Origin of the sequence: Terrilactibacillus laevilacticus (assembly GCF_006517395.1) — a bacterium.
GTDB lineage: Bacteria > Bacillota > Bacilli > Bacillales > Sporolactobacillaceae > Terrilactibacillus > Terrilactibacillus laevilacticus.
Window position 1 is genome coordinate 1 of sequence record NZ_VDCY01000001.1, and the last position, 115,343, is coordinate 115,343.

Annotated in this window: 92 protein-coding genes, 1 tRNA gene, 2 pseudogenes and 2 riboswitches; of the genes and pseudogenes, 71 read left to right on the forward strand and 24 right to left on the reverse strand. The window is 36.6% G+C overall.

Annotation, left to right across the window (positions count from 1 at the left end):
* Window positions 1-240: 240 nt before the first annotated feature.
* Entirely contained in the window at window positions 241-537 is a 297-nt protein-coding gene (locus FG390_RS00005) for an ATP-binding domain-containing protein (protein WP_507236252.1), read from the forward strand.
* A 129-nt stretch (window positions 538-666) separates the two neighbouring features.
* Here the strand turns inward: FG390_RS00005 and FG390_RS00010 are convergent, their stop codons facing one another.
* Window positions 667-2,094, reverse strand: a complete 1,428-nt coding sequence (locus FG390_RS00010; RefSeq protein WP_181406304.1) for a DHA2 family efflux MFS transporter permease subunit — start codon at window positions 2,092-2,094, stop codon at window positions 667-669.
* Window positions 2,095-2,468: 374 nt separating this feature from the next.
* On the reverse strand, window positions 2,469-4,766 hold the full coding sequence (metE, locus tag FG390_RS00015; RefSeq protein ID WP_141188979.1) for a 5-methyltetrahydropteroyltriglutamate--homocysteine S-methyltransferase: 2,298 nt from the start codon (window positions 4,764-4,766) through the stop codon (window positions 2,469-2,471).
* Between the two features lie 104 nt (window positions 4,767-4,870).
* Window positions 4,871-4,981, reverse strand: a riboswitch (SAM riboswitch).
* Window positions 4,982-5,114: 133 nt separating this feature from the next.
* Between metE and FG390_RS00020 the strand changes: the two genes are divergently transcribed.
* From FG390_RS00020 to FG390_RS00055, 8 genes are all read left to right on the forward strand, one after another.
* On the forward strand, window positions 5,115-5,603 hold the full coding sequence (locus FG390_RS00020) for a GNAT family N-acetyltransferase (protein WP_373681509.1): 489 nt from the start codon (window positions 5,115-5,117) through the stop codon (window positions 5,601-5,603).
* A 107-nt stretch (window positions 5,604-5,710) separates the two neighbouring features.
* Window positions 5,711-7,132, forward strand: a complete 1,422-nt coding sequence (locus tag FG390_RS00025) for a SpoVR family protein (RefSeq protein ID WP_141188980.1) — start codon at window positions 5,711-5,713, stop codon at window positions 7,130-7,132.
* 210 nt (window positions 7,133-7,342) lie between these two features.
* Window positions 7,343-8,335 (forward strand): UDP-glucose 4-epimerase GalE, encoded by a 993-nt coding sequence (gene galE, locus FG390_RS00030; protein WP_141188981.1) that lies wholly within the window; start codon window positions 7,343-7,345, stop codon window positions 8,333-8,335.
* A gap of 719 nt (window positions 8,336-9,054) precedes the next feature.
* A complete protein-coding gene (locus FG390_RS00035; RefSeq protein ID WP_141188982.1) occupies window positions 9,055-9,255 on the forward strand; it encodes a cold-shock protein in 201 nt (66 codons plus the stop codon).
* Between the two features lie 614 nt (window positions 9,256-9,869).
* Window positions 9,870-11,408, forward strand: a complete 1,539-nt coding sequence (locus tag FG390_RS00040) for an NADH dehydrogenase subunit 5 (RefSeq protein ID WP_141188983.1) — start codon at window positions 9,870-9,872, stop codon at window positions 11,406-11,408.
* Window positions 11,405-14,014 carry a DUF2309 domain-containing protein gene (locus FG390_RS00045; RefSeq protein WP_141188984.1) on the forward strand — a complete coding sequence of 870 codons (2,610 nt, stop codon included), beginning with the start codon at window positions 11,405-11,407 and terminating at the stop codon, window positions 14,012-14,014. The genes FG390_RS00040 and FG390_RS00045 overlap by 4 nt, the downstream gene beginning before the upstream one ends.
* Before the next feature lie 359 nt (window positions 14,015-14,373).
* Window positions 14,374-14,742 carry a Na-translocating system protein MpsC family protein gene (locus FG390_RS00050; RefSeq protein WP_141188985.1) on the forward strand — a complete coding sequence of 123 codons (369 nt, stop codon included), beginning with the start codon at window positions 14,374-14,376 and terminating at the stop codon, window positions 14,740-14,742.
* 219 nt (window positions 14,743-14,961) lie between these two features.
* Window positions 14,962-15,159 carry an alpha/beta-type small acid-soluble spore protein gene (locus tag FG390_RS00055; protein ID WP_141188986.1) on the forward strand — a complete coding sequence of 66 codons (198 nt, stop codon included), beginning with the start codon at window positions 14,962-14,964 and terminating at the stop codon, window positions 15,157-15,159.
* 46 nt (window positions 15,160-15,205) lie between these two features.
* Here FG390_RS00055 and msmX read toward each other — a convergent pair whose 3' ends face one another.
* Together msmX and FG390_RS00065 are read right to left on the reverse strand one after the other, a co-directional pair.
* Window positions 15,206-16,303, reverse strand: a complete 1,098-nt coding sequence (msmX, locus tag FG390_RS00060; RefSeq protein ID WP_141188987.1) for an ABC transporter ATP-binding protein — start codon at window positions 16,301-16,303, stop codon at window positions 15,206-15,208.
* 96 nt (window positions 16,304-16,399) lie between these two features.
* Entirely contained in the window at window positions 16,400-17,323 is a 924-nt protein-coding gene (locus tag FG390_RS00065; RefSeq protein WP_246092671.1) for a helix-turn-helix domain-containing protein, read from the reverse strand.
* Between the two features lie 361 nt (window positions 17,324-17,684).
* On the opposite strand from FG390_RS00065, the gene FG390_RS00070 reads away from it, so the two are divergent.
* From FG390_RS00070 to FG390_RS00115, 10 genes are all read left to right on the forward strand, one after another.
* On the forward strand, window positions 17,685-18,044 hold the full coding sequence (locus tag FG390_RS00070) for a YlbF/YmcA family competence regulator (RefSeq protein ID WP_141188989.1): 360 nt from the start codon (window positions 17,685-17,687) through the stop codon (window positions 18,042-18,044).
* Window positions 18,045-18,226: 182 nt separating this feature from the next.
* Window positions 18,227-19,063, forward strand: coding sequence for a Cof-type HAD-IIB family hydrolase (locus tag FG390_RS00075; protein ID WP_141188990.1), 837 nt, complete (start codon window positions 18,227-18,229; stop codon window positions 19,061-19,063).
* A 531-nt stretch (window positions 19,064-19,594) separates the two neighbouring features.
* Window positions 19,595-20,242, forward strand: coding sequence for an HD domain-containing protein (locus FG390_RS00080; protein WP_141188991.1), 648 nt, complete (start codon window positions 19,595-19,597; stop codon window positions 20,240-20,242).
* A gap of 176 nt (window positions 20,243-20,418) precedes the next feature.
* Entirely contained in the window at window positions 20,419-21,633 is a 1,215-nt protein-coding gene (locus tag FG390_RS00085; RefSeq protein WP_141188992.1) for a metallophosphoesterase family protein, read from the forward strand.
* 24 nt (window positions 21,634-21,657) lie between these two features.
* The gene (locus FG390_RS00090; RefSeq protein ID WP_141188993.1) at window positions 21,658-24,636 is read left to right on the forward strand and encodes an ATP-binding protein; all 2,979 of its coding nucleotides are present in this window, start codon (window positions 21,658-21,660) and stop codon (window positions 24,634-24,636) included.
* A 169-nt stretch (window positions 24,637-24,805) separates the two neighbouring features.
* Window positions 24,806-25,483: a response regulator transcription factor gene (locus tag FG390_RS00095; protein WP_141188994.1), complete on the forward strand. Its 678-nt coding sequence runs from the start codon at window positions 24,806-24,808 to the stop codon at window positions 25,481-25,483.
* Window positions 25,484-26,821 (forward strand): sensor histidine kinase, encoded by a 1,338-nt coding sequence (locus FG390_RS00100; RefSeq protein ID WP_141188995.1) that lies wholly within the window; start codon window positions 25,484-25,486, stop codon window positions 26,819-26,821.
* A gap of 271 nt (window positions 26,822-27,092) precedes the next feature.
* Entirely contained in the window at window positions 27,093-28,064 is a 972-nt protein-coding gene (gene yhaM / locus FG390_RS00105; RefSeq protein ID WP_141188996.1) for a 3'-5' exoribonuclease YhaM, read from the forward strand.
* A 66-nt stretch (window positions 28,065-28,130) separates the two neighbouring features.
* Window positions 28,131-28,424, forward strand: coding sequence for a sporulation YhaL family protein (locus tag FG390_RS00110; protein ID WP_141188997.1), 294 nt, complete (start codon window positions 28,131-28,133; stop codon window positions 28,422-28,424).
* A 168-nt stretch (window positions 28,425-28,592) separates the two neighbouring features.
* Window positions 28,593-29,141, forward strand: a complete 549-nt coding sequence (locus FG390_RS00115; RefSeq protein ID WP_141188998.1) for an NAD(P)H-dependent oxidoreductase — start codon at window positions 28,593-28,595, stop codon at window positions 29,139-29,141.
* A gap of 279 nt (window positions 29,142-29,420) precedes the next feature.
* Here FG390_RS00115 and FG390_RS00120 read toward each other — a convergent pair whose 3' ends face one another.
* Window positions 29,421-30,278: a peptidylprolyl isomerase gene (locus tag FG390_RS00120; RefSeq protein WP_141188999.1), complete on the reverse strand. Its 858-nt coding sequence runs from the start codon at window positions 30,276-30,278 to the stop codon at window positions 29,421-29,423.
* 562 nt (window positions 30,279-30,840) lie between these two features.
* Here FG390_RS00120 and FG390_RS00130 point away from each other — a divergent pair.
* Both FG390_RS00130 and FG390_RS00135 read left to right on the forward strand, forming a co-directional pair.
* Window positions 30,841-31,416 carry a YpmS family protein gene (locus FG390_RS00130; RefSeq protein WP_181406305.1) on the forward strand — a complete coding sequence of 192 codons (576 nt, stop codon included), beginning with the start codon at window positions 30,841-30,843 and terminating at the stop codon, window positions 31,414-31,416.
* Window positions 31,417-31,474: 58 nt separating this feature from the next.
* Complete coding sequence (locus FG390_RS00135) at window positions 31,475-32,707, forward strand: aminopeptidase (RefSeq protein ID WP_141189002.1); 1,233 nt, start codon at window positions 31,475-31,477, stop codon at window positions 32,705-32,707.
* 510 nt (window positions 32,708-33,217) lie between these two features.
* On the opposite strand, the pseudogene FG390_RS00140 reads toward FG390_RS00135, so the two are convergent.
* Window positions 33,218-33,323, reverse strand: a pseudogene (locus tag FG390_RS00140) (transposase); the annotation flags it as partial.
* A gap of 518 nt (window positions 33,324-33,841) precedes the next feature.
* Window positions 33,842-34,180 (reverse strand): YtxH domain-containing protein, encoded by a 339-nt coding sequence (locus FG390_RS00145; RefSeq protein WP_141189003.1) that lies wholly within the window; start codon window positions 34,178-34,180, stop codon window positions 33,842-33,844.
* Window positions 34,181-34,364: 184 nt separating this feature from the next.
* Here FG390_RS00145 and FG390_RS00150 point away from each other — a divergent pair, with 184 nt between their 5' ends.
* The gene (locus FG390_RS00150) at window positions 34,365-34,556 is read left to right on the forward strand and encodes a hypothetical protein (protein ID WP_141189004.1); all 192 of its coding nucleotides are present in this window, start codon (window positions 34,365-34,367) and stop codon (window positions 34,554-34,556) included.
* A gap of 14 nt (window positions 34,557-34,570) precedes the next feature.
* Here FG390_RS00150 and FG390_RS00155 read toward each other — a convergent pair whose 3' ends face one another.
* Window positions 34,571-35,005, reverse strand: coding sequence for an HIT family protein (locus FG390_RS00155; protein WP_141189005.1), 435 nt, complete (start codon window positions 35,003-35,005; stop codon window positions 34,571-34,573).
* 289 nt (window positions 35,006-35,294) lie between these two features.
* On the opposite strand from FG390_RS00155, the gene FG390_RS00160 reads away from it, so the two are divergent.
* Both FG390_RS00160 and FG390_RS00165 read left to right on the forward strand, forming a co-directional pair.
* The gene (locus FG390_RS00160; protein WP_141189006.1) at window positions 35,295-36,047 is read left to right on the forward strand and encodes an ABC transporter ATP-binding protein; all 753 of its coding nucleotides are present in this window, start codon (window positions 35,295-35,297) and stop codon (window positions 36,045-36,047) included.
* The gene (locus FG390_RS00165) at window positions 36,035-37,246 is read left to right on the forward strand and encodes an ABC transporter permease (protein WP_141189007.1); all 1,212 of its coding nucleotides are present in this window, start codon (window positions 36,035-36,037) and stop codon (window positions 37,244-37,246) included. Before FG390_RS00160 ends, FG390_RS00165 begins: the two co-directional genes overlap by 13 nt.
* Window positions 37,247-37,541: 295 nt before the next feature.
* Here the strand turns inward: FG390_RS00165 and FG390_RS00170 are convergent, their stop codons facing one another.
* Both FG390_RS00170 and FG390_RS00175 read right to left on the reverse strand, forming a co-directional pair.
* Window positions 37,542-37,976, reverse strand: coding sequence for a ferritin-like domain-containing protein (locus FG390_RS00170; protein ID WP_141189008.1), 435 nt, complete (start codon window positions 37,974-37,976; stop codon window positions 37,542-37,544).
* 134 nt (window positions 37,977-38,110) lie between these two features.
* Window positions 38,111-39,508 carry a hypothetical protein gene (locus FG390_RS00175; protein ID WP_141189009.1) on the reverse strand — a complete coding sequence of 466 codons (1,398 nt, stop codon included), beginning with the start codon at window positions 39,506-39,508 and terminating at the stop codon, window positions 38,111-38,113.
* Window positions 39,509-40,016: 508 nt separating this feature from the next.
* Between FG390_RS00175 and FG390_RS00180 the strand changes: the two genes are divergently transcribed.
* Window positions 40,017-40,700 (forward strand): TerC family protein, encoded by a 684-nt coding sequence (locus FG390_RS00180; RefSeq protein ID WP_141189010.1) that lies wholly within the window; start codon window positions 40,017-40,019, stop codon window positions 40,698-40,700.
* Window positions 40,701-41,070: 370 nt separating this feature from the next.
* The gene (bcaP, locus tag FG390_RS00185; protein WP_141189011.1) at window positions 41,071-42,471 is read left to right on the forward strand and encodes a branched-chain amino acid transporter BcaP; all 1,401 of its coding nucleotides are present in this window, start codon (window positions 41,071-41,073) and stop codon (window positions 42,469-42,471) included.
* Window positions 42,472-42,786: 315 nt separating this feature from the next.
* Here the strand turns inward: bcaP and FG390_RS00190 are convergent.
* Window positions 42,787-42,858, reverse strand: a tRNA-Gln gene (locus FG390_RS00190).
* A 198-nt stretch (window positions 42,859-43,056) separates the two neighbouring features.
* Between FG390_RS00190 and FG390_RS00195 the strand changes: the two genes are divergently transcribed.
* From FG390_RS00195 to FG390_RS00255, 13 genes are all read left to right on the forward strand, one after another.
* On the forward strand, window positions 43,057-45,210 hold the full coding sequence (locus tag FG390_RS00195) for a transglycosylase domain-containing protein (RefSeq protein ID WP_141189012.1): 2,154 nt from the start codon (window positions 43,057-43,059) through the stop codon (window positions 45,208-45,210).
* 224 nt (window positions 45,211-45,434) lie between these two features.
* On the forward strand, window positions 45,435-46,481 hold the full coding sequence (gene hemE / locus FG390_RS00200) for a uroporphyrinogen decarboxylase (RefSeq protein ID WP_373681510.1): 1,047 nt from the start codon (window positions 45,435-45,437) through the stop codon (window positions 46,479-46,481).
* A complete protein-coding gene (gene hemH, locus FG390_RS00205) occupies window positions 46,478-47,416 on the forward strand; it encodes a ferrochelatase (RefSeq protein ID WP_141189014.1) in 939 nt (312 codons plus the stop codon). The genes hemE and hemH overlap by 4 nt, the downstream gene beginning before the upstream one ends.
* A 13-nt stretch (window positions 47,417-47,429) precedes the next feature.
* On the forward strand, window positions 47,430-48,815 hold the full coding sequence (gene hemY, locus FG390_RS00210) for a protoporphyrinogen oxidase (RefSeq protein WP_141189015.1): 1,386 nt from the start codon (window positions 47,430-47,432) through the stop codon (window positions 48,813-48,815).
* 544 nt (window positions 48,816-49,359) lie between these two features.
* Window positions 49,360-51,735: a YhgE/Pip domain-containing protein gene (locus FG390_RS00215; protein ID WP_181406306.1), complete on the forward strand. Its 2,376-nt coding sequence runs from the start codon at window positions 49,360-49,362 to the stop codon at window positions 51,733-51,735.
* A 194-nt stretch (window positions 51,736-51,929) separates the two neighbouring features.
* Window positions 51,930-52,847, forward strand: a complete 918-nt coding sequence (locus tag FG390_RS00220; RefSeq protein ID WP_141189017.1) for an ABC transporter ATP-binding protein — start codon at window positions 51,930-51,932, stop codon at window positions 52,845-52,847.
* Window position 52,848: 1 nt separating this feature from the next.
* Entirely contained in the window at window positions 52,849-53,799 is a 951-nt protein-coding gene (locus FG390_RS00225) for a DUF2705 family protein (RefSeq protein WP_141189018.1), read from the forward strand.
* Window positions 53,800-54,143: 344 nt separating this feature from the next.
* Window positions 54,144-55,130 (forward strand): lipoate--protein ligase, encoded by a 987-nt coding sequence (lplA, locus tag FG390_RS00230; RefSeq protein WP_141189019.1) that lies wholly within the window; start codon window positions 54,144-54,146, stop codon window positions 55,128-55,130.
* Window positions 55,131-55,255: 125 nt separating this feature from the next.
* A complete protein-coding gene (locus FG390_RS00235) occupies window positions 55,256-56,071 on the forward strand; it encodes a DUF4931 family protein (protein ID WP_141189020.1) in 816 nt (271 codons plus the stop codon).
* 57 nt (window positions 56,072-56,128) lie between these two features.
* Window positions 56,129-56,959, forward strand: coding sequence for an HAD family hydrolase (locus FG390_RS00240; protein ID WP_181406307.1), 831 nt, complete (start codon window positions 56,129-56,131; stop codon window positions 56,957-56,959).
* A gap of 401 nt (window positions 56,960-57,360) precedes the next feature.
* Window positions 57,361-58,623 (forward strand): M48 family metallopeptidase, encoded by a 1,263-nt coding sequence (locus tag FG390_RS00245; protein WP_246092658.1) that lies wholly within the window; start codon window positions 57,361-57,363, stop codon window positions 58,621-58,623.
* 498 nt (window positions 58,624-59,121) lie between these two features.
* A complete protein-coding gene (gene rpiA, locus FG390_RS00250; protein ID WP_141189022.1) occupies window positions 59,122-59,802 on the forward strand; it encodes a ribose-5-phosphate isomerase RpiA in 681 nt (226 codons plus the stop codon).
* A gap of 73 nt (window positions 59,803-59,875) precedes the next feature.
* Window positions 59,876-60,967, forward strand: coding sequence for a D-alanine--D-alanine ligase (locus tag FG390_RS00255; protein WP_141189023.1), 1,092 nt, complete (start codon window positions 59,876-59,878; stop codon window positions 60,965-60,967).
* A 349-nt stretch (window positions 60,968-61,316) separates the two neighbouring features.
* On the opposite strand, the gene FG390_RS15945 is transcribed toward FG390_RS00255, so the two are convergent.
* Window positions 61,317-62,195, reverse strand: a complete 879-nt coding sequence (locus tag FG390_RS15945; protein WP_246092659.1) for a 3D domain-containing protein — start codon at window positions 62,193-62,195, stop codon at window positions 61,317-61,319.
* Between the two features lie 228 nt (window positions 62,196-62,423).
* On the opposite strand from FG390_RS15945, the gene FG390_RS00265 reads away from it, so the two are divergent.
* Together FG390_RS00265 and FG390_RS00270 are read left to right on the forward strand one after the other, a co-directional pair.
* A complete protein-coding gene (locus FG390_RS00265) occupies window positions 62,424-62,939 on the forward strand; it encodes an acyl-CoA thioesterase (protein WP_141189024.1) in 516 nt (171 codons plus the stop codon).
* A gap of 150 nt (window positions 62,940-63,089) precedes the next feature.
* Complete coding sequence (locus FG390_RS00270) at window positions 63,090-63,179, forward strand: YjcZ family sporulation protein (protein ID WP_141189025.1); 90 nt, start codon at window positions 63,090-63,092, stop codon at window positions 63,177-63,179.
* 125 nt (window positions 63,180-63,304) lie between these two features.
* Here the strand turns inward: FG390_RS00270 and FG390_RS00275 are convergent, their stop codons facing one another.
* Together FG390_RS00275 and FG390_RS00280 are read right to left on the reverse strand one after the other, a co-directional pair.
* A complete protein-coding gene (locus tag FG390_RS00275; RefSeq protein WP_141189026.1) occupies window positions 63,305-63,910 on the reverse strand; it encodes an ECF transporter S component in 606 nt (201 codons plus the stop codon).
* Between the two features lie 160 nt (window positions 63,911-64,070).
* Window positions 64,071-64,200, reverse strand: a riboswitch (FMN riboswitch).
* A gap of 71 nt (window positions 64,201-64,271) precedes the next feature.
* A complete protein-coding gene (locus FG390_RS00280) occupies window positions 64,272-65,183 on the reverse strand; it encodes a 1,4-dihydroxy-2-naphthoate polyprenyltransferase (protein WP_141189027.1) in 912 nt (303 codons plus the stop codon).
* 874 nt (window positions 65,184-66,057) lie between these two features.
* Here FG390_RS00280 and FG390_RS00285 point away from each other — a divergent pair.
* The 5 genes from FG390_RS00285 to FG390_RS00305 all read left to right on the forward strand — a co-directional run bounded on the left by FG390_RS00285 (window position 66,058) and on the right by FG390_RS00305 (window position 72,555).
* The gene (locus FG390_RS00285) at window positions 66,058-67,464 is read left to right on the forward strand and encodes an isochorismate synthase (RefSeq protein WP_181406308.1); all 1,407 of its coding nucleotides are present in this window, start codon (window positions 66,058-66,060) and stop codon (window positions 67,462-67,464) included.
* Complete coding sequence (gene menD / locus FG390_RS00290; protein ID WP_141189029.1) at window positions 67,457-69,199, forward strand: 2-succinyl-5-enolpyruvyl-6-hydroxy-3-cyclohexene-1-carboxylic-acid synthase; 1,743 nt, start codon at window positions 67,457-67,459, stop codon at window positions 69,197-69,199. Before FG390_RS00285 ends, menD begins: the two co-directional genes overlap by 8 nt.
* A complete protein-coding gene (gene menH / locus FG390_RS00295) occupies window positions 69,196-70,065 on the forward strand; it encodes a 2-succinyl-6-hydroxy-2,4-cyclohexadiene-1-carboxylate synthase (RefSeq protein ID WP_141189030.1) in 870 nt (289 codons plus the stop codon). Before menD ends, menH begins: the two co-directional genes overlap by 4 nt.
* Before the next feature lie 17 nt (window positions 70,066-70,082).
* Window positions 70,083-70,901 (forward strand): 1,4-dihydroxy-2-naphthoyl-CoA synthase, encoded by an 819-nt coding sequence (gene menB / locus FG390_RS00300; RefSeq protein ID WP_141189031.1) that lies wholly within the window; start codon window positions 70,083-70,085, stop codon window positions 70,899-70,901.
* 193 nt (window positions 70,902-71,094) lie between these two features.
* Window positions 71,095-72,555: an o-succinylbenzoate--CoA ligase gene (locus FG390_RS00305; protein WP_141189521.1), complete on the forward strand. Its 1,461-nt coding sequence runs from the start codon at window positions 71,095-71,097 to the stop codon at window positions 72,553-72,555.
* Window positions 72,556-72,815: 260 nt separating this feature from the next.
* Here the strand turns inward: FG390_RS00305 and FG390_RS00310 are convergent, their stop codons facing one another.
* Window positions 72,816-73,064 carry a hypothetical protein gene (locus tag FG390_RS00310; protein ID WP_141189032.1) on the reverse strand — a complete coding sequence of 83 codons (249 nt, stop codon included), beginning with the start codon at window positions 73,062-73,064 and terminating at the stop codon, window positions 72,816-72,818.
* Between the two features lie 176 nt (window positions 73,065-73,240).
* Between FG390_RS00310 and FG390_RS00315 the strand changes: the two genes are divergently transcribed.
* Window positions 73,241-73,786, forward strand: coding sequence for an NUDIX hydrolase (locus tag FG390_RS00315; RefSeq protein WP_141189033.1), 546 nt, complete (start codon window positions 73,241-73,243; stop codon window positions 73,784-73,786).
* A 608-nt stretch (window positions 73,787-74,394) separates the two neighbouring features.
* Here the strand turns inward: FG390_RS00315 and fabL are convergent.
* Window positions 74,395-75,150 (reverse strand): enoyl-[acyl-carrier-protein] reductase FabL, encoded by a 756-nt coding sequence (gene fabL, locus FG390_RS00320; protein WP_141189034.1) that lies wholly within the window; start codon window positions 75,148-75,150, stop codon window positions 74,395-74,397.
* Between the two features lie 236 nt (window positions 75,151-75,386).
* Here fabL and FG390_RS00325 point away from each other — a divergent pair, with 236 nt between their 5' ends.
* Complete coding sequence (locus FG390_RS00325; RefSeq protein WP_141189035.1) at window positions 75,387-75,692, forward strand: DUF948 domain-containing protein; 306 nt, start codon at window positions 75,387-75,389, stop codon at window positions 75,690-75,692.
* A gap of 56 nt (window positions 75,693-75,748) precedes the next feature.
* Here the strand turns inward: FG390_RS00325 and FG390_RS00330 are convergent, their stop codons facing one another.
* Window positions 75,749-76,192, reverse strand: a complete 444-nt coding sequence (locus FG390_RS00330) for an OsmC family protein (RefSeq protein ID WP_141189036.1) — start codon at window positions 76,190-76,192, stop codon at window positions 75,749-75,751.
* Window positions 76,193-76,472: 280 nt separating this feature from the next.
* Here FG390_RS00330 and FG390_RS00335 point away from each other — a divergent pair, with 280 nt between their 5' ends.
* Both FG390_RS00335 and FG390_RS00340 read left to right on the forward strand, forming a co-directional pair.
* A complete protein-coding gene (locus tag FG390_RS00335) occupies window positions 76,473-77,123 on the forward strand; it encodes a phosphatase PAP2 family protein (protein WP_141189037.1) in 651 nt (216 codons plus the stop codon).
* Window positions 77,124-77,434: 311 nt separating this feature from the next.
* A complete protein-coding gene (locus FG390_RS00340; RefSeq protein ID WP_141189038.1) occupies window positions 77,435-77,881 on the forward strand; it encodes a Dps family protein in 447 nt (148 codons plus the stop codon).
* Window positions 77,882-77,955: 74 nt separating this feature from the next.
* On the opposite strand, the gene FG390_RS00345 is transcribed toward FG390_RS00340, so the two are convergent.
* Window positions 77,956-78,954, reverse strand: coding sequence for a glycosyltransferase family 2 protein (locus FG390_RS00345; protein ID WP_141189039.1), 999 nt, complete (start codon window positions 78,952-78,954; stop codon window positions 77,956-77,958).
* Between the two features lie 23 nt (window positions 78,955-78,977).
* Complete coding sequence (locus FG390_RS00350; RefSeq protein WP_141189040.1) at window positions 78,978-80,663, reverse strand: DUF6044 family protein; 1,686 nt, start codon at window positions 80,661-80,663, stop codon at window positions 78,978-78,980.
* A 241-nt stretch (window positions 80,664-80,904) separates the two neighbouring features.
* Between FG390_RS00350 and FG390_RS00355 the strand changes: the two genes are divergently transcribed.
* From FG390_RS00355 to FG390_RS16175, 12 genes and pseudogenes are all read left to right on the forward strand, one after another.
* The gene (locus FG390_RS00355) at window positions 80,905-81,597 is read left to right on the forward strand and encodes a response regulator transcription factor (RefSeq protein ID WP_141189041.1); all 693 of its coding nucleotides are present in this window, start codon (window positions 80,905-80,907) and stop codon (window positions 81,595-81,597) included.
* A 1-nt stretch (window position 81,598) separates the two neighbouring features.
* Complete coding sequence (locus FG390_RS00360; RefSeq protein ID WP_141189042.1) at window positions 81,599-82,966, forward strand: sensor histidine kinase; 1,368 nt, start codon at window positions 81,599-81,601, stop codon at window positions 82,964-82,966.
* 115 nt (window positions 82,967-83,081) lie between these two features.
* Complete coding sequence (locus tag FG390_RS00365; RefSeq protein WP_246092660.1) at window positions 83,082-83,729, forward strand: deoxynucleoside kinase; 648 nt, start codon at window positions 83,082-83,084, stop codon at window positions 83,727-83,729.
* Between the two features lie 102 nt (window positions 83,730-83,831).
* The gene (locus FG390_RS00370) at window positions 83,832-84,266 is read left to right on the forward strand and encodes a peptidylprolyl isomerase (protein WP_141189043.1); all 435 of its coding nucleotides are present in this window, start codon (window positions 83,832-83,834) and stop codon (window positions 84,264-84,266) included.
* Window positions 84,267-84,420: 154 nt separating this feature from the next.
* Window positions 84,421-84,711, forward strand: coding sequence for a thiamine-binding protein (locus FG390_RS00375; protein ID WP_141189044.1), 291 nt, complete (start codon window positions 84,421-84,423; stop codon window positions 84,709-84,711).
* Between the two features lie 35 nt (window positions 84,712-84,746).
* Window positions 84,747-85,583, forward strand: coding sequence for a sulfurtransferase (locus FG390_RS00380; RefSeq protein ID WP_181406309.1), 837 nt, complete (start codon window positions 84,747-84,749; stop codon window positions 85,581-85,583).
* A 210-nt stretch (window positions 85,584-85,793) separates the two neighbouring features.
* Window positions 85,794-87,266: an RHS repeat domain-containing protein gene (locus FG390_RS00385; RefSeq protein WP_141189045.1), complete on the forward strand. Its 1,473-nt coding sequence runs from the start codon at window positions 85,794-85,796 to the stop codon at window positions 87,264-87,266.
* Between the two features lie 43 nt (window positions 87,267-87,309).
* On the forward strand, window positions 87,310-90,792 hold the full coding sequence (gene addB, locus FG390_RS00390) for a helicase-exonuclease AddAB subunit AddB (RefSeq protein WP_141189046.1): 3,483 nt from the start codon (window positions 87,310-87,312) through the stop codon (window positions 90,790-90,792).
* Entirely contained in the window at window positions 90,785-94,534 is a 3,750-nt protein-coding gene (addA, locus tag FG390_RS00395) for a helicase-exonuclease AddAB subunit AddA (RefSeq protein WP_141189047.1), read from the forward strand. The genes addB and addA overlap by 8 nt, the downstream gene beginning before the upstream one ends.
* Window positions 94,531-95,733, forward strand: coding sequence for an exonuclease SbcCD subunit D (locus tag FG390_RS00400; protein ID WP_141189048.1), 1,203 nt, complete (start codon window positions 94,531-94,533; stop codon window positions 95,731-95,733). The genes addA and FG390_RS00400 overlap by 4 nt, the downstream gene beginning before the upstream one ends.
* Entirely contained in the window at window positions 95,730-99,134 is a 3,405-nt protein-coding gene (locus tag FG390_RS00405; RefSeq protein WP_141189049.1) for an AAA family ATPase, read from the forward strand. Before FG390_RS00400 ends, FG390_RS00405 begins: the two co-directional genes overlap by 4 nt.
* A gap of 168 nt (window positions 99,135-99,302) precedes the next feature.
* A pseudogene (locus FG390_RS16175) lies at window positions 99,303-99,384 on the forward strand (transposase); the annotation flags it as partial.
* Window positions 99,385-99,697: 313 nt separating this feature from the next.
* Here FG390_RS16175 and FG390_RS00415 read toward each other — a convergent pair.
* Window positions 99,698-100,528 (reverse strand): AAC(3) family N-acetyltransferase, encoded by an 831-nt coding sequence (locus tag FG390_RS00415; RefSeq protein ID WP_309147158.1) that lies wholly within the window; start codon window positions 100,526-100,528, stop codon window positions 99,698-99,700.
* Between the two features lie 287 nt (window positions 100,529-100,815).
* On the opposite strand from FG390_RS00415, the gene FG390_RS00420 reads away from it, so the two are divergent.
* The 7 genes from FG390_RS00420 (at window position 100,816) to asnB (ending at window position 109,521) form a co-directional block, all read left to right on the forward strand.
* Complete coding sequence (locus tag FG390_RS00420) at window positions 100,816-102,249, forward strand: NAD-dependent succinate-semialdehyde dehydrogenase (RefSeq protein WP_141189052.1); 1,434 nt, start codon at window positions 100,816-100,818, stop codon at window positions 102,247-102,249.
* A gap of 174 nt (window positions 102,250-102,423) precedes the next feature.
* Window positions 102,424-103,761 (forward strand): TrkH family potassium uptake protein, encoded by a 1,338-nt coding sequence (locus FG390_RS00425; protein WP_181406310.1) that lies wholly within the window; start codon window positions 102,424-102,426, stop codon window positions 103,759-103,761.
* A gap of 24 nt (window positions 103,762-103,785) precedes the next feature.
* Complete coding sequence (locus FG390_RS00430) at window positions 103,786-104,067, forward strand: hypothetical protein (RefSeq protein ID WP_141189053.1); 282 nt, start codon at window positions 103,786-103,788, stop codon at window positions 104,065-104,067.
* A 148-nt stretch (window positions 104,068-104,215) separates the two neighbouring features.
* Entirely contained in the window at window positions 104,216-105,496 is a 1,281-nt protein-coding gene (locus tag FG390_RS00435) for an ArsB/NhaD family transporter (protein WP_141189054.1), read from the forward strand.
* Window positions 105,497-105,522: 26 nt separating this feature from the next.
* The gene (locus tag FG390_RS00440; RefSeq protein WP_141189055.1) at window positions 105,523-105,873 is read left to right on the forward strand and encodes a DUF1516 family protein; all 351 of its coding nucleotides are present in this window, start codon (window positions 105,523-105,525) and stop codon (window positions 105,871-105,873) included.
* A gap of 278 nt (window positions 105,874-106,151) precedes the next feature.
* Complete coding sequence (locus FG390_RS00445; RefSeq protein ID WP_141189056.1) at window positions 106,152-107,300, forward strand: cation:proton antiporter; 1,149 nt, start codon at window positions 106,152-106,154, stop codon at window positions 107,298-107,300.
* A gap of 370 nt (window positions 107,301-107,670) precedes the next feature.
* The gene (asnB, locus tag FG390_RS00450; protein ID WP_141189525.1) at window positions 107,671-109,521 is read left to right on the forward strand and encodes an asparagine synthase (glutamine-hydrolyzing); all 1,851 of its coding nucleotides are present in this window, start codon (window positions 107,671-107,673) and stop codon (window positions 109,519-109,521) included.
* Window positions 109,522-109,827: 306 nt separating this feature from the next.
* Here asnB and ligD (FG390_RS00455) read toward each other — a convergent pair whose 3' ends face one another.
* Genes ligD (FG390_RS00455) through ku form a run of 3 tightly spaced genes read right to left on the reverse strand, consistent with a single transcriptional unit; the run spans window position 109,828 to window position 112,504 of the window.
* A complete protein-coding gene (gene ligD / locus FG390_RS00455) occupies window positions 109,828-110,739 on the reverse strand; it encodes a non-homologous end-joining DNA ligase (protein ID WP_141189057.1) in 912 nt (303 codons plus the stop codon).
* Complete coding sequence (gene ligD, locus FG390_RS00460) at window positions 110,706-111,674, reverse strand: non-homologous end-joining DNA ligase (RefSeq protein WP_141189058.1); 969 nt, start codon at window positions 111,672-111,674, stop codon at window positions 110,706-110,708. The genes ligD (FG390_RS00455) and ligD (FG390_RS00460) overlap by 34 nt, the downstream gene beginning before the upstream one ends.
* Window positions 111,674-112,504 carry a non-homologous end joining protein Ku gene (ku, locus tag FG390_RS00465; protein WP_141189059.1) on the reverse strand — a complete coding sequence of 277 codons (831 nt, stop codon included), beginning with the start codon at window positions 112,502-112,504 and terminating at the stop codon, window positions 111,674-111,676. Before ku ends, ligD (FG390_RS00460) begins: the two co-directional genes overlap by 1 nt.
* 220 nt (window positions 112,505-112,724) lie before the next feature.
* On the opposite strand from ku, the gene FG390_RS00470 reads away from it, so the two are divergent.
* Both FG390_RS00470 and FG390_RS00475 read left to right on the forward strand, forming a co-directional pair.
* The gene (locus FG390_RS00470) at window positions 112,725-113,855 is read left to right on the forward strand and encodes an ATP-binding protein (RefSeq protein WP_141189060.1); all 1,131 of its coding nucleotides are present in this window, start codon (window positions 112,725-112,727) and stop codon (window positions 113,853-113,855) included.
* 123 nt (window positions 113,856-113,978) lie between these two features.
* Window positions 113,979-114,797: a YitT family protein gene (locus tag FG390_RS00475; RefSeq protein ID WP_246092674.1), complete on the forward strand. Its 819-nt coding sequence runs from the start codon at window positions 113,979-113,981 to the stop codon at window positions 114,795-114,797.
* A 57-nt stretch (window positions 114,798-114,854) separates the two neighbouring features.
* Here FG390_RS00475 and FG390_RS00480 read toward each other — a convergent pair whose 3' ends face one another.
* Window positions 114,855-115,112, reverse strand: coding sequence for a NifU N-terminal domain-containing protein (locus FG390_RS00480; protein WP_141189062.1), 258 nt, complete (start codon window positions 115,110-115,112; stop codon window positions 114,855-114,857).
* Window positions 115,113-115,343: the final 231 nt, after the last annotated feature.

Consider the following 115,343-nt stretch of genomic DNA (forward strand, 5'->3'; position numbering starts at 1 on the left):
GATTCCGTTACCCAAACAATGGTTGATAACGTAGCGTGTGGTTTTATTTAAAAAATCGTGTAAAATATGATTACGTTTTACTAATAAGTGGGCCTAAATTGAGGATAACTTAATTCGAAATAACCGTCCTTTTCTAAATAATGAGGAATTTTCGGTTTTTGGCCTTTCTTTTTTAATAATCCAAAAAAACTTTTAAAAACGTTTGCGATCATCGGAAAAACGGAGCAAGCATGTCTCCATATAAAACAACTTTTGGATGAAGCATCAAACCTTCAAACAATTTTATTAAAAGACGATGAAGACTTACGAGAAAAGGATGTCGTCATTGTTCCATCCGCTCTCGCAAAAGGCTTAGAATTTGATGGTGTCATTCTTATCAATTTAAATGAATCCTATCGAAATGAAGATATTGAGATAAAATTGCTCTATGTGGCGATGACAAGACCCCTTCATCAATTACATTTATTTAGTGAAGATAAATCCTCATTTTTAATAGAAAATGATGCACCTATTCAGATATTGGAAACTCAAGTTTAGGGGAATGGGTAGATCGTAAATCAATAGAGGAAGACGATAATAAATGAGTAAAAGTGTATATTAATAACCGGGAAAAGCCCGGTATACAAATTTATCCCGCAAGAAAACCCTACTGATGGAAGTTTCCCTTTATTGGAAGGTTTTAGTTCTGGTGCGATTCTGTTTAACAAACATAATAAACAGAACAGTTACTATTGCAAAAGCAATCGCCGTGGAGAAAGCATACTGCACTCCTGCGGCTAATGCTTCAGCAGAGTTGTTTACAGCAACTGTTTTACTTTTATTCGTCATTAATGTAATAAAAAGGGCGGGTCCAATAGCTCCGGATACTTGATTCCATGCGTTTAAAGCCGCGCTACCGTGAGGATAAAGATCGATTGACAATTGATTTAATCCTAGCGTCATCATGGGAATGAGGATCGAAGCCACTCCGAAAGTAAATCCTGCATACAGTAACATTAATTGATAGTTTGAAGTCTTTGTAGAAATATTTGAAAGTAACCATACCATGATAACTAAAATAATTGACCCCGTTCCTGCAATGGGTTTTGCTCCGTACTTATCTGTTAGTATTCCGGTAACATAGGCGGTGACGGCAAACACAATTCCACCAGGCAATAATAACAATCCGGAAGTTAATGGACTGGCATTTAAACCATTTTGCATAAAGATAGGAAGCAAGATCATCGCAGAGAACATACACATCATGACCGTAACAGTTGATAAGATTGCAATAAGAAAGTTTTTATTTAAAAAAGGCTTTAAATTAAGAAGTGGATCCTTCATATTCCTCTGTCGAATAGCAAAGCTCACAAGACCGATAATCCCTAATCCAAGAAGAACTAAAACAATGGCATTATGCCAACCTGATTTACTTGCTTCACTAAATCCAATTACGAGTCCACTAAAACCAATCGTGGCTAAAATGACAGAGATAAGATCAACCTTAATAGGTCTTGTCTCTAAAACGTTACGTATATTATAAGCTGCGAAGACAGTTAACAAAGCAGAAATTGGTAGAATAATGATAAAGACATACCGCCAGGAAAAAAGCTGAACAATGATGCCTGAATAAACGGGTCCAAGTGCGGGAGCAAACGAAACGACGATCCCCATGAGACCCAGCATGGCCCCCCGTTTGGCTAATGGTGTAATCGTAATGATAATGGTGGTGACAAGTGGAAGCATAATACCAGATCCTGCAGCTTGAACAATACGTGCAACGAATAGAATAAGAAAAGTAGGACTTATGCTAGCTAAAAGTGTACCAGCAAAAAATAAACTCAGCGCGGTAATCAATAGCTGCCTTGTTGTAAATCTTTGCATTAAAAAAGCACTAATTGGAATTAAAATACTGATGGTGAGCATATAGCCTGTTGATAACCATTGTGCAGTAGAAGTTTGAATGGCAAAGCTCTTTTCTACATTTGGTAAAGCTACGTTCATGACTGTTTCATTTATAAGTGCAATAAAATTACCTATTATCAGGACTATGATAAGAGGACGTCGATTTGGTACGGTTACATATTTGTCAACGACTTGTGTATTATCGCTCATAAGGAACATCCTCCTTCATCAAATTTCGCATTACTTTAACTTCTATATACCACATTAAACCACGTCATACTCCATATATTTTAACATCGACTTGAGAAGTTTTAAAATGAGGTGTTCAGGTCACGTGCTTTGCATACTCATTAAGACATTACGATGAAGTGGAAACGCTAACTCTATAAGAGACTGCAAAATTTCGGATAGGGACTGATCATTTGAAATGGGGAGTGCGCAGCATTATACAAAAACGTTAATAGTTATTTTAGGAAATACCCCTAACTAAATTTACACCGTATAATAAGAAAATAAATATAAAAGAGGAGGATAAGAGCTCATTTAAGCTCTTATCCTCTTTTAATTGTAATGGAAGTTTCACTTTATTTTAACTGTAAATGTTTTTTTCTAACTTCTTTAGTCGCCTGGACAAGATTTTTAAGAGCAGGAATGGTTTCGTTCGGTTTTCTTGTTTTCAAACCACAATCAGGATTAATCCAGAAAAGTTTAGGATTGATCACTTGAAGAGCACGTTCAATGCTTGTTTTAATTTCCTCAACACTTGGCGTTCTTGGACTATGAATGTCATAGACACCGAGACCAATACCTTTGTCATACTTATGATCTTCAAAAGTAGAAATCATTTCTCCGTGACTTCTTGCAGCCTCGATTGAGATAACATCCGCATCTAATTGATCGATGGTATCAATAATTTCATCGAATTCTGAATAACACATATGCGTATGAATTTGGGTGCTGTTATCGACATAGACGGTTGCTAAACGGAAAACATAGACAGCATCATGTAGATACTTTCTTTTTTTCTCTTCTTTTAATGGTAACCCTTCCCGAATGGCAGGTTCATCCACTTGAATCATCCGAATATTATTTTCCTCAAGGGCGTGAATTTCTTTTTTCAAGGCAAGAGCAATTTGTTTTTTTACGTCAAACTGACTGATATCATTTCGAACGAATGACCAATTATAAATCGTAACAGGGCCAGTGAGCATGCCTTTGACTGGGCGATTAGTCAAACTTTGGGCATAGGCACTTTCTTTTACAGTCATTGGGGATTCTAGATCAACATCGCCAAATATAATAGGCGGCTTGACGCATCTAGAACCATATGATTGAACCCAGGCAAAACGGGTGAAAGCAAAACCACGAAGTTTTTCACCAAAGTATTCGACCATGTCATTCCGTTCGAATTCACCATGAACGAGAACATCGATGTCTAGGTCTTCCTGAATTTTAATCCATTTTTCGATATTTTGATCAATGAATTGCTCATATTGACTTTCTGTCCATTCGCCTTTCCGCCATTTTTGTCTAGCCGAACGAATCTCTTTTGTTTGCGGTAGACTACCAATTGTTGTCGTTGGTAAGAGAGGAAGTTGCCATTTCTTTTCTTGTATAGCTTGTCGCTGAGAAAATGGCAATGGCCGTGTTGGCAAGTCTTCTCCAAGTGATTGAATTTCTTCTTTAACGGAATCAATATTTCGATGCTGCGAATGATTTAATACATTTATAGCCTCTTTGCTTTGTTTAATTTCATCAAGGATGGTGTCATGCCCTTCATTAATCCCTTTTACAAGTGTAACGACTTCTTTAAGTTTTTCATCTGCAAAACTTATCGCATTTTTTAATACAGGTTCTAATTCGTTTTCTTGACGAACAGTGACTGGAACATGCTGCAGGCTACAAGATGGTTGAATCCAAAGACGTCCTTGATCAATAAAATTAAGGAGATCATTGACTTGATGTAACGTTTCATCAAGTTCGGTACGCCAAATATTTCGGCCATCCACAATTCCAGCGGCAAGGGCTTTATCTTCTGGGAATCCGTACTTTTTAATTGATTTAAGATTAGCGCCATCATCATATACAAAATCGAGACCAATACCTTGGACAGGGAGAGATATCACGTCTTGATAATGATCAACAGATTCAAAGTAGGTTTGAAGTAAAATATTCAAATTAGGAACAGCTTGATGAAAAGCTTCGTACGTTTCTTTGAAGTAACTAAGCTCTTCTTGCTCAAGGGTTGTAGAAAGAATGGGTTCATCGACTTGGATCCATGTTGCTCCTGCCGTTTGAAGATCAGTAAAGACTTCAATATAAAGTGGAATAAGGGAGCGTAAGAGATTCGGGAAGTCTTCTTTTTCAAATCCTTTTGAAAGTTTTAGTAAGGTTATGGGTCCCACTATAACGGGCTTACCGTCGATATTAAGCTCTTTCTTAGCTTCGAGATAAAGATTTAGTAAACGATTTTCAGTAATATAAGGTTTAGTATTGGCGTTTATTTCTGGGACGATGTAATGGTAATTTGTATTGAACCATTTCGTCATTTCCGAAGCAACCGCGTCATTTTTACCACGGGCGATACTGAAATATGTATCTAAGCTGACAGCGCCGTTTTTATGGTTAAACCGTTCAGGTATAAGTCCGAAAAGGACAGAAGTATCTAGTATATGATCATACAGACTAAAATCGCCGATGGGAATTAGATCGATTCCACTATTTTTTTGCTTTTCCAAATAACTTAAGCGTAATTTCTTTATCCGTTTCAAAAATTCTTCTTCAGATAGTTTTTCAGACCAAAATTGCTCGAGCGCCTGTTTCCATTCTCTTTTTTCTCCAATCCTTGGGTAACCTAAGTTAGAACTTTTTACTTTTGACATTGTTTCTCCTCCTCGTTTGTGATCCTATGTGAGTGGCTCTGATTCGAAGTATGGTAAAAATAAAAAACCTCTCCAGAGAAATTGGAGAGGTTAATCTATCGAATCTCTCATTTCTCAATACCTCACGAGTATTGCTGGATTTGGCACCTTTTCATATATTAATGAAAGGTTGCCGGGCTTCATTGGGCCAGTCCCTCCGCCACTCTTCATAAGAGTTTATATATTTTAAATTGTATAACAGATACTAACATATCAAAAAATAGGTGTCAACAGATGTTAGCAATTTTTCAATATGTTAAATTAATTTTAACTGAAAATGGATTCTGAAAAAGAAGGAGGAAATAATGATTGGAAATTCAGCCAACAACCATTCATATGCAGGAAAAACTGCATGATTTTTTTACTGAGCACTGGGGAAGCCCAGAAATGGTTCTATCAACTGGAACGTATACGGCGACTGATCTAGATGGCTTTGTGTGCATTGATAATGACAAAAGAATGATTGGACTAATAACGTATACATTACATGATGAAAATCTGGAAGTCATTTCATTAGATAGCCTAAAAGAGAACCGGGGATATGGGACGCATCTCTTGCAAAAAGTAGAGGAAGTGGCAATTCAAAAGGGGATGCAGCAAATTCAAGTTATTACCACAAATGATAACTTGCGTGCTCTTCGGTTTTATCAAAAAAGAGAATATTATATTTCACAAATATTTCCTAGAGCGGTCATGAAGGCTAGAGAGACAAAACCGGATATACCACTTGTTGGTTATGATGATATACCTATACGTGATGAAATGTTGCTCGTGAAACAATTGCGTGGCCAGCTTTAAAGAGTTAGTCACCGAGAAACAAATAACCTGTTCCATTTAATCATGACAACGTGTTGTTCAACATATAGTGATAATAAACCGTTGGCGAGAATGGAAGGAGTGACGACGTGTTAAATTCAGATGAAATACGCGATCTTGATCGGTCCATTGATGAAATTACAGAAATTGCAAAGGGTTTTGGTCTTGATTTCTTTCCAATGAGATATGAGATTTGTCCAGCTGAAATTATATATACTTTTGGGGCATACGGGATGCCAACACGATTTTCACATTGGAGTTTTGGTAAGCAATTTTACAAAATGAAATTGCAATATGATTTAGGATTAAGTAAAATCTATGAGCTTGTTATTAATTCAAATCCGTGCTATGCCTTTTTATTAAATACAAACAGTCTGGTTCAAAATAAACTTATTGTAGCCCATGTTTTAGCACATTGTGATTTTTTCAAAAACAACGTAAGGTTTATTAACACAAGACGAGATATGGTTGAGAGTATGAGTGCAACCGCCGAACGAATCCATAATTATGAAGAGGAATTTGGAAAAGATCAAGTGGAACGATTTATTGATGCCGTCATTGCAATACAAGAGCATGTCGATCCAAGAATTGTGAGAAAACGAGATGCTGTATCTGAAATGACAGAAGAAGTTTATATTAAGAAAAAAACGAAACCCTTATCTGAATATGAAGATTTATTATCTCTTGACGATAAAGAGATCGAAAATAATGAGATTCTCGTTCCGAAATTTCCGAAAAAACCGCAGAAGGATCTTCTTTTATTCATCGAGGAAAATAGTAAAGAATTAACCGATTGGCAGCGAGATATCTTAACGATGCTACGGGAAGAGATGCTATATTTTTGGCCACAGCTTGAAACTAAAATTATGAACGAAGGCTGGGCTTCATATTGGCATGCTAGAATTATGCGTGAATTAGATCTTACCTCTGATGAAGCGATTGAATTTGCAACCTTGAATGCTAACGTTGTACAACCGTCACGCCAGGGGATTAATCCCTATTACTTAGGTGTTAAACTATTTGAAGACATTGAAGAACGTTACAACCATCCAACAGAAGAAATGAAACGGATGGGAATTAAAGAAAATTCCGGTAGAGACAAAATATTTGAAGTAAGGGAACTGGAATCCGATCAATCTTTTATTCGAAATTACTTAACGAAAAACCTTGTTGACCGAGAGGACTTATTTTTATTTGAAAGAAAAGGAAATGAATACAAAATTACAAGTAAAGATTGGAAAAATGTTCGTGATCAACTCGTATCGATGAGAGTGAATGGTGGGTTTCCTTATATTGTTGTAGAAAATGGTGACTACAAAAGGAATGGAGAACTTTATCTTAAACATCGTTACGAAGGAACTGAGCTTGACGTTAAATATTTAGAAGGTGTCCTCAATTATATCTTACAATTATGGGGAAGACCTGTACACATTGAGACCACTATAGAAGATCATCCCGTTTTATTCAGTTGTGATAGTTATCAAAAGGTTAATCGAAAGCGGCTTGATTAAATAATTTAATGTTTACGAACAGTTCAAAAAGAACTGTTCGTTTTTGTGTGCAGTTAAACTGACGGTATGTAAGGAAGGCTAAGTCTCCTATAGTGGATTAGTCATTTTATGTAGAAAATAAAATGACTGCCAAATTAGAAAAGATTTAATATATAATGGATGGTGAGACGTATGTAGAATGATACGATTTATGACTGGAGGATTATTGAAATGAGTATTTTAGTTCTTGGTGGAGCTGGGTATGTAGGTTCACATGCCGTGTATCAATTAATTGACAAAGGTTATGATGTAGTTGTCGTAGATAATTTGCAGACAGGTCACAGAGATGCTATTCATCCTGAGGCTACTTTCTATGAGGGTGATATTCGTAACAAAGATTTTCTCACTTCTGTCTTTCAAAAAGAAGAACTAGAAGGAGTCATTCACTTTGCAGCCAATTCTTTGGTTGGTGAATCAATGGAAAAACCATTAATGTACTTTAATAATAATGTTTACGGTGCTCAAATTTTACTTGAGGTTATGCAAGAGTTTGGGGTAAAGGCGATTGTTTTCTCTTCAACGGCCGCAACTTACGGTGAACCTGAAGTCGTTCCAATAACAGAAAGCATGAAAACCGAACCGACCAACACGTATGGTGAAACAAAGCTAACTATGGAAAAAATGATGAAATGGTGCGATAAAGCATATGGGATAAAATATGTCGCTTTACGCTATTTCAATGTTGCTGGAGCAAGAAAAACTGGGGAGATAGGAGAAGATCATCATCCAGAAACTCATCTTATCCCTATCGTTCTGCAGGTTGCACTTGGACAACGAGAGAAAGTATCGATTTATGGTGATGATTATAATACACCAGATGGTACATGTATTCGCGACTATATTCATATAGAGGATCTCATCTCAGCACACATTTTAGCTCTGAATTATCTTCTAGATGGTGGAGAGAGTAATGTATTCAATCTAGGCAGCAGTGCGGGATTCTCTGTTAAAGAAATTATTGAAGAAGCCCGTAAAGTGACTGGACACCAAATACCAGCAGTCGTAGGGCCAAGACGTGCTGGAGATCCGAGTACGCTAATTGCTTCTTCTGATAAAGCAAAGGAAATATTAAATTGGGATCCATCACATACATCTATCCCTGAAATATTAACAGATGCGTGGAATTGGCATAAAAATCATCCAGAAGGCTATGGAGATAAATAGTATGATAAAAGCATTATTGGGAAACGTGGAGTTATCCCAATGGTGCTTTTTTAATATTTTTTGAATAACTATTATAAACGTGGTAATATATCAGTGGTTGAATGAATATCTATATTAAAATCATTCAACAGCTCCTTAACAAAACATAACATTGATGATATTGAATTGTAATAATTTTATGTTATTATATAAACACGAAAGAATATTGCGACTTTTCTTTGGGTTTTGTCAAATTTACTATTTGGATTGACAATATTTGAAAAAGCGTGTAATATTATTAATTGACCTAATGTGAATAAAAACTTAGTTCTTAAAAAAGTAGACTAGGTTGTAATACTATTTATTAAAGGAATGAAATAGTATGGTAGTAAAAAGTATTTTCTGTGTGGACTAATTCTATTGGCGCGGTCACGGAACCGTATAAGTGGAAGAGAGGTAGGGCTTTCAGCGTTTTAGTGTTAATATTGTGTTTATATTAGGTCCAAAATAATGCTTAGCGTTTTTAATTTATGTATTATAAAGCGTGATCAATGTTCATTGGTACCTTTTATAATATGTGAATTTTTATTATTAGAGGTTGTTCAAAAAGTCACCAAATGATACGCTCCGATTCTCGGCGCCATCTCGATCTTCTTGATTCAAATTTGTCACTTTTTTGAACACGTACTATTATGGATAAAACATGAGCATATTTAAAATTTTTAGGAGGTTCTCTCTCAATGCAAACAGGTACAGTAAAATGGTTTAATGCAGAAAAAGGTTTTGGTTTCATCGAAATCGAAGAAGGTAACGATGTATTCGTTCACTTCAGCGCTATCCAAGGCGACGGTTTCAAAACTTTAGAAGAAGGCCAAAGTGTTGAATTCGAAGTTGTCGAAGGAAACCGCGGACCTCAAGCAGCTAACGTTACTAAATTATAATATATAATTTATACAAAACAGTAGCCTAAAAAATTAAACGGCACCCCAAATGTTAGATATAGCTAGCAGCTGGAGGTGCCGTTTTTATATACTTAATGAACGTGTAAAAGTTTTAAGGATGTAACTATTTAGATTTGTCGATCGATCCTTTTACTTGACGGAATGTTTAATGAATAGTATCATTTTTATAAGAATAACTGGAAAAACGATTTCTATAAGATAATAGGTTGCTTTAGCATATAGTTCATATGAATAAAATGGCCGTATGAAAAAGTAAGCCTATAAAAATAGAGATCATTCAGATGAACCGATATTTTGCATCTTTATTTGGTATGAAAGAAAAATTATATATAAGGGTAGACTATTTAAAAGACCACACCTGGGTTAGTTAATAGTAAACCGACAATTTTCCAATTTAATGGTTTTAATTGACCATTAAAATTTGAAATTGTCGGTTTTTTATTTGTAAAAATACAAATGTTATTCATTAGAGAGAAAACTTACAGACATGAACCAAAATGCTAAGATTTATATTTCGTAACGGCGATTTTCTAAGAAATTGTAGCTAGTTGTTTTGGGGTTCTGTTCATCTTTTAGGGGAGGGGAAAAGCTAGATGATAAATAACCTTGATTTTATTTCACTGCCAACCATATTTTTTATATTGCTGACGTTTTCTGTACTAAGTAGCTTGATTTTATTATATCCTAGAATTCCTGTGAGTTTTGTTCGTTTTCATGTGGGCGTCATCATATTGCCTCCAATAGTTGCTCTATTCGCACTGGTCTTTAACAATGAAAGATCGATGTTTGGTCCTTGGCGTCTTGATTCTTTATCATGGCTCTTGGCGCTGTTTGTCCTTACCATTGGTTTCATTGTACAACGTTATTCTGTTCGTTATTTATTCGGTGATCGAAATTACCGAAAATATTTTGCTCTATTAACACTGACGACAGTATTTGATTCAGTTGCTTGGATGAGTGACGATCTTCGCTTTTTGTTGATATGTTGGGGCGCTACCCTCATGGGACTGACCTTACTTATCGGATTAAAAAAGGAATGGCGAGTGGCTAGAAAAGCAGCAAGTCTTTCTGGTCTATTGTTTGCCTTCAGTTGGCTCAGTTTATTGTTTGCCATTATCTGGCTCTCTCAAGCTACAGGACACTGGCGGTTGTTGCTCATACTCACTGAAGATAGCCTTGCTCAACTTGGCTCATGGGAGAAAACGTGTATAAATCTATTACTAATTGGTGCCGTCGTGATTCCAGCAGCACAATGGCCCCTCCAACGCTGGTTATTAGAATCAGTCGTTGCTCCAACACCAATTTCGGCAGTCATGCATGCAGGTATCGTAAATGCTGGTGGAATTATTTTGACTTGTTTTGCACCCCTTTTTAGCGGCAATATAGCCCAAATTATTCTGCTTGTTCTGTCCAGTATTTCAGTCTTAATCGGTACTGGAATCATGTTGGTTCAAGTTGACTATAAACGGCAATTGGTTGGTTCTACGATAGCACAAATGGGTTTCATGCTGATTCAGTGTGCCTTAGGTGCTTATGTAGCTGCCATTACTCATGCCGTTTTACATGGACTTTTCAAATCTACGCTTTTCTTACGTTCAGGTTCCGTGATCACGACCAAAAAATCAATATCTAAGAGATCAACTCAATCCCCAACATTTTTATGGGTCATTGCTGGAGGTGTTTTAGGAACTTTAATAGGAATTGCATTCTGGCTAACTTCTCATGGAGAGGTTTATCAATTAATAAGTGCAGTCATTTTAGGGTGGTCCGTATCCATTGCTTGGACACAACTCATGGCTTATGGAAAAGGGCCGATCAGTCGATTGATTGGATTTTTACTATTTGCTGGTGCTTCAATCGTCTTTAGTGTTATTCATAACGCTTTTTATAATCTTTTACATGGTGTAGTTAATCAAGGAGTAGAGCCGCCGATATCTGTAGCGATTTGGCTTCTATTTGTCTTGCTTTTAGGTCATATTCTAGGTGCATGGTTAGCTCGCAATCGCTCTTCAGTTGCCTATGCGGTTATTTATTTATGGCTCCTACGATTGAGCGAGCCTCAGAATGATTCGGTCGAAAGTCATCCAAAGTATTTGACGCAATCACTGCACTCGAGGAGGTATATTCAATGAATACAACATTACACCGGGATAAAGCGCATGAATACCTTAGTCATAATTTGGACGATTTGGTGAAATCAGCTAGCAACGTTATTGCACCTTTTGGTCCTATTAATACATTTGCGGCACGTACCCCGTGGGCAGATTTGGAAGAGCAGACATTTGAACAAGTAGCACGCAAGATGAAAAACGTCTGTGATGTGGAGATATACCCAAATGATTCAATGATTCAGTCAGCGCGGAATCGAGGCGAAATTAATCAGGATTTTTTGAAAAGTAGTCTTAGGAACTGGCTTGATTTACAGGATCTTGAACTTACGCGTAATGTTGCGGAGCAGTTCTGCTGGGCAGCTCTAACGCAAGAAGAGCGTCCTTCAAACCTACTCCGCGATCCTAAATTAAAGAGTATAGCAAAAAAATTAAGCCATTTTAAATTCCTGATGACAGAGACTCATTCTGTAAGAACCTATAGTCAACGTTTGGAGCAATTGGGCGGCGCGAGGGTCGCTCATGATCTCAATCGACATATGATTAAGTGGTGTAAATTATTTTTGGATGAATCACAAGCTGTTTGGTCAATGCCAAATCGTAAAGAAGGATTCTATCGGGCTTGGCGGCGTATTGCTCGGCATGACCCAGCGCTTAGCCGCACGACACGTAAGAAAATCAGTAAATTACCACAAGATGCTGACCTTGCATTAAAGGAGGCATTACAGCTACTAGAAGTCCCCTATAGAGAGATCCAAGGCTATTTGGAAGCTCACTTACTTGCCTTGCCAGGTTGGGCTGGAATGCTGCTTTGGCGTTCGCAGCGCCGGGTTGAAGAACATTCTTTACTAACTGACTATTTGGCTATACGAATTTCCCTGGAACTAACGTTAGTCGAACCTTATCTTCACTTGACTGAACAAAGTAGTGAGGATAAAGTAGTTTTAGAACCATTGATCGCTGCTTGGGTTCATTGGGGGGACCTGCCAATCAATGCATGGTCAAAGCTCTCTTCTTTAGAACAAAAAGCACGATTGATATTGGCTTTTCGTTTTGATAAAATTGTTCGCAATCAGCTTTGGTTGGAAGCGTGGGAAAAGACATACGAAGATCAATTGAAGAAGATGATCACATCAAAACAAATGACCGTAACGGAAAACGAAATACCTGCAACCGCAGCACAGTTTGCATTTTGTATTGATGTGCGTTCAGAGCTTTTTCGACGTAAACTTGAAAAAGCAGGTCCATTTGCGACTTTCGGAACGGCTGGATTTTTCGGATTACCAATTGAAACGAGCGAGTTAGGCTGTATGCATAGTCATAGCTCCTTGCCTGTAATGAAAAAGCCGCAGTTCAAAATAAAAGAATATTTACCTGAAGTTGAATTAAAACAATATGAAGAACGAGAACAGACTGACTATTCAATCAGCGGGATGTTTAAGTCGATGAAAAATAATATGCTTGCGAGCCTCGTCCTTCCTGAGGTTAGTGGTCCGTGGCTTAGCTTGCAAACATTGGCTCGTAGTATTGCTCCTCGCACGTCCGGCCAGATTTCTCGTAAAATTCGAAAAGCGTGGTTACGCAAACCTTCTACTGAACTCTCGCTCGATCATGTGCTCACATCGGACACGGAGTTGCCGATTGGATTCACTGAAGAACAGAAGGTTTATTATGCGCGACAGGCATTAATAACGATGGGTCTTACAGATCATTTCAGTCCTTTAGTTGTCATTTGCGGTCATGGAAGTCACAGTACGAACAACCCATATGCTTCTTCGTTAGACTGCGGTGCATGTGGTGGAGCTTCGAGTGGATTCAATGCGAGAGTACTGGCCACCTTGTGTAATCTTCAGACGGTTAGACGAGCGCTCGCAGATGAAGGCATTTCGATTCCAAACGACACCGTTTTCGTCGCTGCTGAGCATATCACAACACTAGACGAAATACACTGGCTTTATGTGCCTAAACTTTCGGATGCTGCGGAGAAATCATTTAGACTTGTTGAGAAGACAATGCCAAAAGTGAGTGAAGAGGCAAATATCGAGCGAATTTCAAAATTGCCAAATATTAACCCATCATACAAAAAACCAAAACGTGAGGCAATGCGATTAGCGGAAGACTGGAGTGAGATACGTCCTGAATGGGGGTTGGCACTTAATGCTTCCTTTATCATCGGGGATCGTGAGCTTACTAAAGAGTGTAATTTAAATGAGAGATCTTTTCTCCATAACTACAATTGGAAAAAGGACTTGAACGGTGATCTACTTGCCGATATTATTGCTGGACCAGCAACGGTTGCCCAATGGATTAACCTGCAATATTACGCATCTACTGTTGCCCCGCATTATTATGGAAGTGGAAGTAAAACGACCCAAACAGTGACTTCTGGTATTGGAGTCATGCAAGGGAACTCCAGTGACTTATTAACTGGACTTCCTTGGCAGTCCGTGATGCAATCAGATCAAGAAGCTTATCATGCACCTCTACGTTTGTTAGTTGTAATCCAAGCACCAAGAAAGTACGTCAAACGGTTGCTTAACCATGACCACGCCTTTTATCAAAAAGTTCACAACGGCTGGATTCGGCTGGCATCAATCGAGCCTGAAGGAAACTGGGTAAGTTGGTCTTAACTTAACTTACCCCAGAAAACCTTCCGAAGGGTAAAAAATAATATATTCACATGAAAGGCATTACTTTTAAGAGGATGTTCAAAAAGTCACCAAATGATAAGCTACGAATCTCGGCGCCGGTCCTCATGTAGTGATACAAGAGGATCGCTGGCTAAAAGCGCTCACGTCCTGTGGCTGGTGTGAAGCTACCACAACGCGAGGAATGCCGGTCCTCAAAACGGTGTGCCGCTCTTAGCCTTCCGACGCCCAGGACGGGCTAGTACTGGCGTTTCTTGCAGGATGCCAGCGTACTTAGCCAGTAACCCTTTTCATTTGTCACCTTTTTGAACACTCACTTTAAAAAAGGAAAAGGACGTATTATGGATAAATCAAAAGGAATCATAGAAGCTGAAATAAGTAAAGCTTTAACTCAATGGGAAAAAAGTTATCTTGGGCGAGGCTCATTATCCGTGAAATCAGACATCTTACGAGATATGATTATTGTTACATTACGAGGCATCCTAACTCCTGCTGAATATACAGTATGCGAAAAGGATAAAGAAGGATTACTATCAGTAAAAAGAAATCGAAATAGTTTGGTCGAGTCAGGTTTAGTAGAGCTAAAGCAAATTATACTAACTGTAACAGATCAAGAAGTTATTAGTTTTCACACTGATATAAGTACACACACTGGTGAACGAGTCATGGTCTTTAAGCTTTCTGACAATTTACAAAACAAATTATCATAAAACAGCCATTTTCACTTTACGAGGACATTGTTAGTCACTCGCCTAGGCCCTCCCTCTATGTAGTCGGTACAATCTCCAGCAGGTGCTCTTTTTAGGTTACTCGTATTCATCCCTAATAAGTCTATACTATTGTGACTTCAATACAAAAATTACCATGATGTTTTGAGGCATAATTATATTGGTTTGATACACAATAGTAGTACAAGGGAGGTGAAAAACATGGCAAACAACAGTAATCAATTACTTGTCCCAGGTGTTGAACAAGCACTTGATCAAATGAAAGCTGAAATCGCAAGTGAATTTGGCGTTAATCTTGGCGCTGACACAACTTCACGAGCTAACGGTTCCGTTGGTGGTGAAATCACAAAACGTCTTGTTGCACAAGCTCAATCACAACTTGGCGGTTTTACTAAATAATTATACAGATATGGATAAAGGAAGCAGAAATCTCTGCTTCCTTTATCTATATTCTCTCTTCTGTTTCAGCATCAAAGAAGTGAACCTTATTCATATCAAGAGCGAGTAATATGCTGTCTCCAATTGATGGATTGTTTCGTGCATCAATTTTAGCAATAATATCATGCCCTTCTAGTTTGGCATAAAGGATACTTTCTGCTCCCATAAGTTCAGCCACATCAATGGTCACTGTAAAGGATGAATTTTTAGATGCATCAATAAAAAGAGGTTCATCATGAATATCTTCTGGACGAATACCTAATATAACATTTTTGCCAACATAATTTTTTTCCCTTAATATTTTCATTTTTCCTTCAGGAATAGGTATGGATAATTGACCAATTTCAAAATGATGATCAGTTAGTTTTACTGGTACAAAATTCATAGCAGGGGACCCTATGAAACCGCCTACAAAAACGTTAACAGGAAAATCATACACGTCCTTTGGTGAACCTACCTGTTGGATGACACCGTCTTTCATAATAACGATACGTGTTGCCATCGTCATAGCTTCAGTTTGGTCATGTGTAACATATATTGTTGTCGTATTTAATCTTTGATGCAATTTAGCAATTTCGGTTCTCATTTGAACCCGTAATTTGGCATCTAAGTTCGAAAGAGGTTCATCCATTAAAAATACTTTTGGATTACGAACGATAGCGCGTCCAAGGGCGACACGTTGTCTTTGCCCACCTGATAATGCTTTTGGTTTACGTTTTAAGTATTCTTCAAGGCCGAGTATCCGAGAAGCTTCTTTTACTCGTTTATCAATCTCTTCTTTTTTGTATTTTCTTAGTTTTAAGCCAAATGCCATATTATCATAGACACTCATGTGTGGATACAAGGCATAGTTTTGAAATACCATGGCAATGTCTCGATCCTTTGGGGAAACGTTATTAACCAGTTTATGACCAATGTATAACTCGCCTTCAGTTATTTCTTCAAGACCAGCGATCATTCGGAGTGTGGTTGATTTCCCGCACCCTGAAGGGCCTACAAAAACAATAAATTCTTTATCATCAATTTCTAAGTTAAAATCTTTAACAGATAAAGTGTCACTGTTCTCATATTTTTTATTAATATGCTTTAATAAAATTTCAGCCATATCTTACGCCTCCTAATGATAATAGTAATTGACTTACTCCATTATAAATGGTAACGCTTTCATTTTGCTATTGTCATTTTGCATAAAAAAAGAAACTTATTTTTGTTCATTTTTTATTTTTGCTCCAGTTAAATAATCAAGACAAAGTGAAATCGTCACTGCATCTTGGAAATTTCTAGGGTCAAGTTGAGTGACATCAAAAAAACGTTGTAGACGATACGAAAGACTATTACGATGGATGAATAACGTTTTTGAAGCGGTTGTCATATTAAAACCATGATGTAAAAATACTTTGACACTATGGATAACTTCTTGATCTAAGGTTGATATTGCCAAACATATATCATCAAATAGGGTCTTTACGATCGTCGATTCACTAAAATGAAGTAATGCCAAAGCGAATGTATGGTAAAAATGAAAAAACTTCTGCTCTGGTTTTTGGTTCATTGCAAGATTAAACAGTTGTGATTGCTGAGCATATTTTTCATACAGAAGGTCTGTCTTAATAAGTGGTGTAACCATAATTTTAATATCGGCAAAAAGATCGCTTGCAATATTATCAACAATTTCACTAGGAGTTTCAAGCTCTTGAGAGTTAAGTAGGATGACACCATCAGTTTCTGTTTTCCAAACGATACTGACTATTTGATGTCCTAAGAAAGCTTTTATTGCCGCTTTAAAATCATCCTTACCTTCTAATAAATGATCAAAATGATAATGGATAAGCGACACAGAGGGATAAATTGATAATTTCTCGGCTATATATGTATTTTTTTTATTATGAAAAATATAGTTTGACCACGATAGTTGTTCGAAAGTGATTTGAGAGCTTGAAGCCATATTATAGGGGGAAAAAGTTAACTGAAGGAGTTGATATTCATTCTCTGAAACCCTCTCTTTTTTTATTCCAAATCTTTTATGACTTTTTTTGTCTTGAAACCAAATGTAGGCTTCGGGATTATGAACATGTATATCGATTTCAATAACATCTTGGCCATATATTTTCTTTATGATTTCCATCAATTTAAACCGCCCCCTTGAATTAAAAAATCATATTAGTACGCATTAACGGCTAGAAAAGATCCCCACCTCAAGGTCATGAATGTAACGAGCATTCCTAGGCGGGGGATAACTGACCGTAAAAGCCCGATTGGTTCAGGGTTACAATCAGTGATGGATGAAGAAAAGCCCCCCACTGATTGAAGTTTTACTATATTAAAAATTCTCAAGTATCACTTTATTTAATTATAGTGTGAATTAGGATACCTGACAAATAGAATAAGACCGATTAAGCTAAAAGGTTTATCCATTTAAGGATGAACATATGGGGCGTTTGTGTTAGGGTTATATAGATGTTATCTAAATACAAGGAGGAATAGGTATGGCAAATACGTATGATATAGCCTATGATTTGGAAAAACAAATCAGAGAAAGCGATGAATATGAACAATTAAAGCAAGCCTATCAAGCTGTAAATGAACAGGCTGAAGCCAAAAAATTATTTGATGATTTTCGTCAGTTACAATTAGAATTACAACAGAAACAAATGACAGGTGAGGCTATTTCTGAAGAGGAAGCCAAAAGTGCTGAACAATCATTCCAAAACATTCAACAACACAAAGAAATAACAGCCCTAATGTCAGCTGAACAACGTATGAGTTTAATGATTAATGATCTGAATCAGATTATTACGAAACCACTTCAAGAACTTTATGGGACACTTGAAGAGGAGAATAAATAAACAATCTTTTTTTCGATAGGTATCATATTTTTGGTGCCTATTTTTTTTATACATTAATTTTATGTTTAGCTTCAAATCATACATAGTCGTCCATAATAAAAGCCCATGGTTTAGTTCTATTATGAAAGATAAGCCCATATATTGTGAGTAGAAGACGGACTTTTAAAAAGGGGGATTAAATCTTGGTATATCGCTTACTAGTTTTAGACATCGACGGTACCCTTTTACGGAGTAATCATAAGCTGGATAGACAAACGAAAGAAGCTATATCATTTGCAAAAAGAAAAGGGGTTGCAATAACGCTTGTATCAGATCGTCATTTTCACTCAGCAGCAAAAGTCGCCAAAGCCTTAAGGCTAAATCATCCCATTATTGCTCATAATGGAGCATTTGTCTCATCATCCATTGACCATCCACTTTACACAAGTAAAATTGAGCATGGTGTACTTATGCAGTTAGTGGAATTCTTAGAAACGTATCCATATCATATTCAAATCTCTCATGAACGTTTATCGATCAGTAATCGGCCTAAACAAAAGAATTTGATCGCAAAAATGACTATTGGTATGAGTGAGCCATTATTCTACCCCGTTACCTATGTTGATTCGTTAAGCCAATACCTGCTCGAAAATTTTGAAAGTGCCACAGATGTTAAAGTGACTTTAGATTCGAAAAACAGTGAAGAGGTCATAGAATCATTAAATGACTTTTTTCCTTCAATTGATGTCAAAAAAGTATCTCATAATCAGCTCTTATTAACCAATCATCAAACTTCTCGATTTGATGCCCTTGTACATTTAACTTCGTACCTTGGGATCTCATTGGCTGAAACGGTCGCTGTAGGAGATGGACTAGAGGATCTAGAATTAATCGAAAAATGTGGACTTGGCGTGGCGATGAATAACGCCCCAAATGTAGTAAAACAAAGTGCTGATTGGGTAACGAGATCAAATGATATGAATGGCGTTGCTTATATGGTTAAAGAAGTCTTCCGTAAACAATTACGTGTTAGTTTATAGTATGAAAAACAAGGGTCCATAGAAATAGCTGGCCCTTGTTTTTTTGCGGTTTAAAATGAATCATTAAAATTAATCTGAGGAAATAACACACGGTACATGATGAAAATGTCTAATGCTGAATCTGGACCACCAAATAGGCTTGATAGTGCTACAAGTTAGTTATGAATGGTGTGCTGTCCCTTTTAGTTTCCCTCAAATATCATTGGTTGAATAAGTCTCCACATTGTGATCACTAATACTTCCCCATTAAGACGTATTTTTATATAGGAGAAGGTCCATAAATTTTAGTTGATGTGAAAACTTAGGTTATTCGAATAGTAAAATTTGATCTACCTGGTGTAATGATGACGTTAGCCCTAAGAGTCCCTATAATGGGTATAAGTACTTTTATTATTTTCATTTAGACTCCCATCTTGTCCATATCTCGATCTATTAACATATTTCTACTTTATAATAGCGGATGTAGTCCTGATAAAAGTCTTATCCCATAAAAAAATTTAATTGATTAATATCAATAGAAAGGAACATTCATTGAATACAAAAGACATTATTAAAGAAGCTGAATTATATGTTCAAAATGAATTAAAAAAGGATAACACGGGTCATGATTGGTGGCATATTGATCGAGTAAGAAATATGGCCAAGCGAATCGCTGAGGAAGAGCAAGCCAATCTTTTTATTTGTGAATTGGCTTCTCTTCTCCATGATATAGCCGATGAAAAATTGAATACCAGTGAGGCAGTGGGGATACAGAAAGTCGATCATTGGCTAATCAATCATCATATCGACGAAGAAACGAAAGAACACATCCTGATGATCATCACGCAGATGTCCTTCAAAGGTGGAAACAGACCACCTATGACGAGCCTTGAAGGAAAAGTCGTTCAAGATGCAGATCGATTGGATGCCATGGGAGCTATAGGGATTGCAAGAGCTTTAACCTTTGGAGGTGCTAAAAGTAGAGTTGTATACGATCCATCTATACAGCCTCGTAATGAATTAAACGAAATCAATTATCGATCAAATGATCAGACAACCTTGAATCACTTTTATGAAAAACTATTTAAATTGAAAGATCGAATGAACACACGTTTAGGTAAACAAATAGCTATAAAGCGTCATGAACGTTTACAAGAATTTGTCAATCAATTTCTTGAGGAATGGCATGGCTTAAGTTAACGGGATAATAGTAAAAATTAAGGTTGATAGACTGCTTTCGGATTAAATTCGATAAAATAGTCTATGCTTTAACTAGGTTAAAAATAAAAAAATATATAAAACTTTCAATAGGAACGTGTGATCGTCTTTTTGTTATGCTAAAATAAAGAAAATCGAACGAAAAGGAGGTTTTCGACATGATTCGGTTTATTCACACGGCAGATCTTCATCTAGATCGTCCATTTGTTGGTCTCTCTCATTTACCAGATAAAATTTATCATAGAATGAGAGAAAGTACATTTACAGCTTTCGATACGATCATTAAGAAAGCGATTGAAACAAAAGTGGATTTTATTATTATAGCTGGAGATATATTTGATGGCAGTCATCGTAGTTTTAAAGCCCAGAATCGGTTTATTTTAGGAATGAGAAAACTGCATCAAGCTGGAATTCATGTCTATCTTTCTTACGGTAATCATGATCATTTGAATGATGATTGGAATCGTCTGTCTTTTCCAGGTAATGTCCATGTATTTCCTCCTGAAGTGAAGAAATTCACTTATAGTAAAGCAGAAGACATCCGTTGTGATCTTTATGGTTTTAGCTATAAAGAAAAACATATACCCAATAATATGGTCCCTTTTTACCCTGAAAAAAAGGACTCTCATTATCATATTGGCATACTTCACGGAGCAGAAATAGAACCATCTAGTGAGAATCATTATGCCCCTTTTTCAAAATCCGAACTTATTGATTTACACTATGATTACTGGGCTTTAGGACATATTCATAAAAGAGAGAAGATATCCCTAGATCATGACATTTGGTATCCTGGCAACATTCAAGGCCTGTCCAAAAAGGAAATTGGAATTAAGGGAGCTTCATTGGTTGAAATGGATCATACACGTGTTCATACGTCCTTTTTTCCAACATCAGATGTTATTTGGAATCAAGAAATCTTAAATATAGAGCGTATAGAAACAATGGACCGTGTCATCCGGCAAATTGAACAATTGAAGGATGAAAAACGAAGTCAAAATAACGGGACTCTTTTAACTCTATATATAGAAGGATCTACATCTCTGCTACAGGGAAGAGATGCGGATGAGAAAATCGAAGAGTTACTCGAGTCTGTTCGAGATGAAGAAGAGGAACGAGATGACTTTGTTTGGATCGTATCCATTATAAATCAAACAGAGCCAATGTGGGATATAGATGAATTGAAGCAAAATAATTACTTTATAGGGGATGTCCTAAAAGAGGTTGATTCTACTAATATGGAATCCGCTTTATCGATTCTCTATGATCACCATTTAGGTAAGCGGTATTTGGGTAACCTAACGGATGAAGTCAGTCATAGTATCAAACGTGAGGCAGAGAAATTAATCGTACAAGCACTATATAAAGGTTAGATCATAGATAAGGAGTGGGAAACGATGAAAATAAGGGAAATTCAAATTCAACAGTTTGGACAATTTGATCATAAAATATATCAATTCCCAAGCCATCCTTTCCTTATTATTTATGGACCCAATGAGGCTGGAAAATCAACGCTTTTTGAGTTTATAAAAGCCGTCTTGTTTGGGTTCCCATCAAAAAATCATCTCTCAAATTATTTAATAGGTAAAGATATTAATAAGCTTGGTGGTTCTCTAAAAATCGAAACACAAGAAGGTATTAGGACCTATACAAGAAATTATAAAACCAATGAGTTTGTAAAAACTTACATAGAGCAAATTGGACATGAATTAGAAGAAATACCTGGATTTAAAGGTGTTGATCGAACTTTTTTTGAATCTATCTTTTGTTTTAATTTAGATGGCCTGAAAGATTTACATCGATTAAAACCTGAAGACTTGAATCAATTTTTATTTAATGCTGGAATGATGGGCAGCACGGAGTTATCCGAATTAGAACAAAAATTATCTAAGAAACGAGATGAACTATATAAACGTGCTGGAAGGAAACCAGAGATAAATCAACTATTAATCGAAAGACACCATAAAGAACAACAACGTAAACAATTAGAAAAAAGCAGAAAAACGTTTATTGAACTTCAAGACAGGATAAAGACGGCGAGGGAAAACCAAGCAAATCTGAAGACCGATAAACGCCAAATTTACATTCGTTTAGAGGAATATAAGCTTTCTAAAACAGTTCAGCCATTACTTGTATCCTACCATTATTTAAAGAATGAAGAAAAGATTTATCAACCTAAGCACCCTTTCCCGGAACAAGGTATTGAACGATTTGAAAAATGGAAAACAAAATTCGTGGCTTTTGAAGGTGAATGTGCGGAAATTAATGAGAAGATAAAGCAATTAAATATAGAGATGAACACAATTAAGATAAATGATTCTCTTTTATCGATGGAGGGAAGGATTGTAACGCTTTTGAAATCCACCCCAAAATATGAGCATGCTTGTGAGCAAATTTCCAACCTGAACGAAAGTATCACTGATGAGAAACAGCAGATTGAAGAAAATCTCCGCATTCTTGGTCCAGATTGGTCACTTGATCGAATTCGTCAAGTGAATACGAATCTAGAAACAAAGCAAGACATGAAACGGTTACTTCATGAAAGAAATAGGGCAATAGAAGATGTAGCATATTATGAAAAAATCGTTGCTCAGAGATCCGAAGAGTTACAGCAGATTAAACATCGGATCGAACAAGGAAAAAGTCAACTGCTTCACTCAACAGAACGGGAAACGATGGAAAAAGAAATACAGCGCATCAAAAATGATCAAGAACTGCTAAAAGAAAAAGAATGGCTGGAACAAAACAGTCAAATTCTCCAAAACGATCAACAGAAAGGATTAAAGAAGAAAGGTTCGATTAAGGCTAGTTTAGGCATTTTTTTATCTTTAATCGGTGGGGGCATTCTTTTTCTATTTGATCATGTTCTAGGCATGGTGGCTTTAGTCCTTGGGATAATTTTTAGCAGCTTTTTTTTGATGAAAAAGTCATCAAATAAAAAAGATGAAAATGATAGAATAACACAAAGAATAAATGAGATTATAGACATTTTAAATGAAAAACCAGAGACCAAAACAAGTTACGAAGAACTAAATCATAAGCTCGAAAAAGATCGGCAACTTGCCATGATGCAAGAGATGGAACAAAAACAATATGAAATGGTTAAAAAGAAATATGACGATTCCCTTTTTAAACTCAATCAAGCGATGAACACAGTTGATAAAGCTGACCATGCGTTTAAAGAATGGCTCAAGAATCAAGGATTCCCATCCATCCCGTTAAGTCTTATTGATGAAAGTTTTCAAGTGATTCAAGAAACCCAAAAAGCCTTGAATCGGATCAGCTACTTAAAGATGAAAATAGATCAAAGAATGCAGGAGAAAAAGGCATATGAAGATACAAAAGACGAGGTCTTTAACAGTCTAGAGTTACATCCAGATACTGAACAACTTGAACAAAAACTGAAGGTAGAAAAGGAAAAGAAAGATAGATTAAATAACTACCAACAACAATATCACCTCTTCATGCAGCAGCAGAAAAGCTTAAAAGAAAAAATGTTAACCTACCAAAAAGAATGTCAGTATCTGTTAGAACTTGCTTGTGTTGAAGATGAAGAAAACTTTCGTTTGGAAGCAAAAAGGCATGATAAATATCGTGAACTACAGAAAAAAATCAGCGAACGCTATGAGCAAATATTGAATATTGTTGGAAGCAAAGAAAAAGTGGAAAGATATATAAGCGAGCCCATAGAGAACATTTATGATGCAAAAAAAGAACAAGATGAACTAACCTCATTAGAGGAAATTGAACGAGAAGAGGAAAGATTAAATCGTCAATTAATTGATGATCAATCCGCTGCACTAAGTCTTGAACAAGATGAAAGATATGATGATGTCACCTATGAAATAGCTAGATTAGATGCAAATTTACAGGAGAAAGCGAGAAAGTGGGCCATATATCATTTGGCTTTAACTAGCCTAGACAAGGTGAAAGAAGATTACCGAAAGACAAAGTTACCTAAAGTTTTGAGAGCAGCAGAAAAGTATTTTAATAAAATGACAAATCGAACCTACGAAGCAGTATTACTCCATACAGAACGGGGATTTATTGTACGGGATTCCAAAGGCAATGACTATGAGGTAAGTCAATTGAGCAGAGGTACAAGTGAACAACTGTATTTATCAATTAGACTAGCTTTAGCCTCGATTGTTGAAACGAAAGAAGCATTACCTATTATTATAGATGATAGTCTAGTCAATTTCGATCAGGACAGACGATCACAAGTCTTATCGGTACTGACTGAAGTATCAAAAAAACATCAAGTAATCTTATTTACATGTCATAAGGAATGGCGTCATGAGGTTTCTGAATCTAGCTTTATAACACTCGATTTATCACAAAAAAAGATTGAAGATCATGTCATCAAAATGATGTGAATAATAGACTAAATAGAGGGATTAGATTTTACCATGTTATAATGACAACGATTCAGCTTGACATAGAGTTTACCTAGTATGTTAGATATTTTTAACTCAATTAATATTAATTTAAGAATCATAGGTTATGATATAACTTGGAAAAGATCTTTTTTAGGATGTGATAAAAATGAATCAAATGACTTTTAAAATTAATTTAGTAGAAGACGAAGAAAAACTGTCTTCTATTTTAAAGGCCTATATGATAAAGGAAGGATGGGAAGTTTCAGTCTTTCATACGGCAGAAGAAGCGATAAAATACTTACACAACGGTGTCCATCTTTGGATTCTTGATATTATGCTACCAGGCATGTCAGGTTATGATCTTATAAAGAAAATTAAAGAAAACCATTCAGATCAACCTGTCATTTTTATTTCAGCACGAGATCAAGATTTAGATAAAATCATCGGTTTAGAAATGGGAAGCGATGATTATTTAACCAAACCTTTTTTACCAAAAGAACTTGTGATACGTGCAAAGAAATTGCTTCATCGGGTGTATGGACAAGGTATCCGTTCCAATACCATTATAATATCGAAATATACGATTGATATTCATAAACGGAAAGTGTTTGATGACGATGATGAGCTTATTGAACTGACCTCGAAAGAATTTGACGTTCTCTTATTTTTGGTTGAAAATATTAACGTTTCTAAATCAAGACAAGATATTTTACATGAAGTCTGGGGAAAAGATTATGTCGGTTCTGATCGAGCCGTTGATGATGTTATCAGACGTATCAGAAGAAAATTATGCAGACTCTCATTAGAAACCGTCTATGGGGCGGGGTATCGGGTCGTGTCATAAATGAAATGGACCATTACACTTTCACAAAGGATATGGATATCTTTTGCGATTCTTATTGTTCTTATTGGTTTAATTATTGCCATTGTTTACCCATTTTATATTCAAGAAACGCTGATAGACGATACCTTCTACACGATTGAACAAGAACAGTGGAATATTCTACATCATCAAAATCCGAATAATTATTCAGGAAATCCAGAGCTGGAAGGCAGTGAGAATCAGCCAACCACGCGAACAATTTTAAACCGTGTTGTCCTCGAAGATGCCGAGATTCCTAAAAATGATTCAGTATTAAAAACGATGATGCTTCAAGCGAAAGATCAAAAAAGGGCAAGTAAACGATATCAATTAACCTTAAAGGGCACAACTCTTTTCTATGTCATTAGAAAAATAGAAGTCAATACGGAGAGTGGGTACCTCATTTCGTATACATGGGACACGTACACCCAGCGCATGATGCATAAATTATGGTCTAGACTATTGTTTATTTTTATATTAGCAGGCATCTTCAGTTTGTTTATTGCCGCTTGGCTTGCCCGTTATTTAAAACGTCCACTAAATATTCTAGGACGACGTTTTGACGAAATCGCGCATTTTAATTGGCAAAAGCCTTTTGAGTGGAAAAACAATGATGAGTTTGGTCAGCTGTCTGCCCAATTTGAACGGATGCGTGTCAACTTATTGCGATATGATGAATCCCAAAAACATTTCTTGCAGCAAGCTTCACATGAACTTAAGACCCCAATTATGATTATCCAAAGTTATGCACAATCTGCAAAAGATGGTATCTATCCACAAGGTGATTTAGATGATACGATGGATGTCATTATCAACGAAGCTTCTCAAATGGAGAAAAGAGTAAGGAAACTTATCTATTATGCGAAAGTCGATTCTTTAAGAGAAAAAGCACCTGTTTTTACGCGAGTTGTTTTTGGTGATCTTGCGAATGAATTAAAAGAGCGCTTCGCTACACAACGTCCCTCTGTAACGATACATGTTGAGGGCGGACAGAATGAGTGGTATGTAGACGAAGAACAATGGAGGATCTTATTAGAAAATCTTCTAGAAAATGCGCTTCGTTATGCAAAAGAAAATGTTTGGCTAACGACAGAAAGCACCGATTTATATACTAGACTGATTGTGAAAAATGATGGTCATCCTATTCCTGATGATGAAATGATGAATCTCTTTGAGCCTTTTAGAAAAGGAAAACAAGGACAATTTGGGTTAGGATTATCCATCGTCAAACGAATTGTAGATCGACATTCGGGCACCATTTCAATTCAAAATGAACAACCAAATGGGGTTGCTTTTATTGTTACAATCAGCCATAAATAAATGAATAAATGGTTAAAAGGCGAAGGTTTAAATAAAGTGAAACTTCAATAAGTAGGGTTTTTTCGACGCACAGGATGTGCTAGTGCAGGCGTTGCGACAGGACGTCGCGTTTTTAGCCTGCGTCATCCCCTACCATTGTAAGCCTGAACCAATCGGGCTTTTACGGCAGTTATCCCCCATCTAGGAAACCTCGTTAACACTCATTACCTTGAGGTGGGGGGCTTTTCTAGCCGTTAATGCGAGATAAATAAAATAGAGGAGGAATCATGCGGTGAGCGGAATTATTTCATTTAATGAAGGAGAAAAGGTGAATCAATTTGTTCTTATAAAATCTGTCACTAAAGGAACGACGTCAACGGGGAAACCGTTTCTAACCTTAATCCTGCAAGACCGTACGGGTGAAATTGATGCCAAACTTTGGGATTGTTCAGAGCAAGATATTCTTGATTATGTTGCTGACAAAATTGTAAAAATACATGGTGAAATAACCCTATATCGTGGTAAAAAGCAATTACGCCTTCACGCAATTCGTTTAACGAATGAACAAGACAACATCAAGAAATCCAGTCTTATTATGTCTGCCCCTGTAAGTATTGAAGACATGGTTGAGAGTATAACAAAATATATATTTGAGATTAAAAATCCTAATATACAGAGATTGACTAGGGCTCTCCTAAAAAAACATCATGACGCATTTTTTGAATTTCCAGCTGCCGTTCGGAACCATCATGAGTTTATGTCAGGATTAGCCTATCACGTTGTATCAATGCTTAAATTGGCTGAATCTGTAGCTAATCTATACCCATCTCTAGACACTGATTTACTTTATTCAGGGATCATTCTTCACGATATGGGGAAGGTCATCGAACTTTCAGGACCAACAGCGACGAGTTATACATTAGAAGGTAAACTTCTAGGGCATATAACGATCATGGTCAATGAAATTGGCGATATGGCAAGACAACTAGAACTTGATGGAGAAGAGATTGTTATTCTACAACATATCGTCTTAAGTCATCACTCGAAGGCAGAGTGGGGAAGCCCCAAACCGCCTTTTATTAAAGAGGCAGAGATTATTCACATGTTAGATAATTTAGATGCTAAAATGAATATGATGGATCGCGCTCTTGAAAAAGTAAAGCCAGGTGAATTTACAGAGCGATTGTTTGCACTAGATCAACGTGCTCTTTACCGCCCGAAGACCGTTTCTAAAAGTAATCAAATGCAACCGGAAAAGAATTGACAAGCTATCATAATCTGGTTCTCTAAGGCATATAGTAGAGTAATAATTAATATGGAGGGACTACTGATGAAACGGACAAAACGGTCACTATTCTTGATTGGGGTTATTTTGACTCTATTCGTTTTACAGCAATTTCATCTCCTTGGACCTGTGATAGTGCAAATCGAAAATCTACCATGGTGGGGGATTATGGTTGTTTTAGGAATATTATTTAGTGGGTATCAAGCCTTTACTTTATCACGAAAAGATAAAGCAAACGATGATAAATGGGTTGAAGAGCAAGGGAATGTCTATATCAAAAGAATGGAAATGGAAAAAGCCAAACGTCAAGCGAAAGAAACAACGGATGCTATTCATTAAATAGTATCCGTTTTTCGTATTTGGCTATGTTAATAATCTGGGTGTTTTGGTTAACTTTTATATTAGATGAAATAAAGGATACATAAGGGTGCAAGAGACTTTACATCAATTAGAAGAAAGAGAATAATAGACTCATATGAGCAATTAATGAAAAGAGGAGAGAATCTAGTGAGTCATATATTAATTATTAATGGATATCAAACTTATGGTGATCCTAAGGGAAAACTAAATGAAACATTAGCAGATGAAATGGAACACATATTAAAGGAAAAGCATGAAATAAAACGAACCAATATTGATAAAGGATATAGCATTAGTGAAGAGCAAGAGAAGTTTGTTTGGGCAGATACGATTATTTTTCAAACTCCAGTATATTGGTTCAATGTACCTGGATTATTGAAGACGTATATTGATGAAGTATATAAACATGGAATTTTCTTCTCAGGGCCTAGTGAATATGGCCGCGGAGGTTTATTTAAAGACAAATATTATATGTTATCAACTACATGGAATGCCCCGGTCGAAGCGTTCCAAAAAGAAACGGCCTTTCTAGGTGGGAACACAGTTGATGACATTTTCTTAGGATTTCACAAAACTCAAGAGTTTGTAGGTTTGAAAAAGCTAGAAACATTCACGGTACATGATGTTGTTCATCGTCCACAAATTGAGATTTACTTAAAGCAATTGAGAAATCATTTAGAAGCCACAATAAAGTGAATGAGGTGGGGGTCTTTCGACGCACAGGATGGGCTAGTGCAGGCGTTGCGACAGGACGCCTGGTTTTTAGCCTGCGTCATCCCCCACTGATGGAAAGCCTGAACCAATCGGACCTTTACGGGCAGTTGATCCCACGCCAATCTTCTTTGATTCTCAGAATCTTAAGGTAGGATAAAATAATCGCTTCATCCGAATAAATCTATTCCGTTTAGTTAACGTGCTTACTAAAAATAGGCCATAAAAAATAACACCCGACATGGGTGTTATTTTTGTCTTTATTTATTGTCCAGCAGAAACGTTTGTGCTATCGAATAAACCTTTGAATGATTTGTCTTTCACCTTAACGTCACTTTTCTTAATAAGACTTTGAATGACTTGTTCTTGTGATTTGGCTTTAGATTGTTTTACAGCATCAACCGCAGCTGGTTTTAAAGCAGTATAGGAATCTTTAACACCTGTTAATTTAATGACATGGTAACCAAATTGGGTTTTTACTGGACTACTTACTTCATTAAGTTTAAGTTTAAAGGCAGCTTTTTCAAAGTCGGCGTCCATGGCCCCTTTTTTAAACCAACCTAGGTCTCCGCCTTTATCTTTTGTTGCATCAGTGCCATACTTTTTAGCAAGGTCTGAGAACTTTTTGCCCTCTTTTAATTGTTTTTCGATACTATCAGCTGTCTTTTTATCTTTTACAAGAATGTGACTTGCTTTAATCTGTTTTAGCTGATCTTTGTTTTTATTGTAATAATCTTTTGCTTCTTTATCCGAGACTTTAACACCGTCAGTTTCTGCTTTCGTGAGTAAGAGCTGTTGTCTTACATTGTCTCTAAATTGTTTTTCTGTCAATCCATTTTGTTGGAGAGCCAATTGAAACTGTTCATCCGATCCAACTGATTTTTTAACTTCATTAACTTTTGCATCAATTTCTTTTTTGGTAACTTTATAATGTTTAGATAAAATTTTATCATAAACCATTTGTTGCAAGACTTGTTTTCCATAAGTGTCTTTCAACTCATTGTAGAAATCATCTTTTGATACATCACCTGCATTGGTACTTACAATTGTATCATTGTTGCCACAAGCAGCTAAGCTTGAGAGACCAATGACAGCAGCAAGAATGATAATTAATTTCTTCACGTGTTGTCTCACTCCTAGTTATATATTTATCCCACTATGGGTCCCCATTCAGTTTAATATTGTAAACCTATCATATACAATTAATCAAATTGACTTGAATGCGAGTTGCTATCTTCATTTATGTATTAGAAAAACATATAATGGTGGGTCATCAAGCAACTATGTCCCATTTTAACTGATAGGTGACCAACTTGTCGAGAAAATGTGAAAAATCACATGGTATATCGTTGCTTTAGGTCAGGATGATTGTATGACAAACCTCATGTGATCAAAAAATTAACAAAAAAACAACTCGTAAAAACTAGCTATTAGTAATAAAAGGATACTCACGTTTACTCTTTTAAAAATGAGTTCATGTCGCTCTTTGGGAATATTTTTCTTTGTGCAGAGCTCGTTCGTTAAGTAATTAAATAAATATATAATAAAAATAGCAAATAAAATAAATAATAAGAGAACCATACCCAGACCTCCGGTAATTTTACAAATGCATACCATTAGACTATCAAAAGAGTCAAAAAAATGATAGTCTTAAACTGGATAATTAATGAGGAGTGGCAGCTGCATGAATAAATGGAAAAGAGCGTTTTTTGCTTTACTCACACTTATTGTGTTGGTATGCGTTGGGCTTTCAGTATTATTTTACAATCTTTTCGTTGTACATACTTCCCAGCAAAACAACATCAACGAAACACATCATGTTGGAGAACCGATCTTCTCTGTCAATGCAAATAAACAACGGTTAACCGATATGATTAATAACGAGATTCAGGACCACCAAAACGATCAGTTAACTTACCAAGTACAATTGACTAATGATGTGACGTTAACAGGCGATTTAAAAGTTTTAGGAATGGGCATACCATTTACTATGTCATTTGATCCAAAAGTGACAGGAAGCGGAGATATTATCTTGAAAGAAAAATCTGTAACCTTGGGGAGAGTTAATCTGCCTGACGAACAAGTCCTGCAATTTATTGACAATGGGACGAATTTCCCTGACTGGGTTGTTATTCAGGCAAGCAAAAAACAAATCTATGTTAATTTGAATGAAATGCCTCTAAATGATCAATTTTATTTAAAAGCAAAAGACATTCAACTTCAAAAGGATAAGATTAATTTTGATGTTTATCAAAAATAAGTCGTAATCGCTCTATGTCTCAAAATGGAATTTTAAAATAGTTAAGGAGGTAATAAGTATGATATCGTTTGAGGAGCAATTTACGAATTATGCAAGGTTAGCTATTAAAATAGGGATAAATCTGCAAAAGGGACAAGATCTTGTCATCATTGCCCCAGTTAAAGCCATTCAATTTGTAGAGAAGGTAACCGAAATAGCGTATCAAGAGGGGGCGAAACACGTCTATTTCGACTGGACAGATCATGACCTTCAATTAACGAAACTTACATATGCACCAAATGAAGCATTTAAAGAATACCCAACTTGGAAAGCTAAAGGATTTGAAAAATTGGCATCAGAAGGAGCTGCATTTCTTCTGATTCGGACGCCTTCATTGGATCTATTTTCAGATATTGATCCCACAAAATTGGAAACGGAAATTAGAACTGAGAATGAAGCGTTATTTGATTATAGAGAATATCGAATGTCAGATAAGGTTAGTTGGAATATCATAGCTGTCCCATCGGATCAATGGGCCATGAAATTGTTTCTGAATGAAGACCTTGAAACCGCGACAGAAAAATTATGGAAAACCTTGTTTAAAATGACACGTGCAGATCAAGATGATCCTATTGGAGCATGGGAAAAACATCAAAAAACGTTAGAAGAAAAAATGAATTACTTGAATGAAAAAAAATATCACCAATTGCATTATAGAGCTCCAGGTACGGATTTAACGATAACTTTTGACAAAGACTATTTATGGGCCGGGGGTGCAGCGACGAATCAAAAAGGGCATCATTTTATGCCGAATATACCGACCGAAGAAGTTTTTACTTTGCCGTTAAAAACAGGAGTAAATGGAACAGTGACAAGTACTCTTCCATTAAATTACAATGGAACTTTAATTGAAAAAATATCTCTAACATTTAAAGATGGCAGAATTATTGAAGCACATGCCGATAAGGGAGAAGAGACATTAAAACGTTTGATAAATACAGATGACGGCTCTCATTATCTTGGTGAGGTTGCTCTAGTTCCGCATAATTCACCTATTTCCCAATCAGGTATGACCTTTTTCATGACGTTATTTGATGAAAATGCCTCTTGTCACCTTGCTATTGGGAAAGCCTATCCAAAGTGTTTAGAAAACGGAGCAAATATGACTCGAGAAGAATTAGATCAACATGGAGCAAATACGAGCATTGTGCATGTCGATTTCATGGTCGGTTCAGAGGAACTTTCAATTGATGGTATCACAAACAATGGGCAAAGAGAACCTGTATTCCGACAAGGTCTTTGGGCGTTTTGATTTGTTAAGAAAGATGGTGTCAACTGTTATGGTATAAAGTCTTGAAGACGGCCATATTTTTCAAGGTAGTTTTAATTAGCCGTGTTCGCAACATATAAAATATGAATAGCTCATTAAAAAGACGATAAAACACCACCTTTTAACTCAAAGTTGGTGTCAGATTGTCGACAAAAGGTATCGAGAGCACGCTCTTCGGTGCCTTTTGTCAATTTTTGTATATGGATTGTAGGAGAAAAGGTTGATTTCCGCTCCAGGCGCTTGCTTTCCGGGGGGCGTTCGCCGAGCCTCCTCGTCGCAAGCTCCTGTGGGGTCTCGTCTGTAACGCTAATCCCCCAGGAGTCAAGCGCCTTCCGCTCCAATCAACAAGTATCAAACAACTTGCCATGTCCAAGTCGCTAGTTTAAATTTATGGCAGCAAAAGTATGCATCGCATGCATAGACAATTTTTTTGCCCTCGTAGAGTTGTCTATCGCATTCCATGCTTTTCCTTCGCATCTGCAAAGACACAAAGAAACCGAATCCTAAAAACCAACAATATGCCATGGTTAGTTTCGATCTCTTTTATCGTTTGACGTATGGAGAGTATGCCAAATATGTATTGTATGAATGTCATTTTAAAATTATTCACGTTCATTAAATTGATTTTTCGTCATCATGGTGTGTCACCTCAAAGTGCGTGTTCAAATAGATGACAAATTAGAAGGAAGAAGATCAAGGCGGTGCTGTTTTGAGGACCGGAATGTAGGTTTTTGCTACATGAGGCCTGGAAAAAACAAGCGGGCGCCGAGATTCGCAGCTTATCATTGGTGACTTTTTGAACAACCTCTAAAAGAGTATTATTTCTAGTGTATAGATGAGTTTTAGTTGATTGGAGCGTAAGGAGCTTGACTCCTGCGGGAAAAGCGGGATAGGCGAGACCCTGGACTGAGCGTAACGAGGGAAGCGGCTCGGCCCCGCCCGCGGAAAGCAAGCGCCTGGAGTGGAAATCTTACCAGACTAATTATTTTACTCCTTATTTTAAAATAAAAAAGACTGTAGGCAAACTCGAAATTCTTCGAGTTTGCCTACAGTCTGACACCACCTTTTAATTAAAAGGTGGTGTTTTTGATCATTCATCGCCTATAGTTTCTATTTTTAATCTTTTTTATGAGGGATTTTAGGTATATCAAATTGTCCGATCGCTTCTTTTAATTTAACAAGATGAGGCTGAACATCAGCTTTCCATGTGCTAACCAGCTCGCTGACATCCTTTGCCGTTGCTTTAATTGTTGGAATACTTTCTTGAGTTAACTGTTGGACTTGGTCTTTTACTTGTACAATCGAGGACGTAACATCTTTAATCGGTTCTTGGATATTTGTTTTAAAATCTTGACGAAGTTCTGCTCCTTTTTTAGGTGTTGTTAGGAGAGCAGTGACGCCGCCAATGACTCCACCAATACTGAAACCAAGAAGATAGGACGAGAATTTTCCCATTTTTGATCACCTCATGATTAAATTTGTTTGATTTCCAAAGCTATGTAGAAAGTATCGTGAACATAGCCTAATATCTTATACGTTTAATTCATTACTCGATTAACTGAGCGTTCCAAAAATATAGCTTAAATATAACATGATTATAATACATTTTGCATAGCTTATCACTACAGGAGGAATGTATATGATCATCTTTCGTATGTTACTATTCATATTCGGCTTTGCTTGTATCATTTATTCCATTACCAATATCTTAAGTAATCCTAGGCTTGCTTTTAAGAATGTCATTCAACAAAAGCTATTTAAGAAGATTAGATTGATTGGCGTATTAGGTCTTCTTTTTATCTTATTTGGATGGTTGCTCGGTTCAGGATAAAGAAAACATTTCTATTATTTACGAGTATGGGTTTTTATTTGCTCTGCAATCGATTTTCGATCAGCTTCTGTATAATCATCCATATGGGATTGGAAAACAGGTGTGAACCCGTCAGTTTCGTCATATCGAGGGATGAGATGCACATGGTAATGAAAAACAGTCTGACTAGCAAATGAGCCGTTATTATTGATGATATTCATACCAACTGGGTTAAAGGCAGCTTTGATAGCATTTGCAATCATTGGAACTTGTTTATAAATAGCAGCTGCTGTATCAGGATCAAGTTGGAAAATATCCTTTTGATGTTTTTTAGGGATAACAAGGGTATGTCCTTTTGTCACTTGGCTTAAATCAAGGAAAGCATATATATCCTCATTTTCAAAAACTTTAGCACTTGGGATTTCACCTTTGATAATTTTACAAAAAACGCAATTTTCATCATGCGACATTCTAAATCATCCTTTCTTTATGTATGGCGTCTTCTTATAATCTCCATTTTACCTCATCTATTCGCTGAATTCATGTATTTTTGGTAAACTTGATAAGACAGAGAAATCATTAAAACTCTCGTTATCACGATTAAGTCCATTTTTTTCTTGCTTCCAAATAATAGTTCCATACGTTACAAATGAATCTTTTGTCTTATTAATAGTGAAACTATTAAAGATATATCATTATACATAAAGATTAGACAGTTCTTTATCATACTAAACAGAATTGAAAGTGAGTGAAACATAAATGGATCCCATTTTGAAAGTTAATCACTTGGTTGGGGGATACAGTAGGCAAAATGATGTTCTACATGATATTTCATTTGAAATCAAACCAGGAGAACTTGTTGGACTTGTAGGCTTGAACGGTGCTGGGAAAAGTACAACAATAAAACATATCTTAGGTCTACTACAGCCACATTCAGGGGAAATTAACATTAACGGAATTGGTATCAAAGAAAATATGGAACAGTATCGAAGACAAATTGCTTACGTTCCTGAGACTCCTGAATTATACGAGCATCTAACTTTAAAAGAGCATCTATCATTATCAGCAATGGCTTATGGTTTGGATAAGAAGAATTTTGAACATCGTGTGGAAGATTTGGCGGTTCGTTTCCGAATGGAGAAAAGGCTTAATTGGTTTCCTGGGCAATTTTCTAAAGGGATGAAGCAAAAAGTCATGATTATGTGTGCTTTTCTAGTGAACCCGTCACTTTATGTTGTAGACGAGCCTTTCGTTGGTTTAGACCCAATTGGCATTCAATCCTTCCTTGATCTGATGATCGAAATGAAAGAAAATGGATGCGGAATTCTCATGTCAACTCATATTCTATCAACGGCTGAACAATATTGTGACCGATTTATCATCTTACATGATGGAAAGTGCGTCGTTCAAGGAAATCTTGAAGAGATTAAGGAAAAGTACGGTAAACGAGATGCGACACTTCATGATATTTATGTTGCTATTGCAAAAGGAGATACGGCATGGATTCACTAATATCTTTATGGCAGAGACGCTTAAGAGATTATTGGATAATGGCGAGTCGTTATTGGGGGATTATTGGGAAAAATAGTGGACTCATGTTTACCCTATATGTTCTCATTATTTTAGGAAGCGTTTATTATAAAAAAACATTGGATCAACTACCAGAAACATTTCCCGTTTCCCTCGTTTTGACTGTTGTTTTTGGCTTTTTTGTGATTAGGACACCGATACGAACCTTTATTCAACAGGCAGATGTCATTTTTTTACTCCCGTTAGAGAGTCAGATGGGACGGTATTTTTATAAAAGTTGCCGATATAGCTTTATGTTGCAGTGTGCCATAATTATCATTGTTTTTGTTCTATTTTCACCACTTTACCTAAAATATCCTATGCATAGTGTGGCATCTTATCTGCTAGTGTTAATCCTCGCTTTTTTTGTTAAAGCTTGGAATATGGACTGTAAATGGCATGAGCAATATTCGGACAATCCATTCTTATTAAAAGTCATTCGTGGCTGTTTAACGCTTTTGTTTTTATATGCCGTAATTAGTCAGCAACCAATCGTACTTGCCATCACTTATATCATAGTGATGGGCTTAGTCTCTTACTTTCTTTTTCATCGGCAGAGGGTCAATGGTGTCTTACATTGGGACAGGCTAATTGCAATGGAAAATCACCAAATGATGCTTCTGTTAAGATTTACAAACCTTTTTGTTGATGTCCCGCAACTGAAGGGCCGAGTAAAATCCCGTCCTTGGTTAAATGTATTTCTAAAATTCCGCAAATTTGATAAGGTTCATGTTTTCCGCTACTTATACTTTTCAATTTTCTTAAGGGCAGAAGATTATTTAGGCATTTATCTAAGGTTGACCATTGTAGGAGCAATTTTATCTTTTTATACAGACCATGATTTATTTGCTTTATTTGTAATACTTTCCGTTCTATATCTTACAGGGCTCCAACTCTATGGAATTTTTACTAGACCGGTGCCTCAAGCATTAGCTGGGATGTATCCAATCACAAAAGCAGTAAAAATAAAGAGTTATTGTTCGATAATATTGATTTGTTTGTTCGTACAGGGGCTCCTTTTATCGATTATCACGACTATCTCACACCCTAGAATTTCGTTCGCTCTCTTATCAATGCTCATAACGTTAGTTGTAAGTATAGGTTTAAGCTATGGGTATTACTACAGGAAATTAATAAAGTGAAACTTCAGTGGGGGCTTTCGACGCACAGGATGTGCTAGTGCAGGCGTTGCGACAGGACGTCGCTTTTTAGCCTGCGTTATCCCCACTGATGGAAAGCCTGAACCAATCGGACCTTTACGGGCAGTTGATTCCCCGCTTATCTTCTTTGAAACTCAGAATCTTATGGTGGGGATCTTTACTGCCCGTTAAGATGGGATAAATAAAAATAGATAATAAAGAAAAAGGATTGCGACTAGGCAATCCTTTCTCTTTATAAAAATGGGTGAAATGAAACGGTTGTGTTAAACAGCATGTATTACGATAAACGAGGATCTTTCAACATCCGTTCCATTTTTTCGTAATGTTGGGTTTCATCAGTGATCATATCTTCTAACGTCACAGCAAGTTCAGTCAATCCAAGTTCTCTCGCTTTTTCGATTCGTTTTTCATATCGTTTAATGGTATCAAATTCAGCTTTACTAGCTTCAGTTAACATATCTTTAACATCGGTCACTTGCTTGACTGGAGCTGGAGTTGTCGTAGGGGTTCCACCATATGTTGATATTTTTTCGGATAAATAGAGGGCATGCCCTTGTTCATCAGGAATTTCTTCTTCAAAGAATGGCTTAAAGACCTGATAGTAAACGCCTGTCACTGTTGATGCATAATACGTATATTGGATAACAGCACCATACTCTGCCGCCAAGTCTTCATTTAATCCATCAATAAGTTCTTTCATTTCTGGTTTCATTTTCGTCATCCTTTCTTTTATCTTTCATATTAATCTAGATACCCTAACTTAGATAATATAAACGGAAGGAAGGATGCACTTAATAATATTGAATACTAGAAATGAATGATACTCTAATCTTAGGATCTGATTAGTTAGACTAAAAACATGGCAAATATGGTGGTTACGATTAAGCCAAAAATAACGGGTATGAGGTTACGTCTTGCAAGTTCGAAAGCATCAACATTACAGATCGCAGCTGCAGGAATGAGTGCCCAAGGAATAATGGTTCCTCCACCTACCCATATAGCTGCAATTTGTCCGAGCGCAGTCAATGTTGCAATACCTTGCCCTAGAGCGGCAGAAAATAGGTGAGCGATTGATCCAGCTAAGGAAATACCAGAAAAACCTGATCCATCTAAACCAGTAATGACACCAACAACCGTTAATGTTGCTGTCGCAACTTCATTATTAATAGGAACAACATGTGCTAGGGCATTACCTAGATCATTCACGATCCCTTGTGAGTGTGCTGGCAGGGTTTTACCAAAGACATCAATAAAACCAGCATCACCCATGTAAAAGAAAGCAGCAATCGGTATGACAGGACCAAATACTTTAAATCCAAATTGAAAACCTTCAATTAGATAATCCGTAATCTTTTCTAATCCCTTGTTTTTATATGCCGTTAAAGATATGGCCATAAGGATAAAAATTATAGTTCCACCGATGAGAGCCGTCGCATCTCCGCCTTGCAGGTGAAAAATAATCATTCCAACGACATCAAGAATGAGCAAAATGGGAATTAAAATAGCATAGAAAAGTTTTAATCCTTTAGATAACGGAGTCTTTCTTTTATTTATTTGTTCATCAAAATGCTGTAAATCAGATGATTTAACTGTCAAGACACCTTTTTTCATATCTCGTTTCAGAAAGATAAAAGCGGTGACTGTTGTGACTAAGCCCATAATAATGACCAGTGGGATGCTTGCTTGAATAACTTGATCTACAGGAATCCCAGCGGCATCCGCCGTAAGTTTTGGTGCTCCTTGAATAACATAATCACCTGAAAGGGCTATGCCATGACCAAATAAGTTCATCGCTATCGCAGCCCCCAGTGCTGGAAGACCTACTCGAAGGGCAACAGGCAAAAGCACGACGCCTAACAAGGCTATGGCTGGAGATGGCCAAAAGAAGAAAGAGACTACCATCATAAGTAAACCAATAATCCAAAATGCAAGGTTCGGCGTTCTAATAAACTTGGTAAATGGAGAAATCATGACTTCATTGATTCCAGTATGGGTCATAATATGACTCAAAGAAACAATGATAGAAATAACAAGAATGGTTCCTAATAATTGCGTTATAGCATAGATGAGACTTGAAAAAACACCGGTTAAGGCGGTTGTCAAAGAGGATGTAGCTATTAAACCAAGTAGAAAAATCCCGATAATACAAACAAGTGTTGTGTCGCGTCTTAGAACCATGACGCCAATAATTAAGATGATAAATAGTAAATACACCCAATGAAGTGATGTTAATGCAATATACATAGAAGATCTCTCCTATTAGTCATTTGCCTATAAAATATGCAAAAGTCCTGTTTAGCGTGAATGACCCCCATCTAAAAGTTGATTACAAGAAAAAATAATCGACAAAACGTTATTTAATTTGTTTAGACCCAAGAAAAATGCGTTGAAAAATTATGACAATTTTCAATTGATTTAGCAGTGAATAATTCCATAAATTTTCAATATAACTCACAATTACCTACTTTCTACTTCAAATTAATTAAAAAATAATCTTAAATCTTATTGACAATTTTGAAACATTCACATATGATTAAAGTAATAAAATAGTCCTTAAAGGGGAGTAGCTGTACAGCAAAGTGTCGTCATTACGGGATTCGTCCCCGGCCTTTGTTGGCAACGTTCCGTTGTTAGCAAGACCTTTACCTCTCACGTCTATGAAGGTAAAGGTATACTCTTTTTTTAACAGCCTTTTCCATCAAGAGTGGGAGGGGCTGTTTTTTAATTTAAAATTAAAAAGGAGAGAGGAACGTTGGACATTTTATCCTTAACATTTTTAACGTCACTTCTACTAATTATTGGGATTGATTTGATCTTGGCTGGGGATAATGCGATTGTCATTGCATTAGCAGCTCGAAAACTTCCTAAAAATCAACAAAAAAAGGCTATTATTTACGGTACCGTTGGAGCGGTTTTGATACGTGCCATTGCAACACTTGTTGTCGTTTGGTTGTTGAAAGTACCAGGTCTACATCTCATAGGTGGTATTTTACTTGTTTGGATCGCTTATAAATTGCTTGTAGACCACAGTGACCATAAAGAAATAAAAGAGGCTAACACTTTGATGGGAGCCATTCGAACGATCATTATTGCAGATGCGCTAATGGGTTTAGATAATGTTCTTGCTGTGGCTGGCGCTTCGCATGGGAGCTATCTACTTATTATGTTGGGATTATTGGTAAGCATTCCACTCATCATGTGGGGAAGTACGTTATTCTTAAAATTGGTTGATAGGTATACTTGGATTACGTATGTCGGATCAGCCGTTTTAGCTTTAACAGCAGGAAAAATGATCATGACTGAGCCTGTCTTAGTTAATGTGTTTGAGGATCTTCAGATCATTAAATGGATTTTAATTGGTCTACTCATCGTTGGGGTTATATTAACTGGATTACGTAAAAATTCAACGAGACAATTGAACCATGCTGGTAAGTAAATTGAGTTTCCTTAAATTTAGAGAATAAGAATAAGGAACATGACAAACAAAAATTTACCTCAACCGGGTAATAAAATATATTTTTTTAATAAAAACATCTATATCCCTTCATTTCGTTTGAAGGGATATTTCTATTTTAAGCAACATTACACTAATTGTCATATCATTACAGAAATGACTAAGTTGATAAAAAACTCAATTTTATTCTTTCAGTTTGAAGGCGGATAAAACATCTTATAATCGAATTATTATTAGTTTGGTACAATTTGATGCTTTTTGTCGATTTATTCTTGAATTAGATTCTGAAAAAATGTATAATTGTTTATGTTGTATAATATTAAAAATATTTAATCACCTGGGGGATTGGATCATGAGTGGTATTTTTAAGACAAAACCGATCAAAACACTGATTGCAGAAACCGAAGGGAAGCAAGGTCTAAAAAAGGCTTTAGGCGCATTTGACCTTACATTACTCGGTATTGGTGCAGTTATTGGAACAGGTATATTCGTACTTACCGGTGTAGCAGCAGCTAAATTTTCAGGACCTGCACTAATTTTATCCTTTATTCTTTCTGGTTTGGCCTGTATCTTTGCTGCTTTATGTTATGCAGAATTTGCCGCATTGGTTCCGGTAGCTGGGAGTGCTTATACTTATGGTTATGCATCGCTTGGCGAATTTTGGGCTTGGATCATTGGATGGGATCTCGTCTTAGAATATGCTGTTGCGATATCAGCCGTTGCCATTGGTTGGTCAGGCTACGCAGTCAGTTTATTAGATAGTATGGGAATAACCTTACCCAAGTCTTTAACCGTTGCACCTAGTGACGGTGGATTCATTAATTTGCCTGCCATCATTATCATTGGCTTAATTACATGGCTTTTACTAACTGGGGTTAAAGAAACTTCTCGATTAAATGGAATTATCGTTGTTATTAAAGTAGCGGTTATTCTGTTATTTATTGTGTTAGCAGTGTGGCATGTTAAACCGGTCAATTGGCATCCATTTATGCCATTTGGATTTAGCGGTGTGGCTGCAGGTGCTGCAACGATCTTCTTTGCTTATTTAGGGTTTGATGCTGTTTCCACAGCCGCTGAAGAAGTTAAAAATCCTCAAAAGGATTTACCAAAAGGGATTATTTATTCACTTTTAATTTGTACTGTGCTGTATATTGTCGTTTCTGGTATCTTAACCGGAGTGGTCAAATACACGGCTTATGCTCATACATCTGCACCAGTTGCTTATGCTCTTCAACAAATCGGAATCAATTGGGGTTCAGCTATTATTGCAGTGGGTGCTATTTGTGGGATTACATCTGTATTGCTCGTCATGATGTTCGGACAAACAAGAATCTTTTTTGCGATGTCACGTGACGGTTTACTTCCTAAATTCTTTGGTAAAGTGAGTGAACAACGAAAGGTACCTGTATCTTCAACATTACTTGTAGGTATTGTTACAGCTATTTGTGCTGGTTTCACGCCAATTTCTGTCGTGGCGGAACTTGCTAATATTGGTACATTATCTGCGTTTATCATTGTTGCAGTAGGTGTTATGGTCTTGAGACATAAACGTCCAGAAATCCATCGACCATTTAAAACACCATTTGTACCAGTTATTCCGATTCTTGCTATTATTTCATGTGGCTACTTATTAATTTCTTTAAATCCAATCACAATAATTCGTTTTGTTGTTTGGCTTGCTATTGGACTCGTCATCTATTTCCTATATGGAAGAAAAAACAGTACGTTAAACGATCAAGCGAAATCTGCTTAATTTTAATTAAATCGCAAAGTGAAACTTCCATAAGCGGGGGTCTTACCGCCCGTTAAGTGGGGATAAAATTTAAAACCTTATTTTGAGTGATATCACTCGAAATAAGGTTTTTTTACGAATAGTAACTTATGAACATTGAGATGATAAATTTTTGCTAAGAAAAAGAGGATAGGCTAATTATCCATCCTCTTTTACTTGCATTTTAAGATGGCTTTGGCCTCTGTCTGCGCCTTACAGGCTGGCCAATCGGCAAGTTTTCTTTATCAAAAAAATTTGTTATTTGTATATAATTCTTATGACTTTTGCTATATTTAACTGGGATAGCAGGATTCGAACCTACGAATTACGGAGTCAAAGCCCGTTGCCTTACCACTTGGCTATATCCCATCGACAGTTATTACTATAACCAAATTGACAAGAAGTATACATTGAAGAGGATGTTTATCTGTGTAGAAGATTCTTCATTTCTATAACATGTTTTTGCTTCTTTTGTAGAATATTAAATATATATACACTCTAATTGAATGGAAAGTCATGATCCTCTCCTGCCTCAAAATTGTCAATCGACAGAAAGGAGTGAACCGTATGACAAAGAAACTATTTATAGGTGCCTATATTTTGTTGGGAATGATCATTCTTGGGTTATGTGGGTACCTCATTTTAATATTAATTGGCAATCATTATACTAATAAAGATAATCTTGTTTTGGACGCAACAACCAGGATAGAAGATCAGCAAGGTCATGAGATTTCTAAATTATATTTAGAGAATCGAGAAACGGTATCGATTAATAAAATACCTAAATTTGTTCAGGAAGCTTTCATTGCTACAGAGGACTCGCGTTTTTATCAACATTCTGGCATCGATTTTCGTGGAACAGCAAGGGCTTTGACTCGTGATATTTTTACGGGCAGCAAAGCAGAAGGTGGTAGTACCATTACTCAGCAGCTTAGTAAAAATGTCTTTTTAACGAATCAAAAGTCATGGTTTAGAAAAATTAAGGAAGCGGCCATTGCAACAAATTTAGAGAGAAAATATAGTAAGAAACAGATTCTTGGAATGTATTTGAATCAAATTTATTTTGGTCACGGCGTTTATGGTATTCAATCTGCATCCAAATTTTTCTTTAACAAAGATGTTAGCCAATTAACGGTTGAAGAGGGGGCTATGCTTGCAGCTATACCAAAAGCTCCAACAACCTATTCGCCTATACTGCATCCTCATCAAGCGTTGAGTAGGCGGAATATTGTCTTGGGATTAATGGAGAATCAGGGATATATTACGGCAGAGGAAGAAGTGCATTTAAAGGGAAAAACCTTAGGTCTCGATGTCCATCAGTTAAATAAAGATCCTGAGTATGATACATATGTGGATATGGTATTAGATGAGGCAGCTAGAAAATATCATCTTAGTGCAGATGAAGTTTTGCGCGGTGGATATAAAATTATTGTCCCAATCAACATTAAAATTCAAGCAGCTTCCTATCAAGAATTTAAGAAAAATCAATATTTTAAAGGTTCAAACACTAAAGAAAAACCTAATGGTGCTTTTGTTTTAATCGATAATAAAACAGGCGGTGTGGAAGCTGTTCAAGGGGGACGTTCATACGTTAAAAAAAGTTTTAACCGCGTGAATGTCAAAAGACAGCCAGGATCTGCATTTAAACCATTGGCGGTATACGGGCCTGCTCTAGAAACTAAAAAGTTTCATCCCTACTCCATGTTAGTTGATAAACAGATGACCTTTAAAAAGTTTGATAACTATGCACCTGAAAACTATAACCATAAATATCCTGGTGAAATCACGATGTATGATGCGTTAACGGTCTCTGAAAACGTTCCGGCTGTTTGGTTATTAAATGAAATTGGAATTCCAAAAAGCAAACAATATCTTTCTAAATTAGGTTTTAATATTCCAGACAAAGGTTTATCCATGGCACTCGGTGGTCTAAAAGAAGGTGTAACCCCGTTTCAAATGGCGACAGCCTATACTGCGTTTTCGAATGGAGGAAAAGAAGTAGAACCTTATTTTATCCAAGAAATAGTCGACCATAAGGGGAATTTAGTTGGATCTATGAAACCAAAAACCAGGCAAGTCTTTTCTAAGCAGACGGCTTGGTATATGACAAAAATGCTTATCTCGGTTGTACAGAATGGCACTGGGAGTGCAGGATCAGTTAATACGGAATTAGCCGGAAAAACAGGTTCTACGGCGTATGAAGGGGTTGACAATGGACTGCGAGATGCATGGTTTGTTGGATTTACTCCAAAATCAACGGGAGCGGTCTGGATTGGTTACGATAAAACAACAAAAGAGCAATATGTCACGGGTGGAAGTGAGGATGCGACGACCTTATTTAAAAATATTATCAATAACGTTCCAAGTGAAACTGGAAATCATTTTGTTAAACCTAAGGGCATCAAAGATTTGGAACCACCAATCCGTCTAGCGCCAATAAAGAATATCACGGCAAAAGGGACCGTTGGGCACTTTGGTTTACCAGCTGTAAAAATTTCGTGGGACAAAATTCAAGACAAACGGATCATCTATCGGATTTACAAAGAAAATGAAAATAGGGTAGAATTTGTTGGTGAAGTAAAAGGGAAGAACAGTTTTGTTGTTAATTATGCGAACCCATTATCCTCAGCCACTTATTTTGTCACACCTTATAACAGTCAAACCTTGAAAAAGGGGGAAACTTCCAAAAAGGTTGAAGTAAATTGGTTTCCTGGGTTTTAAATTGTGTCAAAAACGTGAACAATTAAAGGCAAATTGTCGAAACGGGAGCATTTAAGTTTACAGAAGAACGATGAGAATGGGAAGATGAGGATAGGTGGTCATAAAGGTGGTTTATTCATTTTTAAAAACTTTTTTTAAAGGCTTTAGTCTGAATAAGTGAAACCTTAGATCCAGTACCTCAATTATTTTAGGTCTGATAGTGAAGTGGAAAGGATGACATAGATTTGCTTAAAGTGAAAAAAAATGACGTACTACTTAAAGCTTGCCGAAAGGAACCGGTGCCTTATGTTCCTGTATGGTATATGAGGCAAGCTGGACGCTATCAACCCGAGTACCGAGCGATTAGGCAAAATTATTCTTTTTTTGACATTAGCCATAATCCGGAGATATGTGCTGAGGTAACCCAGTTGCCAGTAAAGCAACTCGGAGTTGATGCTGCTATTTTATTTGCCGATATTATGACGCCATTAAAATCTATTGGAATAAACGTCAATATTGTAGAAGGCATAGGACCAGTTATTGAAAATCCGATCCGCTCAGAGAAGGATGTTACGAGTATCCGATTGCTTAATCCCGGGAATGATATTCCATTTATCCAAGAAACGATAAAAATTCTTAGAGATCAATTAGATGTTCCGCTCATTGGTTTTGGGGGAGCTCCGTTTACGCTTGCAAGTTATCTAATAGAGGGTGGACCATCCAAAGGGTACCATATAACAAAGGGGTTTATGTATTCAAAGCCACAACTTTGGCAAAACCTCATGGAACGTTTATCTGATCTGACAATTAGCTATTTGATGGCACAAATTGAAGCAGGTGCAGAGGTTGTCCAAATATTTGATACTTGGGTTGGTGCATTAAATACAGAAGATTATCATGAATATATAGCACCATTTATGCATTACATTTTTTCTGAAATTAAAAAGACAGGGGTACCAACGATCTATTTTGCCAGTGGTGCAACGCATCTGTTAAAGGAATGGAATGAGCTCCCGGTAGATGTGCTGTCCCTTGATTGGCGAACGACGATTGAAGAAGTCCGAAATCGTCATATTAATAAAGCTTTACAAGGGAATTTGGACCCATCGTTACTTCTTGCTCCTTTTGATTTAATCGAAAAACGAACGAAATCCATACTAGATCAAGGGATGGACAAACCAGGTTTTATTTTTAATTTAGGACATGGAATATTCCCAGATGTAAAGGTAGAAACACTAAAAAACCTAACTCATTATATTCATGAATATTCAAGAAAGGACCTTGTAAAATGACTCACCCAAACAAGAAAAAAATAGGTTTACTGGTGATGGCTTATGGCACGCCATATGAACCTAACGACATTGAACCTTATTACACCCATATTCGACATGGAAGAAAACCAAGTCAAGAATTGCTGGATGATTTAAAGAGTCGATATCAAGCGATCGGCGGTGTATCTCCTCTTGGTAAAATAACGACACAGCAAGTAAATAAATTAGAGATGACTTTAAATAATAGGCAAGATTCGGTTGAGTTTGTTTCTTATCTAGGTCTTAAACATATTCACCCTTTTATAGAAGATGCCGTTAATAAAATGCACGATGATGGGATAAAAGAAGCAGTCAGCCTTGTCCTCGCGCCTCATTATTCCTCATTTAGCGTGAAATCATATAATGAAAGAGCGGGTAATCAAGCCGAGAAACTTGGGGATTTGACCATCCATCCAATTGAAAGCTGGTATAAAGAGCCGAAGTTTATTCAATATTGGGTCGATCAAATTAACAAGACAATTGGTACCATACCTAAAGCAGAACATGATCAGACGGTCGTTATTTTCTCAGCCCATAGCTTACCAGAAAAAATATTAAAAAATAACGATCCTTATCCGGATCAATTAAAAGAAACGGCGGAGTTAATATCGGAAAAAGCGAATCTCAAGCATACAGCCATTGGTTGGCAAAGTGCTGGGAATACACCAGATCCGTGGATTGGTCCTGATGTTCAAGATTTAACGAGAAAACTTTATGACGACCACCACTATCAACACTTTATCTATTGCCCTATTGGATTTATTGCAGAACATCTTGAAGTGTTGTACGACAATGACTATGAATGTAGGGTGGTTACGGAAGATCTTGGGGTGAGCTATCATCGTCCTGAGATGCCAAATAGTCATCAAGAATTCATTGATGCACTAGCAGATGTTGTATTAAGAAAGTTAAACTAGGGAGACGGTGTCATTGGTTGAACGGAAACACGTGGCTATTATAGGCGGAGGAATAACAGGTTTATCAGCAGCTTTTCGATTACAAAAAATGATGGAAGAGACAAAAGAAACGTTCAATGTAACGATTATTGAATCCTCAGATCGCTTTGGCGGAAAAATTGAAACCATAAGAAGAGAGGGTTTTACGATTGAAAGAGGCCCTGACTCATTTTTAAAACGTAAAAAAGAAGCATTGGAACTAGTAGAAGAATTAGGCTTATCGGATCAATTGGTCTCTAATAATATGGGAAAAGCTTATATATTAAAAAATCGGAAGCTACATTCGATTCCAGAGTCTTCTTTTATGGGAGTACCTAGCTTACTTAAGCCTCTCCTTGATTCAACATTGCTTTCTGAAGATGGAAAAGCACGGGCATTAAATGATCTTTTCATTCCACCATATCCTCCATTTGACGATATGTCAGTCGGCGATTTTTTTGCTGGAAGATTAGGACAAGAAATGGTCGATGATATAATTAATCCACTTCTTTCAGGAATATATGCTGGAGACCTTTATAAACTAAGTTTACGAGCAACGCTGCCGCAATTTATTGGATTGGAGAATAGAGCGGGAAGTCTTATCTTAGGAGCAAAGCAAGCTTTACCGAAAAAGAAAACAAGTCAGTTTGCGACATTGAAGAAGGGCTTAAGTAGTCTTGTCGATCGACTGGTAGAAACCATTCGTTTTCCTATGTTAAAAAACACATGTGTTACAAAAATAGAAAAGATGAATGGACGATATAAAATGAGTTTTAAAAATGGTGAAGCATTGGTGGTTGACGGTGTTATTTTTACAATTCCACATGAAAAGACTCAAGAACTCATGTCAGACTGCCCTTATCTTAAACAACTGAGTGCTGAACCATGTACAAGTGTTGGGACGGTCGCAATGGCCTTCGATGCCTCCCAAGTGACGATACAAAAAGAAGGAACAGGCTTTGTTGCATCTAATAAAGAACCATCCACAATTACAGCAGCCACGTATACACATCTTAAGTGGCCTCACACAACGCCATCAGGTAAAGTTCTTCTCCGGTGTTATGTGGGAAAAGCAGGTGATGAAGAGATTCTCGATGAGACAGATGAAACCATCATTCTAAAATCGCTTAATAATCTGAAAGATGTCGTTGATATTGATGGTCAGCCTGAATTTTCAGTTGTCACACGACTACGTGAATCTATGCCTCAGTACGTTGTTGGTCATACACAACTTCTAAAAAAAATAGAAGAAACTTTAAGGCATGACTATCCCCGTGTGTATCTTGCTGGAGCATCCTATGATGGCGTTGGATTGCCGGATTGTATACGTCAAGGAAATGATGCAGCAAAACAACTTTTCAATCAATTGAAACTTCATTGAGTGGGGGTTTTCTTCATCCCCCACATAAGAATGCTAGTTTACATTCATTACCTTGAGGTGGGGCGTTAATGCGTGATAAACTCATACATGGTGTGATGAATCACGTTTGATTCCTATATAAATTTTTTTAACGATTGACAGTAGCTGGATTAATTTCCACTATTGTCAATCGTTTTTTCATGTGATAAAGTAACAAAATACATAAGTTTTTTTCTTTAAGTGCGTGTTCAAAAAGGTGACAAATTAGAAGGGTTACAGGTTAAGTACGCTGGCGTCCTGCCAGAACGCCAGTAACTAACTCGTCCTGGGCGTCGGAGGCTAGGGGCGGCACCAGTTTTCTTTGGACCGGCAGTACACATGATGTGGTAGCTTCAGACGCCAGCATAGGATGAGATCCTCTTGTATCCACAACATGGGAACGGAAAAACAAGTGGGCACCGAGACTCGTAGCTTATTAATTGGTGACTTTTTGAACAACTTTTGTAAGAAAATTCAAATATTAAATATTAATATTATACAAGATACAAATAAAAGGAGAACAATAATGAATCCATTTCGACTGTTTTATGGGGAACTAACGGCAATTTGGAAAAATAAAAAAGTGCTCGTCCAGATAATAGGAGTGACTTTAATACCAATCTTGTATTCTGGTATGTTTCTTTATGCTTTTTGGAATCCCTACGGTCGAACGGAAAACCTACCAGTTGCTGTAGTTAATCAGGATCATGGTTCTAAAATTTCAGGAGAGACTATTCATGTTGGTGATGACTTAGTCAATATATTAAAGAAAAATAATGATTTTGGTTGGAGGTTTGTTGACGAAAAGAAAGCAACCGATGGATTTAACAAAAATAAATATTTTATGATCGTGCAGATTCCTCATGACTTTTCAGAGAATGCGTTATCATTCCAAAAAAATAGGGTAGAAAAGGCACACATTAATTATAACGTCAATCAGGATTTTAATTATATCGCAGCCAAAATGGGGCAGTCAGGTATGAAAGAAATCAGACTGAAAATCTCCAATACCATCACCAAAATGTATATCAAATCACTCTATGGTCAACTTGGCCAAATGAAAAACGGGCTACTAAATGCACATAACAATGCTTTAACTTTATCTGAAGGCGATAAAAAGGTGTACCACGCTATAACAGATCTAACCAAAAACCTTACTAAAATTGAAGGAGCAACTCTGATGCTCAAGGAAGGCTCCTCTTCTTTAAATCAAGGTGGATCAAACTTATATAAAGGTCTTCTTCAAGAAAAAAAGGGAACAGAGCAGCTACTAAGCCAAGCATCATCTAAAGCAAAAGATATTCGTGATCTTTCGGAAGGTTCTAATCATCTCGCAGCTGAAATGGCGACGTTAAATACACAAGCATCAAACCTTAAAGAGGTTAATGAGCAATTAACAAAAGGTGCTTCCCTTCTCCAAAATTCGATTGAACCATTTCTATTCAAACTAAATAATGGATCACAGGGTCTAAACCAATTCAGCGAAACCGCAGGGCAGCTCGAACCAACGCTACCTCAAGTTTCTAGTCTACTAGATCAGATGACTAAGAGTGATTCAAAAATACTAACCTTTCTTCAAACCTCTAGTCAGAAGGCGTCTGAGAGCAATCAGGCGTTATTTAAGTATATTGAATCAAAGGATCCTACTTTAAAAGAAGATCCTGAGTATCAACAATTAAAAGAAGAAACTCTTAAGGATCAGAGCATAAAAGAGGCGATGAGTGAAATCCAATCACAGCTTGATCAAGCGAATAGCCTAAAACAAGTTGTAGCGCAGTTAAGTCATGAGTTAACTGATTTAACACAAGGATTAAATCAGTTTGATTCATCTAACAATGGGGCTCAGAAGGAGTATCGTCATATTATTAGCAGTATGCAACAGATTCAAGAAAATTTAAATCGTCTGCCTACTATAACGAATCAACTTTCTAAAGGTGCAAATCAAATTGCTGATGGAAATGATCAACTTAATAAAAATTGGGATACGCTTATCTCAAGTTTGCAAAAATTAAAGGATGGACAAAATGAGTTAACCGAAGGCAGCGGGACGATGAATCATCATTTGAACGAACTTAAACAAGGTATAACGCAATTGTCCAGCGGTCTTGAAAAAGTCAATCAATCAACTGCACCTCTCGCAGATGGAACAAAAAGACTTTCGGACGGCAGTCAATCTTTAACTGACCATCTAGGAAAAGCCCATGATCAATTGGCAAGTACACCTACAGATGAACAACATGCCAACTTATTTTCAAAACCTGTTGAATTAACGAATGGAACTCATGCAAAAGTAACTAACTATGGCATTGGATTTGCCCCCTATTTCTTGTCTTTAGGTTTATTTGTTGGAGGATTAATTATAACAGTTGTCTATGACTTAATGAAAAGACCTACGGGGGTTTATTCTGGATTAAGTTTCGGATTGAGTCAATTCATCATGATGGGTCTGTTAGGCATTTTTCAAGCGTGTATAGCAGATGCCATCATCTTATACGGATTAGGTTTACCAGTTGATCATACGTTATATTTTATAGGGTTTAGTATTCTAACAAGTTTAACTTTCGTTACAATTATTCAATTTTTAACCTTTGGTTTAGGTAATTACGGCAGATTCATTGCGATAGTGCTTTTAATTTTACAGTTGACAACAAGTGGCGGAACATATGCAACCGAACTACTGCCGACACCGCTTCAACTATTACCCCATTGGCTACCGATGACCTATACGATTAGCGGTTTTAAAAATATCATTGCAGGACAATATCATTTATTAATCAATAACGTCCTTGTTTTAATCATTATTTTAGCGATCATGTTCGTTTTAACCCAATTAGTCTATATTCTTAAATCTCAACATGTCGTGTCAGATAAAGAAAAGAGCGTTGATTCTCCTTTTGTATGAGAAAGTAGGTACGTTAGTTACGAGATGCAAAAACGTCATAATGTGACTATATTTCTTCAATGAAATGAAATTTCATCGTTTGTGGGTTATACTGGTAAAAGATTCATCATGTGTAGGTAAAATATGAAACTTTTACCTGTTAACAAACGTAAAAAATGATGAAAAGACATGTAAACTAGTTTAGAGGTGAAAAAATGACCGTTGCAGTAGCGAAAATTCGCCAATTGTCCAAGAAAATCGGAAATAAAGAACTCGTTAAATCTTTAGATTTCGATATTAACCAAGGTGAGATTCTAGGTTTTCTGGGGCCAAATGGTGCTGGTAAAACAACAACCATGCGTATGATGGTTGGATTAATGAAAATATCTTCTGGGGATGTTGAAATTAACGGTTTTAGTGTGAAAAAGAATAAGGAACAAGCTTTAAAACACGTTGGCGGGATTATTGAAAATCCAGAAATGTACAAGTTTTTAAGTGGATATGATAACTTAGTGCATTTTCAACGAATGAATGGACCAGTCAATGAAGAACGGATTAAAGAAGTCGTTAAATTAGTCGGTTTAGAAAAGGCCATTAAAAATAAAGTGCGTACATACTCACTAGGGATGAAACAACGTCTTGGGATCGCTCAAGCATTATTAGATCATCCTAAATTACTCATATTAGATGAGCCGACCAATGGTTTAGATCCTGAAGGTATCAGGGAAATTCGTGAGTATTTAAAAAAACTCGCCCGTGAAACGGGTATCGCCGTTTTTGTATCCAGTCATTTACTTTCTGAAATGGAACTTCTTTGCGATCGCATTGTTATCATACAGAAAGGACAAATAACGGATACCGAGGAACTGCACCCAAGTGAGGACGCCATTGAGAAATCAATGACTGTAGCCTTGACTTGTGAACCACAAAATAAAGCAGTCGATATCTTAAACAAACAAGACGTTATAGTACGAAGTGAAGAGGGTCATCTTTTAATTCAAACATCGTATGCTCATCTTCCTGATCTTCACCGATTGTTAGTTAATGAAGGGGTCAAGGTGTATACAATCGAAAAAGTCCGCGTTTCACTAGAAGATCGCTTCTTAGCTAAAACGAAAGGGGGACGTGACTAAGATGCAATTATTACGACTCATTCAAAACGAGAATATGAAATTATATAAACGAAAAATGCTTTGGATTATGTTAGCCCTTATTGTTGCTTCCGTTATTCTCACACTTGTGATTACTCTAAAAACAAGTGATTCGCATCCAGACAATTGGAAGCAAACAACTGAGCAGGAAATTAAGGAAAACCAAAAAATAATGAATCAAAAAGGGATCCCTAAGGCTGCCAAGGATCAAATTGCGGGACAAATGAAAGTTGATCAGTATCGATTAGATCATAATATTGCTCCCCTCTTTGATGATACAGCACTAGGTTTTGTGGATAGTGCCATTGGTTCATCCGGTTTAATTACCCTTTTTATTATCATTATTGCGGCAAGTATTGTTTCACAGGAATATGCATGGGGGACTATGAAATTAGTTTTAATGCGACCCGTGCAACGATGGAAGGTCCTTCTAGCAAAATACCTATCTGTTCTGTTTAATGCCCTTCTACTTCTTGTGTTCTTAGGTATTTTAGCCTTTATTGTTGGTGCCATTGTTTTTGGATTTAAGGATACAAGCTTTCAATATGTTTATGAAAGAAATGGCATTGTTCATCAAACGTCTATTTTTACACACTTTTTCTTATTTGGATTATCTCACTATATTGGAATGATCATGATTGCCGCCTTTGCATTTATGCTCTCCACATTATTCAAAAACAACGCACTTGCTATTGCGTTAAGCATCTTTATTGAATTTGCAGGCTCAATAATCGGTAGTATTCTTGCCATGTTTGGCAAATCCTATGTGAAGTATCTCTTCTTTGTTAATACGGATCTCATGCAATATATTGAGGGCTCACCATCAATAAAAGGGATGACACTTGGCTTCTCAATAACCGTTTTACTTGTTTACTTTATTATTTTCATGGGTATATCATTTTTTACATTTGAAAAACGCGACGTCGCAAATTAAAAATAATGTAGTTAAAAGAGTGTATGTTTGGGGCATAGTCCCGAGCATACACTCTTTATTTACACTTTTAAGAAATGCAACTAGACCTCTGTCATAGGCCCCGGAATCGGTAAGTTTACTTTAGGTGCTTATGTAACGAGCTCAAGATAAGAAAAATAGACTTCGTCATCAAAGCGTTTTATGATAGTAATGGGTCTTTTGAAAAGACGTATGGCTTTCGTTAACCGGAACTCTTCTCTAAGGTGTTCAATGAACGCAAAGTGACCAAATATTTGATCTCAATGGCTAAGTTAAATGTAGATGTTATAGAAGAAAAGTATTTTTACCATTAGAGGTGAAGAACAATGAAATATATTGATAATAAAGACAATCTAGATATCGCTGTGAGTTTTGCAATTGAAGAATTCGCATTAACAGAATTAGATCCCAATGAAACCTATTTTCTCTTCTATCGAATGAAGCCTACGGTTATTGTCGGAAAAAATCAAAATACCGTAGAAGAAATAAATATGAATTATGTGAATGAGAATCATGTCAATGTCATCAGACGTCTTTCAGGAGGCGGAGCCGTTTATAATGATGAAGGTAATTTAAGCTTCAGTTTTATAACAAAGGACGATGGCAATAGTTTTTCCAACTATCGCAAATTCACAGATCCGATCGTTAGAGCACTCCACCAATTTGGTGTCAATGCTTCATTTCAAGGAAGAAATGATTTGGTAGTTGGTGGTAAGAAAATATCAGGAAATGCTCAATTCGCGACAAAAGGACGCATATTTAGCCATGGGACTTTATTATTTGACGTGAATCTAGATAATGTCGCAAAAGCACTTAATCCAGATAATGAAAAGTTTGAATCAAAAGGAATAAAATCCGTTCGAAGCCGAGTCATCAATATTCGTGAACTCATGTCAAAAGATATGGATATTCAGGAGTTTAAGCAACACCTTTTAAACAAAATTTTCGAAGAAGAAGGGGGAATATCGGAATATAAACTATCAAAAAAAGAATGGGAAAAAATATATGAATTAGCTGATAAACGATATCGTAATTGGGATTGGGTTTACGGGAGGTCACCAGAATTCAATGTTAAATATTCAAAACGCTTTTCTGGGGGACGGGTAGATATCAGGCTCAATGTGAAAAATGGGTATATTTCATCAGCTAAAATATTCGGTGATTTTTTTGCTGTAGGAGATATATCAGAGCTTGAAGAGATGTTAATAGGTCTTAAATATACAAATGAAGATATTAAAGCGGTATTTAATAAAATTGATACAAACTATTATTTTGGAAAAGTGACAAAAGAAGAACTCATATCAATGCTCTAATACTTAGAGTTTGAGTTATAACACAACGTCGATTCATCACATTTTTTCTCTATTTCACATCTTCCTAACAAGTTTATCGTTAGGAAGAATATAGTTAATAGAAATAGGATAGGGAGTGTGATTCTATGAATAACTTTTTTGAGCACAAATCAGAAGTTGATGATATGTTATTGCATAAAAGTTCTTGGCATGTCATTGATCAAGATGGCGAGATGGTCTGTATTAACTTTCCTCATATGAAATCAAAAACAAATATAAAGAGCGCATGGCTTATCACTAATAGGGTAAAGAATGTGGATCTAACTGGAGGTTCTCGGTATGATCTCATTCAATGGTATCGCTTTGCTTGTAAAGTTTGGATTAACCAAATCATGAAGTTTCCTCAGCATTCTGTCGCATTAACCTACGCATATGGGCAGCAGGCTGGACAACGATCAGCCTATACACATATGCAGCTCGTAACCTATGAAGGGTCAGATTATCGTCATTATGTGGATCTTAGCCTGATTAATGTTGATTTAATTGATGAAAATGGACAAGTTAAGCTTTACATGAGGTCAACACCTGTTATCACGGGAATAGAGTTTTTGATTGTTATTTCCCCGGTTAATGAAGAATCTACGAATGAGCTAGCGGTTTTGTGGGAAAACTGTGATCCATTATCTTTGGTTGAGTCATTACTTACATTCAATAACATTGATCAACTTGCAAGTTACAGCCAAGCTGTGAGCCATTTTATTCTCCATCATTTAATTGAAAGCTATAGGAGTTACAATTTGTTTTTCTATGAATCAAAGGGCAAGATGATCGTTCGAATCGTACCTAGACCCATTATTGATCCATTAACTTTTGGGTATGGTTATCTTGATGCAAATATAAAACAACAAGTCCATATGCTAGAAAAAATGAAGGGATTATATTTTCGAAAAACTCTATCATGATTTTAAAATGATATTATTTAGGGATATAAATTAGGCAAGAAAGTGGTGGGTTTAATAGTGAAAGTACTGGATGAAGCAAAAGCCATTATTTTTGATTTAGACGGAACATTGTATGAAGGTGATGACCATTTTAAACTCTATATCAAATTAACGTCTGAAAAATTATCTCATGAAAAAGATAAAAAAAAATATGCACAAGAAGTCCAAGACATCTTAAATGGAAAACATCCCATGAGAATAGGAACCGTATTGGATAAAAAAAGAAGGAATATTTTGACGGTTGATCCATTTACTTTTGATATTAAGAAAGTGACGGATTGGTCAGGTATACAGTTGTCAGAGGAAGAAGTATTAGATATATATGGTTCTAAAATAAAGTATAATGTTCACCAATTTACCTTTATAGGCGATGGGTGGTCTCCGCCTGTAGCCGTAGCTGCTCAATATGGACTCTCACCTGAAATTGTCAGAGGAGTTTATCAGCAAGTGAAGGAAACAATGGTGAGTGGCGATTATACATTGCCAATTACAGAGGGTCTTAAAGAAGGATTATGGCGTTTGAAAAGAGCATCTAAAACGCTAATTTTAATGACAAATAGTGATGAAGCGGATGTCAGGCGTTTGTTAGCCGCGCTTGGTTTGACTTCCTGCTTTAGCTATTTGTTAACGTCTGCCAAAAAACCGTTTAAATCAACGACGAACTTTAAACAAATTTTAGAAAAATATCATCTCATTCCAGAAGAAGTGGTCTCAGTTGGTGATAATTTTTTCAATGAAATTGCTCCCGCTCTTCGCCTTGGTATGAAGGGAGTCTATATTACTCAAAAAGATTTCCCTTATAAAAGTGCAAATCTCACCGTTGTCAAAACCCTTTCTAATCAGATTTAATAAGTGAAACTTCCATCAGTGGGGGATTATCCCCACTGATGGTAAGCCAGAACCAATCGGACCTTTACGGGCAGTTGATCCCCACGTATCTTCTTTGAATGCTCAGTAATCTTGAGGTGGGGGTCTTTACTACCCGTTAAGGCGGGATACATTTTTCAATGATTGTGACCACTATGCCAATATAAAATAGACACAAACTCGTAAATGAATAGGAATGAGATGAAACTAATTCGTTAAGAGAAAAGGTCTGTTTTTGTCTACCCGCCCTCAAAGACAATAAGCTCGTTCTAATTTTTCTTTTTGTGGACTAGACTATAGAGAGAAGGGTGAAAAAATAAACGAGTTTGTTGATTGCTTGAATGATCAATGATTAAAGGGCAAGTGCAAGAGGAGGAACATCATTGAAAAAAATAGCAGGATGGTTCATCGGTATTTACTTAGTATATGTTGGTCTAATGGCTGTTTATTTCTTTTTATGGTCGAATCATAACATTCCGGTATCTGTGAAAGGGACAGCTGCGGATCCTTCGATATTTATGACGAAGCATCAATTGCGACAAAGTCAAATTTATAGCCAAATACAAAACTTTATTTATTTTATATCTATACCATTAGATTGGGGTATTTATCTTTTTGTATTGATATTTGGACTTTCAAAGTGGCTGAAAAAACGTTCGGAAAGTGTTTCGCGTTTATACGTCGTTCAAATGCTCATCTACTTTCTAACATTATCCCTTATCGGGTGGATCATGGTTCTTCCTATTGATATAGGGGCACATATGGTATCAATTCATTTTGGTATCTCTGTTCAACCCTTTTCAAACTGGTTTAAAGATCAGTTAACCTCTTTTTGGGTGAATTGGCTAATAGCGTTTGTAGCCATGACGGTCGTTTACTGGTTTATCCGAAAAAATCCGAAGCGTTGGTGGCTCCCTGTATGGCTATTATCTGTACCTTTTGTTATTTTCTTAATGTTTATTCAGCCTGTTGTGATTGACCCGTTGTATAATCATTTCGGAAATCTACAGGACGGTAGATTGAAAAGTGAAATACTTCAGCTAGCTGATCGAGCAGGTATACCAGCCCACAATGTCTATGAAGTGGATATGTCTAAAAAAACAAACGCCATGAATGCTTATGTTAATGGTATCGGTTCAAATTTACGTATTGTTTTATGGGATACAACCGTTCACCGATTAGATCATCGAGAAGTCTTATTTATCATGGCACATGAAATGGGGCACTATGTGATGCATCATCTCTTTTGGGGGATGGTCGGATCGATCATTTTTATCCTTATTGGCTTATATATAGCCGCTAAGGGTCTATTGTGGGTTGTAAGTCGCTTTGGTTATAAAGTTGGAATCAATCATCCAGGAGATATAGCCTCACTTCCTGTCCTTCTTTTATTATTTTCTCTTCTTTCGTTTGTAAGTGGACCGATTGAAAATACGATATCGAGGCATGTCGAGCACTCAGCAGATAGGTACGCTGTTCAGTTAACGAAAGATCCTGAAGCAGGTATCACATCGTTTCAAAAATTAGCAGTATCAGGATTAGATGAAATAAATCCTCCAGCCTTGGTCAAATTTATGCTTTACGACCATCCTACAATGCTCGAAAGAATTGAATATTTAGAACGTATGAAGACGAAAATTAAGTAATTTTAGTTGTAAAAACGTTCATTTCATGAGGCTCATATGCATCCATATGAGCTTCAAACTTGTCGTAAATCTTCCCTTTTAACATAACCTATATTAGCGACCTATTTAGGATGTATGGATAATTATAATAGTTCAATAAGCGGACGTTCGAACCTAAATTCCATCAAAAATTTTTCTCTCCTTTTCGATCTATTGTGATAAACTAAGAGATGTGATTGATCCGAAGTATTATCTAACTTTACGAACAAAACTACCCCGCCTTAAAGGTTAAGGTGAATCGAATACGTATTGGTAGGGATGTAGTCAATCCCGCTGTTGAAAGTTTCACTTTACTTTAATGGATGCGGGTCGTGTCTCTTTTCTAATGAATAATGGATATACTATAAGTAGTTAGAAATTAGCGTTTCATGAATATGACTTGTTTTAGATGGAACCAACTTACTAACCATAAAAAAGAGAAGAAACAAAAGTGTGAAGACTTAATAAGGAGAGACAACAATGAACGCCAAAGCATATGAGAAGATGATGGTGGGAGAGCGAGCGGCAGATTTTATAGAAGATGGTATGATTGTCGGCTTAGGTACAGGAACGACCATTGCTTATATGGTTCAACGTCTTGGAAAGAAAATTCAAGAGGAGAATTTACATATTACCACGGTATCGACTTCCAGTAGAACAACGAAACTGGCCCAATCATTAAATATTCCTGTGTTTGATCTTAATGAAGTCAAGCAAGTGGATCTTACAATTGATGGTGTTGATGAATTTGATAAGAATTTCACTGGTATCAAAGGTGGAGGCGGGGCCTTATTGTATGAAAAGGTTGTTGCTAAAGCATCAAAACGTAATATTTGGATTGCTGATAGTAGCAAGTTTGTTTCAAAATTAGGGACCTTCCCTCTTCCAATTGAAATATTACCATTTGGCCATCAACATACGATGAGACAAATTGAAGAAATCGGGTTGGCTCCAGAATTAAGAATGATAGATGAAACGTTATTCATTACGGATAGCGGCCATTATATTGTTGACTGCTTAACTGGACCGATTGAGGATGCTAAATCATTATCTTTCCGTCTTAATCAAATCCCAGGAGTTGTGGAGAACGGATTGTTCATTGGCATGACAGATGAAGTTCTATTAGCTGAAAATAATGGTGTTAAAATTTTAAAAAAATAAAAGAAAAAAGCTACAACAAGAACGAATATCACGAATAATCTATAGAACATCAATTGACAGGGAGAGACAAATCATGGCAAATAAAAAAACAGTCGCTGTATTGTATGGAGGAAAGTCAGCAGAGTATGAAATTTCGATCCAGACGGCATTCTCAGCGATTAATTCGATTGATTTAAATAAATTTCGTGTTCTTCCCATTCACATAACGAATAACGGTAAGTGGATACAAGGTCATGAAATTACTGAAAAAATAGCTTATAAAGATCAATTATTATTGGATGAACCACAAGTAGATGCCAATCCAGCACTTTGGTTAACTCCAACATCTGATCCATCTTCTTTGCAAGTGCCTGACATCGTGTTCCCTTTGCTTCATGGGACGAATGGGGAAGATGGAACGGTTCAAGGTATGCTTGAGCTATTAAACATCGCATATGTCGGTTCAGGCGTAATGGGTTCAGCTGCTGGTATGGATAAAGTTATCATGAAAGACATTTTTGCAGCTCATGATATTCAAGGGCCACGCTATGTGTCGGTTACGAAATATGAATGGTCTAAGAACCAAGATGAAATGATTAAAATGATCGAAGAGAAGATTGGTTATCCCAATTTTGTGAAGCCAGCTAATTTAGGTTCAAGTGTAGGTATATCTCAGTGTCTAGATGAAAGTACCATAGTTAAAGCTGTCGATGAAGCTTTTAGATATGATACAAAAGTCATTATTGAAGAAAAAATCGTGGGTCGTGAAGTTGAGATTGGCGTCATTGGCAATGATGAGCTTGAAGTTTCGGTACCTGGTGAAATTCAGACAACGGGGACTTTCTATGATTATCAATCGAAATATCAAGATGGTAAGAGCAGTATGATCATTCCAGCTGATTTACCTGAAGATGTTCTCAATGAGCTGAAGAAAACTGCTAAAAAAGTTTTTAAAGTTTTAAATTGCAAAGGATTAGCTAGAGTCGATGTCTTCATCCAAGAATCCGATCATAAAGTGATGGTGAATGAAGTTAATACGTTACCTGGTTTTACACCTTTTAGTATGTTCCCATTATTATGGAAACACACAGGGTTACCTTATGATCAACTCATTGAGAAGTTAATTCAGTTAGGTATTGACCGATATCAAGAGAAACAAACGCTTCGTTTTCGACTTGAGGATTAAGATTTTTTTTCGATTTCTCCACGCATGTCTTTTACCAAACAGAGCGAAATGAATATAGTATTAATGTGGACAATGAATGAAGATTGTTCACGGGAAGTCTTTTCTTCCTCGCTGTTAGTTCATTTTTGTTACACACCATGTCATGCCTCCTACAATAAAGAGGGTGCTATTAAAAGCTTAGCTTTTGATAGCACCCTCTTTAAATATATTATAGATGTTGTTCAAAAAGTCACCAAATGATACCTTGCGAATCTCGGCGCCAAGGACGGGCAAGTACTGGCGTTTCTTGCAGGATGCCAGCGTACTTAGCCAGTAACCCTTTTCGTTTGTCACCTTTTTGAACACTCACTTATAGGATTGTGACAGTGATTTCTTTGACACCCCAGTGCAGCGCATCAGACTTTTCATTAAAGAAAATGTCGATATGATGCCCATTGATGCCACCACCAGTATCTGCTGCAATCGCTGTTCCATAACCAGGAACGTAGACCTTTGTCCCTAAAGGAATGATGGATGGATCCACAGCAATAACTTTAGAATTGGGATTTTGTTTTAAGTTTAACCCTGTTTTTGTTATCCCAATGCAACCAGGGTCATTAGCTGTATAACCCGTACTTTTTACAGTCAATGTTTGTTTCTTCTGGCTCGGTTTTTTTGAAGATACAGGATGAGTTGATTTATTTTCAACATGTTTTGACTGTTTGGCTTTATGATTAGGTATGGCTTTATGTGAGAACAATGTGATCTCGGTTAGTAAGTCAACTTCTCCATTATCTTGAAGTTGGTTTTTTGCTTGGAAACTTGATATCGCCTTTTTTGTTTCTTCGTCCAAATGACCGCTTGGAAGTTTATTGGAATAACCTAAAGTAGATAGTTTTCTTTGCACTTTGGTAATAATAGATTTGTGGTGTTCATCCAAAATTTCTTCCGCTTTAGGATAGTTTTTCAATGACATATCCATAACTTTTTCCTCTTGAGCGGGAAACAAATGGTGATCTTGTTGAAAGGCTTTGATTGATTTGATGGTATGTGGTCCAGCATATCCGAATGTGTCAGGATAAATTAAATATCCTTCATCTTGAAGAATATTTTGAATCGCATCTATGTTTTGACTAAACTGTTTTTGAATGAATTTGTGTTCGTTGACTTCTGCTTTCGATAGTTGTGGATAAAGAAAACTACCCACCATAACGAAAGCGATCATGATAAATCTAAAAAATCTATTCATATTAGAAAACTCCTTTATGAGCCAGTAGACATTAATTAGTAAGCCACGTGACTCATTTTACCGTTACAAGATAACAAGCATGTATTAGTGAAATAACATCTTAATAACAAACTTTTTCTTAATTGTAATATTGGTAAGTAATAGAAGTTTTAAGTTGTCTTAATGGATTTGTTTTTTAAAAAACTAGTATACTAGGATTAATGAAAATGATTTCAAGGAGTGTAGGCATTGGAAGTTAAGAAAGTAAGTCAATCAAGATCTGTGACATCGTCACATGTCTTGCCAACAGATACAAACAATCATGGCACTTTATTTGGTGGAAAATTAATGATGTATATTGATGATATTGCAGCAGTTGCAGCGACTAGACATGCGAGACAGCTTGTTGTTACAGCATCAACGGACTCTGTGGATTTTATTCATCCAATCAATGCGGGATCAGCGGTATGTTTGGAAGCTTTTGTGACCTATACAAAGAGAACTTCAATGGAAGTATTTGTGAAAGTTACTGGAGAAGATCTCATTTCTGGTGAAAAAAAGCTATGTACAACCTCATTTCTAACTTTTGTTGCAATAGATGAAGAAGGAAAACCATCACCAGTACCTCAAGTCGTTCCAGAGTCGGAAGAGGAGAAGTGGCTTTATGAAACGGCGCCAAAACGATTTGAACATCGGAAACTAAGAAGGCGTGAAAGACGAGAATTTCACGAAGTTTTAACGCTTAAATCACCTTGGGAAGATTAGATTACCATTTTTTTCTTTTCTATTACATAGAAAAAAGATCATTTGAGGATAATTAGGCAACTGTACACAACATTTCATACATAAAACATATGATGTAGTGTGAGATGAGTTATAGGTCTCAACAATCTTGATAAAGGAGCGATTGACGATATGGGTTATTCAGGTGGAGCAAACGGATTTGCGTTAATCGTTGTACTCTTCATTTTGTTAATTATTGTTGGTACGGCGTACGTATATTAAAAACGAATATATTTAAAGACCACTCTATTATGAGTGGTCTTTTTAATGCGCCAAACTGCCTGTAAAAGTCCGATTGGTTCAGGCTAACCAATCATTGGGAAAAAGAACTTCTAAATGTTAAAGTTTCACTTTATCGCATAGGTTTTTAGGTAAGATTTTAATCGAATATATAACGGAATCATAATGATTGTCAGTATAATCCCCTTAATGATATTAAATGGAGCGACACCAAGTATGACTAATGTAAATAAATTATGAATGGTATGGTTCGCAGAATGTGCTATTGCTACTGCACTATCGATACTTAATCCTAGAAATAAAGCATAGCTTGGAAAAATAACGTAATAATTGGCTATAGTCATGATAATAGTCATTAAAATGGTTCCAAATAACATACCCATCGTTAAGGAGCGAGTGGTTCTACTCTTTTTAAATATCAAGTTAAATACAACGATGAGAATGGATCCCGTAACGAAATTCGCTAATTCACCAACGGGAACAACGGTTGGTGTCCCATTTATGATATAGTGAATCAGATTCTTAATTGCTTCGATGACAATTCCACTACCTGGACCAAAAAGAACAGTTCCAATAAGAGCGGGTATATCACTAAAATCTAATGTTAAAAAAACAGGTAGTAAAGGTAACGGAAAAGCGATCGTCATAATTAAATAACCGATGGTAGAGAGTAAGGCTATAAAAATCATTTTTTTCAAAGACGTATTTTTCATCAGATCACCCCATATTATGATAGTTAGGTTCTGATGATGCGAATGAATATTATACAAAAATGCCCAAGATAGCTATCTTGGGCATTTGTTATGGATTTAAGACACGTTTAATAGAATGAATGCGTCAAAATAAAAGGCATTCAAATAAAATAAACATCGCATCATCCTTCTCCCATCCAGACTGTACTGTCGGTTCTGGAATCTAACCAGATCTGCTCGAAAGCTCGCGGACTTAGAGTACGATACTCCTCACCGCCGGTCGGGAATTTCACCCTGCCCTGAAGGAACGTCTATTAAATTACTATTAGTATATTTTATTTTTAAAACAAAGACAATATTATTGCTCAGCAAATCGAACCGTTTAAATAAAATGATCCAAGACAATGCCTAGTGAAAGTAAGAATCCAAAAGCTGTTTGCATTTGTGCCGTGGCTTTCATTGCTGGCATGAGCTGAATGGACTTCGTTTTACCTCGGAAGAGTTTTGTCGCTTTGTACGCTTTTGGCAAACTTGCAAAGACAACTAATGTCCATACAGATTCGACGTGAAGTAGCATCAATCCGATAATCCACAAATAGGAAATAATGAAGAGACCAGCCAATAAAATAATGGCTTTTTTTCTACCAATTAAGATAGGTAGTGTAAATCGTCCTTTCTCCTTATCGCGATCTAAATCACGAATGTTGTTGGCCATATTTATGCCACCAACGAGCAGTCCAATTGGAACAGAAATTAAAATACTATCAATGGTGATGGTATTGGTTTGAATAAAAAAGGAGATAAGGATAATAAAAACACCCATAAATAGACCAGATGCTAGTTCACCAAACGGTGTATAAGCAATTGGGAATGGCCCAGCTGAGTAAAAATAGCCTGTAAGCATACAAATAGTCCCAATAACGGCAATCCACCAGTTACTCGCTATACAAATATAGATACCAATAAAAGCACTAACGAGACAGAAAGCATAGGCTAGATGAAGGATGGTTTTAGGCTTGAATCCATCACGAACGATAGAACCACCAATACCAACAGACTCATGTGAATCAAGACCTCGTTTAAAATCAAAATATTCATTAAATAAGTTCGTTGCAATTTGTATAAACATCGAGGCAACCAACATAGCCAAAAAGAGCAGTAAATGGACTCTCCCTATAGGAAGGGCTAGCGCTGTCCCTAACGTCACCGGTACGAAGGACGCAGTTAGTGTATGAGGACGTAACATGGTCCACCACTTTTTAAAACCTTTATTTTTCTTTAAGTGATCACTCATCTGTTTTCTCTCCCAAAAAATAGTCGTCTATACTTACACATAGCGATTATGAATTATTAGAAAACCTAGGCCATTGTTCTAGTCATTTTCTTCATAACCACTCGAAGGACAAGTTAATCGGGAGATATGACTCTGACTATATCTCCAAACAATTTTGTACCTGTGTAAAGACTTATCGGATATATAAAATCCTTTTACTTTCAGTTTAAAAAAATGAACAGTAAGTGTCAACTTTTTGACAATTATCGATAAATATTATGACATTATTTTTGTCTTTCCCGCCTTAACGGGCAGTAAGACTCCTGTCTCAAGATTCTGAGTATTCAAAGAAGATAGGTGCGGGATCAACTGCCCGTAAAGGTCCGATTGGTTCAGCTAACCATCAGTGGGGGATGACGCAGGCTAAAAACCTGGCGTCCTGTCGCAACGCCTGCACTAGCACATCCTGTGCGTCGAAAAACCCTACAGATGGAAGTTTCACTTTATTATTAATCAGTATCGTTGACACTTGAAAATAAACAGGTGTAATCTAAAGGGTAGTTTCTAAGTGCTTAAGTGCTAGAAAAATTGATTTTATTTTGATAACGTACCTTAAAGAGGTTGTTCAAAAAGTCACCAAATGATAAGCTGCGAATCTCGGCGCCCGCTTGTTTTTCCGGTCCTCATGTAGAAAAAAACTACATTCCAGTCCTCAAAACGGCGCCGCCTTGATCTTCCGACGCCCAGGACGGGCTAGTACTGGCGTTCTGGCAGGATGCCAGCGTACTTAGCCAGTAACCCTTTTCATTTGTCACCTTTTTGAACACGCACTAAAATTGAGTTATCGAAAACACTAACTTACGTCGGTCATGAATAAATAAAGAAGGATTTGAGTTTGTTGACAAAGGATGCGTTATTATTCGACCTTTTGGCTAAAGGATGCTTAAGGCAAGAGCAATTAAAAAAGTCGATTCTTGTTAGCTATACAAGAGAATTTGATTCATTTGATGCCATCGATATCTTTCATATAGGAGAAAAGTGGAATAGAGAGCAGCGCTTATTCTGGTCAGATCCAGATGGCATCGAACGCGTTGGTTTAGGTTATGTCTTGAGATTAACAGCAGCAGGAGAAAATCGTGTTTCTTCTATCGCAGAACAAAAGAAGAAACTATTTAATGATGCAATAATCGAAAAATGGGATCAAGGATTGTCAGGTGGACCATTGCTATTCGGTGGTTTCTCTTTTGATCCGGATAATCAAAAAACATCTCTAAAATGGCATTCGTTTGGGGATGCTACTTTTGTTCTTCCTGAAATTTTACTGACTAGAACAAAAGAAAATAAAAGTCTATTGACGATAAATTGTTTAATGACTAAGGATAAAAAGCCTTATGAAGAATATAAGAGATTATATGAACAAATACAACATTTAAAAAGACCTCAAAGAAAGTTAGCGTCCCTTTTAGAGGAAGATGAATGGACTTCGACTGAGGAACACCTTGATGAGTGGATGATAAGTGTTAAAAAAGCGATCGACATGATTCAATCGGGCACTATGCAGAAAATTGTTTTATCTCGAACAATGCGCGTGGATCGTAAAGTTCCTTATGATATAGAAGCTATATTGAAAGCATTGGTTGAACATCAAGCAAGTCATTATGTCTTTGCTTTTACAATGGGTGAATCCACGTTTCTTGGCGCCTCACCAGAAAGACTTGTAAAAAAACAGGGGACTGACATTCGGTCAATGTGTTTGGCGGGGACAACAACAAGGGGTAAAACAGAAGAAGAAGATAAAGAGAAGGCTGAACTTCTGCTTCGTGATCAAAAAAACTTACAGGAACACCAATGGGTCGTTAATATGATCTCACAGGTTCTAAGCAGTTTTTGTCAGTCACTGGTCGTTCCTCAGAGTCCATCTATTCTTAAAGCAGGACAAGTTCAGCATTTATGTACACCAATTTCAGGAAAATTAAAAGAAGATAAGACCATTCTCGAACTTGTACAGGCATTGCATCCAACTCCTGCTTTAGGCGGTTATCCACAAAAAGAAGCTCTTCAATGGATCAGAGAACTAGAAGTTTCTGATCGAGGGTGGTATGGATCTCCTGTTGGTTGGATGGATGAACATGACGATGGTGAATATATCGTTGCGATACGTTCATGTTTAATCAAAAATTCGACAGCCTTGTTATTTGCTGGATGCGGTCTTGTTTCGGATTCAACGGTCACGGAGGAGTTAAAAGAAACGAGAGCAAAATTTAAACCTATTTTTTCTGCATTAGGAGGATTATATGACTAGGCATCAAGAAAAACTTACAAGATTTTGTGCGGCATTTATTGATGAGTTAGCTCTTTCTGGTCTGAAACACATTGTCATTAGTCCAGGTTCCCGTTCGACCCCTTTAACGATGCTTTTTGATAACTGTCCGGATATTAAGGTCTGGATGAATGTTGATGAAAGATCTGCAGGTTTTTTCGCTCTTGGAATAGCCAAAGCCTGCATGGAACCTGTTGCCATCTTATGTACATCGGGTACGGCAGCTGCGAACTACTATCCAGCCATCGTAGAAGCAAAACTCGCCGGGGTCCCGCTCGTCGTATTAACAGCGGATCGCCCGCATCACCTCCGAGATGTTGGGGCACCTCAGGCTATAGACCAAATCAAACTATATGGCGATCAGGTCAAGTGGTTTAAAGAGATGCCTCCACAGTCAGATGAGAAGCATACATTACAGTTTGTTCGTAAAATGGCTAGACGTGCTTATTCAGTATCGGCTGCTTCGCCAAAAGGGCCGGTTCATTTAAACTTTCCATTTGAAGAGCCTTTGATTCCCTCTCCAGATATGGATAATCTTTGGACTAAGGGTCACTCTGGATCATTTTATTATGAAAATGAATTAGGAAGTATACCAGAGCACCAGTTATTCCCTCTTTTACACGATATTCAATCTATTAACAAGGGTTTGATTGTGGTAGGACCTGTGACGAATGAAGAGGCAATACCATATATCAATGCGTTTGCCAAACAATGTGGGTTTCCAATTATAGCAGATCCTTTATCTGGAATGAGATCAGGTGACCACGATAAAACACAGATCATTGATATGTATGATGCCATCTTTAGAGAACCAAGTATACCTGATTTATTGGCATCGGACGGTGTTATCCGTTTTGGAGCGATGCCTGTATCGAAATCTTTCTCGACCTATTTAACAAAGGTCGAACCCAAAACCTATCTTATCGTTGATGAAAAAGGGAGTTGGCGTGATCCAACTCATTTGTCAACACAGATGATCGGAATGAGTCCAATCTCTTTCTGTCAACTTCTAACATCAACCTTGCAGATGACTAAAAATGATCGCTGGCTATCTCAATGGATTAATATCAATCGGGATATACAAAAAAGAGTAAAAGATTACTCAGAAGAAGAGCTTTGGTTTGAAGGACAAGCCTTTGTTGAGGTCCTAAATGAAGCAAAGCCAGAAGCGACTCTTTTTGTTGGTAATAGCATGCCTGTACGCGATTTAGATACTTTCTTTATATCTCAAGAGAAAAAGATACATCCAATGGCTAATCGCGGGGCAAATGGAATCGATGGCGTCATATCAACAGCTCTTGGAGCGGCAGCTGTAAGACCATCCGTCATTCTAGTGATTGGTGATCTATCTTTTTACCATGATATGAATGGATTACTGATGAGTAAATGTTATGATATTGATATCACCATTGTCGTTGTGAATAATAACGGCGGAGGGATATTTTCATTTTTACCTCAAGCTAAAGAATCTGATCGTTTTGAAGCGTTATTTGCTACGTCCACCGACCTTGAAATTGAGTATGCTGCTCGAATGTACAAAGGAAAGTATTCAAATCCGACCACTTGGCAGGCATTCAGGAAAGAACTTCAATTGGCTAATGATGAACCTGGACTGAAGGTGATTGAGATTCAAACGAATCGACAGGAAAATACGTCTATTCATCGTAAGTTGTGGGATGACATCCAAGATATTGTTAAAGCGAGATTGATCCCATGATTCAATTTATCGAAACCATGGGCGTTCAGCATGCTGTTAATATCCATGGAGAAAAATCTCATCCCCCACTGCTTCTTTTACATGGGTTTACTGGAACGATGGAGACCTGGCAATGTTTTATAAATGAATGGTCAGAGCGATTTTATATCATTCAAGTTGATATTGTTGGTCACGGTAAAACCATAGCACCGAATGATGTGAATTTTTACCATATGGAACACGAGGCAGCGTCTATCATTCAACTTTTGGACAAATTAGGTGTTTCAGTAGCCAATATCGCTGGCTATTCCATGGGTGGAAGACTTGCTTTATATTTGAAAAATGCCTATCCTCATCGAGTTAATCATGTTTTACTCGAAAGTAGTTCTCCAGGTTTAGACAGTGAACATGAACGTGAAGAACGGAAGATAAGAGACCATCAATTAGCCAAGAGATTACAAGAAGAATCGATCGAATCGTTTGTTGATTTTTGGGAAAATATACCTTTGTTTCATACTCAAAGGCGTTTATCAAAAGAAGAACAGCTTAAGATTAGAAAAGAAAGATGTTCTCAAAATGGAGGTAAGCTTGCGCTAAGTTTAATGGGGATGGGCACAGGACAGCAGGACAATCTCTGGCCGTATCTTCCTAACATAAATCATTTGTTTTTAATTACAGGAACATTAGATTCAAAATTTATGAACATTAATCGAAAGATGTATGAGATGCTTCCAAATGCAAAATGGTTTAGTATTAAGAGTGTAGGACATGCTGTTCATATTGAAGCACCAAGTTTGTTTAGTCAACTTGTCTACGATCTTTTCTATAATGAAATTAAGGGTGTAGGACAAGATAATAGGAATAGTAAAAAAATGATTATTGAATGAGAAAGTGAGGATATAAAATGACTTTTGAATGGAAACCAGTCCGTACATATGATGAGATTATTTTTGAAACATATGAAGGCATCGCTAAGATTACGATTAATCGCCCGCACGTACACAATGCCTTTACACCTAAAACGGTCATAGAAATGATTGATGCTTTTTCTAGGGCACGTGATGATTCAAGTATTGGCGTTATCATTTTAACTGGAGCAGGCGATAAAGCATTTTGCTCAGGTGGTGACCAAAAAATTAGAGGAAATGGTGGGTATGTCGGTGATGATAACATTCCGCGTCTGAATGTGTTAGATTTACAACGCCTCATGCGCACGATTCCGAAACCGGTCATTGCTATGGTCGCTGGGTATGCTATTGGGGGAGGACATGTTCTTCATGTCATCAGTGATTTAACGATCGCTGCAGATAACGCTATCTTTGGACAAACTGGACCTAAGGTAGGAAGTTTTGATGCTGGATACGGGGCAGGTTACTTAGCTCGGCTTGTCGGTCATAAAAAAGCCAGAGAAATTTGGTTTTTATGCAGACAATATAATGCGAAGGAAGCGTTAGATATGGGTCTCGTTAATACGGTTGTTCCGTTAGAGCAGCTTGAAGAAGAAACGGTAAAATGGTGTAAAGAAATCTTATCAAAAAGTTCAACAGCGATCCGATTCCTAAAAGCATCATTTAATGCTGATACAGATGGTTTAGCAGGCCTTCAACAATTGGGCGGAGATGCCACCTTATTGTATTATACGACAGATGAGGCAAAAGAAGGTAGAGATGCTTTCAAAGAGAAACGCGATCCGGACTTTGGGAAGTTCCCAAGATTCCCTTGATTTGAACTCTTTTAAATTAGGTATTAAGTAAGCTAATTTAAGATTTCGCAGTTTTTTCAGGGATCTTCAATAACTTTTTCAAATGGATCTCACTTGAATTTGAGAGCTGCTCGGAGGACATGAGCAGCTCATTCTTTATATGAATAGAACCTTAAGAAAGCATAAGGAGACATCAATTGTGGAAGAGAGAATTATGCCTCATTGGCTTAAGCAGCGTGCTAATTTAACACCCAATCGCATTGCATATGTAACAGATGATGAAAAGGTGACTTTTCTTGAACTTGATAGTCAAGCGAGGTCCCTAGCAACGAAGCTGGTTACTTATGGTGTACAGGAGGAACAACGAGTCGCTTTATTATTTAATAATACCCTTGATTTTGTTCGAATGTACCATGCCCTTTCCTATATCGGTGCAGTCGCTGTCCCATTAAATACGAGATTAACGCTGGACGAATGGTCATGGCAATTAAAAGATGCAGAAGTTCATCTTTTGATTGGAGATCAAGCCCATGATGAAATGGGTGAACAAATTCAACGTCTCTTACCGTCAATAACGTATCTTTCACTTGACTTACTGACGAAAGCAAAAGAAAACAAAACAGCAGAGTTAAAGGAATATCTAGACTTTAGTCAAATACATACCATTATTTATACGTCAGGAACAACCGGTCATCCGAAAGGTGTTCTTCTAACGTATGGCAATCATTGGTGGAGCGCTATTGGATCTGTTCTGAACTTAGGGCTTGATACGAATGATAAGTGGTTATGCTGTGTTCCATTATTTCATGTTAGTGGTCTTTCAATTTTAATGAAAAATGTGATCTACGGTATGACGGTTCGATTATTTAGCTCTTTTGATGCAAGTAAAATTAATCTATCGTTGCAAAAAGAAGACATTACAGCCATTTCAGTTGTGACAACGATGTTAATCCGCATGCTTGATCATCTTGGTGAGGAATCATACTCGAAAAGTTTACGGTGTGTTCTCTTGGGAGGCGGCCATGCCCCAAAAGTAATTCTCGAGAAATGCCATGAGAAAGGGATACCTGTTTATCAAACTTATGGATTAACCGAGTCGGCCTCACAAATTATTACTTTATCACCTGAATATATGGTCAGTAAATTAGGTTCAGCAGGAAAATCATTGTTTCCAACTGAGTGTAAAATTGTAAATAACGCCCGCGAGGCATTACCAATGGAGGAAGGAGAAATTGTCGTTAAAGGTCCAAATGTTACGATAGGCTACCTAAAGAATGAAAAAGCAACAAAAGAAGCTTTAAAAGATGGATGGCTATTTACTGGGGATATTGGTTACAAAGATCATGATGGGTTTGTCTATGTCCTAGATCGGCGAAAGGATCTAATCATATCAGGGGGAGAAAATATTTATCCTGCCGAGATAGAAGCTTTATTATTAAGGCACCTTAATGTTGAGGAAGCAGGTGTCATTGGTATAGAAGATAAAAAATGGGGACAAGTCCCAATAGCTTTTGTGAAACTAAAAAATTCTGAGGAAACTTTAGATTCGATAGAAAAATTCTGTAAAGAACATTTAGCCAGCTATAAAATTCCTAAACAATTTCAAGCTATATCCAAACTTCCTCGTAATGCATCAAATAAATTATTGAGACGTAAACTATATGATTTGTTATAAGTGCGTGTTCAAAAAGGTGACAAACGAAAAGGTTACTGGCTAAGTACGCTGGCATCCTGCCAGAACGCCAGTACTAGCCCGTCCTGGGCGTCGGAAGATCAAGGCGGCGCTGTTTTGAGGACCGGAATGTAGGTTTGTACTACATGAGGACCGGAAAAACAAGCGGGCGCCGAGGATTCGCAGCTTATCATTTGGTGACTTTTTGAACAACCTCTATAAGGTGTTATTCCGCTTAAGTGATTATTTTTTTACGAAAGTTTTTAAGATGGTTGATTTGTATTATTCTTTGTCTTATTTGTCTCATTATTTTTGTCTTCCTCTTGGTCATCATCGGGTAAATTGGCGTTGTCTATAAAGACATAGACTGTTGCAAAACATAAAAATATTATACCTAAAGCATAACCCCAAATTAAACCAATAGGTAGAAAATTCTTTAACCAAATTCCGGTCAGCATTGATGCACCACTTAACAAACAAAAAATAGAAGCTAGTTTTCGTTCCTTTGGCATTCTATATCGATCCTCCAAAACGGTTTATTTGTATTATTAAGTATGACCTAAAACGGATTGGTTAATCCTACCACGAAAATCATTTATGAATTAAAGTGAAACATTAGATGAGTAAGAGGAGAAAATTGTCCTTGCTTATTTAGCCATATAGCCATTTAAAAAGGAGAAAGTAGAAGATGTATCGATATACTTTAGCATTTCTAACATACGATCGTAAAATTCTCATGTTAAACCGTCAAAAATCTCCTTGGCAAGGATGTTGGAATGGTGTTGGAGGAAAACTTGAAGAAGGTGAAACACCTATACAATCTGTACAAAGAGAAATAAAAGAGGAAACAGGGATTGATGCAGTCAAACCTATCTTTAAAGGAACCGTATCATGGACGGTTAACGAGAAGGATCATGGTGGTATGTATCTTTTTCTTGTTCATTTAAAGAAAGATCAAGCGATCCCAACACCACTTAAAACGCGTGAAGGGATACTCGATTTTAAATCGCCTGAATGGTTGTTGAATGATGAAAATTTAGGTGTCGTTCCTACCATACGTTTGTTTTTATCCAATATGTTAGATGAGAACGATCTTCTTCATTATCACTGTTATTTTAATGATGATGAATTAAAAGATTATGTATGTACAAGTCTAACGGAATCCGAAATTTCTTCGTTACTTTCTGCTAAGTTAAAATTGAACGCACAATCAAAAGTAAACTCACTAAAATAAAGAAAGAATAAATAACCCAATAGTCAGATCCGATACAAAAGGTCATCAAAGGAGCAATGATGGTAAAGAATCCGACGATGATGATGACAATGCTCATTAAAAAAATAAATGATTTAATTTTTTGAGGTTGATAACGTAAGAGTGAGAGATGAAAATGATTTCGTATTATCAACATGAAAACTCCTGAAGCCAGAAAAATCAGTCCAATGAAATAAATAAGTAAACTTGTATGGTTAAACATATTCGTGACACTCCGTTATCAAGCAAATTTATGTTATTCGAATCTATATTAGAAATCGTATTACTTTATTATAGTACATATATCTCAATTTGAACTTTATAATGTAATTTTTTTATTAATTTTTTCGAATACCATATCTTCGGGATACATCACCAATCGAGATGTCATTATTTGGGGAGAAAGATACAAATAAAAACAAATATAAAGATGTCTTGAAAGCTTTAAACAACCCAAGCTTATTATGAGAGATTTATTGATAAAAAAGGATGGAAAGCCGCCAAGGCCCTCCACCCTCTTGTGTTGAATAATAAAGATTGACGGCTTTCGACTTGAAGATCGTGAAAGCCAAGTTTTCTAAAACAAATGATTACTCTGCAAGTAAAGAGAGCCCTCCATCAACGATAATGGTTTGACCACAAATCATGGAAGCGGATTCTGTACATAGGAAGTATACCGCGTTAGCAAGATCTTCTGGTTGTACAATTCTACCGGCTGGATTACGAGACGCTGCTTTTTCGAGAAGTTCTTCACGATTTGGAAAATGCTTTAACGCATCTGTGTCAACTGCTCCACCTGAAACGGCATTGACAACAATCCCTTTTGGTGCAAGTTCCACAGCTAAATAGCGGGTAATCGCTTCAACAGCGGCTTTAGAGACACCAACAACCACATAATTGGGAAGTGCACGAATGGAACCAAGACTTGAAAGAGCAACAATTTTTCCTCCACCATTGATTTCCATTAATTTTGCAGCCTCCTGGGCGGCAAATAGATAAGCTTTGGCATTAATATTTTGTGTCCAATCCCAATGGCTTTCTTCAATATCCATCACTTTTCGTTGTACGCCTGATGCTGCATTACTGACGAATACATCCAATCGCCCGAAGGTTTCTTTTATGGATTGAAATAGTTCCTTAATTTGAGCTACCTCACCGATATTTGCTTTAACTGTATGTACCTTAATGTTATATTTTTCTTCGAAATAGACTTTAGTTTCTTCAGCAGCCGTTCGTTTTCTCATATAATTAAGAACAAGTTGATAACCATCTTGGGCAAATTTTTCTGCAATGGCTTTTCCAATACCTCGAGTTCCGCCTGTAATTAGAGCAACTTTTTGACTCATAATTTGTTCACCTCACGTATGTTTGCTTGACAAGTATAGCAAATAATATGGATAGCTTACAACATTAAAGATTAACTAAGGGTTTCAGTAATGAATAAACAAGTATTTGGTCAGTCAAAAAGGGAAGAGGTCATACTTCACATAATATCTTATGAGAAAAAAGCATGTAAAATAGATAAAAAGGGTATATTAAGTTAAGCTATACATATACAACTTTTATTCATGGAGGCGATCTAATGATCATAGTCTATTTAAGTCTTGCACTTGTTATCATTGCCATTATTTTATTTGTTTTTTCCGCTATTCGAACAGGTAAGAAGTTAAAGGGGACACTTGCGGATGCATCGAAAATTACTGAAAAGGTAAGAGAGAGAACAGAAGAAATTGCAAAAGAAAAAGGTTTATTAAATAAAAACTTAGATAAAATCCAACAAGACGTTGCTAATAAAAAATATATGGTTCAATCGACTTTAATAGAGGCAAAGAAAACGACGAATGAAGTAAAAGAAAAATTTAATGACATTATCCATATAAAACCTTAATTTAGCGAATGAATTTTAAAAACGTTTGGTTTAACCAAACGTTTTTTGTGGATTTGTTAGTTGATGGTGATGGCAGGATAGATCGACAGTTTAACATTATCTTTTAAAGCTTTTGCAATCATACAGTTTGCTTCAGCCTTATACATAACATGATAAATATGTTTTTTTTGTTCATCTGTTGGTTGGTAGTTAAGGGATAAATTTGGATGTAGTTCAATTTCTTCAAAATGTAATCCATCTTTTTTCTTCACAATTCCTTTAGAAGAGATTTTAATGTCTACATATTGTACAGATTCACTCTCAAGTCGGATACCCAGTGTCATCATGTAACAAGAGCATAAAGCACTCATGAGTAACTCATCTGGATTTGTTCCCGTCCCAAGCCCATTCATTGATTTATCAATCGTAATTTTTTCGTGAAGCCCATTAGTATAAATTTCGCCATGGCCCCTCCAACCCCCATGCCAAGATCCTTTTGCACTAAAAATATATGATGTCATTAGACCGACTCCCTTCAACTTAGTTTTTCATCAAATCAAATCGATACAATTCATTTTAAGATTCATAAAAACTGGCTAATGACCTCTCTATATCATATCATTATATTATTAGCGATTATGTTTAAATAAGCGACAAACTCATACTTTTAATATGAATGTTTTCGCTTAGCAAACAGGGTTGTTTTTTCCTGCCAGCTAAAAACAAAAGCCCAACCTCTTGGAGGAAGAGCGTTTAATATAAATATGATACATAGATTTAAACAGAAAGGATTTTGATGTTGTGAGTCAAAGTAAACAATTATTAAGAATGTCATTTCTTGTTTTTCTTCTTTTGATTGTTTCTATTATCTTGTTTTTTTTGACAAAAACCTCCTGGTTTAACCAATACGATGTGGTTATTCTTAGAAAATTAGTGGTCTTTCGCACCTCTGCAGGCTTGTCTTTTTTTAAGTGGTTATCATATATTGGTTCAGCACATGTTCTTCCCTTTGTTTTAGTAGGTTTTACGATCATTTTATTAATCATAAAGAAACCTAAAGTCATGGTAATTTGGTTAGCCTGTTTTTTATTACAAAAATACATCAATAGTCTAATAAAAAATAGTGTTCAACGGCCAAGGCCAATATTACATCATTATGAACTTGCCACAGGTTATAGTTTTCCGAGCGGTCATGCAATGAATGCCATCACGGTCTACGGATTATTGGCTCTCATTCTTGTATTATTGATTAAATCAAGGTTACTACGGATCCTTGTTTTATTTATTGGCTTTCTGATTGTCATATTAATTGGTTTGAGTAGATTGGTTCTTGATGTTCATTATTTAAGCGATGTTATTGCCGGATATTGTATAGGGGGGATCCTTGTTTCCATTTCAATGTATTTGATTATTAGCAAAGAACTTATTCAAACCAATACAAATAAAGAGTGATTGCCAATATATTCATTAATAGTGCGTGTTCAAAAAGGTGACAAATTAGAAGCAAGAAGATCAAGGCGGCGCTGTTTTGAAGACCGGAATGTAGGTTTTTACTACATGAGGACCGGGAAAACAAGAGGGCGCCGAGATTCGCAGCTTATCATTTGGTGACTTTTTGAACAACCTCTAATAAAGATTGTTAATAAAATACACAAAGGTCATAAATTTCCATTTTTTAAATTAAACCTTACCCATCTTGGATAAAATGATCGATCCCTATCCACACTAGAAATGTTGAATAACATTTGCAGGAGTGGATGAAAATGGAAAACAAAGAAGCAAGACAGTTTCTCAATCAATTATTAGCGAATCTTCATGTCATGTATGTAAAATTACATCGATATCATTGGTTAATTCAAGGGCCGCATTTTTTTGCTTTACATGAAAAATTTGAAGAGTTATATAATGAAGTAGCTGAAGACTTAGATCTTGTAGCAGAAAGAATTTTGTCGATTGAATGTATCCCTATTGCCACGATGTCTAAATTTCTTGATATAGCGACTTTAAAAGAAGCCCAAACAGAAAGTCATGAAGAAGAAATTCTAACCCAATTAAAAAAAGATTATGAACAGCTCATTCAAGAAATAAAAGACGGCATCGGATCGCTAGAAACTACACACGATGAACCTACGCTTGACATGTTAATCACACTTCAAGGAAAGTATGAAAAACATGTTTGGATGCTTAGAGCCATTCTTGCTAAAGAGTAAGTCAATAAATAAAAAAATAATGGTGGAAAGTCAACGACTTCACCATTATTTTTTATTTTAAAAGATGGATCTAACTATTTTATAACTTTACGACTATCTATAAAGATTTGTTTTGCTTTTTCAGTAGAAAACAAATCTGATTCAATAGTATACCTCGGACGTCTTTTGACTTCTTTGAATATTTTACCGATGTATTCCCCAATTAAGCCGATACTCATTAATTGGACACCACCAATGAACCAGATTGAGATCATTAACGAAGTCCACCCTGATTCGGTATGTCCAAATAACTCTTGATAGAGGGCGTAACTTCCGGCAGCAATACTGATTAGAACGGATAAAAAGCCGATAAAGGTAACCAATCGGATGGGCGTGATACTAAATGATGTTATCCCATCAAAGGCAAAAGAAAGCATCTTTTTCAGAGGGTATTTAGATTTACCAGCTAAGCGTTCTTTCCGATCATATAAAACACATGTTGATTTAAAACCGATCATCGGAACAATGCCGCGCAAGAATAAATTGTCTTCTTTATATCGACTTAATGCATAAAGTGCCCTCTGACTCATTAATCGGAAATCAGCGTGATCTGGAATAAGATCGATCCCCATTTTTCTCATGATTTGATAAAACATGTGAGCGGTTGTACGTTTGAAAAAAGTATCGGTATCCCTTTTTTGTCTTACGCCATAGACAATATCATAGCCATCATGAAACTTTTCAACAAACTGTTTGATCACATGAATATCGTCTTGTAAGTCGGCATCTATTGAAATCACGCAGTCAGAATACTCTTTTGCCGTTTCCAATCCAGCTATTAAGGCATTTTGATGACCGCTATTATGAGAAAGTTTTACCCCTGTTACATAATTATTCGTTTTGCTTTCTGTTTCAATCAAATGCCATGTGGAATCACTACTACCATCATCTACAAAAAGTATCTTACTTTGTGGATGAATTAAATTTTCTAACACAAGATTATTCATGATCGTAGAAAGTTTTTGAACTGTGTCAGGAAAAACGTCTTCCTCATTGTAACAAGGCACAACGATTGTTAAATAAGATAGTTTCATTATTAAATCCTCCAAAATTTAAGCTAATTGGCTTCGTAGAGATAAATTTTCCAAACTGACTTTGAATCACTAAAGGATTTCAGAAATTTTAAATGGTCCTGTTTAGCATTCTCAATTGGAACAGCTGAAAAAATATAACGTCCACCGAGTTTCTCAAAGGCTGTTATATTAAGCTGTAAGTGTTTTATCTTTTTATGTGAATGTTTCTCAAAATTATAATGTTTGCCTAATTCATTGACGAAAATGTAACATCTATTCCCCCAATGATCAAAATAGGTTTTCAATTGATAATTTTTGTCAAGTTCCTTTGCGATGATCTTTCGAAACTGATGCTTGTATGATAAAGGATAGAAATTGTTATAGGTATCTAACGTATAAAAGCCATTGTACTGGGCAATGGAAGGATGAATGCCAATGCTCGCCACTCGATAGGAACTCTTGGGTTTACCAATATAGTGATCTATTTTATTAAAAAGATGAGTTGAATAAAATTGGTTAACTGATGGTTCCCCGATCACCCTGTAACGTATTTCTTCGTTATATAAAAATAAAAAAATGATTTGAAACGAGAGAAAAATAATGGCTATTTTTCTCCATTTTCCACGCAGTTTCCACAGCATTTGACACGATAATGCTAATAATAGATAAATGACCAATGGACGTAAAAAATGAAATCTCGCAAAATTAAATGTGTTTAATAAAGAAATTCTTTCCTTTAATGGTTCCCACCCCTTATAAAACCAAAACGCATACCAAACCGATAAAATAAAATTCAGCCCCATTAGAAAAACAAAACGCTTATCTGATACCCATGTTTTTCTTTTAAATACCATCCATAAAGCTATAAACAATAAAGGCAGAAAAGGCGTATGCAACGTCATATCGTGCGTATGGCCTAACAAATAATTCTTAAATATTAATTTTATCGTATGCGGCAAACTTAAAGTTGAACTTACAAATTCATTTCGACTTGTTGGTGCTTCAGGAATAATTAGTGAATAAACAAGTCGATATTCAATAATTAGGTAAATCGTCGTCATATAAGCCGTACTTAATAAAAAACGTATATTCCATTTTCGATTGACAATGACATCTCGAATCCAAACGAATCCCATAGCCGTAAGGAAAAAGAAGAATCCAAGAACAAAGCTGGAATAGAAAGGTAATAAGGTTAACGTCAACCAATCTTTCCAAGTTGATTGGTTTGATCTAATATTTAAAAATGCCCACAAGGCAAGTGGCATTCCGAGTGTACTTAACATGCCAGATGGCCAAAATGGGGTTAATGCAAATGCCAAAGAGACGCCAACACGTATAAACGATAAATCGGGATCTTTTATAAAATGTTTTTTTAATAGCAAATACATTCCAATAAAGGCAAATACCCGAGTTAAGGTTTGACTTAAAGCATAAGCTACCATTGTTGGGAATAAAGCATGCAACCAAACAATTCCGCTAAATTCTGTACCAAACGTATTTCGTGGTATCCCATTAATAACCTGTGGGATGGTGCTATTTATTGAACCAAATAATTCACCACTTTGGGTCAATATCTTGTACCAGGTGATATTTGAGTCGAGATTATCATGTATACGGATATGTGCATTTCCTCCCAAAATATACAAAGGTGAAAGGTACACGATAAGGACAATACAGGCAACGATCATATATTTTGTTTCTTTTTGTAAATGTGACCAGTGTTTCAACATTGAATAAGCCTACTCTCATTAATGAAGGAATAAAAATTCATGTTTGTATCTGACTATAAAGTTGGAAGTCTACTTAAACGTACCCTTTAAAACTAAATAAAAAATGAACATAACATTAAAAATTAATTAAATTAATTAATAAAAATAAAAATCATGATACATTGTAATAAGAGATTCATTTTTAAATACACAATTGGCTTTGCCTACATTTGCTACGGAAAAAATTGAGGTGTATTCTGTTTTGAATAAACGAATTCTAATTATAGAAGATGAAGTACAAATTGCAAAAGTATTAAAGATAGAGCTTCAATATGAAAATTACGATGTAATGATCGAGTATGATGGGCGATCTGGGCTAGAAACCGCGCTAAACCAAGAGTTTGATATCATTTTACTTGATATTATGCTCCCAAGGTTAAATGGATTAGAAGTATTGAAACGATTGCGTAAAGCTGAAAATTATACGCCTGTTATACTTTTAACAGCAAGGGATTCTACCTTTGATATTGTTATGGGTTTGGACCAGGGGGCAAATGACTATGTTACAAAACCATTTGAGATCGAAGAGTTATTTGCAAGAATACGCTCTTTAATCAACTATAATTCCTATTTATCAAAATCGAACAGTCCATCATCTATTTTATCTATTCAAGATCTTGTCATTAATACGGAAACAAGAGAAGTCAAAAGAAATGGGAAAAATATTACACTCACACCCAAGGAATACGATCTGATTGTTTATCTCCTTTCACATAAGAATAAAATAGTAACTCGAGAAGGGATTCTGATGAATGTTTGGGGATATGAATACGGCGGGGAAACAAACGTTATTGATGTATTCATAAGACATTTAAGAGTGAAAATTGATGAGGGATTCAAAACGCCATTAATCCATACTATCCGAGGGGTAGGATATACAGTAAGGGAGAATTAAGGTGAAAATTACTACCAAAATAAATCTATTAACCACCGCTTGGCTAATCCTTATGTTACTTATCATTGATCTCGTTGTATTTTTTTCATTTATGAAGATTACAGTTAATATGGAAGAAAAAGATTTATTTCAGAAAGCCCATGACATTATAAAAGAGTATCAAAGTACACCGACTCAGGCTGAGAATATCTTGAAGTCGTATTTAGTTGACGATTCCTATTTACGTATTATAAAGAAAAATTCAAAGATAGAGGCTCATGTTGCTGACGATATACATGTTTCGCACACGAAAGGATATTTCTCACATAGATCAGAATCACAATTACGTACCATTCATGAAAAGGGTGAAGAGAAACAAGTTTTAATTGTACGAGTTCCCATTATGTATGATCATCACGTTGTTTCAACATTAGAAATTGGTGAAGCATTAACTGGATTGGAATTAAGAAAAGATCTATTGTTAACCATTCTCATTGTTTGTTCTTTGGTAGCGATCATTTTATCTTTACTCGGTGGTCGCTGGCTATCTGCAGTTATCATGCGTCCTATCTCAAATATGATTAAAACAATGGAAGAAATTGAACAAAGTGGTGTTCCGAAGAAAATAATTGGTCAAAGCCATGCCAAAGATGAACTTGAAAAAATCTCAACGACGTTTAACCGTATGATCGAAAGAATCGAAGAGAATATTGATAAACAGAAACAATTTGTTTCGGATGCGTCCCACGAGTTAAAGACACCTTTGACAGTCATATGGAGTTACGCAAACCTATTGCGTAGACGAGGGATCAAAGACACGGAAATGACACAAGATGCTGTGGAAGCTATTTATTCAGAGGCGATTCGGATGCAAAAAATAACCGAAACGCTTCTTGATTTGGCTTCATCCGAAAGACAAAATGATTTAAAAATGAAATCAGTCGATTTAATTGGACTATGCCAGCAGAGTCTAAGGCAACTAAGAGATATTTATAAAAGAGATATTCATTTACACTTTTACGATTCTCCAATATTTGTTATGGCAGATGAATTAAAAATAAAGCAAGTATTTATTATATTATTAGATAATGCGATTAAGTATAGCTCGGAAAAAATAGAGGTTAATATTCGTAAAATATCCAATGATGCAGTTTTAAGTGTAAAAGATTATGGTATCGGTATCTCTAATGAAGATGTTGATCGTATTTTTGAAAGATTTTATCGTATTGACAAAGCACGAAGTCGGTCAACAGGTGGTACGGGGTTAGGGCTTTCTATAGCCAAAAATATAGTTAAACAACATAATGGAAAAATTGAAGTAACAAGTGAAGTAGGAAAAGGTACAAACATAAAAGTTTATATCCCATTGGCTAATTTAAGAGAAGGATAGACTTAACATCCTTTTAGACATTCTAAATCTCACAATATCAGATTCGGTATGCACATCTTGACAGGATGAGGTATACTGAAAACTGTCTTTAGAAAAATGAAGAGGGGTTAATACATTGATTGTTGTGGGTGGAATGATAGGATTAGGAAAGACATCAGTATCGACACTACTTGGAAAAGCTTTAAATAGTCCAGTTTTTTATGAGTCAGTCGATGATAACCCTATTTTGCCATTGTTTTATTCAGAAACGGCCCAGACCGTTCAAACGAATCGTTATCCATTTTTATTGCAATTATGGTTCTTAAATTCAAGGTTTGACAGTATAAAGAAAGCCTGTCACCATCCTTATAGTATTCTGGATCGTTCCATTTATGAGGATTGGTATTTTGCCAAAGTAAACAAAGATCTTGGAAAAATCTCTGATCTTGAATTTCAAATTTATGAAGACCTCTTACATAATATGTTAGAGGAAATTGAGGTGCTGCCTCGAAAAACACCTGATCTAATGATTTATCTGAAGGCTTCTTTTGAAACTGTTATTAGGCGGATTAGTTTAAGAGGCAGGGACTATGAGCAGGATGCTGAACTGATTGATTACTATAAAAAATTATGGGAAGGCTACGACGATTGGTTATTCCATCATTATCAGGCGTCAGATGCCTTAGTTATTGATATGGATAAAATCGATATCATTAATCATTCGGAGGACGCACAGCAATTAATTAGGACCGTGAATGATAAATTAAGGGCACTTAAAAAATAATTGATGATTAATAGCTTGAGAGGGTAGCAATAAATTGGGACATAAGCTCGAATTATGATAAAATAGGACGAGCAAGTTTAGATATGTAGGAGGATACATTTTATGAAAAAAGGTCAAATTACAATGGAAAATGGAGAAGAAATTAAAATTGATTTTTTCCCAGAGGAAGCACCAAATACAGTAGCCAATTTTGAAAAATTAGCCAATAGTGGTTTCTATAATGGATTAACTTTTCACCGAGTGATTCCAGGGTTCGTAAGTCAGGGTGGGGATCCTAATGGTAACGGCACTGGCGGCGCTGGGTATACGATAAAATGTGAAACATTAAACAATCCGCATAAACATCAGCAAGGGGCTCTTTCTATGGCGCACGCTGGTAAAGACACGGGTTCAAGCCAATTTTTTATCGTTCATGAGCCACAACCGCACCTAGACGGTATTCATACTGTTTTTGGTCAAGTGACAAGTGGCATTGACACCGTATTGAAAATGAAAAATGGCGATGTTATGAAAGAAGTAAAAGTTTGGGAAGAATAAGTGAATTACAAAAAAGTCACCTTGGATGAGGTGACTTTTTGTATTTTTAAGTTAGGTCTATATAACATTAGACATACCTGCAAGACATGGGTATGATAAAAATAGATTAGGATAATTCATATTTTTTTCACTACATAAGAAATGGGGAATAGTCATGTCAACAATCAATGTAGGTTTTCAAGTTCTTCCTTTTACCAAAGAAGATAATATGTATGAATTGGTTGATAAGGCCATTGAAGTGGTTCAAGAATCAGGCGTTAAGTATGAAGTTGGTCCTCTTGAAACGGTGATGGAGGGTGAACTCGATCATTTGATTGACATTGTTAAGAAAGCGCAACAAGCTTGTCTTGATGCTGGTGCAGAGAGTGTCATTACAAATGTTAAAATCATCAATGTACCAAAAGGCACAACCATTGAAGATAAAATTGGAAAATATCGTGCGTAATTAAAAAATAATCCACCAAGTGAGGTGTTTCACGATTGAATTCAATTATTAGTATGGATCAGGTTAATCGTCGATTAGGCCATGAAAATTATGTCTTTGTTGACTGTCGTTTTAATCTTCAAAATCCAGATGAAGGGCAAAATCAATATCATGAAGGACACTTGCCTGGAGCGATTTTCTTTGATTTAGAGAAGGATCTATCTGCTGATGTAAGCGAGCATGGAGGTCGACATCCCCTACCGAATGAAGAAGAATTTGTCAAAAAACTTGGCAAGTGCGGCATAGATGGAACGAAAACGGTCATTGCTTATGATGACCAAGACGGTGCAATGGCAGCCCATTTATGGTGGCTCCTTCAATACTATGGACATCCTAACGTTCAAATCATGGATGAGGGATTTACTGCTTGGAAAGAAAAGGGCTATCCTATTGAACAGAAAATGTCACTTGCGAAAGAAACTCATTTTATCCCACATATTCATCCTGATTGGGTCTTAACGATGTCGGATGTTAAAGCTTTAGACGTATCAAAAGGAGATACAATACTTATAGATTCAAGAGCACCTGAACGATTCTCAGGAAAAGTAGAAACCGTGGATAAGAAATCGGGCCACATTCCTGGCGCAGTGAATTGGTTTTGGAAAGATAATCGTTCTGAGCAAGGTAAATGGAAAACAGCGGAAGAACTGAAAAGCCGGTTTGAGCCTTTAAAACAGAAGGATCAAATTGTCGTCTACTGCGGTTCAGGAGTTACGGCGTGTGGGAATATCATCGCTATGAAAGAAGCAGGTCTGAAGAATATCAAACTTTATAGCGGGAGTTGGAGTGATTGGATATCTTACGAAAATAATCCAATTGAAACGGAAGAATAATAAGATACTAACAAGGCTCTAGAGCGAAAATGTCCCTAGAGTTTTTTTCTTTTGTATAAAGGGCAGCTTATGAGAATGTCCATGACTTTAACAATCTATTAATTACCATTCTAGTAAAAAAGGACTGTTTATCTTGATATATAACAGCAAAAGTCAGGTGCGGAATCCGTCCTAACCACGTATACGTACAATGATAAAGACAACAAATACGTGGTAACCGATACGAAAGGCAATAACACGACGTATACGCGGGATAAAACGCATAACAGTTATGCCGTCTTAACAACCATAAATGCAGATGACACGTCATCCTCTGTTACGTACGATGATAAGTATAATGTGCTTAGTGAAACCGATGAAAATGGGAAAACACAGCACCATACGTATGACGGAAATGGAAATGTATTGACGGATACCGATGAAGAAGGAAAAACAACCAATTACCATTATGATACTCAAAACCATGTGATCGAAAAAATGGACCCTGATGGAACCAAAACAACGAATACGTATACAGGGGACAACTTAACTCGCTCACAGATTGGTGAAGAAGTCACGCAATATGAATACGACCCATATGGAAGACAAACCAAAGTCATTTATCCAAATAACACATATAGTACAACGTCTTATGATGATGCAAATTATAAAGTCGCCGAAACGGATGCTAAAGGCAATACGAGTGCAACGGGATACAATACTTATGGTCAAACGATCAGTGAAACCGATGGTGAAAATCGAACAACGAGCTATACGTATAATCTATTGAATCCAGATATCAAAACGTCGGTTACTGATGGCGACGGTCATAAAACAAGTTATGTCTATGATGACAATGGCAATATGACGACACTCACAAATGCCAATGGAAAGCAAAAAATATACTCATATAACGGAAATAGCCAATTACTCACAAGTGAATTTCCGATCACAGGAACGACAAAATTAAAAGTCACGAATGTGTATGATCCCAATGGAAATCTGTCGAAAGTCACACAAAACTCGGGGATCGAAGAAAATTATGCTTATGATGATGTGGATCAATTAACAGGAGTGACAGTTAAACAAGGCGGTCAAAATGTCTTAGGCTGGAATAATACGTATGATGGAGCCGGACAGTTAACAGGAATAGCTTTCAAAAATTTAACGTCTAATATAACACTCGTTGATAAGCACTATGCGTATACAGCGAATAGTTTGTTATCTCAATATACTCAAGGGAAATACGTGAATCAGTATACGTATGACGAAAATGATCGATTGGCGAGTCAAACGCTGAATTACAATGAAGATACGCAGCCATTCAATATTCAACAAGCCTTGACGTATACCGATGAAGGGAAAACCAAAGGTGTCGATGTCAATGCGAGTGGACAGTCTCTCTTTGTTCTGGACTATACGTATGATCTGAAACAGAATAAAGAAGTTATTGATTATAATTATGGTTTATTTAAGAATCTATTGACCTATGATGAAGGTAATCATTTAACATCCATCACGTATACAAAAGGTTCGCAAACGGATCCAACGCTTGCTTTCTCGTATGTTTATGATAAATCTGGTAACATTACAAAAGAAACAAGCAAAAATGGCACTTCTCAGTATACGTATGATGGTAATCATCAACTGACTAAAGAGAACTTGCCAAACGAGAATAGAACGTACATTCTCTATGTGTTATGATAGAGATAGATAATTGTGAAAGAGGACGGAGGAATGAGTTAGTATGTCACTGAGATGTATATTAGGCAGCCCCGGGACAGGAAAAACGACGTATTGCCATGAAGAAATAATTAAAAAGCTAAAGGAAAATCCGATGGGTAAACCTCTTGTTTTACTTGTTCCAGAACAAATGACGTTTAGTACCGAATATTCATTAGCCAAAACACCAGATCTTGGTGGGATGACTCGACTCAATGTCTATAGTTTTCCTCGACTGGCGCTTCGGGTCCTGCAACAATCAGGAGGAGCAGCTCGATATCACTTGACTTCTGTCGGAGTAAGCATGCTTCTTAGAAAAATCGTAGAGCAACATAAAGGCAAACTACGTCTTTATAAAAAGGCGGCTGATCAACATGGCTTTTTCGATCAGCTTCATACAGCCATCACGGAGTTTAAACGGTATTGTATTTCCCCTCAGGAACTGCACGATAAGGCTGTAGGCTTTGTCTCAGAAGACCAAAATGATGTTTTACTTCAAGATAAATTAGCTGATTTGCAGCTTATTTATTCTGAATTAGAAAAAGCGATATTAGATAAATTCATAGATAGTGAAGATTATCTTCAACTTTTAATAGATAAAATAAAAGAAACACCATTTCTAAAAGATACCGAAGTTTGGATTGATGGTTTTGATGTTATGACGCCGCAGGAACGACAAGTCGTTGCGGAACTCATGGTACATACCAAGCGAACCACAGTGACGCTTAATCTTGATCAAGAATATGAGTTGTTGCCACATCCCTTATCTGTATATCAACAACCAGCAAGACTTTATAAACAAATAAAAGAGCATGCTTTAGATCTTAAGGTCGAGATAGAATCCAATGTCTATTTAACAGAGTATCGACGTAGTCAAAAAAGTGGATTGCGTCATCTCGCTCTTCAATATAATGAGCGTCCTTACTTACCAAATACAGATCATGACGGAATAACACTGCTTGAGGCTACGAATCGTCGTGAAGAAATCGAGCTAGCGGCAAGACGAATTTTAACTTTTGTCCGTGACGAGGGAATACGTTATAGAGATATTTCTGTGTTTGTTCGCGATTTATCGAGTTATAGTGAAATGATACGAACGATTTTTGGAGATTACAAAATTCCTATTTTCATTGACCAAAAACGTTCAATGTGTCATCATCCATTGATCGAATTTATCCGATCAGCGCTTGAAGTCATACAGAAAAACTGGCGCTATGACGCCGTATTTAGATGTGTCAAAACCGATATGCTGTTTTCTTATGAGGGAAATAGATTTGAACAGCGTGAAGAGATGGATATCCTTGAAAACTATGTGATTGCACATGGCATATACGGAAAAAAATGGACAAACAGAGATCCGTGGCTATATCAAAGATATCAAGACTTAGATCGTGATATACCAAAGACAAAAGAAGATGTAGAGGCTGAAAAACGTCTGAATCGCATTCGTTTTCAAGTTGCTCGGCCACTTCAATCTCTTCAAGAACAGATGAAAAAAGCCCCGACGATTAAAGATAAATGTGTAGCATTATATGAATTTCTGATGGACCTTTTTGTGCCTGAAAAAATTGAACGTTTGAGAAAAGAGGCTGAGACGGAAGGAAGACTCGAAGATGCTATGGAGCATCGTCAAGTATGGAAAGCGGTCATGGACTTAATGGATCAAATGGTCGAAGCTACAGGAGAAGAGCGGGTTTCTTTATCCTTATTCAACAAAATGATCGAAACGGGCTTGGATACTCTAGAGTTTGCCCTTGTTCCACCTGCCATAGATCAAGTTGTAATAGGCAGCTTGGACCGGTCGCGTCCGATTAATATTAAAGTCGCTTTTATTCTTGGGATAAATGAAGGGATATTACCAGCTAAACCAACAGAAGAAGGCATTTTATCTGATCAAGATCGCGTTTTACTACAGTCTGAAGATGTCATTCTATCCGAAGGTACGGATGAGCAAATGATGAATGAAGAGTATTACTTATTTAGAGGACTGACTTGCCCAAGTGATGAACTGATTCTATCCTATCCACTTGCAAATGAAGAGGGGAAGGGACTCCTTCCATCTCCTTTTATTCATCGATTAAAGCATTTATTTCCTACTTTAACGGAAAAACTCATTCATTCAGAACCACAATCGGTATTGGATGAAGATCATCTACCTTTTGTCACACGCCCAAATAAAACTTTGGCCTATCTTGCCAGTGGATTACGTGAGTGGTTACGAGGTTATCCTCTTCAAAATGTCTGGTGGAATACGTACAATTGGTACATGGAAACACCCGATTGGAAAGATAAATGTAGGCATATGATCGCAAGTTTATTTTATCGAAATCAAGCATCTATTAAACCAGAAACAGCGAAACAGTTATATGGGGAAACCATAAAAGCCAGTGTCTCTAGGATGGAATTATTTAATGCCTGTCCATTTGCACAATTTGCTTCTTACGGGCTAAAACTTAGAGAACGTAGCATGTTTCGATTAGAAGCTCCTGATATTGGTCAGCTTTTCCACTCAGCATTAAGAATGATGACAAACCAGTTAATGCAAAAACATAAATCTTGGGCAGATCTCACGGAGAAAGCTTGTGAACAACTGGCTGAAGATGTCGTCACCACGCTTGCACCTAAATTGCAGCGGCAAATATTAATGAGCTCAAATAGACATCACTATTTACAACATAAATTAAGTCAAGTCGTTGCCCGTGTAGCTAAAGTGATGAGTTCGCATGCTAAGAGGAGTGGTTTCTCACCTATCGGTTTAGAATTACCCTTCGGACCGAACCAACCCTTACCGCCTTTAACATTTGAACTACCAAACGGTTGTAAAATGGAAATTGTTGGACGGATTGATCGAGTGGACCGAGGTACGAATGACCAAGGCGTCTTACTGAGAATCATTGATTATAAATCGAGTAGTAAAGATTTAAGTATGACAGAGGTTTATTATGGATTAGCGCTGCAGATGTTAACGTATTTAGATGTGATCATCACGAATGCAAAAGCTTGGCTTGGGGAAGAAGCCATGCCTGCAGGTGTTCTCTATTTTCATGTACATGACCCACTTTTATCCATAAATGAGCCCTTAACTGATGAAGCTATTGAGAAAACCATTTTAAAAGATTTTAAAATGAAGGGCTTGGTCTTGTCGGAAGAATCGGTGGTAAGAGAAATGGATACAACGTTAACGACCGGTTATTCTGACCTTCTTCCATTAGCTTTGAAAAAAAATGGCGAATTTTACTCTTCCTCTTCGGTTGCAAGTATCGAGGCTTTTGATGCTATGAAGTCACATGTCAGAGAAGTCATTCAGAAGGTGGGGACGGATTTAACAAGTGGTCAAGTCGATATCTCTCCTTATCGACTTAATGATCGTACGCCGTGCGATTTCTGTTCATTCCGATCTGTTTGCCAATTTGATCAATCACAAAAGGACAATAACTACCGTCTTTTGAAAAAACAAAAAGATGAAGAGATGATGAAACAACTATTGAAAGGAGATAGTCATGAATAACACGTCGATCGTCAAACCGACAAATAGTCAATGGACGAATGAACAATGGCAAGCGATCACAGAACATGGACAAGATATCTTAGTTGCAGCTGCGGCAGGATCAGGTAAAACAGCGGTTTTAGTCGAACGAATAATAAAAAAAATGACGGATGCTGAACATCCAGTTAATGTGGATCAATTATTAATTGTGACGTTCACAAATGCCGCTGCAGCTGAAATGCGGTCACGTATTAGTCAGGCGATTGATGAGGCGTTGTTAAAGGATCCAAGTTCGCTCTTTTTAAGACGACAACAAGCATTGTTAGGCAAGGCTTCGATTATGACGTGTCACGCTTTCTGTATGTCTGTGATTAAAAAATATTATTATATGTTGGATCTTGATCCCAATTTTCGGCTGCTGGATCAAACAGAAGCTGCATTAATTAAAGACGATATTTTAAACGACTTATTTGAAGATTATTACGCAAATGGTCAAGATAATGGCTTTTTTGATCTTGTTGATCGTTATTCAGGTGATCGCAATGATGCTTATATTCAAGATCTTATTTTGAAATTATATGATTTCTCACGAAGTCATCCTTGGCCAAATGCTTGGCTTAATGAAATGGCTGCGTCTTATCATGTTCAAGCTGGAACTCAAATCGATTCATTTTCGTTTACATCAGATCTCATAAATATAGTCAAACACAAACTTATTGGAATGATGAGACGACTTAGTCAAGCAGGCGAAATCATACAAAGTCCTGGTGGTCCTACACCTTATGATGAGACGATTCAAGCAGATCGGATGATGATTGATCAATTAATGGCACACACACATGATAGTTGGGAAGACATTTATCAAGCTTTTCAAAGTGTGTCTTTTACTAAGTTGAAAAGCTGCCGAGATAAAACGATCGATGATGATTTGAAGGATCAGGTCAAAACCATTAGAGAACAAGTGAAAAAAGAACTAACGACACTCAAAAACGAGTGGTTCAGCCGATCACCAGAATCTTTTTTAAATGATCTGAAAGAAATGGCATCTTCAGTCGATTTGCTTGTCAAACTAATACAAGATTTTGATGAGCGTTATCAATCAGTTAAACGCGAGCAAGGTGTTGCAGACTTTTCCGATCTTGAACATCATTGTCTACAGATTTTAAGATCCACTGAATCAAAGCCTGGTAAGGAAATTCCATCTGTTGTAGCAGAACAGTATCGCTCGTTATTTAATGAAGTTCTTGTTGATGAATACCAAGATACAAACCTTGTTCAAGAAACCATTGTCAAGTTAGTATCTGGGGGGATTTCAGAAGAAGGCAATCTTTTTATGGTAGGAGACGTTAAACAGAGCGTTTATCGCTTTCGGTTAGCTGAACCAGGTTTATTTATTGAAAAATATAAACAATTCTCAGATCAAAAAGAAAATCACAACGGGTTAAAAATTGATTTATCAAGAAATTTCAGAAGCCGTCAAAACATACTAACGAGCACCAACTTTATCTTTCGTCAAATCATGAATGAAGAGGTTGGTGACATCGATTACGACGATGCTGCGGAACTTAAATTTGGTGCTAAAGATTATCCTGAGGGGGATGAGCCAACAGAACTGATTCTAATTGATCGTGAACATGGGGAAGAAGAGTTAGAAGATGGTGATCAAATCAATGAAATCAGTGCAACGGAATTAGAAGGCTACCAAATTGCTAAAAGGATTAAGCAAATGGTTGATCAAGGTTATCCAATTTACGATCGGAAAAAGAAGACAAGTAGACCCATACAGTATCGCGATGTGGTCATCTTGATGCGTTCCACTCACAAATCAGCTCCTTTAATGCTTGATATATTAAAGGAAGCCGGCATTCCTGCGTATGCAGAATTATCAACAGGCTATTTTGATGCGACGGAAATCCTTGTTATGTTATCTGTCCTTCAAATCATTGATAACCCATATCAAGATATCCCGCTTGTGAGTGTCCTAAGATCTCCAATCATTGGGTTAAATGGAGATGAATTGACGACATTACGATTATATGAAAAAGATAACCTTCAATTCTATGAAGTTGTAAAAAGATATGCTGAAGAGGAAAATACAGAATTAGCCCAAAAGATGCGGACTTTTTTATATCAACTTGAATCTTGGCGTTCAATGAGTAAAGCGCACGCTGTAAGTGAACTCATTTGGCAGATTTACCGGGATACCGGATACTATGATTTTGTAGCAGGACTTGTCGGGGGGACTGAAAGGCAAGCTAATCTCAGAGCATTATACGATCGTGCGAGACAATACGAAAAGACTTCCTTCAGAGGATTATTTCGTTTTCTTAAATTTATAGAAAGAATGCGTGACCGTGGGGATGATCTGGGTGCAGCTAAAGCGCTAAGTGAACAAGAAGATGTCGTACGAATTATGACGATCCACAAAAGTAAAGGACTTGAATTTCCAGTCGTTTTTGTGGCAGGCTTAACGAAACGCTTTAACATGCAGGATTTAAACCAACGAGCTCTCCTCCATAAACAATTGGGGTTTGGAACGAGATACATTGATCCCGTAAAACGAATCAGTTTACCAACACTTCCTTTTATTGCTATAAAGCAAAAATTAGCAGAAGAAACGCTCGCCGAAGAAATGAGGATATTATATGTTGCCTTGACGCGTGCTAAAGAAAAACTCATTTTAGTTTCAGCTTTAAAGGACGTTGAGAAAACCATTAGTTCTTGGAAAGAGGCGTTGTTTGAAAAAGAATGGATTTTGCCTACTCACATGAGAAACAAAGCCAAAACATACCTCGACTGGATAGGACCTGCTATCATGAGGCACCAAGATGCTTCGGTATTCCACGACATTGCAGGTGAAGATGTCTTAAAGACAACGATTTCGCTTGACTCATCGACATGGGACATTCAGATAGTCTTAGCTTCCACTATGGATACCCATCCGATCCAAGCGATTGACCAAGTAAGGCTAAACAAAGTACGTCAAGGCGAGTCTGTCAGTGTATCAAATGAATGGAAACAAGCGGTGGAAGAAAGGTTGAACTGGGTGTATCCATACCAACATTCAGAAAAAGCAATGGCGAAGCAAACCGTTACAGAAATAAAAGCACAACAAACTTATTTTAGTGAAGGCGCAGCTGATCATTTGTTAGATCCATCGGATAAAGGGATCAGTGTTGATCGACCAAGATTTATGCAGCAAGGGAAGTTGTCGGCAACAGAAAAAGGGACAGCACTCCATGTGATGATGCAACACGTAGATTTAACTGGAGATTTAACACCAGAAGCCATAAAATTGCAAGGTGTGAGGCTTGTAGAAAAAGAAATCTTAACCATCGAACAAGAAGAGAGTTTGGATTATCAGGCTATTGCCAAATTTTTCACCTCGCCAATTGGATTAAAAATGCTTCACGCACAAGAGGTCGTTCGAGAATGTGCATTTAGCTATATTTTAGATGCAAAAGAAGTCTATCCAGGTTGGAATGATGATTGTGAGGAAGGTGTTATCGTACAAGGCGTGGTTGATTGCATCATTATTGACGATGATGGGATGACATTATTAGACTACAAAACAGATAAAATCACCTCACGCTATCAGGCGGAAACCGAAGCAAAAGCCGAATTAATTAAACGTTATAATCTTCAATTAAACTTATATAAAAAAGCAATTGAAAAGATTTGGAAACGAAAGGTTCATCGAATGGGTCTATATGCCTTTGATGGAGGCTATTTTGTAGAAATAGAAGAAGGTGAAAAGCCATGAGGATTTTGCATACGGCTGATTGGCATCTTGGAAAAACATTAGAGGGACGATCAAGACAAAGAGAACAGGAAGCCGTTATGGATGAAATCTGCCAAATTGCGGATGATCAAAAAGTTGATGCCATTATGATGGCGGGGGATGTTTATGATACGGTCAACCCGCCAGCTGTTTCTGAAAGTCTATTTTATGAAACGGCTCATAAGCTATCAAAAGAAGGGTCCAGGCCATTTATCGTGATCTCTGGAAATCATGATAGTCCGGAACGTATTCAAGCAAGTAGCCCATTAGCCTCATATCAAGGGATAACGCTTGTTGGGCATCCGATTGATCATATTTTAAAAATAAAGATTCCGAGTAAACAAATATATCTAAATATAAGTGCCATCCCGTATCCATCTGAATCTCGATTAAATGAAGTTTTGAGTCTATCAAATGACGATGAGCATATTCAAGATGCCTATAATGATCGACTTCACATTCTATTTAAAGAACACGCGAAATCCTTCCAAAAAGAAGCTGTAAATATTATGATGAGTCATTTATTCGTTGCTGGAGGTAAGGAATCGGATTCAGAAAGACCGATTCAAGTTGGGGGAGCTTATACTGTCTCGCCTCAAGCTTTTCCAAAAGAAGCCCAATACGTGGCGCTTGGTCACCTGCATCGTCCACAAACTTTGAAGCATAGCTCCACATTAACACGCTATGCAGGATCGCCGCTTGCCTATAGTTTCTCCGAAGCCAATCAACCGAAATCGGTGACCATACTAAACGTAGAACCTGGTGAAAAAGCAACAATGAATGAAATTTATTTATCCAGCGGGAAACCCCTTGTCAAGTGGAGGGCTAAAAATGGACTTGATGAAATTCACCGCTGGCTTGATGAAGGAAGAGATTCCAATTCGTGGATTGATCTAGAAGTTCAATTATCAGAGGCTTTAAGCATTCACGACATACAGGAAATAAGAAAGCTTCATGATGGCATCGTTAATATTAGACCCATCTATCTGAATGATATCGAACAAGAGGAACGTTTGGAACGTATGAGACTCCCTATTCATGAGTTATTTATTCGTTTTTTTAAACAGCAAACGAACGGCGCTGAACCGAGTCCAGAATTGCTCCAACTCTTTTTAGATTTGATTAACGAGAATCATGACGAAGCCATGTTAGAGGTTGCTGCAGGGAGAGATGAAAAATGAAACCAAAACAGCTGACGCTTCGTGGGTTGAACAGTTTTCGAGAGGAACAGACGATTGATTTTGATGCGCTATGTGCGGATGGGATATTTGGTATTTTTGGCCCAACAGGCAGTGGAAAATCATCTTTGCTAGATGCCATCACGCTTGCTTTATATGGAAAAGTTGAGAGAGCAGCTAAGAACACACAAGGAATATTGAATCATGCAGAAGACAAGCTGCAAGTCGGATTTACCTTTGAGATGGGAGGGGTTAACCCTACCATTTATTGTGTTGAAAGAATGTACAAAAGAACGAAAGATAATGGATTGAAGATTGGTAGCTGTCGATTATTAAAATACGGGGAATCAACGGAAGTCATAGCGGATAAAGAGCGAGATGTCACACAAGGCATTCAAGATATTTTAGGCTTGACTCATGATGATTTTACTCGTGCGGTGGTCCTCCCACAAGGTAAATTTGCTGAATTTTTATCTTTAAAAGGTGCAGAGAGACGAAAAATGCTACAGCGTTTATTTCATCTTGAACGTTATGGCGATGAAATGATCGAGAAGTTAAAAAAAAGATTAACCGCATTTGACCAAAGATTAAGTGAAATAATAGCTGAAGAGCAAGGACTTGGTGATGCATCAAAGGAAACCCTTCAAAAATTACAACAAGACTATGTTCTTCTAACCAAACAAGTCAATGAATCGAGCCAAAAAGTTAAGGACATAGAAATAAAACTTGAGGAATTGAAAAATTTATGGCAACTGCAAAAAGAATGGAATCAAAAATATCGTGAATTAGAAGAAATGATTCGACAAGAAAAAGCCATGCAAGCTTTAAATCAGCAGATCAAACAGGCTGAACAAGCGATTCAAATGATGCCCATATATGAAGCATGGCGCGAATCCGAAGCTTTAGTTGAAAAAGAAAAAGAAACAGTAGAAGAACAAAAGAGATTGTTTCAACACATTCTGGAAGAAGAAAATAAAGTGGTGAAACAGCTAGAAACAGCAAGAGAGAGGCAAGTTGATCAAGAGCCAATCCTTCAGAAAAAGAAAATGATCGCTGAAGAGGGTTTGAAGATTTTAGAAAAACTTCATGAAACAAAACCAGAAATAACTATAAAGCAAACGGCTGTTCATGAATTAATGACAAATATAAAACAAAAGAAACGTGTTCTTGAAGAAGAGCTGAGCCATCGCGAGGAGTTGATATCTAAGCGAAAAGCGCTACAACATGTTTTAAATCAAAACAAAATAGATCACACTTATCGGAATATGATCCAACGGGCTTTAGGTGAGAAGAAAGATATTCAATTTTTAAATGAAAAGCTGGAGGGTTTACGTCAAGAATGGGTTCAACAACATCGGCAATCTGTTAAACGTGAAAAAATACTAAAAGACTGTCATTCTAAATCTCATCAATTAAAGGAAAAAGCAAGAAGGGTATTTAGTCTTCAAGAGGTCCTTTATCATAAAGTGGTGAATTCAGAACAGCAAGCTGTAAGACTACAAGATTTCTTATCAAAACGGTTAAATGAAGAACGATTGCATTTAATGGAAGCGTATAAACAAAAAGCTTCGCTTGATCTTGTGCATGATCTTCAGGAGGGGTCTGCTTGTCCAGTATGTGGTTCCACTCATCATCCGAATCCAGCGAAGAAAACAAAAATTGAGAGTGAAGACACGATTGTTTCAAAAATAAATAGGTATGAAAAATTCTTAGACAACTTGACGAAATCATCGAATCGTCTTGAAAATTATAAAACACAATGTGAATCTCATGCGGCTAATTTAATGATGATTTTAGAAGAAAATGAAGTCCCAATAATGTCAATGAACGATAAGGAAGAAAATGACCCTCAGGAATTAATGGATTCTAACTCGATAGGAAAACGAATGGATCAACACGTATTAGACGTCAAAGCGTATTATCAAGACTTGATTGAACTCAAAGAACAAATAGAGGAATTAATCGAAAATAAAAAGAAGAATGACGTGGAGCAATCTCGAGGTCACTCTGAATTTGAATTTTATCTTGGCAAACAAAAGGAATTAGAAGAAAAAGCAGCTCAAATAAAAGAAGAAATAGAAGAAAAAAAGAAGTCTTGGTCTCCTTCTTATCCCCCTATCGAAGAAGTCGAGGTAAAAGAGGAATCTATTAAGCAAGCAGATCAGGAAGCTGAGAAATATGAAGAAGAACTTAATCATGTCTTTACTAAGCAAGATCAAATTGAAGAAAAAGTAAAGAAACTTTCCGAAGAAGTCCATCAGGATGAACAAAGAGCCGCTTCAAATAAAGCTCAACTAGATTCATTAATGAAAATTCAGCAGGATTTAATTCAAAGTCTATCAAAATTGAATTTTAATGAGAACACAGATCTCCATGCCTATCTCCAAAACATACAGCAAAAAATGGAGACGCTTCTATCTGACCGGAATAAATATGAGGAATTACTTAAGAAAACACAAGAAGACCGATTTGAAAAAGAAAAAGCGAAAGAGAAAGGTCTAACTCGATTAGCTCAAATCGAATTACAAGAACAAAAGACAAAGAAAAGATGGGACGAAGTCTATCAAATATCCATCTTTAATACTCAGGATGCCTTTCTGAATGCCTACGCTGAAGAGTCAAAAGTCAAGTCATGGGTTCAGAAACTAGAGGTGTATGAGCGAAGAAAAGAAAAGTTAACAAGTGACTTGCAAGATATTGAGAAGAAGTTATCAGGACGTCAAGTGACTGAAGAAGCGTTAGTTAAATTGGAGAGCCAAGCTGATGCACTAAAAGAGACGTATCATACTCTTCTAGAAGAGCGTGCGGCATGTGGCAAGGAAAAGAACATACTAGAAAATAATCATCAGCGTTTTGTCATTCTTGAAGAAGAGAAACACTCATGTGAAAAAGAAATCACTAAACTGAAGACGCTGCAACAAATTTTTAGAGGGAATGGATTTGTAGAATTTGTCGCTGAAGAACAGCTGCACCAAGTCTGTATTGCCGCATCAAGAAGACTCGGTGATTTAACACATGGCCGTTACGCACTTGAAGTCGATACGGCTGGAGGTTTTATTATTAGAGATGATGCAAATGGGGGCATAAGAAGACCTGTTTCAACTCTATCTGGTGGAGAAACATTTTTGACCTCATTAGCCTTAGCCTTATCATTATCCGAGCAAATTCAGCTAACAGGTGACGTGCCATTACAATTTTTCTTTTTAGATGAAGGGTTTGGCACACTCGATCCTGAATTGTTAGATACGGTTGTCACCTCTCTTGAAAAACTTCATATGAACCGTTTATCAATCGGCGTGATCAGCCATGTTCCGGAATTAAGGGCCAGATTACCAAGAAAACTCATCGTTGAACCTGCAAAACCTTCTGGTGAAGGAAGTACTGTTCATCTTGAACTCTTATAATCATATATTCTAAAAAGGGCATCTTGTCAGATGCCTTTAGGCTGTAGACAAACTCGAAGAATTTCGAGTTTGTCTACAGCCTTTTTTTTATTTTAGAATAAGGAGTAAAAGAATCAGTCTGGTAAGATTTCCACTACAGAGGCTTGCTTTCCGCGGGCGGGGCTCCGCTTTGGCGTACGTTCCACGCGTCAAAACGATAAAAGAGATCGAAACTAACATGGCATATCGTTGGTTATTAGGATTCAATTTCTTTGTGTCTTTGCAGATGCGAAGGAAAAGCATGGAATACGATGGACAACTCTATGCTTACTTTTGCTGCCATAAATAGTAACTAGCGACTTGAACATGGCAAGTTGAGTACTAGTTGATTGGAGCGGAAGGCGCTTGACTCCTGGGGGATTAGCGTTACAGACGAGACCCCGCAGGAGCTTGCGACGAGGAGGATCGGCAAACGCCCCCCGGAAAGCAGGTGCCTGGAGCGGAAATCAACCTGCACTTTTTTCTACAATTGTTGGTTGAGTCAGATGTGCATTTTTGCTAAAAAAGTAAACTTAACACGCTTTTTAATAGGATTGTTGATGGTTGTCTTGGTTTAGCCACGAGACAGCAAAATCAACGGCTTTTTTTTGTGGGAAAAAAATGGTTGGAGCTGACCCGACTTTTCCGTGTTTAACCACACTCGGGAAACTTTTCTCAAAAGCATATCCAATTTTAGAAAAACTATCGTGTGGATCAAGTTCAATATCGTGATAAACAACCCACTGGCGCTCCCCATCTATTAGAATAGGGGAGCCCTTTTTTAATTTTTTTCGGCCACCATATCGATATTCAGATAAATGAAAGGACGTGTTATTATCATAACCAACGCCCAATAACAACACCTGGGTATCACTCTGATAAAGCTTAGCTAGAGGGGAATGGTCACCAAGTCCATTGTCTAAACTGTGATTTTCTATTATGTATTTAGCTTTTTTCCCCCATGCAGCAAATGAATAGAGTGGGTGGTAGCTCCTCAGAACGTTAGGGAAGGTTCTAAATGTTTCTACGATTTTTCCCATGAAATAGGTAGGCGTGATGTTGGGGTCAAAACCAGGCATGGTATCGCGTATGATCTGAATCCAATTTTCTGGAACAGGTGGGTTAGTCCACGTTTCAGGATCACAATAATCAGCGCTATGGGTTGGCATAACAAGCGTCCCTTCAGGAGTAATGACATCCATTAGAGCCTGAACAACCGTAACAGGTCCGCCAGATACCCATCCAATCGATCGAAGTGACGAATGCACAATTATTGTCATACCAGGGTGAATACCTAATTTTTTCAAATCTTGAGTTAATGATTCCCTCGTTCGAGGGGTATGACAAGAAAATTGTTGATCTAATGATTTGCTCATGATCATCCTCCATCAGAAGTGAAGCTTTTTATTCACCATAAAAATGTTCTTTATTTCATCCATCTGTAATTTTACCCTAAACATTTGAACCTCTCAACGTGAATGAGCTCTTTTAAATAATACCATTTAAATTATTAATGGTTTCTATATAACAAAATTATTGAATTTTTTGTTCTATTTTGTCATTTATAACTGGTTTAATTTTTTAGAGTAGATTATAGTTGTACATAGAAGTAGCGCTAGACACGCTGATCTCATTATGACGAAGGTTGAAAGGGAGGATTTTAATGACAAATTATTCTTTACTAAACTATATAAATGGGGAATGGACAGGCGAAGACCTAAAAAAAATAGAGGTGGTTAATCCGGCCACGGGTGAGGTGATTGGCTCTGTTCCCTCTGCAGGAAAAGAAGAAGCCTTAGTAGCGATCAAAGCGGCAAATGATGCTTTTCGTACTTGGTCTGCCCTTCCTGCAATTAAAAGAGCGGAATATTTATTTAAATTGCAAGAGATTATGCTTGATAGACAAGAGGAATTAGCTAAAATTATGACCCTGGAAAATGGAAAACCACTAAAAGAAGCAAGAGGCGAAGTTCTATATGCCACATCATTTTTACAATGGTTTGGTGAAGAAGCGAGACGAATCTATGGTAGGACCATACCGGGAAAAACAGAAAATCATCGAATGTCAGTTATTAAACAACCCGTTGGCGTCGTTGCAGCGATTACGCCTTGGAATTTTCCAGCTGCCATGATTACACGTAAGATGGCTCCTGCATTAGCAGCGGGATGTACATTTATTGTGAAACCATCCGAACTGACACCTTTATCTGCCTTGAAAATTGCTGAGTGTTGTGAGGAAGCGGGAATTCCAAAAGGCGTATTTAATGTTGTATGCGGAGAACCAAAGGGGATTGGTGAAGCGTTTATGACTGAAGATGTTGTTAGAAAAATTACGTTTACAGGATCTACGGCGGTTGGTAAATTACTACTAAGACAAAGTGCTGAAGGTGTTAAAAAAGCATCAATGGAACTCGGCGGTCATGCTCCATTCATAGTTTGTGATGATGCAGATATCGACCTCGCAGTTGAAAATATTGTAGCAGCAAAGTTCCGAAATAGTGGACAAGTGTGTGTATCACCAAACCGATTATATGTTCAATCTAGCATTTATGAATCTTTCATATCAAAATTTGCTGAGAAAGCAAAATCATTAAAAGTAGGGAATGGTTTAGACGAAGATGTGAATGTTGGCCCGCTTATTGAGAAAAAAGGCTATGAAAAGGTGGTTCACCAAGTTTATGATGCGATTGAAAAAGGGGCGACATGTGTTCTAGGTGGAAAAGGAACAGCAGAAAATGGGGCTTATTTTTATCAACCTACCATTCTTAAAGATGTCACAAGCGATATGGAAATTATGAATATTGAAACCTTTGGTCCCGTAGCACCTATTCAAAAGTTTGAGACCATTGATGAAGCCCTTAGGCTAGCTAATGACACACCATTTGGCCTTGCAGCTTATTTCTTTACTACGAATGTTTCGACCGGAACGAAGCTATCTGAGGGACTCGATTATGGAATCGTCGGATGGAATGATGCTCTTCCTTCAACTGCTGAAGCGCCTTTTGGGGGGATTAAACATAGCGGTCTAGGTTCTGAAGGAGGAACTGAAGGGATCGAAGAATATCTTGAAACAAAATACATTTCGATGAAAATTTAATATCAGAAGTAACCTGACTTAGGTGGCTATTTTCCCACCTAAGTTTTTTTGATATAGTCTTTAGAAAAACTATATTTACGAAGTAATATCAATAAAATACATAAAATAGAATGATTTCACTCCTTATCACATGTTATATTAAATGAATAAATACATAGTTAGGAGTTATTTGAATTGGACTTATTTATAAAGAAAATTCCCAAGTCTTTTAGTTTGAACCCAGCCCAATTTCTTATCCTGCTTTTTTTCAGTTTAATTATTATAGGGGCCTGTCTTCTAAAATTGCCTGTTGCCACTCATGGATCTCTGTCTTGGATAAATTCATTTTTCTTTGCAACCTCCGCGGCGACAGTGACTGGACTAGCTCCTCTAAATCCTGGAACAACTTTTACTTTATTTGGTAAACTTGTTATCATGTTTTTGGTTCAGCTAGGTGGTTTGGGCATTATGACTTTTGCAATCTTAATCATCATGATAATGGGAAAGAAAATCGGCATTAAACAACGTCGAATTATAAAAGAAGAACTAAATCAACCTACGATTGGAGGCGTTATCCGTTTAGTTAAAAATCTGGTCATATTCTCGATAACCATTGAATTGATCGGTAGTATTATTCTATGTTTCCGATTTATCCCTGAAGTTGGGTGGGATAGAGGGATTTTTTATAGTTTTTTTCATTCGGTTAGTGCCTATAATAATGCTGGATTTTCTTTATGGTCGAATGGATTGGGAAACTTTGTAGGCGATCCACTTACAAACATTGTCATCTCTTTATTAATTATTTCAGGAGGGATAGGATTTACCGTTCTGGTCGATCTTTGGGATAAAAAAAGATTTAAAACATTAACCCTTCATTCAAAGGTGATGCTTGTTGGTACATTCATTGTTAATGTGACGTCAATTATCGTAATATATGTGTTAGAAACTCATAATGTTCGTACATTAGGAGCATTGTCATCAATAGATAAGGTTTGGGCTGCCTATTTTCAAGGTATATCGCCAAGAACGGCAGGTTTTAACACTATTGATATTTCAAAACTTGAACCCTCAACCATTTTATTTATGATTTTGCTTATGTTTATTGGAGCTGGTAGCACTTCTACTGGTGGAGGGATCAAACTTACGACGTTTTTTGTTATCCTTTTTGCTGTAGTTTCCTTAATAAGAGGCGATGAACATGTCGTGATTGGAAAACGGACAGTGAAACATGACGTGATCATCCGATCATTAGGAATCGCTTCTTTATCCATTATTTGTATCTTTATTGCTTTATTCATTTTAACGGTAACTGAAAAAGCGTCGTTTTTATCCATTCTATTTGAAATTGTCTCGGCGTTTGGGACAGTAGGGCTATCCATGGGATTAACAGGTGATTTGTCTTTTATTGGTAAAATTGTCATTATGGGGGTTATGATTTTTGGCAAAATAGGTCCCATATCGCTCGTTTTCTTAATAACAAAATCAACTCAAAAACATTTTCGCTATCCAGACGCAAAATTTTTTATCGGTTAAAAATCTATCAAAAGGGTGTTTGAATTGAAAGATTTAAACTATGAAATCGATCATTCAATGATTGATCTAGAAGAAAGACAAAACGACGATGATATCGAATTCCTTATTCATTTAAAAACAGAGGAATCGTTAAAGAGAATCCGCCACATACGTGAATTTTACGAGAGTGATAAAGTATACACGGATATTTACTTTTATCCGCGTGCAAATCATCGGTATCAAGTTATCGTGAAATATGAAGGATATGTTTCATTTTTACTGAAATTATTTCAATTTAAATTATTGAAATCCATTTCGTGGAAATAGATAAAGTTGAATATCATCATTTATTATTTTTGTGACTATGCTATACTATAACAAAGAATCGAATAGTGTGGATTAAAGGAGGAGTCTGTCACAACAGGGCGACCTCTCTTTTTTTACAATTGACTATAACAGAAAGGAAATGAAAGTTTTGGGAAATGAAGCATTCGTTGCATTAATTTTGTTTTTACTTACATATGTCTTTATTATTTCAGAAAAAATCCACCGAACGATAGTTGCCATGCTAGGTGCAGCTTTTATGATTGTTTTTGGTATTGTTAATCAAGAAATGGCCATTCATCATATTGACTTTAACACGTTAGGCTTGCTCATTGGGATGATGATCATCGTTTCAATTACGGCTGAAACAGGTGTCTTTAGGTTTATCGCTATTTGGGCAGCTAAAAAAGTTCGTGGCAGGCCGATTGCATTACTCGTCGTATTTTCGTTAATTACTGCTGTAGGTTCATCATTTTTAGATAATGTCACAACGGTGTTACTTATAGTACCCGTTACATTCAGTATTGCGCGTGAATTAAAAGTATCTCCCATTCCCTACTTAATGAGCGAAATATTTATGTCCAATATTGGGGGAACAGCGACCATGATCGGTGATCCACCAAACATAATGATCGGAAGCGCTGTAAAATCGCTTAGTTTCATGGATTTTATAACAAATTTGGCACCAGTCATTCTAGTGGTTATGGTATTCGTACTTCTATATTTAGTCTTTATCTTTCGTAAAAAATTACATGCAGGAGAAGACGTTAGGCAGAGAATACAGGAATTAAACGAAAAAGAAGAAATAACGGATAAAAAATTGTTAATCAAATCTTTATCGGTCCTATTATTAACCATTGTGGGATTTTTTCTCCATCAATCGTTATCACTTGAAACGGCAACAATCGCTTTATTTGGTGCGTTTGTTCTATTGCTTATAACCGGAGAGAGTTATTTAGAATTTGTGTTTAATCGAATTGAATGGACAACCATTTTCTTCTTTGTTGGGTTATTTGTTTTAGTTTCAGGTTTGGTTGAAACAGGGATTATATCTAATGTAGCTTCGTTCTCGATAAAAATGACAGGTGGCGAGTTAACGACGACATCCTTTCTCATTCTTTGGTTGAGTGCTTTTGCTTCGGCTTTTATTGATAATATTCCATTTGTTGCAACGATGATCCCGTTAATTAAAGATATGGGTGAAATGGGAATGACAAATTTAGAACCTTTATGGTGGAGTCTTTCCCTTGGTGCTTGCTTAGGTGGAAATGGTTTGTTAATTGGAGCGAGTGCCAATCTCATTGTAGCCGGTCTTTCTGGAAAAGAAGGTTACCCGATTTCATTTGTCCGATTTATGAAAATTGGGATACCTGTTATGATCATTTCTGTCCTTATTTCAATGATTTATATTTATTTAAGATATTTAATCTAATGTTTAGTCAAAGGGAGAGTGGGTAAATGGTATACGTACATGTTGCTTCTTGGACGATTCTTTTAATTTTTTTCTTTTTCGGTTTCGTGTTAAATACATTAGACGTAGTACAAGGAAATAAAATCATTCATCTTATCGCAAGAGTTTTTTATATTGTCGTTTTTTTAACTGGACTGCATCTAGTCACAAATTATGGAATGAATGAACATGAATGGGTCTGGCCGATAATAAAAATGTGTTTTGGTTTATTTGTCATATTATCGATAGAAGGTATACTAGTAAGACTTAAGAAGCAAAAGAAAACAGGTGTTTACTGGGTTTTATTTGCTGTCGGCTTAATAGGAACTTTTGGAATTGGGTATGGAATTTTAACTTAAGGATTTTTTTATGAGATTTTGTAAACGAAACTAAACGAGAAACATCTCGGTCAATATTTGGATTGATTATCGAGGGATAATATGTTATAATGAGATCAAATGAATATGGGAAAACACATGGAGGAGCCTGCCACTGCAGGCTCCTCTTTGTCTTTTTTAGAGATAAGGTATAGGGAACCTTATCTCTTTTTTAATGGATAAATGTTTCCATTTTCATGGCCGGTTGAATAGTTATGATCGGTGTAATGGAAAATAAAATTTAGAAAAGAGGAGATAGCATGCACATTATTTTAGAATTAGCCATTATTATTATAGCAACCAAATTGGCAGGGGATCTGACCGTCCGTTTAGGTCAACCTTCTGTTCTAGGTAAACTTATTGTCGGAATCCTGATTGGGCCTGCATTACTTGGTTGGATCCATGAATCCCATGTCATTGAAGTGTTTAGTGAGATAGGGGTTATCTTACTCATGTTTATCGCAGGTTTAGAGACAGATCTAGAGGGATTAAAGAAAAATATGAAATCTTCGACCGCAGTTGCGGTTGGAGGCATTATTCTTCCTCTTGTATTTGGTTATTTAGCTGGCGTATCGCTTGGAATGGATCAGAATAAGGCGATCTTTTTAGGACTCATCTTATCAGCTACTTCGGTCAGCATTTCCGTTCAGACTTTAAAAGAATTGGGACAGTTGCAAACTAAGGCAAGCACAACATTACTTGGCGCAGCTGTTCTTGACGATATTATTGTTGTTGTACTACTGGCCTTTTCAATGAGTCTTTTTGGCGGGTCAGATGTTCATTTAGGTCTTGTTATCGGAGAAAAAATCCTATTCTTTGGATCCATTATTCTTATTTCTTGGAAAGGGATTCCTTTGTTGATGCGTTTGCTGAGCGTATTAAAAATCACCGAACCCGTTATAAGTGCAGGACTCGTTGTTTGTCTATTCTTTGCCTATTATGCTGAACTTCTTGGTGTAGCGGGGATTATTGGAAGTTTCATTGGGGGGATTGCGATTAGCCAAACGCCTTTTAAAGAAGAAGTTGAACAGAAAATAGAACCGATTGCTTATACTCTCTTCGTTCCTGTGTTTTTTGTAAGCATCGGGCTTAAGGTTTCTTTTTCAGGTATAGGTGAACAATTATGGTTTATCATCGGCATGACGTTATTAGCGATCATGACGAAGTTTATAGGATCTGGTTTGGGAGCTCGAATGACGGGTTATGACAGACGTTCATCCATCGGTATTGGTGCAGGAATGATCTCCCGAGGAGAAGTAGCCCTTATCATCGCTTCTTTAGGACTAGATTCAAAATTATTAAGTCAAGCTTACTATACACCACTTATTATTGTTGTTATTTTAACAACACTTATTACTCCTCCTTTACTTAAGTCAATTATCGGTGAAAACAAACAGCGGGCGGCATAGGCTCCAAGGAAATCGAAGCAGATTAGGTTTAACTAACTATCAGATCGGCTAAGACGAGAAACTCACGGATTAATTTTGTTTTTATATTCGATATAGCACATGTATAATGACTTCAATTTAGTGATTCACTGACATGTGTTTTTATGAACAAGATGAGAACACTCTCGACTTCAGTCGTCAGAGATTCATTATAGATGTTTAATCTGATAATTTAGCACGTAAACAGGCTCTCCTTCATATGTTAGAAAAGTAGGCAGATAACATAAGAGAATCGATAGGTAAACTAACTTTCTGACCTTTAAACATTTAAGGACATTTAGATTAAGGTGAGTGAAGTGTAGACTTTTGACATCAAGAGAGGATGACCATGATGTGCGGAATTACAGGTTGGATTGATTGGCACAAAGATTTGACAGATGAACATGACACCATCCATCGTATGGCGAAATCGATTGAGCACCGAGGTCCCGATGATTTAAATACGTGGCTGTCACCACATGCCGCTCTTGGGCATGCAAGACTTGTTGTAGTTGATCCAGCAGGTGGACTTCAACCTATGCATAGAAAAGAACATGGAAGTACTTATTCTTTAGTTTATAATGGTGAACTTTATAACACGGAAGATATTCGAGGAGTATTAAGCGAAAAAGGATACACTTTTAAAGGACATTCTGATACAGAGGTGTTATTAACTTCGTATATTGAATGGGGCGAATCTTGTTTAGAGAAATTTAATGGAATTTATGCATTTGCCATTTGGGACGAAAAAAAGCAAAAACTATTTGCTGCTCGTGACCGTTTAGGCGTGAAACCTTTTTTCTATTATGAATCGAATGGAACGTTTCTTTTTGGTTCTGAAATAAAAGCCATTTTTGCTCACGATAGCATTCAACCAGCGGTATCTAGAGAAGGGTTATTAGAGATTTTTGGATTAGGACCTTCCAAGACACCAGGGCATGGCATATTTGAAGGTATTCATGACTTAAAACCAGCACATGCATTGACATATACAAAAGACGGTCTAAAAACATGGCGTTATTGGAATGTAAAAAGTGATATTCATACAGACAGTGTCGAAGAAACAGTAGAAAAAATACATGAATTATTTCTTGATGGTGTAAATAGACAGATGTATGCAGATGTACCAGTTGCGACATTTCTATCAGGTGGCGTTGATTCCAGTGCGATTTCTTCTATAGCTTCTTTATATAATAAAAGGAATCATAAAGGCGTATTAGATACGTATTCCATTGATTATCAAGATAATGAAAAATACTTCCATGCAAGTAAATTCTTACCAAAATCAGATGCGCCATATATTCAAAAGGTCGTCAATTATCTCGGAACCAACCATCATGACTTAATTATTTCAACAGAGGAACTGGTTGAACACTTAAAAGAAGCGATTAAATTTAGGGATACACCAGGCTATGCAGACATTGATTCATCTCTTTTGTGGCTTTGCAAAGAAATTAAGAAAGATGCGACGGTTGCTTTATCCGGTGAATGCGCTGACGAAATATTTGGTGGATATCCTTGGTTCCATAGCCCTGAAACATCTTCAAAAGAAGGATTTCCATGGATGAGATCAACGGAAGAAAGACAAACCTTGTTAAATGATAAATGGAACAATCGGTTAAATTTAAAAGGCTATATGCAAGAGAGGTATAATGAAACTATTAAAGAAACACCCAAATTAGCAGGAGAATCGGGTGTCGATGCCAAACGTCGTGAACTTTTTTATTTAAACATGAATTGGTTTATGACCGCTTTACTTGATCGAAAAGATCGTATGAGCATGGGATGTGGCCTTGAAGTTCGAGTTCCATTTGCCGATCATCGTTTAGTAGAATATCTTTGGAATGTTCCTTGGGATATGAAAATGTTAGATGGACGTGAAAAAGGTATTTTAAGAAAAGCTTTAGAAGGATTATTACCTGATGAAGTGCTCTATCGTAAAAAAAGTCCATACCCTAAAACATTTAATCCATCTTATACAAAAGCCGTATCTACTTGGCTTCAATCAATCATCGATCATTCCTCTTCACCAATATTAGAATTAATTGATAAAAGAAGAGTGCAAGATATTATCGATACACAAGGATCAGCTTTCAAAGTACCTTGGTTTGGTCAATTGATGACAGGGCCACAACTAATTGCTCATCTCGCACAAATTAACTATTGGTTAGAAACATATGATGTTCAAATTATTGAAAGCTAAAAAAGCGCCCATTATGGCGCTTTAAATGCGTGTTCAAAAAGGGAGCAAATTAGAAGCAAGAAGATCAAGGCGGCGCCGTTTTGAGGACCGGAATGTAGGTTTTTGCTACATGAGGACCGGAAAAACAAGCCAACGCCGAGATTCGCCGCTTATCATTTGTTGACTTTTTGAACAACCTCTTTTAATTATGTGAAATTATGCTAAATATAAACGATAGAAAAAGGATACCCACCGATAAAACAGTAAAAAATCCCTGTTTTTTGAACTAGATAAGATTTCAGTCGTAAGAGGTTCAAAGGGATTTGTTTAAATCGGTGCGGCCTTGTTCTTATTTAATTGCTCAAGAACGGACCTAAATGCTTGCTCATTTTCAACATTGAAGTAGGATTGAAACGGATCGCCATTGGTATGAAGACGTTGAATAACAACTTCATGCGTAAAAGTTTCGAGTCTTAACGATGAATTGACTTCCTTCCAATCCAAAGGGGCAGCTACAAGTCCTTGTTCATTTGCCCGCATCGAGTAAGGTGCAATGATGGTTTTGTTTTTTCCATGTTGAACAATGTCTAGATACAATTTATTGTTTCTCTTGTGTTTTAATCGTTCAGTCGTGAATTGATTTGGATGCATTTCTAACAATAATTTCGCTACAAATGTGGTAAATAAACGCGTATCATGGTAGGTAAATGTCCTTTTTATTAATGGAATATGAATTTGAATGCCTCTGCTTCCTGACGTTTTGACAAAACCAGTGAGATGAAGACGGTCAAGTATTTCTTTAATGGTTTTTGCAGCTAATACGGCGACTGAAAAATCTTCTTTTGAAGGTGGATCGAGATCAAAGACAATTTCACAAGGATTTGCTTCCCCTATATATTGAAAGGGGATATGAAATTCAATCGTCGATTGATTACCTAGCCAAATAAGGGACGCCAATTGATCACAGTGGATATGGCCCTTAAATCGAACTATCTCTGGGGCATAATCGGGGATACTTTTCTGGAAAAAAGATTCTCCCGGGACACCATGAGGATACCGAATAAGTGTTAACGCTCTATTTTTAAAAAAAGGAAGAACATAAGGTGCAATAGAGGTCAGATATTGTAAGTAATGGGCTTTCGAAATTTTTTTCTCTTTCCAAAGGATTTTCGAGAGATGTGTGAGTGTGATTGAATGTCCTTCGATTATGACTTGTTGTTTCTCATGATCTTGTCCCATTTACAATCCTCCCAGTTTTTATCCATTTGAAACGACTCAAATCTTGGTTCACGAAAACCCTCTTTTGTCCATTCCAAAAAACTAAGTTCAATGCAAAGGCCAGGATTGATATATAAGTACGTTTTATCTTCTTTTATAGTATGATTTTTAACTGTTGTTTTTAAAGCCTTTCGTTCCATTTCATTTAATCCATGAGTAAATGACCCAACTGAAACAACATTTTTATTTTTGACTAAACCTACTTGAAAATAGTCATTTTCTTTGTTGTAAGCTGTTAAAATAAAGATGCCATACTGTTTGTTTTTTACCTTAATCCAAGATCTCGTTCTTTTTCCTTGGAGCCACTTACTATTCTTTTTCTTTGAGACTAATCCTTCGCCATGATGTTTTAATATAAGATCCCATAATTTATCTGAATCTGAAAAAAATTTGATTTTATATATTCCTTGTAAAGGTGATGTTGTTTCATTTAAAGTAGTAATAGATAAATGGTTTATTATCTCATGCCTCTTTAAAAGAGAAAAAGGTCGCAAATCTTTTCCATTTTGATATAAAACGTCAAATATTACATATGAAGCAGGTTTTTTTTTACAAAGTGAATCAATCGTTACTTTACTTTTTGCTTGTCCTCTCGATTGGATTGATGAAAAATCTGCTTTAAAGGCACTCTTTAATATACAACATTCCCCATCTAAAACGAGCGGCAGGAAGGGGAGAAAATGATCGGAAACATATTTAAAATGCATCATAAGATCAGGGAATTGACTGGTTATGTCCCTTAATCTCCGACTAAAGAAACGAATATCGTTTTCACTTTGCCATAGGACCTGCATTCGGTATCCATCATATTTAGGTTCATAGAGCCAATCTGAATCGTTTGGAATGCTATGACTTAATGTCGGCATCATAGGTGAAAATGGTTTAAGAGAACACATTATGAACTCGCTTTCTTAACGGTTTTAGTTTTTCGTTTGGTTTTTGTTGTCTTTGCTTTAGGCTTTGTTTCAGCTATACTAGCTTCAAGTGCGGATAAAAGATCAACCATATTTGTTTTTTCTTTAGTTTTTGGCTTTGTAACCCCTTGTTTCCCGGCGGACTTCTCTTCAATTAGGCCCATAACTTTATCACGATAATCATCTTGATAAGCTGCGGGATCAAATGGAACGGTAAGTTGATCAATAAATTGAATGGCGGTTTTTAATTCTTTAGAATTAATCTCACCTAGAGAATGAATATTTGGCACATCTGCCACGGATCGGACTTCATCTGGGTAATAAATAGTTTCAAGAAGTAAACCTTGTTCATATGGTCTTACGATGGCTAGATGTTGTTTTGAATGAAGTGTAATCATCGCCATACCAATTTTTTCTGTATCTTGCAGCGCTTGTTTTAGCAATGCATAAGCTTTTTCACCATTATCATTTGGTCCAATAAAATAAGACTTATTAAAGTAAATGGGATCTATGTCGTGCAGATTGACGAAATCTAATATTTCAACAGCACGAACAACGTCGCCTTTTAATGAATCTAATTCGGATTGTTCTAAAGTAATAAATTGTCCGGGTTCATACTCATAGCCTTTAACAATATCGTCATTAGATACTTCAACATCGCAATGAGGACAAACTCTTGAGTACTTGATCGGCGTCGAGCATTTTTGATGAAGGAGTCTAAATTTAACCCCCTTTTCTTCTGTTGCAGCATATAGTTTAATGGGTATATGAACTAAACCGAAACGAATGGATCCTTTCCACATCGTATGCATGTTTGCATCTCCTTAGCATTTTTTCTTTATCATTAGATGATGCTTTATATAGTGTAAAAAAGTGAATTATAATAGCAATACACTGTCAAGCTCACTTTGATTTGAATTTAATCTAAAAAATTTATATAGAAAAGTTTTTATATTTCATGTTTAGGTTGGCTAAATCGATTAAATTATATGATAGAACCTTTTTCCATCATATTTTTGCGGAGGAGATATCGTGAGATCTTATCTATCCATTAGAGAAAAAGAGAAAGTTATACAATTTTTGTCCCAGGAGGAATACATCCTTATAAAAGACTGTTTAAGAAAAATGAAAATCAGTCACAACGATAAAAACAGGCATTATGTTGAAGGAAATATAGAAAAAAGTTTTCGTGTCCTTAAATTATTTTTAAGAAGACGAAGCGATTCATTACTGAAACGAATAACAAAGAAAATCGTGACTCAACGTATTGAAGCTAACGTTGATTTAAGTGATTTTTTAATGAATATTCAAATAGGAAAAGAAATTGTATTAGAAAGATTATTACTATCATCTTTAGATAAAGACATTATTTTACGATCCAATATTTTTATTAATCAATTTAGTGATCAGTATATTTACCACGTTGTTCATCAATACACAAAGATGAAAGATCGCATTATTCTTGAAAAGTCGCAATTTATTCAAGAAATGAATAGCGATCGTTTGTCGATTCTTGGTAAAATATCATCAAGTTTTGCACATGAATTTCGGAATCCCTTAACTACAGTAAAGGGTTTTATTCAATTAATCGAGAGGAAATATAAATCCGATGAACAAACTCGTCCATATTTCAACATGATTAATACAGAAATTGAAAGTCTAGAAAGTAATATCAATCGATTTCTTTTCTTATCTAAGATGCCCAATGTAAGTGATAAAATGGTTTACTTTGATCTTGGCGAACTTGTTCGATATTCCTCTCAATTTATGAATCCAAGGTGTGTTATCGAAAAAATTAGCGTTAAAATGCAAATACCAAATAAAAATATAATCATGTACGGAGTCCCTGAACAAATTAACCAAGTGTTATTGAATATCATGAATAATGCGATTGAAGCTTTAACAGAAATCGATGACCATCGGAAAATAGATATAACGCTAGAAAGTTCGAATAACTTGGCAACCATCACAATTTCAAATAATGGTAAACGAATTCCACAGCACCTTGTCGAAAATATTTTTCAACCCTTTGTAAGTACTAAGGAATTAGGAACTGGTTTGGGACTATCTGTATGTAAACAAATCATTGAAAAACATCAAGGGGAGATATACATAACGACAAATGATAAGGAAACATCGTTTTCCTTAAAAATGCGGACTTAAATTATGAACATGTATTTGATTTCATAAAGGATACGGTATAATCATTGTGATCATGATCCACAATATAAAATGAATAAGAAGAGGAGGATGGCATTGACTATTTTAACTCACCTGAACATAAAAATGGTTTTCATCATTATTGTGGGAGCTTTTCTAAATGCACTTTCACTTAATTTATTTTTGATACCAGCAAAAGTATTATCAAGTGGCTTTACAGGAATCTCCCAACTTCTTTCTATTCTTTTTCAACATACTCCTTTTCCCATTAGTACGGGTACCATTCTTTTTATACTCAATATTCCAGTTGCATGGATAGGTTGGCGTCAAGTTGGAAAACGATTTACATTATATAGCATCATGAGTGTTGTTTTAACTACTGTTTTCTTAAACTTTATACCAGTAAAAAGTATCACGCCAGACATTATGCTAAATAGTGTTTTTGGTGGGGTTATCCTTGCAATAGGAGTAGGAATAACTTTAAAATACGGGGCATCAACAGGTGGTTTAGATATAATTGCGATGATTTTATCTCGTAAAAAGGATAAACCTATGGGCATTTATTTTTTTGGATTAAATGCATTAATTGTCCTGTCAGCTGGCTTTTTTTTTAGTTGGACGAAAGCCTTGTATACCTTGATTTCTCTCTATGCTACATCAAAAATCATAGATGTTATACATACCAGGCATGTTAAATTAACGGCCATGATTATTACAAATCATGGTAAAGAAATTCAACAAGCCATCCAGCAAAAAATGGTCAGGGGGATTACTAAAGTACCAGCTAAAGGCGCTTATTCTAACCAAGATAAAGACATCCTTTTAATAGTCTTAACACGGTACGAACTTTTTACTCTTGAGCAGATTGTTAAAAAAGTTGATCCCGAAGCATTTACGAATATCATTGAAACGGTAAGCGTGTTCGGACAATTTAGAAAAACTTAATAGATAAACAAAGACCACCCCAGATTCTTTGTAGGGTGGTCTTCGATTCGAGAAGGCTTAACCTTGATAATTTTTGAAGATGGCTTCTACTTTTGGTAGTAAATCTTCCCAAGATACATCGGATACTTTATTTACTGTAAGAAAATCGCCGAACCCAAATACATTATCGACGCCTTCTAACTTTATAATTTGTGAAGCAAGAGGATGATCAATACTCTCACCTTTTTTGGCAGAAATTCGATTTTCGAAAAGGGCATTTACTGAAGTAAATTTAATGGCATTCGGATTTGGTGTTGATTCAGCACGGATTTCCATAATGAAACATTTCTCTCCTTTTTATAACTCATTATCAATAGAAATATCAAGTCAAGAACAGTAATTCTATTAATTATTGTGATCTCTTCTCATTCTAATATAGAAATCAGAGTTGTTTGATTGATTTTTTAAAAGATCTCATATGATCTTTGTATAGGTATTCATTCTGTCCATAACGGATCGATAAATTTCTCATCCATTATATCTGTTTTTTAACCTAAGTCAAGGGAT

Coding starts and splice junctions, on each gene's coding strand:
- FG390_RS00010 (WP_181406304.1), bottom strand. CDS start 2,094: ATGAGCGATAATACACAAGTCGTTGACAAATATGTAACCGTACCAAAT.
- metE (WP_141188979.1), bottom strand. CDS start 4,766: ATGTCAAAAGTAAAAAGTTCTAACTTAGGTTACCCAAGGATTGGAGAA.
- galE (WP_141188981.1), top strand. CDS start 7,343: ATGAGTATTTTAGTTCTTGGTGGAGCTGGGTATGTAGGTTCACATGCC.
- FG390_RS00035 (WP_141188982.1), top strand. CDS start 9,055: ATGCAAACAGGTACAGTAAAATGGTTTAATGCAGAAAAAGGTTTTGGT.
- FG390_RS00040 (WP_141188983.1), top strand. CDS start 9,870: ATGATAAATAACCTTGATTTTATTTCACTGCCAACCATATTTTTTATA.
- FG390_RS00045 (WP_141188984.1), top strand. CDS start 11,405: ATGAATACAACATTACACCGGGATAAAGCGCATGAATACCTTAGTCAT.
- FG390_RS00050 (WP_141188985.1), top strand. CDS start 14,374: ATGGATAAATCAAAAGGAATCATAGAAGCTGAAATAAGTAAAGCTTTA.
- FG390_RS00055 (WP_141188986.1), top strand. CDS start 14,962: ATGGCAAACAACAGTAATCAATTACTTGTCCCAGGTGTTGAACAAGCA.
- msmX (WP_141188987.1), bottom strand. CDS start 16,303: ATGGCTGAAATTTTATTAAAGCATATTAATAAAAAATATGAGAACAGT.
- FG390_RS00065 (WP_246092671.1), bottom strand. CDS start 17,323: ATGGAAATCATAAAGAAAATATATGGCCAAGATGTTATTGAAATCGAT.
- FG390_RS00070 (WP_141188989.1), top strand. CDS start 17,685: ATGGCAAATACGTATGATATAGCCTATGATTTGGAAAAACAAATCAGA.
- FG390_RS00085 (WP_141188992.1), top strand. CDS start 20,419: ATGATTCGGTTTATTCACACGGCAGATCTTCATCTAGATCGTCCATTT.
- FG390_RS00090 (WP_141188993.1), top strand. CDS start 21,658: ATGAAAATAAGGGAAATTCAAATTCAACAGTTTGGACAATTTGATCAT.
- FG390_RS00095 (WP_141188994.1), top strand. CDS start 24,806: ATGAATCAAATGACTTTTAAAATTAATTTAGTAGAAGACGAAGAAAAA.
- FG390_RS00100 (WP_141188995.1), top strand. CDS start 25,484: ATGAAATGGACCATTACACTTTCACAAAGGATATGGATATCTTTTGCG.
- FG390_RS00110 (WP_141188997.1), top strand. CDS start 28,131: ATGAAACGGACAAAACGGTCACTATTCTTGATTGGGGTTATTTTGACT.
- FG390_RS00130 (WP_181406305.1), top strand. CDS start 30,841: ATGAATAAATGGAAAAGAGCGTTTTTTGCTTTACTCACACTTATTGTG.
- FG390_RS00135 (WP_141189002.1), top strand. CDS start 31,475: ATGATATCGTTTGAGGAGCAATTTACGAATTATGCAAGGTTAGCTATT.
- FG390_RS00145 (WP_141189003.1), bottom strand. CDS start 34,180: ATGGGAAAATTCTCGTCCTATCTTCTTGGTTTCAGTATTGGTGGAGTC.
- FG390_RS00150 (WP_141189004.1), top strand. CDS start 34,365: ATGATCATCTTTCGTATGTTACTATTCATATTCGGCTTTGCTTGTATC.
- FG390_RS00155 (WP_141189005.1), bottom strand. CDS start 35,005: ATGTCGCATGATGAAAATTGCGTTTTTTGTAAAATTATCAAAGGTGAA.
- FG390_RS00160 (WP_141189006.1), top strand. CDS start 35,295: ATGGATCCCATTTTGAAAGTTAATCACTTGGTTGGGGGATACAGTAGG.
- FG390_RS00165 (WP_141189007.1), top strand. CDS start 36,035: ATGGATTCACTAATATCTTTATGGCAGAGACGCTTAAGAGATTATTGG.
- FG390_RS00170 (WP_141189008.1), bottom strand. CDS start 37,976: ATGAAACCAGAAATGAAAGAACTTATTGATGGATTAAATGAAGACTTG.
- FG390_RS00175 (WP_141189009.1), bottom strand. CDS start 39,508: ATGTATATTGCATTAACATCACTTCATTGGGTGTATTTACTATTTATC.
- bcaP (WP_141189011.1), top strand. CDS start 41,071: ATGAGTGGTATTTTTAAGACAAAACCGATCAAAACACTGATTGCAGAA.
- FG390_RS00195 (WP_141189012.1), top strand. CDS start 43,057: ATGACAAAGAAACTATTTATAGGTGCCTATATTTTGTTGGGAATGATC.
- hemH (WP_141189014.1), top strand. CDS start 46,478: ATGACTCACCCAAACAAGAAAAAAATAGGTTTACTGGTGATGGCTTAT.
- FG390_RS00215 (WP_181406306.1), top strand. CDS start 49,360: ATGAATCCATTTCGACTGTTTTATGGGGAACTAACGGCAATTTGGAAA.
- FG390_RS00220 (WP_141189017.1), top strand. CDS start 51,930: ATGACCGTTGCAGTAGCGAAAATTCGCCAATTGTCCAAGAAAATCGGA.
- FG390_RS00225 (WP_141189018.1), top strand. CDS start 52,849: ATGCAATTATTACGACTCATTCAAAACGAGAATATGAAATTATATAAA.
- lplA (WP_141189019.1), top strand. CDS start 54,144: ATGAAATATATTGATAATAAAGACAATCTAGATATCGCTGTGAGTTTT.
- FG390_RS00235 (WP_141189020.1), top strand. CDS start 55,256: ATGAATAACTTTTTTGAGCACAAATCAGAAGTTGATGATATGTTATTG.
- rpiA (WP_141189022.1), top strand. CDS start 59,122: ATGAACGCCAAAGCATATGAGAAGATGATGGTGGGAGAGCGAGCGGCA.
- FG390_RS00255 (WP_141189023.1), top strand. CDS start 59,876: ATGGCAAATAAAAAAACAGTCGCTGTATTGTATGGAGGAAAGTCAGCA.
- FG390_RS15945 (WP_246092659.1), bottom strand. CDS start 62,195: ATGAATAGATTTTTTAGATTTATCATGATCGCTTTCGTTATGGTGGGT.
- FG390_RS00270 (WP_141189025.1), top strand. CDS start 63,090: ATGGGTTATTCAGGTGGAGCAAACGGATTTGCGTTAATCGTTGTACTC.
- FG390_RS00275 (WP_141189026.1), bottom strand. CDS start 63,910: ATGAAAAATACGTCTTTGAAAAAAATGATTTTTATAGCCTTACTCTCT.
- FG390_RS00280 (WP_141189027.1), bottom strand. CDS start 65,183: ATGAGTGATCACTTAAAGAAAAATAAAGGTTTTAAAAAGTGGTGGACC.
- menD (WP_141189029.1), top strand. CDS start 67,457: ATGACTAGGCATCAAGAAAAACTTACAAGATTTTGTGCGGCATTTATT.
- menH (WP_141189030.1), top strand. CDS start 69,196: ATGATTCAATTTATCGAAACCATGGGCGTTCAGCATGCTGTTAATATC.
- menB (WP_141189031.1), top strand. CDS start 70,083: ATGACTTTTGAATGGAAACCAGTCCGTACATATGATGAGATTATTTTT.
- FG390_RS00305 (WP_141189521.1), top strand. CDS start 71,095: ATGCCTCATTGGCTTAAGCAGCGTGCTAATTTAACACCCAATCGCATT.
- FG390_RS00310 (WP_141189032.1), bottom strand. CDS start 73,064: ATGCCAAAGGAACGAAAACTAGCTTCTATTTTTTGTTTGTTAAGTGGT.
- FG390_RS00315 (WP_141189033.1), top strand. CDS start 73,241: ATGTATCGATATACTTTAGCATTTCTAACATACGATCGTAAAATTCTC.
- fabL (WP_141189034.1), bottom strand. CDS start 75,150: ATGAGTCAAAAAGTTGCTCTAATTACAGGCGGAACTCGAGGTATTGGA.
- FG390_RS00325 (WP_141189035.1), top strand. CDS start 75,387: ATGATCATAGTCTATTTAAGTCTTGCACTTGTTATCATTGCCATTATT.
- FG390_RS00330 (WP_141189036.1), bottom strand. CDS start 76,192: ATGACATCATATATTTTTAGTGCAAAAGGATCTTGGCATGGGGGTTGG.
- FG390_RS00340 (WP_141189038.1), top strand. CDS start 77,435: ATGGAAAACAAAGAAGCAAGACAGTTTCTCAATCAATTATTAGCGAAT.
- FG390_RS00345 (WP_141189039.1), bottom strand. CDS start 78,954: ATGAAACTATCTTATTTAACAATCGTTGTGCCTTGTTACAATGAGGAA.
- FG390_RS00350 (WP_141189040.1), bottom strand. CDS start 80,663: ATGTTGAAACACTGGTCACATTTACAAAAAGAAACAAAATATATGATC.
- FG390_RS00370 (WP_141189043.1), top strand. CDS start 83,832: ATGAAAAAAGGTCAAATTACAATGGAAAATGGAGAAGAAATTAAAATT.
- FG390_RS00375 (WP_141189044.1), top strand. CDS start 84,421: ATGTCAACAATCAATGTAGGTTTTCAAGTTCTTCCTTTTACCAAAGAA.
- addB (WP_141189046.1), top strand. CDS start 87,310: ATGTCACTGAGATGTATATTAGGCAGCCCCGGGACAGGAAAAACGACG.
- addA (WP_141189047.1), top strand. CDS start 90,785: ATGAATAACACGTCGATCGTCAAACCGACAAATAGTCAATGGACGAAT.
- FG390_RS00400 (WP_141189048.1), top strand. CDS start 94,531: ATGAGGATTTTGCATACGGCTGATTGGCATCTTGGAAAAACATTAGAG.
- FG390_RS00405 (WP_141189049.1), top strand. CDS start 95,730: ATGAAACCAAAACAGCTGACGCTTCGTGGGTTGAACAGTTTTCGAGAG.
- FG390_RS00415 (WP_309147158.1), bottom strand. CDS start 100,528: ATGAGCAAATCATTAGATCAACAATTTTCTTGTCATACCCCTCGAACG.
- FG390_RS00420 (WP_141189052.1), top strand. CDS start 100,816: ATGACAAATTATTCTTTACTAAACTATATAAATGGGGAATGGACAGGC.
- FG390_RS00440 (WP_141189055.1), top strand. CDS start 105,523: ATGGTATACGTACATGTTGCTTCTTGGACGATTCTTTTAATTTTTTTC.
- FG390_RS00445 (WP_141189056.1), top strand. CDS start 106,152: ATGCACATTATTTTAGAATTAGCCATTATTATTATAGCAACCAAATTG.
- asnB (WP_141189525.1), top strand. CDS start 107,671: ATGTGCGGAATTACAGGTTGGATTGATTGGCACAAAGATTTGACAGAT.
- ligD (WP_141189057.1), bottom strand. CDS start 110,739: ATGGGACAAGATCATGAGAAACAACAAGTCATAATCGAAGGACATTCA.
- ligD (WP_141189058.1), bottom strand. CDS start 111,674: ATGTGTTCTCTTAAACCATTTTCACCTATGATGCCGACATTAAGTCAT.
- ku (WP_141189059.1), bottom strand. CDS start 112,504: ATGCATACGATGTGGAAAGGATCCATTCGTTTCGGTTTAGTTCATATA.
- FG390_RS00475 (WP_246092674.1), top strand. CDS start 113,979: ATGGTTTTCATCATTATTGTGGGAGCTTTTCTAAATGCACTTTCACTT.
- FG390_RS00480 (WP_141189062.1), bottom strand. CDS start 115,112: ATGGAAATCCGTGCTGAATCAACACCAAATCCGAATGCCATTAAATTT.